Below are 115,343 nucleotides of genomic sequence, written 5' to 3' on the forward strand. Positions count from 1 at the left end.
TTCGGCTCCGGCATATTCGGCTTCACCGAATATGGCATCACGTTCGCCTCTGGAACATTCGGCTGCACCGAATATGGCATCACGTTCGCCTCTGGTACATTGGGCTGCACCGCTAATGACTCCACGTTGGGCTGCGGGATATTCGGCTGCATCGAATATGGCGTTACATTTGGCTGCGCGATATTCGACAGCGGCATTACGTGCGGTATCCCCAAATTCGTGAACGGTCCCAGATGAGGCGTTTCCATCTCCGGCTGCGAACCTACATTAGGCATGCCTACGTTCGGAGCGAGCGGAAGCTCTGAGATCGGAGACGCCTCAACAGGCAGCGGAGCTTGCGGTGCTGCCGTCGGGTGAGGATTGGGGTTCGAGCCCGGCTTCGGAATGTAGACGACATCCCCAGTCATCAATACATTCGGGTTTTTGAGCTGCGGGTTGGCCGCAATCATGTCCGCAAGCGGAACTCCCCACGCTTTGCCCAGCTTCCAAAGTGAATCCCCCTGGACCACGACGTGCTTATACAAATAATCCGTTGGCGGGGGGGCTACCGGCTTCGGCGCATGGGGGATTTTCACCTTCTGCCCGACATCGATGACGTTCGGATCGGTGATTTGCGGGTTGGCCGCGATCAGCTTGTCGAGCTCGACGCCGTACTTTTGGGACAGTCCGTAGAGCGACTCGCCTTTCTTGACGATATGAATCTTCACTGCATAAACCTCCTTCAAGTTGTGCGGGAGTCGTATTGACTTAACAAGACCGCTTGATTTCCGGCCCGGAACCGGCTCCGTGAAGCCCGCTGGCGCTCCGGAACAAATTGACATTACAGTTTATGCAGCAAAGTAGGCATTTGACCATCCGAATCGAAAAAAATGGTACGAAACCACGGCATCTCTCACGATCCGCGATAGAGAGAAATCCCTCACAACAAAACAAAGCTCCAAAAAAAAGAAACCTGCCGCAGGCAGATTTCCCCAAATTCACCAGTTTACCGCAAACCTCGACGTTCAGCCGAATTTCGCATTCTTTTTGCTGCCTTATTTGCCGTTTAAATAAACAACCTATGTCATACGGGCTAAACTTTTGCCGTTTCAGTCCCGTAAGAAAACGTAGGATAGCAGCCCATGAGCCGGACTTGGCAGCCGATGGCCTCGATTTCTTGCAGAGCCGCAGGAAGCAGCACGGAATCCATCGAAGCCTCAATATCGATATAAAAATAATAGCTTCCCAGCTTCTTCTTCGTCGGGCGCGACTCGATTTTGGACAAGTTGATGCGCCTCCAGGCAAACGCCGAGAGCACCTGGTGCAGCGCACCTGGAAAATCCTCCGGCAGCGTGACCAGGATGGTCGTTTTCCGGTGGGCCGTCTCTTTGAGCTGCGGCTTCTCGTGACCGATCAGCACGAAGCGCGTGAAATTGTTCTGATGGTCCTGCACACCCGCTGCCAGCGTTTCCAACCCGTACAATGCTCCGGCGCCGAGCGGTGCAAGCGCGGCAGCAGCAGGATCGCCAAGCTCCCTGACCATGCGCGCCGCCTCGCCGTTACTGCCGACAGGCTCCAGTTCGACATGAGGCAAGTGGTTACGCAGAAACTGCTGGCACTGCGCCAGCGTCACTCCGTGAGAATAAATTTTGCGGATGGCTCCGCAAGCCGCCTCCAGCTCGTCCGATCCGCCCGGCCCGCCGGGCAGACGCAGCAGATTGATCGAAATGGGGTATACCCATTCCGCCTGGATCGGCAGGTCGACATTGTGCACAAGCCAGTCCACATGCAGGCTGACAGAGCCCTCGAACGTATTTTCGATCGGAACCACACTGTAATCGGTCACGCCGTTTACCGTCGATTCGAACACATCCGCAATCAATTTGCAATTTACATAGTCAAAAGCGTCCCGACCAAGATAATGATGTGCAGATTCTTCGGTGTACGTTCCAGGTCCGAGGAGCGATATTCGCTTCATGCCCGGTTCTCTCCCTTTATCATTTCAAATAATGTACGTCCGCCGTCCGCAGAGGTCAATCGGTGCGCCTGAACCCCCGCTCTGTCGGGACTTAGCCACATCGTCGAGGCCTCGATCCCCTCTTCCTTCAACGTTCCCCGCATGAACGCCTCAAGCTCCGCCTTCCGGGAGCTGCGGCGATCGACGAGCGCCAGCATTGTCGGACCCGCGCCGCTAAGCGCGACGCCGAGCGCGCCATGGTCCGTCGCTTCGGCGAGGATCTTGGCGAGCCCGGGCACGAGCGGGGCCCGGTATGGCTGATGCAGCGCATCCTTCATCGCGCGCGCGATCATATCGAGCCGCCCGGTGCACAGGGCGGCTACCAGCACGGACGAATGGCCGACGTTGAAGACGGCGTTCTCGAGGCTCTGCTCGCGCGGCAGCACCCCGCGAGCTTTGTCCGTCGACAGCTGGAAGTGCGGGATCGCCACCAGCACTTCCAACTGTTCGTGTGGCTCGATGCAGATATGCTCCGCCCGCTTGCCGTCCCAGAAAGCGACGACGATGCCGCCGAACAGCGAGGCCCCGACATTGTCGGGGTGCTGCTCCAGCTCCGTCGCCATTTGGAACAAATCGTCGTTGGTAAACGGACGATCGATCAGTGCGTTTGCCGCGGCCAGCGCGCCGACAATAGCCGAAGCGCTGCTGCCGAGGCCGCGCGTCAGCGGAATGTCGCTGTACATCGCAATGTACAGCTCCGGATGACGGACACCCGCCCGCTCAAACACCATTTGGGCTACTTTGTAAATAAGATTGCTTTTATCCGCAGGCACGCCGTTCATCTGGTCGCCAAAAAGCTCGATCTGCGTCGTCTCGGCAAGCCCCATCTCAATCCAAGCATACAAATTCAATGCCATTCCCAGCGTATCAAAGCCTGGGCCGAGGTTGGCCGTGCTGGCCGGTACCTTGACGCGCACTCTCCTGCTGCCGTTTTCCATAGTTACCGCGACGCCCCTAACCTTCGAGCTTGCGGATCGCTTCCATGACCGCTTCTTCGGAGTCTTGCACGACCATCGGTTCCGCGCTGACGCTCTTGATGGCGATGTTCGGATCTTTAAGACCGTGTCCCGTCAGCACGCAGACGACGGATTGGCCCTTCTCAAAGTAGCCTTCGCTCTTCAGCTTCATGACGCCGGCGATCGAAGCCGCCGAGGCCGGCTCGGCAAAGATCCCTTCGCGCGCAGCAATCGTCTTGTATGCCTGCAAAATCTGCTCGTCCGTCACGAAATTGATTTGACCGCCGGAATCTTTGGCTGCCGCCTCCGCACCTTTCCAAGTGGCCGGGTTGCCGATGCGGATCGCCGTGGCGATCGTTTCCGGGTTCGGGATCGGTTCGCCGCGCACGATAGCCGCAGCCCCCTCAGCTTCGAAGCCGATCATTTTCGGCAGTGACTTCGATTTGCCCTGCTCGTAGTACTCCTTGAATCCTTTCCAATAAGCGGTAATGTTGCCCGCATTGCCAACCGGAATCGCGAGATAGTCCGGCGCTTTGCCAAGCTGGTCGCACACCTCGAACGCCGCCGTCTTTTGGCCCTCGATCCGGAACGGATTGACGGAGTTCACCAGCGTGATCGGATGCTTGGCCGTAATTTCGCGTACGATCTCAAGCGCACGGTCGAAGTTTCCTTCGATGGCGATGACCTTGGCGCCGTAAATGATCGCCTGAGCCAGTTTGCCGAGCGCGATATTGTTATTCGGGATAAGCACGATGCAGTTCAGCCCGCCGCGCGCCGCATAAGCGGCTGCCGCCGCCGACGTATTGCCTGTGGAGGCGCACATAATCGTGCGGCTGCCCTCTTCCATCGCTTTGGCAACGGCCATCACCATCCCGCGGTCTTTGAACGAGCCGGTCGGGTTCAAGCCCTCATATTTGAAATAAATGTCGAGGTCGAGCTCATTCGACAAATTTTCCGCGCGGACGAGCGGCGTGTTGCCTTCCTGCAGGGTGAGCAGTGGCGTGTTGTCGTTCACCGGCAAGTATTGTTTATAGGTCTGCAGAAGTCCCATGTATCTCATTTCGATTAGCCCTCCACTCGGTATACGCTTTTGATCGCATGAACGACGTCCATGGCTTCGAATTGTTTCAGCACCTTATTCATCGCCGCCTTGTTGGCGTCGTGTGTAACGATGATGATTTCGGCAAGCGGATTCGTTGCATTCGGGTGCTGTAGAACCGACTCCAGGCTAACCCCGTGCTCGGCGAACACTTGCGTGATTTGGGACAGCACACCCGCTTTGTCGGCGACGTGCAGCAGGATGAAGTTTTTGGAAGCGATCTGCTCGTCGGTTTTCAGCTTCTTCTCTTTGTACGGGATGAACCCGCGGCGGCCGTTGACGCCAAGATTCAGGTTGCGAACGACAGCGACAAGGTCGGCCACAACCGACGTGGCCGTCGGCATCTCGCCCGCGCCGGGACCGTAAAACATCGTCTCGCCCACCGCTTCTCCGTACACATAGACGGCGTTGAACACTCCGTTGACGGACGCCAGCGGATGCGACGTCTTCACCATCGTCGGCTGCACGCTGATGCTGATATGCTCGTCCTGGCGCTCGGCGATGCCGAGCAGTTTCACTTCGTAACCCAAACGTTTGCCGTACGCAATGTCCTCCTTGGTTACGCTGGAGATGCCCTTCACTTCCACATCCGCCAGCGCGACGTTAGCGTGAAAGCCAAGCGTGCCGAGAATCGTCATTTTCCGGGCCGCATCGAAGCCTTCGACATCGGAGGTCGGATCGGATTCGGCATAGCCGAGCTCCTGGGCTTCCTTCAGCACATTGGCGTAAGCCGCGCCTTCCTGGCTCATTTTCGTCAAAATAAAATTGGTCGTTCCGTTGACGATCCCCATAATCTTCGTGATCCGGTCGGATGAAAAGCCTTCGATCAACGTGCGGATGATCGGGATACCGCCGGCTACGCTCGCTTCGTAGAAGACGTCGCAGCCTTTCTCGGCAGCCTTTGCCAAAATTTCAGGGCCGTGCAGCGCCATTAGGTCCTTGTTTGCCGTAACGATATGCTTGCCGCGCTCCAGCGCGCCGAGCATCAGCTGCTTTGTCAGCTCGATGCCGCCCATCACTTCGACGATGACGTCGATCTCTGGGTTCTCGATAACATCCCAAGGATTTTCCGTCAGCATATCCGGCGAAACGCTGATATTCCGGACTTTGTTTTTGTTCTGTACCAAAATTTTTGTGATCTCGATCGGCGAGCCCGACTGGCTCATCAGATCATGCTGATGTCCTTCCACGATGCGAACGACCCCGGTACCGACCGTACCGAGACCAAGTAATCCAACTTTGACCGGTTTCATAGGGTTCCTCCTGATTGTCGTAGTGCATAAAGTAGATGGTCCCAAAAATTTGTTCTAGCCTTGCCCCACCAATGCGGCCCGACTTACCCCTTCCTGGCTGTGCAGCTTGTCGAGCAGCGAGGCGACGGTTTCGCCCATCATGGACGTTTCTACCGAGATGACAACATTGGCTACGCCCTGGAGCGGGATCGTCTGGTGGATCGTCAGCACGTTGCCCTCAAGGCCCGCAATCATCGCAAGCACCCGGGACAAAATCGCCGGCCGATGCTCCAAATCCATCGAGATCGTCACAATCCGCTCCCGTTCGAGCTTGCTGAGCGGGAAAATCCCGTCCTTATACTTGTAAAAAGCGCTTCGGCTCAGCTCCACCTGCTCCACCGCTTCGTGAATGGTTTTCACTTCTCCGCGGGCCAGCAGCTCTTTGGCCTGCACCGTCTTAATCAGCGCCTCGGGCAGTATATCTTCACGCACCAAAAAGTAGCGCTCCGTCCCGATTCGGCTATCCTGAACGGCTTGTTTTTCCGGCACTGTAACAGTCCTCTCTAAAAAGACGATTGTTTTTACCTAGTGGACATTATAGCGCAAAGCGAAGACTTCCCGCAATAGGCTTTTTTCGATATTTTGTGATAAAGTGGTATTCAGCAAATCCGTATTAAGCACAAAGGAGAGGATGAAGCTTGATACGCGCGCGTTTGATGGCTACGGCTATCTTATTTCATGGAAACGATATGCTGATGATGAAGCGCTCCCCAAACCGGACGCTGTCCCCCGGCTTGTGGGCATCCGTGGGCGGACATATGGAGCCGCACGAAATCGGCGATCCGGCGGCTGCGGTACTTCGTGAAATTCACGAGGAAACCGGACTGCTGGCGGAGCATATCGCGAATCTGCGGCTGCAGTACATCTTAATACGCCTTAACCAACAGGAAGTACGGCAGCAATTTATCTACACGGGCGAAACTTTGAAAAGGGACGTCGGCTCGACCGACGAGGGGGAGCTGCATTGGATTCCCCGCCATCAGGTGCTCCACCGCGACATCCCGTTTATTTTCCGCAAGCTGCTGGAGCATTATTTTACCGAAGGGCCGAATCCCCACGTTTGGGTCGGAACGGCGGGCTACGACGAAGAAGGGAATTCTGCCGTACATTGGACACAGCTCATCGACCCCCAGCAGGTTTGAGCTTCTTCTCGCACCAAAAACAAAGCGGGCGCCGTTAATGAGGCGCCCCTCCTACAACAATATTGCTTTTGCTGCCCTCTTCCATCAGCCGCTCATTTTTTCCGTGACAGCTTTCTGCTTTGGCCGATGCCGCTGAGCTCACGCCATTTGACCAGCAGCTTAAACGCTTCTTTGCGCTGCAATAAGGAGCGGGCCAGTTGGAAGCCTTCTTCATACGAGCCGACCTTGTCAAACCAATACAATCGCAGCCCGGCGTTAAAAACGACATGCTCCCGCTCGTTGTGCAGTTCCGGTGCCTCTTCCCCTTGCATGATCCGCTCCAGCAGCTCAAGCTGGCGTTCTTTGCCGCATTTCTCCAAAGGAGCGCCCTGAAAACCAAACGTCCCGGGATCGATCGTGATTGCCTCGTCGCCCTATGGCGTTACCTTGCGGATCGAGCTGTTTTTGTGAAGCGGCAAATCTTCTGTGCCTTCTATCCCCTGTATAAGGTAAGCCGTTTCCACTCCGGATTTCGGCAGCAGCTTCAGCAGCCGCTCCATCGCCGTCTTATGACGAACCCCAAGCACGATATTTCGCGAGTGAACCGGATTCATGGCCTGCTCGACCGTGTCAAGCAATGTCCTCAAGCCGACTTGCTCCCGAACTGGGCACACGCGGCCGAACGGCGGACACATCGTCCGTCATGCAGACCGGCGCAGTTAAGCGAATGAGAGAACGAACGATAGGGCAAGTTCAATACCATTTTTCTTGTCGATCTATTCGCATATCCCCTAAACAATCAACAAAAACAAAAAAAACACCAACCTCACATGTTTATCACACGTTCGATTGATGCTTTCGATTTTCTATTCCTGTTCTACGAACTCAAATTCGAAATCCCCGATGCGAATCGTCTGGCCGTCTTTCGCTCCACGTTCGCGCAGCGCTTGATCGACGCCCTTCTTCCGCAAAATGCGTGCAAACCGCATAACCGATTCATGCGTGCTGAAATTGGTCCGCTTGATCAGCTTCTCAATACTTGGGCTATCGACAACAAAGACATCGTTTTCCCGGCGAATCGTGAAGTCCTCGTCTTCCTCGGTCTCCAAGCGGTACACCTTGCGCTCCGACAATTCGACCAATTCCTCCACCATCGGCATATCCGGAATGGTCTCCAGCTTATCGGCGACTTTGTACAATAGCTCTTGCACCCCGGTACGGGAAAGGGCGGAAATCGGATAAATGTCCAATTCTTTGCCGATTTCGGCAAGCCTGCGCTTAAACTCGGCAAGCTGCTCCTCCGCATCGGGCATATCCATCTTATTGGCAGCGACGATCTGCGGCCGTTCTTCCAGCTTCGCGTTATAAAGCTTCAGCTCGTCGTTGATTTTGACCCAGTCTTCAAACGGATCGCGTCCCTCGGTCGCGGCCATATCCACGACATGGACAATGATCCTCGTCCGCTCAACGTGACGCAAAAACTCGTGACCCAATCCTACTCCTTCATGGGCTCCTTCGATCAAACCCGGCAAATCCGCCATGACGAAGCTGCGGCCGTCGCCTACATCGACCACACCGAGATTCGGAGTCAACGTCGTAAAGTGATACGCCCCGATCTTCGGCTTGGCGCCGGATACGACGGACAACAGCGTCGACTTTCCTACGCTCGGAAAGCCGACAAGACCGACGTCCGCCATGACCTTCAGTTCAAGCACCACCCAACGTTCGACGCCTTCTTCCCCGTTTTCGGCAATTTCCGGAGCCGGATTGTTTGGTGTCGCAAACCGGGTATTACCGCGGCCACCCCGTCCGCCCTTGGCCACGATGACCTGCTGGCCGTGACGCGTGAGATCGGCAATGATCTCCTGCGTATCGTCGTTGATGACGACCGTTCCCGGCGGAACCCGCACGATCATATCATCCGCATTCGCCCCGTGCTGGCTTTTATTGCGGCCCTTTTCGCCGCGCTGTGCTTTAAAATGCTTCTGGTAACGAAAATCAACCAGCGTGCGCAATCCTTCGTCCACGCGGAAAATGACATCGCCGCCATCCCCGCCGTCGCCTCCGGCCGGTCCTCCCTCGGGAACGTACTTCTCCCGCCGGAAAGCAACCAGACCGTCGCCTCCGTCACCGCCTTTAACATAAATCTTCGCCTTGTCTACAAACATCAGGTTCACCCTCTTTATGTATCAATGCCGGTAGGACCACCATAACGTCCACACAGCCGTATGTTCGCCGTAATATGTTTCCAAGCTTTCGTGTAGTTCTTTAAGCGATTTTTCTTTACGCTGCAGCCGCTGTGCCGCGTATTTCCCTTCGTAACGAGCCGTCAGCTTCAAACGGTCATTCATTCTGGCCAATCGCAATTCAAGTACATTCTCTTCGTCCCTGGAGTCGCCGGCTTCTTCTCTGAAACAAGCGAGCAGCGCCATAACGGCATCGGCCGCTTCCTGCGGCTGCATAAGCTCCTGCAGATGGATTTCTTGCTCCAGTGCCATTTCAAGACGCAGTTCTTTAACCTCTGCCTGAAAGGTTAGCAGATGTACGATCAAAGAAGGAATCCCAAGCTTGGACACATAGCTCTCCTGTCTGACCTTCTCTTTTATCTTCTCCATGAGCGGAGTCAATTTATCATACTTTTTCAACTGTACGTAGCCCATCAAAATTTGGATATCGTTCATCCAGTCATGCCGGTAATGATTGAACAATCGAATCAAACGAATGTCAGAATCCGGCCCATCGAGCAAGGCCCCTAGCGCCGTCACCGGCTTCGCCGCATCGTAAAATTGTACATCGTTGGTACGACCTTGTGCGTTCGACGTCACGCTTACCCTCTCCGTTCCGGTTCGTCCTTTATCCTCCCAGTATAGCACGCTGTGCGGCAAAATTCACGGTATCCCTCCATGAATTTACCAAAATATTCCGGGTTCAACTAAGAAAAAACCCCGGCGAGCATCGTTCGCCAGGGGTTTGGACGTTGATGGTGGGAATTAAACTTCCACTGCTGCGGCTACAGGAGCAGCCGACACAGGGTAGACGCTCACTCTCTTACGATCGCGGCCTAAACGTTCGAATTTCACAACGCCTTCAACCTTAGCAAAAAGCGTATCGTCCGAGCCGATTCCCACGTTGTTGCCTGGGTGAATTTTCGTTCCGCGTTGACGAACGAGGATGCTTCCTGCCGTCACTTTTTGACCGTCGGCACGCTTAACGCCAAGGCGCTTTGCAATACTGTCACGGCCGTTCTTCGTGGAACCTACACCCTTTTTGGATGCGAACAACTGAAGATTCAATTGCAACATGTCTGTCTACCTCCTTACTCGAATGATGATGTATCTTGCATCGCTATATATGCACCATACGATTGTTCAATAGATCTCAGCATGACGACCATGCTTTCCAGCAAAAGCTGTACTTTTTCGCCGATGTCCGCCTCGAGCTCCGTCGGAATTTTGACTTGAAGCAACCCGTGCTTCATGCGCGTTCCAAGCTGAATTCCCGTCAGCGTTTCGACGGCGTTTACCGTTCCTACGGTTACGGCAGAGACGCCGGCACAGACAATGTCCTTGCCCGGTTCGTCGTATTGCGCATGCCCGTCAACGGTAAAACGTTCAATCCGCCTGCCCGGCCCCCGTGTTATCGCGACCCGAATCATGGCTTCTTACGCTTGGATCTTTTCGATCACAACTTTAGTGTAAGGTTGACGATGGCCTTGCTTGCGGCGATAGTTTTTCTTCGCTTTGTATTTGTAAACGATGATTTTCTCGCCTTTGCCATGCTTTTCAACTTTACCCGATACGGAAGCGCCGGAAACGACCGGAGCGCCTACCACCAAACCGTTAGCGCCGGATACGGCCAATACGCGGTCAAATGTCACCGCTTCGCCTTCGCCTGCTTCGAGTTTTTCGATGTAAAGAACATCGCCCTCTTGGACTTTGTACTGTTTACCACCAGTTTCAATAATTGCGTACATTGTTGCACCTCCTCATGTCTCAGACTCGCCTAAAGCCAGGTGGTTTGTCCGAGCTGGACAAACGCTTGGAACAACCCGCTTCGCGCGGTTACAGCATGCTATAGCAACATACCAAGATATATTATCATAAAACGTAGGCAATATGCAACACTTTATTGACTATAGTCAACAAAACCGCTGCCTCCGCAAGTTGGGCACGACTTCAGAGACGCCGACTCTTTACTGTCCCGCACTTTTTTGCGCGTCAGCTCCACCAGCCCGAGCTTTGTCCAGCCGACAACGACCGTTTTCGTCCGGTCCTTCTTCGTTTCCCGAATCAGCTCCTCGAGCACCTGCTGGCGGGAGCTTTCCGTTTCCATATCGATGAAGTCGATAATGATCAGTCCGCCGATATCGCGCAGCCGCAGCAATCTCGCAATCTCTCTGGCCGCTTCGAGGTTCGTGTCGAACACCGTCTGCTCCAGATCGATCGAGCCCGTGTACTTGCCCGTATTCACATCAAAGACGGTCAACGCCTCCGTCCGGTCTACGATCAAATACCCGCCGTTGTCCAGCCAAACCTTGCGTCTGAGTCCTTGCTCCAGCTGCTTCTCCACCCCGTATTCCGCAATCGGATCGGTATGAGGCTTAAGCTTGACCCGTTCGGCAAGTCCTTCGGAACGAGGGGTGGCGATAAGTCCTCGCACCTCCTGCAGCATCCGATCGGAGCCTACGACCAGCTCCTGCACGTCGTCGCGGAACAAATCGCGGAGCAAACGCGGCAGCATTTCCAGATCGCTGTAAATTTTACGCGGCACGTCTCCGTCCGATTGGGATATTTTCTCCAGTTGCTGCCAGCGGATACGAAGCTCCTCAAGATTGGCCGCCAACGCCTCCTCGGGCTCTCCTAGGGCTGCCGTACGAACGATGAAGCCTTCCCCGAGGCGCAGATGGCGTTCCGCCATCCGTTTCAACCGGTCGCGGTCGGCGGCGCTGTCGATTTTGCGGGATACGCCGATGTAATCGGCGAACGGCATGTAGACGCCGAAGCGGCCCGGAAGCGAGAAATGTGTCGTTACGCGAGCCCCCTTAGTGCCGACAGGCTCCTTGACGACCTGGACCATAATTTGCTGTCCCACTTTGACCAAATCATGAATGGGCGGCTTTTCCTTCGGCTGCTTATCCATATGAGCCGGCAGCAGATCGTCGATATATAAAAAGCCGTTGCGCTCCAGCCCGATATCGACAAAAGCCGACTGCATTCCCTGCAGCACCCGAACCACGCGCCCGATATATATATTCCCGGCCAATTGCCCCTGATTTCGCTCGCCTTTGTAATATTCCATGAGCTTGCCGTTCTCCTGAACGGCTACCTCGGTATGCTTTTCGTCGCATTTCACCAATATACGTTTCATGTGCAGCAACACCTCGGCCCTATTGTACCACATTCTTTAGGCGAAAAGCTCGGTAAGCGACTTTCCTCTTTTTGTTTCGTCAAAGTAATAAGCGAGCACCGCGCGCTCGGGAACGACATAGTGGATGCGCCCTTTGTCGTCCAGCACATAAACCAAATGATACCGGTCGCGCATAAACAACCGGACCACCTCGGTCACTTTGCGGTTTCCCGGCACCACGATCGGTCCGGCAAGCTCTCCATTCCCATCTCGTATATCCTTGAACCGCGCTTCGCGATGCACCAGAAAACGCATGAAGCGGTAAGGCGCACTGCGCCATTCGTACCAATTGGAATAGAGCAAAAACAGTCCCATCATCAGCCAATTGAGCTGAATGCCGCCTTTTTCCGAGAGCAGGTGCACGCTGGCGGCGCCGATCAACAGCGCGCTTAGCAGCAAGCTGGCCCCGGCTGTCACCTGTATCGTTCGTTGATAAGGAAGCCACAGCCCGACCAGCACCTGCATCACCTTGCCTCCGTCCAGCGGTAGCACCGGAAGGAGATTGAACAAAGCGATCAGCAGATTCGCCTGTACGAAATAGGAGCCCCACGGATCGGAAAACAGACCGACCGCAGTCAAAAATGAGCCGACCGCCATCATCCAGACGTTCTGCAGCGGTCCGGCCAAAGCGACGACAAGCTCCTGAACGGCGGGAACGCCGCCGGGCTCCTCCATCGAGGCAACGCCCCCGAAGGGCAGCAGCTGCACTTCCCTGATCCGCCAGCCGAAGCTCCGGGCAGCCGCGACGTGTCCAAGCTCATGAATGAGAACGATTCCGAACAGCGTTGCCGTTTCAATGAAATATCCCGTCCAGACGGATAGCAGCAGCAGGATCGAAAACAGCGGATGAAACCGGTAGCGGATGCCAAACCATTCATTCCACGGCCTGCCTCTCCACAGTCTAATCAAATGAAATCACGTCCATCGGATTGACAGGTTTCCCGCTCTTCGAAACGGCAAAAAAGAGCGTTCCCGCTCCCTGTCCCCCTGCGGGTTCCGCTACCGTGCCAATCGACTCTCCTCCTTTGAACCAATCACCCGCCTGCACCTTTCCCGGCTCCAGATGTCCGTAGACGGACTCCATACCATCCGCATGCCGAAGCACCACGGCGAATCCGATATCTTCTTTCGGACCGGCAAACGTGACCAGTCCCGTATCGATGGTCGCCACGGGCGAGCCCGCCGCCGCTTCCACAAGAACCCCGCCCTGCATCGGCGTAAACGGAGCAATGAGCTTTCCGGCGACGGGTGGAAAGTAGTGCTTCGATACAATAGCGACCTTCTGCGCTTCCGTGTGCTTCGCAGGGTTCATTGCCGGAAGAAACGACGGTGCGCTGCCGAATTTGCTCTCGTACCATGAGGCAAGCGCAACCATATCGAACGACTCGGTTAAAGCCGCGGTTACCCACTGCTTGCCTTTGTTGGCCCAAGGACGGTCGAGAAGAAACATGCCCCATACGGCAGCAAACAGCATCCCGCTAATCAACAGCCGGACCGCAAGCCGTCCGGTGCGGGGGCTCGGACGAAAAAACGATCCTCCATCGTCCTCCCGGCTCATGCGGGACAGTTCCCGCTGCCATTTGCGGTTCCATTCCTCCTCCGGGTCGACGGGACTGTATAAATCCGGCCTCGGCGGCCCCTCTTGCCGGGAATAAGGACCGGCCAATCCTCGCGGGTCGTCGGATCGGAACTTCCATTCCCCTCCTATGCCTAAGCTGTCCCGGTCCCATTCCCATTCGCGAATCTCTCCTCCGGACGGAAATTCGATGTGCGCATATTCCGTGTCTCTGCCTGGTCGGCGACTTTCGCCTTCCTGCAGCTTGCGTATTTTTTCGGACCGGCGTTCCCGGACGTTTTTTCTCGTTTCCATCCCCCTGCCCCTCCCGCATTCAAGCTATACTCCATCCTATGAGCTTGTACCCGCAAATATACGGACAAGGAGTGGGAACGAACGGATTCGGTTCCGCTGCAAGTTCTATACAAAAAAGCACCCTTCAACAGGGTGCTTCACTTCGCTTCGTATAATCTTTGTTCACTCGTCCTCCAGCAGCTTGTCATCATGCAGCCGTACGCTCATGACGAGTCCCATCGCAATCATGTTGATCAGCAGCGAGGTTCCCCCGTAACTGATGAACGGCAGCGTTATACCGGTCACGGGCATAATGCCGATCCACATGCTGATGTTTTCGAAAATTTGAAAAACCATCATGGAGACGATACCGATAATAATGTAGGTACCGGCGAGGTGGTTGCAATAAATCGAGATGAGAATCATGCGGTAAATCAATACAAAATACAACAGCAGCAAAACGGAAGCTCCGACAAAGCCGAACTCTTCGCCGACAACGACGAATATCGCATCCGTGTAAACGACGGGAATCCGGTTGCTATGAACGGACGACCCATTCAAATATCCTTCCCCGATCAACGAGCCTGAGCCGATGGCGCGGATGGCATTGTTCACCTGCCATTTGTCGTCCTTGCTGGCCGTTTCCGGACTAATAAACGTATTGATTCGGTCCATCCAGTGGGTCGGCCATTTTTGGGCCTGGAAGAACTGCTGAATATCCGTATGATAATGCTGGAACAAATATAAAAACAAATAGGCGGCCCCGGCAATGACCAGTGCCCCAATCAACAAATTGCTTAGCTTCATGTTGCCGATCCAGTACATTCCGCACAAGATGACAACCAAAATCATCGCATTTCCAAGGTCGGGCTGAACCGTGACCAGAACAACAGGAAAGAACGTAATCAAGCCGATGGGAACGACATCCCGAAGGAGCTCAAGCGGCTCCCCTTTGCGCCTGGCAATGAACATGGCCAGTGTTAGAATCAAAATAATTTTGAATAACTCTACGGGCTGAAAGTCCAGCTTAACAATCGGAAGGGAAAACCAGCCTCTCGCCCCGCCGATCTTTTCGCCGAACAGTAGAACGGCAATGAGAAGAAACACGCCGAATCCATATAAATAAAAGGAGACTTTGGTCAGTATCCTGTAGTCGATCAGGGTCGTAACCAAAAAAGCAATAATGGAAACGATGTAAATAATGATTATTTTTTTCGGTTCAAACGCAATGGTTCTTGAGTTTAGCGTCGCGCTGTACACGAGCATCGTGCTGATGACCAGAAAGGCGAGAAGTATGACTATGATGGGCACATCGATTTTTTTCAGCTTGTGCAGCACCTGACGTTCATCCTATTCCGAGAAACTTTTTCATTTTATTGAATACCCCGGTCTTCTCTTCCATGGGCATCAGCGGCACCGAATCGCCAAGCATCCGCCGGGCGATATTGCGGTAAGCGATCGCTGCGCGTGAATTTGGGTTCATCACGGTAGGCTCCCCGATGTTCGCCGCTTTAATGACATACTCGTCATCCGGAACGATGCCAAGCAGATCGATGGCGAGGACAGAGCAAATTTCGTCGATATCGAGCATCTCGCCTTTTTTGACCATGTTCGGACGAATGCGGTTGATCACGAGCTTCGGCGACTCCACGTTCGGTTCTTTTTCCAAAAGACCGATGATGCGGTCGGCATCCCGTACGGCGGCGTTTTCCGGCGTCGTGACGACGATCGCTTTGTCTGCGCCCGCTACCGCATTTTTGAAGCCCTGCTCGATCCCGGCCGGACAATCGATAATCACAAAGTCGAAATCGCGCTTGAGCTCAACTACAATTTGCCGAACCGATTCCGGCGAAATCGCGTGCTTGTCTTTCGTCTGGGCAGCCGGCAGCATGTACAGCTCGTCGAAGCGCTTATCCTTCACAAGCGCTTGCGGCAGTCGGCACCGTCCTTCGGCGACATCGATCAAGTCGTATATAATGCGGTTTTCAAGACCCATCACGACGTCCAAGTTGCGGAGACCGATGTCCGTATCAACCATGACGACCTTTTTCCCCTGCAGCGCCAAAGCCGTTCCGATATTCGCGGACGTCGTCGTTTTGCCGACGCCCCCTTTGCCGGACGTGATAACGATTGCCTCTCCCATAGGTCCCACTCCTTCACCATCAAGCGTGTACATTCAAGCCGAACTTATGCAAATGATGGATTTTGTCGATTTCCATTTTGCCGTCCTTCACGTAGGCGAATTCCATGTACGTATCGAAAGCGTCGCCAAGACCCCATTCGTCGGGAGGACGGCTTATAATTCCCGCGATGCGCAGCTGCGTCGGCCTCATGTGCGAAGCGGCAATAACGGATCTTTCGTCTCCGTCGACCCCCGCATGCGCCATGCCGCGTAGCGAGCCCATCACATATATGCTGCCCGAGCTGATAATAGCTCCGCCCGGGTTAATGTCCCCTAAATATAAAATGTCGCCCTCGTGCGAAAACGTCTGCCCCGAACGGACGATCCCCCGAACGATTTTCACGTCCGGAGTCCCTTGCGGCGCTCGCTCGTGCGAAGGATCTGCCGTCTCTACGGATTGGACAAGCAGATTGCCCTTTTGACTGATGATGCTGCGCACCAGCTCCCGCTGCTCCTCGGTCACCGCCCGGTTGCCGAGCTTGACGTGCACATGAATGATCGGCCCGGTTAAAATTTGCTGGTGCGTCTTCTCCAGCTTGTGTCTCAGCTCGGCAACCACGTCGGAAAACTCGCACGCGTCATCGAGCAAAAACACCAATCCGTCCTTCACACCTTTGATCGTCACATGATGTTTAGCTGCCGCCATAACCGCTCCTACCTCCTAAGCCTATACAATTCGGCTTGGCGCGGGCGTTCTCCTGCTGCCTTGCGTTAAAAAAATTATTCCATTTCCTCGGTCTGCTTCGCCGGAAGACTCTCGAAAAGCTTGCGGATCGGCACGTAAATGGCAAGAGCAAACAACAGGTTGATCAGCATGCTCGGCAGCATCTGATGAAGGAATACCCACTCAAAGTTCGTATGTGTGACACGAAACAGCCGGAACAAGCCGTAGATCGCCGTATCGTAAAACAAATTGCCGAGCCCGATCACGACCATGCTGATCACGATGCTCGAATAAATACGTCCTTGCAGCATGCCGGCCAAATATCCGGCAAGGCCCATTCCGAACGATACCGGCCCGAGCATGGGCGAATGATAGATGAAGTCGTGCAGCATACCGAATACAAGACCGTAAACAAGCGCCGTATGCCGGTTGATATACAATCCGATAAATAGAACGATAACAAGTACGAAATGCGGGTCCACCTGAACCTTCGATTGCCAGGCGACGGGAACGAGCCATGGAAGAAGCGTTCCTTCGAGCAGAAACAAAACGGAGAGAATCAACCATAATTTTTTGCGATTCATCGGCTCACCTCAACCTTCCGGCACTTCAATCACGAATACTTCGCGAAGATGGTTGAAGGAGGCGAGCGGCTCGATGGCAGCGACATGCGTAACGGAGTCGCCTTCGTAGCGCTCCACCACTTTGCCGATTTCTATGCCGCGCGGGAAGACAAGTCCCTTCCCTGCCGTAATAATCGTGTCCCCGACCTGAAGCTTGTCATTAGGATCAATCTTTGTCATGATCAGCTTTTGCTTGTCGGGATCGAACCGCTCGATCATGCCGAACGACTCGTTTTCTTTCCCTTTCACGGTCGCCGATATCGCCTTGGATTCCGTAGACTTATCGTCGATCCCCGTAAGGAGCTGGACATCCGCATAAAAATTGGAAACCGCAGTGACGCGGCCGATCAAACCTTCCACCGACTGAACGGCCATGTTCGGGCGGATGCCGTCTTTTTCTCCCAAATTGATCGTAATCGTCTTGTTCGACTGCTGGAACGTTACCACTTCGGCAATCCGGAAGTTGTACTTGTTCATCGACTTTTGCCGCTCCGTGAAGCCCAGCGCCGCCTGCAGCCGCTCGTTCTGCAGCTCCAAATCGTTCAGGCGCGTCGTATCGCGGGCGTATCTGGACAACGTTTCCCGCAGTACGGTATTTTCTTCATGAAGCGTACGCAGACGGTTTACATCTTCAAAAACGCCGGCAACAAAACCGACCGGCTTATAAATCAGTCCTTGTGTCCATGCGACGGTATCCTTGACAAATTTCTCCGGCCAAGTTTTATAGCCCAGTTGGCCGAAGGTCAGCCCCATCAGCGCAATAAAACAGATGAGGCCGAGCATCAAGATCAGCAGTCTTTTATTCCCCAGTAGTTTCAATGGCTACACCTTCCAACCCAAGACTGCGCTTAGCGCCTGGACCTGCTTGTAGGGCCGGTTCTCGTTTTGAACAAATGAATGTTCTCCAGCGCGCGGCCGGTGCCGATAGCCACGCAATCCAAAGGATTTTCGGCGACCAGCACCGGCATGCCTGTTTCACGGGACAGCAGCTTATCCAGATTGCGGAGCAGGCCTCCGCCGCCGGTCAGCACGATGCCGCGGTCCATAATGTCGGCCGCCAGCTCCGGCGGGCATTTCTCAAGCGTAACCTTGACGGCTTCCACGATGCTGTTCACCGTGTCGCCAAGCGCTTCGGTAATCTCGTCGGACGTCACGGCCATCGTTTTGGGCAGGCCGGACACAAGATCGCGGCCGCGGATTTCAAGACGGGTCGGCGGCTCCAATGGCAGTGCCGAACCGATCTCCATCTTGATCTGTTCCGCCGTGCGCTCGCCGATCATCAGATTGTATGTGCGTTTAATATATTGGATGATCGCTTCATCCATCTCGTCGCCAGCCACGCGGATCGAACGGCTGGTAACGATGCCGCCGAGGGAAATGACGGCGACTTCGGTCGTCCCCCCGCCGATATCCACCACCATGCTGCCGGTCGGCTCCCATACCGGAAGATCGGCGCCGATGGCCGCGGCGAACGGCTCTTCGATCGTGAACGCGTCCCGGGCGCCGGCTTGGCGCGTCGCATCTTCTACCGCGCGCTTCTCCACTGCGGTAATTCCCGAGGGAACGCACACCATGACGCTCGGGTGACGTTGAAACAGAACGCGCTGCTTCTGCGCTTGACGGAGGAAATATTTGATCATCGTCGACGTGGTCTCGAAATCGGCAATGACGCCGTCCTTCATCGGGCGAATCGCGCGGATATTGCCCGGCGTTCTACCGATCATCTTCTTCGCGTCGTTGCCTACGGCCTCGATCGTTTTCGTATCCGTGCGAATCGCGACGACGGACGGCTCGCGCACGACGATGCCTTTGCCTTTGACGTAAACTAGTGTATTAGCGGTTCCCAGGTCGATACCCAAATCTTTTGTAAATCCTCCGAACATGGTTGGTGCTCCCTTCTCTATTTGAGGCGCTGATCACGCGGAATGTTTGTTTGATGCGGCTTACGAGGAGCTGCCGCATTGCTGCGGCAACGCATTTGCGGCCTGACAGCCAAGGCTCGTCTGATCCCGAACCTCCTGCCGTCCGGCCCGTTTCTTTCATTATATTACATGAATCCAAGCTCCTTCAAACTCACGTAGCGCTTGTCGCCGATGACGATATGGTCAAGCACGTCAATCCCGACAATTTCGCCTGCTTGGACTAATCGCTTGCTGATTTCCACGTCCTCCGGACTCGGCGTAGGGTCGCCGCTCGGATGATTATGGGCGCATACGATCGAAGCGCTGCTGCGCTTGATGGCGGCCCGGAACACTTCGCGGGGATGTACGATGGAGGCGTTTAAGCTGCCCATCGACAAGGTTTCCTGCCCGATGACGTGATTTTTCGTGTTTAAGAACAGGCACACAAAATGCTCTTTCTGCAAATAGCGCAAATCCTCCATCAGCAGCGCAGCGACATCTTGCGGCGAACGAATCGTAACCGTTTCGTTCATCGTGCTTCGCGCCAGCCTTCTCCCGAGCTCGATGCCCGCTTGAATCTGCAGCGCTTTGGCTTCGCCGATGCCTTTAATTTCGGTAAGCTGCTCCATGCTCATGTCCGTCAGCATGCGGAGACCGCCGCATTCGAGAAGCAGTCGCTGGGCAACGTGAACGGCCGATTCCTGATATGTACCGGTGCGGAGCAAAATGGCCAGCAGTTCCGCATTGCTCAGTGCTTGTGCCCCATACAACATCATGCGCTCTCTCGGTCGGTCTTCGCTGGGGACATCGCGCAAGGTCATATTGGGCGATTCCATGCATTCCCTTCTTTCTATGAGATGTCCGAGTTCTCATTATAGCATGATGTTTTGTCAAATGACAGCGACCGACATTACGCGACGAATACCGGAATGATGCGCGCAGGCCAAGCGGTAAAACCTATATATCTCTTCGGAAGCCGGAGTCGATTTCAGTCCCTGAGCCCATTGGGAAATGATGGTCGAAACAAAGATCGAGAGGCGCGAAAAGCGCCGGATGAAGGGCGCCTTTCATGGAGAAGTTTAGCGATTTGCTGCGGAACGGCCGAAAGGCGTTCGGTTCTACAGCACCCGGATCCCGTGAGCCCCCAACATCTCGGACAACAGGTACATCGGCAATCCGACTACGGTAAAATAATCGCCGTCGATGTTTTGAATCAAGGTAGAGCCTAAGCCTTGGATGCCGTAAGCCCCCGCTTATGTAGGCTTAATGTACCTTGAGATTCAAGAGGACCACCACCATTTGGATTTGTAGGATCGGGTGAACCATTGAGAATAAAGTCAATATCTCCTTTAAGATAAAACGTTGGAATTCCTTCTATATCAATAACGATTTTTTCAACAATTAGTTCCAAATCTCTTTTTTCAATTTGTTCCTTCATTAAAATGTCATCAAAAACCTGTAATGCTGTCTTAGCGTCTTTTTCAATCTTGCCTTCTTGTCCTTTTAGTTTATACAATTCGTCAAGTTGTGACTTAATACTTTGAAGTTTCCGCTGCTTGTCTTTTTCGAGTTCGCCATATGTTTCAGCAACAAATTCTTCCATATCAGGACTCTTTGCAATGTCTTTAATCTTCTGTGAGTATAAAACCTTTAATTCATCGCCAGCTAGTTTTAATTCTTTCTCAAGTCGCCTAATAGTAAAGTCAAAATTTTCATGTGAATTAATGCTCTCATCTACATTTGTTTTCATTTTAATTATTGTAACATACAATTTAGCTCTTACCTTTGATAAATGCTCCTTTAGCCCAATAATCAACTTTGAGTCCAGAACATAATGTGTGGAACAGAATTTCTTTCCTCTACGGTTATAAGTTCCGCATATATAAGATTTATTCTTTCCACTTTTATTCAAAGCGGTCATATATGACCCACAATCAGCACAGTACATAAAACCTGAGAATAAGTTTTGATGTTTTTTCCCACCCCCTCTATAATTTGATGCCGATCTTTTTTGTGTTATTTTTTGAGCCAAAGCAAAATCTTCTTCACTTATTATCGCGTCGTGATTGTTTATAAATATATGCTGTTCTTCATCAGAAGTTTCAACTGATTGTCCGTTGATCTCAATAGTTTTATACTTTCCTTGTCGCAAAACACCAATATAAAAATCGTTATGTAGAATAATCATAACCATTTTTTGAGACCATTCATAAGTTACATTTTTTTTGTATGCTTTTCCCTTTTCCTCTTTTTGTCGTTTAAGAATAACTGACGGGGTTGGATCTCCTGCTTCTGTCAATATTGCTGCAATACTTCTATACCCGTGACCTTCTAAATATAGTTTAAATATCTTTTTTACTACCCATGCACAATTTTCATCGATAAGTATTATATGTTTTTCAATTGGGTGACGTTTATATCCAAAAGGTACAGCAGACACATATTTCCCCACTTCCATTTTAGTAGCTATGTTGTTTTTCGTTTTTTTCGAAATGTCTTTAACATACATTTCATTGTACCATGTTTTAATTCCAATAAGATCATCATCATCAACAAATGAATCATAAGCATCGGTTACTGCAATTATTCTTATACCCTTCTTTTTCATTTCCTCAAAAAAGATCAACGTGTAAGCATTATGTCTTCCTACTCTTGATAAGTCTTTAACGATAATTGTGTTTATCCGTCCTGTTTCAACATCTCTTTTTAATCTATTAAAATCAGGTCTTTCAAGAGTATACCCACTATAGTTGTCGTCAATATAGTAGTCTACAATTTCAACATCAAATTTTGTTTTAGCATAGTTTTCATTGATGGAATTTTGAGCAAGGATAGTATCATAATTTTTCTTATCCTCATCTCTACTGATCCTTGAGTATGATCCAGCTTTAATTTTATGATCTAACTTTAACGCAAGAACCATTTTTGTTTACACCTCATATAATTTTGTTAGTCAATATGTATCTTATTTGTTAACAACATTGTATCAAAATAAAAACCTCTACTACAAGTTTCTGGTAGAGGCCATAGTAACTTTTTTCAATGATTCAGTATAATTTTTTGTATAATTTCGGAATAAACGTCTGAGCCAGATATGTATTTTGATATTATGTATTTTTTCTTTTTATAATGTTTAATTATTTGAGAGTCTACTTCTTCGAAAGCGTTTGATAAGTAAATTGATACATGCCTTGTATTTTCATTGACTTCAACTTTAATAGTACATTCTCCTTATTTTTTAGTTTCTTATAAATCTTGCTTAACACATGAATCCCCCCTTCATTCTCACATGCCACAAGCCGCACAAACCTGTTCTAGGCATCATTAGCCGATCTTGGAGCGGGAAATTCCTACCCTCATCACGTCATGAACAAGCTCGTATGGCTCTCCAATAATTTAGAGGATTGTACTACCTTCTATATGTATCAATGCAGCTCAAAGTTAAAACCAACTATTCCAATAAACAATAAAATTTTATGTACGAAACTGGTACTAATAGATTTATTTTTGTTTTTTACAGGGGGTCACTGGGGGGTCATTGGTTATTCATGACCTCTATCCAGCAACAAATCTTTCCACAATACTTTTATATTGTCTCTTCGTTAACTTCTCCTTTAAGTCCTTACTTGAAAAATAAAACTTCAAGCAAAGATCAATATCGTTCATCTTTTCGGTTGTATATACTTCCTCGTCGTTAATCTTAGATTCAATTTTCGGCATACGGTACAGGTTCGGCAACTTTCTGGATAACCCTTTCCCCTTTGGCCTCCTGTCTCGTTCAACAACCTCTAGCACTTTTAATCCTTCTAATTTTTTAAGTTGTTTTTGAACTGTGTCAGAAGCTAGCCCCGTTGCTTCCATGATTTTTCTAATAGGAAAGAAAAAGATTCCGTTCATGGTTGCATACCGTTTCGAGTGAATTAATAATGCGTATGTAATTAATTTTTGATTCTTTTCTTTGCACATTTTTATAATCCAATTTATTTCATCCAATGAAACCGATAAATTTTTCTTGTGACCTGACAAATGGTACTTGTCGTTCGAAAAAACATCTTTTACAACTTGGTCAATATCCTTGTAGCAGTCAGGCAAATTAGTCGTGTATGTAGTTTTATCTTGCCATTCCATCCAAGTATACAATTCAGTTTTAGCTTGCTCTGCATCCATACCGCAATATTTTAGATACAAAGCTATTTGAAATACTGAACTGTGACGACTCCCTTGGAACTTTAAACCATTCAAAAATAAATCTTGTGCCCTGTCAATGCTGTAACCTTTTGATGATTCATAATCTTTCAATGGGATATGATTACTTATTGCATCCTCTGTCTTGAGAATATCTTTCTTTTTGGGTATGTAATCATCATCAATGGTTGTAGAACCTATTAAATCTAAAACACTCTCAGATTGAATTTTCTTTATTCTTAAAAAGTAGTTTTCGCTTTCTTCCTTGCTCATGACTCGTAAACTTTCAGGATAGCAAAAGCCACAATAGTTCCCTGTTTCTTGATGAATCCCAAGCGGCAATTTTATGCCTTGTTTGTTTGTTGGCCTAAACTCTACATTTTTTATGTTTAAATTTAAAATTTCGCATATGTATTTATGAAACTTTTTCGCCTGTTTTACTTGGATTAAATCGTCGAAAAAAATATCTATGTGATAACCCTTTTTTCCGCTAAAGCTTATATAATGTTCGGGTATGTGCAATCTACTCAATTTTTCGCTGATTCGATTCGTTACTTGTTTCGACATTTCCAAGTTTCCGGAATAATCAATGTCAAACGTGATGAATTTAGTATGCATTTCACCACTAAATGTCCCAACGGTACATTTTCCTTGAAAGTGATCATTCAGCATGCCATCTAACAAAGGAGGATATTTTTTTCCCGTATTCTTGCTTCTTTTCCCTTGAGTGTATTCCCGATGTCCATATTCTCTCTGAATCAAGTAATGTCCACGCTGGATCAAGTATAAGTCAATGAATTTAGTTATAAGAATGTTATTGTTTTTTCCCATCAATGATCATTAATTTTTCAGCAAGCTTTTGCGATTTTGCGATGTATGTAGTTGATTTTCTATTCATTTATTTCTCCTTTTTTGTATTTTGGTCCGAATTTTTGTTGACACTATTTAAAAGCAGTGATAAAATGTTGCCAAGTGAGAAATTCATTTTCTTAGTTTTGTTTTGATCCAGCATTTTGAATATTTTTAAACTTCGAGGCCATTTATTGGTCTTATTTGTGTTTCCTCCTTTCTGTTTTATTAATATATCAAAATCTATCAATCAAAGTCAATCTTTTTTTTCAAAATATTTAATTATAACAATATAATTTATAAATGTAAAGTGTAATTTTAAAAATAAATATTCAAAAATCCCTCTTTTTATATAGCTTTTTTTAACTTGTCCGTGTTTCCCGATCAGCTATCCCCTTTTTTCGAATCCGCCCTCAAGTAAAAAAATGTAAATCATCCCCGGGTGGTCATATTTGGTCAAAGATACACAAATACCCACTAATTAATTTAGTGGGTTTATTATGTTATTTATAACATATTCATCTTGTTAATAAGCGTGTTCTTGTTTGGATTTGTGTACAGCAACGTTGTGTGAATGTTACTGTGTCCTGCTTGGTTAGCAACTTCATGAACTGTCATCCCAATTTCGATGGCATGGCTACAGAAAAAGTGCCTTAAATCATGTGGGGTTATTTCTTTTCCAATTTGCTGTGAATACTTATTAAATAACTTATTGATAACTGTTCTATCCACTCTCCCTCCTCGATTACTTACAAATAAATAAGCGTTCGCTATTCCTTTCTCTTCACGCTCCTTAATCCAACCCTGCAATACTGTTTTCACTTTATCACTCATGAAAACAGTTCTCGTCTTTTTCCCCTTGCCTTCTGATACAATCAATTCCCTCGATACTAAATTGAAATCTTTCATATCTATATTTAAGGTTTCACTTATTCTTAGCCCACAATAAGCCAACAGTGTAATTATCGCATAATTTCTTTTGCTCTCGTTTTCTAGAATGAGTTGCCTAAACTTTTCAACATCTTTTAATTCAACCGTAGCAAGTGAAGCATATTGTTTCTGAATCTTAACATTATCTTTCTTAGTAACAGCAGCTTCGTTTTGTATTCCCTTGTCAATAAGAAAATCATTAAATTTTATTAAACCACTAATTTTTGCGTTTATAGTAGTAGGGCTATCATTCTTAATTGTTTTCAAATAACTTATGTAATCCTTCACGTTCTCCCTGTGTAATTTTTGAAATGAAACTCCTTTACTTTCATTGAACCATTTCATAAATCCGTTCACATGTTGTATGTAACTCTTGATTGTATTTGTGCTTTTATCCTGCTCCAATAGATACTGCTCAAACTGCTGGATCATGGTTACCACTCCTATAAATTATGTTGCATTGAATTTTTAGGATAAATGATAAATTATGTTGCATTTCATATATAAATCTTACCATTTTACCATTCAATTTGCAACATAATTGATATTATGTGGCATTATTTTTTTACTGCGGTTTTAAGCTGAAGCGGGAATACAAGAACAGTAATCGATATACGATATCGTTTAACCTTTATTTTTATTGGTTTCATCTAGTGAAACATGTTTATTGAATGAAAATTGGACTTACTTTAGCATGAAAAAATCCTTATTTTATAAGGGTTCCACGATAGCATATACGATGTATTTTTAGCTTAATTTTATGGGGACTCCTGCATAGTGAAGGGTTTAAAATTTAGTTATTTACTTACTTTTTATTAGTTTATTATAAAATGTAAACTACGCAAAATACCTACTTTTTAAGTGATATCGCAATCGTATATTAACAGGACTTGATGGGTGAAATACTTTAATTAAGTAAAATGTTACAGTGTGAAACTATAATTACTTAACTCTTATCTTTTCGACTCTTCCTTCGAATAAGTAAATCAATAAGCAATCCTATTAAAAAGAAAGAAGCAAAATGGATGATATAGGCAGGAAACAAAATTCTAATAGTTGCACTGTCGGTAGCTAATTTTGCACTTTCAAAATCCAAAATCCAGTGTCGGAATGGTTCAGTATATACAATAGAATTGAGTACTGGATTTAATCCGATAAGGAGAATGTGTTTATCATCGTTTCCCCAATAGTTATTCAAGCAAATTAAAATGCTTATTACTGAGAACCAAAATGTCGCTTTCTTGTAGAACACCAATAACCCCACCACCCGCAATTTCTTCCATATTATACCATACAGATTTGAATGATTTCTTTCAAAAGCAATTCTGTGATGCATCGACAAATATGTTTTAATATGTTATAAAATTAACAAAAATTTCAAATGAATAATCCGATATATAAAATAAGCATAAAAAAAGGTAGTGCAAAAGGGAGATTTGCAATAATGAGCATTTTATTGAAGGTTGAACGAGAATCGGGTCAGCCGATTGAGTTTGGCGATGGACAAATCGTTGGTTACAGTTATATCAACACAAGTCCAGCAGATTTTTTAGCCAAAGCTTATAACGTGATACATTCGATCCAAATACGAGGTGAAATCCCGCTTCGACTACTTCCTCCTGTAGAGCCGGAAATGGATAACTCCAATACGCTGTATGCATGGGCACTCACTGAGTATAGACCGGACAATGATTATTATCGAAGCGTTACCGTACAAATCGTGAGACACGAGAAGACGATTCGAGAGGTCAATTTTACACATGCTTACGTTCATTCGTATAATGAACAGGTTAATGGCCTGAGAGGAGTATTAGAGTTCGAACTTGTTGTAAGACAGAAGCGGGATCAATTGGATTACATTCAGTTTGGTTCTGTAGAGAGCATTCAACAACGTTCCATAAGAGAAAAAGAGAGTCGTGTTACAACACAGAAAGACACTCCGAAAATAGCATTTTGGGGGGCAGAGAAGAAACCTCTATCTGCTCAGCTTACACCTCTAAAAAATGCGCCACAAGAAAATGGCAAAGATCAATTAACATGGGAGTATAACAAAAGAATCAACGATCAAAAAATTGCTTTAGCAAAAGCTAAAAAAAGTGGTAACTCAAATGAAATGGCAGATGCTAGCAAAAAGATAGGAGAACTTAGAACAGAATACGAAAATATTTTACAAAAACAAATGACAGATTCGGGGTTACAAGGGCCAGTTTTCATTGGAGGAAATTTATTAGGCAAGGATGACGAAGTTCTGACTTACCACGATATTGCATCTGATGAAGGAATTGTTGAAACAATCGCAACTTCCAAAAATGGTACGGTTTATTTTCTGAAAGATTCAAACTATACTTATGATGTGCAAGTTCATAAGCCTACAATGACAGAAGAATGGCATGGTAAAACTGCTAAAGCGTTGGCTGGCTTCTATGCGGGTAGTTATCTGACAATGGGTAAGGCATGGTATGTAATATTGGGTTCGGGAGGTACTGGAGCAGTATTAACAGACAACTTGTTAGGTAGTGCTCCAGATTCAGAGGTAACTAAAACAATGATTTATAGAACGAATAAGGAAACAGGAAAGATTGAAAATATGATTATTGATACAAATGGGTATCTACCAATTCAAGTTCGTTATTGGAAGGAATATCGGTGATGAACTACAAATCATTTTTTTACATCTTTCTTTTGAGCGTAATTGTGTTGTTTCTCATGATGAGTAGTAAAATAATTAACGGTATAGTAATGATTCTGTACTTTGGATTATTGTTTTTATTCTCTAAGGTTATTCGCAACAAATTTTCTAGTACAATGATCATTATTCTGAATTTGGTTGTAGTATTTTGTATTCTTTATTTCAAAATACCGTAATTCAATTTTTTTGGGGTACGTTATTTACCGTATCCCTTTTTTCTACAAAAAAAGAAGCACTTTATAAGCGCTCCTCGATTAACAATATAAGATTAATCCAATTACCTTGTCTCGTTTTTGTTGTCCGATAATAAAGTTGCTTAAAAAAGCATTGAATTATCGTACCCGTTAACGGAACGCCATGCAAAGATTTAACCCTCGATTAATCCCAAATATCTAATTTCCTTACCATTTAGTTTGACTATTAAAACTGGTCCACTTTTCTTAATCGGCTCAAAAATTTCTACTTCAACAGGAAGTTTCGTCGCCATTTCGTCTTCAAAATTAAGACCATCTTTATATTGCTTTGTAATCATTCCAACCTTCTCTCCAACTGTTAACTTTTCTTGTTGTACCCATTCAATATTACTTGCATTGTTGTAAATAACTCCTTTGTATTGAAAAATGTCTGCATTCGGATTTTGAGCGATAATTTCCCGTGCTATCGGATTATGAGTAGACTCAGTTATTGAATTTTCAGAATTGATTACTTTCGATTGATTACATCCCGTAAGCATCAATAAAGTGATTAAAAACGAAATAATTATCTTCGTCAACATCCTCCCCCCCCCATAATATAACAACGTTTAATTTATTCAATTTGTTCCACATTTTGTTCAATTATTCTGTCCGATTCCGTTTGTTCAACGATCTGGCCAATTTTAAACAACTTAATTCTTAAATTAAACGACTTTATTATTAGACAACAGTTTTCACATACAATCTATTGCCGATCCTCTTGCCAAGCCTTGTACAAATCGTTTCCCCCTATTTGCTCGTCTTCAATCCATTAAGATAAGCGTCGGGTATGAATCGCATGATACTTACTCTTGTTTCTGCATCCCATCCAGATACCCATGAAATATGTGTTTTATGCCATATTCGAAGCGGTCGAACCTTTCAACAAAAATGGATTTCAAGTAACTTCATATTCAAATTTAAAAGGAGGATGAAAATTCGTCCCCCCTACAATTTCAAAACTATAATAACATGTGGAAAATTTCCCGTGGTTCAAGATGATAACAAAGAATTTACATATTCCTAAGCAACTTACTAACCCATGCTTCTGAAAATCCTAAGATTTGGGCTAGCTCTTTTTGTGAAGCTTCAGGGTTTTCCTTCATTGCTTTATGCAAACGACCCAATGCTTTTTTTCTTCTTTTAGAAACCTTTATTTCTTGTGTCTCTTTAACTCGTTCACGTTCTATTCCTTCGATATAGACTTGAAGCACCGGAAGACTTTGAATACAGGTTATGCAAACATAAAATTTTTTAAAGTAAACGGTTTGTTTCTCACTTGAGCAAAACAAACATTCTTTTGTTTGATATCTATAAACCATAATCGCCTTTCTCTCGTCATCACCGAAATATTCCGTTTGGACATGGGGATGAAGATTCAACACACGCCTAAACTCGGTGGGGATCACAATTCTCCCTAATTCGTCTATCACCCTAACAATTCCGGTTACTCTGCCCTCTTGCATAAGCACACCTCAAACAATAACGATTTCTAGCTCACACACCGCATTTTTCGAATTTGAGCAATTAAAACGTATATATCTAATTGTTGACTCAATTGGACCACATATTCACTCGTTAAGCTTTCGCCTTGTTGTACCGCCTCCTCCATTTGATTCAGGATGTTTTCCATAACGTTCTGCAATGCTTCGTCGCTGATATCATCTCGGGCAAAATCCTCCTTTCTGGATACTAATACACCCATGGAATAATTCCCCTTTCCAAACTTAATTTAGGAACTGTCATAAGTGTATTATTTATTTCTTTTAAAAGGATCAATTAAATTTCAAAGAAATAAAACAAAAAACAGGCATTTTCTCGCCTGTTTTGTGTCAATACTTTTCCAATTAATTTATTTTAAAATCCCGGATCATCAACATAGGCCACTGGTTTGTAATTACCGGAATCATTCAAAATAATATCATGATTTGCGATGATCAATGAGCACGTCATTATTATTGAGAATGCTGCAATGGACATGATAAATCTTCTCATAATTAAGCCTCCCCTTTGTTAATGATTCCATTATATACCTTTTTTGCCTCTTCTAGAAGCCCAAAGTTCAGTATATTTTTACCAAAACTCAAAGAGGAAATAATGTCATGAGAAAGTTCCACGATATCTTGATAAGCGCCTATTTTTCCGTAATATTTGACGACTTTGAAGATATGTCTCTATTGCTTGATTAGCTTGGCCCTGTTCAATAAAAAATGCACCTTTAAACTTATAATATTTGCCGATCTCTGAATATTGATATGGTGTAGCATTCTCATAAGGGAATAATTGTTCCTCATCCGAGCTAATTAGTTTCTCAATGGAAACATCATCATTAATTTGTAACAATACCTCTAACAGTAAATTCAATCGAGGTAGACGTTGATCCCCCTGCACTTCATCCAAACATTCCCGTAATAATGGGAGGGATTCTACATATCTATTAGTCCGGGCCAAAATCATGGCATGAAACATTTTCAATCGATCTATGATAATTTGATAATTCAACTTCTCATAGAGTTGGATATGTTCCTCCAGCGCTTTATAATTGCTTTGATGCCAAAATGAATTACAAATTGCTAAAGCAACCTGCTCCTTGAGTTTACTATGTGTAACATCTACGGCATGGCCCCATTTCCCCAATTCGATACATTTAGCATATTTTTTTAATGCATAAGCGTGAAGTGCCATGCGGTAATAATACAAACACTTCTCTTCTTGAGACAAAAAATCAGTATAATGAAGGGCCTCTTCACCTTCTCTAAATGTCTCTTCCAGCAAAGACAAGTTGCTTCGATTTATCAAATACTTTTTAAAGATGCCTTTCCCTACAAAACTAGGCAATCCGCGTTCTCTGGAATATTTAATAATTACCGTATAAAGTAACGCTCTTAATGTGCCATCGTCTAATGTTTCTGTAAAACCAACCAATCGCTGTAGTGATTCTTCCGTTTTCTTTTGGGATGATTGTAGTAACCTCGTTGCTACAATGGGTATGAGAGTAACATTTTTCTCCGAGGTAATGTCTTGCAATATTTCAAATAAAGTTTCTATTCCTCCTTCTTCTTCTATATAAGCCCTGATAATCTCTTCGTAATGTGTCGGCAAGGCGTGAGCTAAGGTTTTCACTGTCTTTAACTCTGGATGTTTTGTGACTCCCGATTCAATTTTATGAAGAGTCGCGCTACTAACCCCTGTAAGTTCCTCAAGTTCTGCATATGTTAAGTTTTTCTCTTTTCTAAGTTGGAAGATGATATCTGAGATGGTTTTATTCTGATTTAATATATCCACCATAATACATACCTTCCCTTTAACTAAAATTTTACACTGGTTAATTATAGCAAAGTATGCTCTAGCTTACAATTTATTGATTCTTACAAAATCTCCATAATTCTTACACAAAACACAACTATTCGATAAACTTCTACAAGACTTAACTGTTAATTGGTAATCACTGTAACCACTTTGGAAATTTGAAGAAATTAACGGAATAAAAATAGACATCAGTACCTATCCCATATTCTGTGTTATTATGATAAATTATGTTCGAGCAATCAAGGCGGCAGCCAATTGTTCAAAATTTATTTAGGAGGTATTTTCCAATATGAAAAAGAAAATGGTAACATCGGTTCTTGCTCTTTCTATGGCTGTAGCTGTTCCACTATCTGCCTTTGCAACTGAACAATCTCAACTAAAAGTTTCATGGAGTGATAAGCCACAGCATGTTGACTGGAAGCCAATGGAAAGCCCCGGGGTTCCATTCAAGAGTTATTTAATTGATAAAAACGGAAACAAGGTTGATTGGTCCCGTTCTTATGAAGATTCTGGAGAGATTTCAACTCAAGATTGGAGTGACGGTCGATTTGTATACGTATTTAAAGGCTATGATCAATCCGCAACCCAACATGATCGAAAACATTTCCCCATCGGCTCAGCATATGGGCAGAATAACAGTCCGAACCCCATGAAATTAACCTATACACAACAACAAAGTGCTGTCTCAACGTGGACTTTCACAGGGAAAGTTGGTTTTGAAGGTGAATTTGGCACCGCCTTATTAGCCAAAGCGAAAGCTAGTATCGGTTTCGAAGTATCCAAACAAAGACAGCAATCGGCAAGTTCCACAGCAGCAGCAGAAAATACAGTATCTCCATGGAAACAAGGCGAGATTACTGCATTTCACAGCGGTGTTTATTCAGGGGGGACTGCCCTTTACCATATGTTCGACACAAAAGAAGGCGGAGTATACGCTGGGGAGTATAGACAATGGGGCGATGCATGGACCGTTGGGGAAAACGATGTAAATTACTTCTTTACACAGTGGTAAGAAATAGCGTAGATAAGGTTATCACATCAATTATTACATTGCTCGTTTTTCTCTTCTTAACTGGATGTAACGATGTGAAACCTACGACAAACAACGAGACCCCGCTATCCTACGATCAATACTTATCTCTGTATAAAGATATGGCAACTAATCTTGACTTAAAAGGTTACCAGAAAACGGAGGATAATACGGTTACACCATACTTAATTCAAATTGACCCTCAAGTTTCTTTTAACAAAAGGGAATTTATGACGAAAACTGGTGAACAGACAACCGAATCTACGCAAGCCCGTATTGTATTCAAAAAAAGTGACGATGGTACTATTGTATATATCGATTTCATTTATTTGGATAAAATTATTGGGAACAACTTGTTCTATTCTGATGTTAGTTCCAAAACAACCGTATCTAATCCAAACGTATCCAAATATAATACCGACATTCTGGGATTTAAGAATTTACTCATAAAAGTAACTTTAATTTCTTCAAATGAGAATCCGATATCCAAAGAGCAACAACATTTTGTTGACAAGCATGTGGTGGAGTTTCTAGCTGCAGCGAACTCGGGAAAATAACTCGCGTCCCCTCATGGAGTTAATCCGTGAGGGGTTTTGATTTCTAAAGAGAGTCTTACAGGCAAATATAGCTTTATTATTCCCAAAAACACAGCTTGTCCTAGTTACATCTTTAGAATTTCTTTTTCTTCATACACATCGCAGACGCCTCAGAATTGCCCCTAACGGCCTATAAGGTAAATGTGGAGTGGTTTGAGGTAATTAGTGAAAAACGAGTTGTAGGAATGAATTTAGAGAGGCTTCGCGGCCTCTCTTTTTTATTGGTGCTTATAACACTTTGACATTCAACTCTTCGAGCATTTCAGACAGTAAGCTCAATGACATTCCAACGACATTAAAATGGTCACCATTGATTGACTCAACAATTGTGGAACCAATCCCCTGAACCGCATACGCACCTGCTTTATCCATTGGCTCACCAGTAGCAATATAGGCGCGTATTTGTTCATCTGACAATGCTTTCATGCGAACATCTGTCACTCTTGATCTTGTAATTACTCTAGACTCTCCAACATCAATACAAGTTATACCCGTATAGACTTGATGGGTCTTTCCTTCAATCAGTTTTAACATTCTAAAAGCGTCTTCTTGATCCTTCGGTTTTCCCAATACCTCTTCTGAATACACAACAATAGTGTCAGAACCTATTACAATCAAATGACTATCTGTAATCCTTGCAGTGGATGCTTTTGCTTTTCTAAGCGATAATTCTTCAACAATTTGTTTTGGAGATAAATCATTTGAAACTGTCTCGTCAACATCATTTGTAACAATTTCAAATGGAAGTCCTAACATTTGGATTAACTCTTGTCGTCTAGGTGAAGATGATGCGAGCACTAACGTTTTCATTCGGAGCCTCCACTTTTATCTATTTGCTTAATTTTAGCAAGCCAATCGATAACCAGTAATACTCTTTCGAAGATACATTGTGCTTCCGTAAGCCCCGGCTTTATCCATCGGCTCCCCCGTTCGGATGTAATTCCGAATTTGCTCGTCCGTGAGCGGCTTCATGCCGACTTTGGTCACGCTGTGCCCAACGGTCATCCGGCAGCTTCCCGTAAGCCGGTCGGCCGATTTTGCATAAACTGCCCCCGGAAGCCGTGTAACCGAAACTTCGGTGCCTCCGGCTTCGCCGTTCGGGGCGTTGTCCATCAGCTCGATACAGGCTATCCCGCTGTATACTTCGTGCTCCGTGCCCTGAAGCGCGCTCAGCATCCGGAAGGCGTCCGCTTCGTCCTGCGGCTTGCCGAGCACTTCGCCATGCCATACGACAATGGTATCCGATCCGATAACGACACCGTCCTCCAGCATGGAATCGTCCGCCTTCAAACGCGAAAGTACGGCCAACGCCTTGCGCCTGGATAACTCTTCCACGATTTGCGAAGGCGTCAGGCCGGGGTCCGTCGTTTCGTCCGCATCGCTGGCTTGGACGACGAATGGCAGCTGAAGGAAGCGGATCAGCTCCTGGCGGCGCGGAGAAGATGAAGCCAGTATTAAGGTTTTGGATGTCGTGAGCGTCATAAACCGGTCCCTCGTTTCGAATTTTGTAAAGTGTGTCTTTGCCGTCTCCGTCCGCTTCGGTCCTAAAGTTTGCGGTACAGCCAAAGGCCTGCCGCAAGCCCGGCGATGCTGATCAGATTCAGCCGAATATGCAGATTCAGATCGTAACGGATGACCAGCAAATCGGCTTTGGGCTGCCAGGTCAGCTCCACGGATTTGGTCAGAAAGGACAAGCCCGTATACGGCAACAGCAGTTGGCCGATGAGCGTTCCGGCGACGAGCCCGAGCAGCAGCATGAGGATGAACGTGAGCGTATTCTTTTTCAAAATATAGGATACCTCTTTCGTAAAAAATGCAATCGGCCGCTTCGAAAATGCCACACGTCATTATACCATAACTCGCGAAGGAACAAGCGGACTTTTATAAGAAAGGACTTCTTCGCGTGAAGGAATATTTTACCGCTTACCGGATGCAAGAAGTGCCAGTACAATAGAAGCCGAATCAAGGAAGGAGTGGGCCGGAAGATGCGAAAACCTTGGATGCGGGCCGCTTTGCTCGCGTTCGCCCTTCTGGTGGTGCCGGGGCATACCTCGGCTGCAAAAATTGTCGTCGACGCAGGACATGGCGGCTCCGATTCCGGGGCCATCGGGGTGAATGACCTGCAGGAGAAAACGGTGAATCTGGACATTGCCCGCCGGCTGCGGGATCTGCTTGTCCAGCGGGGCTATGAGGTGGCCATGTCCCGGGATACCGACGATTTTATTTCGCTCAAGGGACGCGTAGACTTCACCAATGGACAGCAGCCCGATCTGTTCGTCTCCGTTCATGCGAATTCGTATTTTAATGCAGACGCACGCGGGGCCATGGTGCTTTATTATGACAACGCCTACCCTCAGAGCAGCTACCCCGCCAGCGAAGAGATGAAGGCGCTCACGCCCGAGAGCCGCAAGCTGGCGCAGCAGGTGCTGGACGCCTTCGTCCAAACGACGGGACTGGAAAACAAAGGGCTTGTTCCCAGCGCGGTATATGTCGTGCGGATGGGAACGGTGCCGAGCATTCTTGTGGAGACGGCGTTTCTCTCGAACGCAGCGGATGCGGAGCTGCTTGCCAGCGAGTTGATGCGCCAGACGATGGCGCTCGGGATTGCCCGCGGCATTGAAGCATACATATCGCCGCAAAGCAGCGTGTTCCCCGATCTTCGGGGACACTGGGCCCAGGACGCCGTCCTGCGGCTGAAAGCGCAAGGCGTGGTTGAAGGCACCGGCGGGCGATTCGAGCCCAGCCGGATGCTGACGAGAGCGGAGTGGGCGACGCTGCTCGGGCGGGTGTTCGACCTGCCGGCGGCGAAGCCGGCAGGGAGCGCCTGCGCCGGTGACGGCACGGTTACCGGCGGGGTTTACGGCGACGGCGGCGGGAGCTGCGGAGCCGCCGGGGCCGGCGCGGGCGCGTACCGCGACGCGAGCGCGGGGCATTGGGCCTTCGCCGCCCTCGACCGGGCGGTGAAGGCCGGCGTGCTGGAGGGCTACCCTGACGGCACGCTGCGGCCCGACCGGCCCGTGACCCGGGCGGAGGCGGCGGCGATGTTTCAGCGGCTGGCGAAGGCGCCGCAGGTTCCGGGCGCGCAGCCGCCGTTCCGGGACGTGAAGGCGGACTTCTGGGCCGCGGATCCCATCGCGAGCCTCAAGCGGGCCGGCTGGATCGACGGCGTAACGGCGGAGCGCTTCGAGCCGGAACGGCTGATCACGCGCGCAGAAGCCGCCGCGCTGGTTGACCGCTATATGGCGGATGCCGTAACGTCAAAGAAAACGGCCCCTGAACCGCCATCATCCGGCCGGACTTCAACCGGCAAGTAAGCAAGTCCTTTATACCCATTGAAAGAGCCGTCCGAACCGAAAGCGGTCCGGACGGCTTTTCCATGCGCCCCCATCGGCCGATGTCCGCTTGTAGGTTTAAGGAAGCGCAACCGCTTGGAGCAGTTCCTTCTCCGCCACGATGTACTGCATGGCAGCCGTTTGCGCCTGCCACAGAAATGCTTGGGACGGGTTCTTCTTGTATTCCTCAAGCGACGCCACGGCCGTATTCAAGGAATTGTTCATTTTGGGCAGCGCCTTCTTCCCGGCTTCGCCCAAACCGTCGCTGACCGCGGCAGCCGTCTGAGACCAGCTTTGATGCGTCGACTTGATCGATTGCAGCACTTTGTCGTCAAGCGCTTCCGGCTTGGCTTCGGCCGTGTGAGCGATCGTTTGTCCCGCAATGAGCTTCACAAGCTTATCCCCTTGCGCCATATAGTTGGAAAACATATCCACTTGCTTGCCGCTCCATTTGACTTTCGTCACCGCCGGCAAATCGAGTGTTTTGACGATCACCTCGATGTTTTTTTGCTGATAGGCTTGCGACAGCCCCAAGACTTCGTCCCGGGTTCCAGCCATTCCCACATAGACCGGGTGCTTGTCTCCCCCTTCTACCGCTCCCGCCAGCCCTTTCTTGCGAAAATCCGCGGCCGCGGCCTCCGCTCCCTGCGCGCTGCTGAATACTCCGCCTTGCAGAACGGCATATGATTTCGCCGGGATCTGCACCGGCACGCCGATTACAGAACCGCTCGCCGGAGCTGCCGAATCCGCACCGCCCGGTTTGGCCGCCATCGCTCCTGTGGAAATCATCCCTCCGGCCCCGGCTTCCTTCATCCCCTGCTGGGCCGTTGTCGTGCCGCCTGGAGACTTTGTTTTGCCGGAGTCCGTACCGCCCGAAAACATCGACAAGACCAAAAAGCCGAACGCGACACCCGTTATAACCGCACCGGCGACGGAAGCGGTAATACGAAGCCAAGAGCCGCTGCCCGGGGTTCTCCTGAAATAGGCCGATTCCTCCTGTGTATAAGGCTGGTGCGTTCGCTCCATGCCGCCGGTCGGATCCGGCCGCTCCACGTAACCCGTTTCCGGATCGAACGACCGGCCGCCGCCCGTTTCGCGAATCAATTGTTCCACGCGGTGCGTCTCGGTCTCAAAGGAGCTCTGCCAACCGCCAAAATCAGTCGTATATTCGTTAAGCGCAGGTCCGGTCCACATCGGTCCTCTTATTTTTCGGCTCTCAACCGGCGGCTTGTCCGGCTTGTCCGGCTCCTCATGGCTTTCGTCAGCCCGCTGCTCCACGACGGTATATTCTTCCGATCGAAGGGGGATAACCTGCGGCACACTCCCCGTTTCCTGCCGTTCATGCCGCTGCCCGTCCTTGTGGAAACGAAACGTCATCTTGGTCTTGTTCATTGCGCCAACTCTCCCTTGTCCATATTCGTATTACTAGACTATGAGAATCGGTCCGCAAATAGAACGGTCGCACGCAAAAAACCCCCGGCTTCGCCGCTCAAAAAGAACGGCGTTCCGGAGGTTTTTCGTTTCATACTGCTAAGCCAAGCGTTCCGTCAATGCCTCGGCAAGGCCGGCCGCCGCTTTCCATATGTCTCCCGCGCCCATCGTAATTACCAAATCTCCGGGGCGCACCGACTTCAGCAAATAGGTCTGCACCTGCTCCTTGGTCGGGACATAGCGCACGTTGGCGTTGCTGTTCTGACGAATCAGCTCGACGAGCTTCGCGGAATCGATGCCTTCGATCTGCTTCTCGCCCGCCGGTGAATAGATGTCGGTAATGATCACTTCGTCCGCCTCGGGAAACGCGCGGCTGAATTGCTCAAACAAAAAGTACGTCCGCGTGTAGCGCTGAGGCTGAAATACGGCGACAATCCGTTTGCCGGTCGCCTTGGCCGCTTGAATCGTCGCTTCGATTTCGGTCGGATGGTGCGCGTAATCGTCGATCACCAGAATATCGTCGACTTCTCCGAGCACCTGAAAACGCCGCTTGGCTCCCCGAAACTCGGTAATCGCTTCCGCGATCCGGTCGAAGGATAGCCCCGCTTCCATGCAAGTAATCAGCGTAGCGAGCGCATTGTAGACGTTATGCTTGCCCGGTACGGACAGATGAATCGTTCCGAGCGCCTCGGCGCCGCGCATGACATCGAAGGATACTTTACGGTCGCCAAGAACGATGTTCCGAGCCGTAAAATCGGCTTCCGCTTCGATCGCATACGTGAGGACCTCGCTATTTACGCTGGAGATCATCTCTTTCAAGTATTGGTCGTCCAAGCATACGACGGCCTTGCCGTCCTCTTTCACTTGGCTCAAAAACTGCGCATAGGCTTTTTTCAAATTTTCAAAATTGCCGTCGTAGTTTTCCAGATGATCCGCTTCAATATTATTTACCAACGCAATGGCAGGCTGGTACTGCAAAAACGAACCGTCGCTCTCGTCCGCTTCCGCGACGACCCAATCGCCCTTGCCCGCCTTGGCGTTGCTTCCCACGTTCATAATTTCCCCGCCGATGATGAAGGTCGGGTCCGAGCCGCAGCGGTCAAGTACGAGCGCGATCATCGACGACGTGGTCGTTTTTCCGTGCGCGCCCGCAACCGCGATGCCTTTTTTGGCGTTCATCAGTCTCGCCAGCATTTGCGAACGGTGCAGTATCGGAATGTTCAGTTCCTCCGCCGCCACCATTTCGACATTATCCTTGGCCAAAGCCGTGGAATATACGACGACGTCCGCGCCTTTCACATTTTGCGCCTCATGCCCGATGAACACTTGCGCCCCTTTGGCCGCAAGCTTCTCCGTCAGCTCCTGCTGCGCCAAATCGGATCCCGAAACTTGGTAGCCCATTTCCAGCATCACCTTGGCAATGGCACTCATGCCGTACCCGCCGATGCCGATAAAATGGATATGCTCCGATGTATTCACGCCTGCGTTCACCAGCCTTTTTCAGAATCGGATTGATGCTTGATCCAGGAACGGACGTCCCCTATTAAATATAACGTGCCGGAGACGACAGCCAGGTCGTCCTGTGCCGTCATACGTTTAAGCCGCTCCAGCCCCGTCTTCCAATCGGGTTCCACGATCACTTCCACGTCGTGCCTCCCGCACTCCGCCAGAAGCGACTTGGCCAGTCCGGCCAGATCTTCGGCAGCGGCCTTTTTCAGCCAATTCGGCTCGGTTAGGATAAGCGTATCCACTATTGGTAGTATATGCCTCAAATAGCCCGTATGATTCTTGTTCGTCAGCATTCCCATCATAAAATGGAGCCTATTATACGAATACGTTCCCTTCAAGGCAGCGGCAAGCGACTCGGCCCCCTCGGGATTGTGCGCGCCATCGATCAGAATGCGCGGTCCCTGCGATACCAACTCCAGCCGCCCCGGCCAATGCGCCGCTTTCATCGCACGAAGCAAATCCTCGTCTTCCACGATCAGCGCATAATATTGCCGCAGCACCTCAAGCGTCATTAACGCCACCGCCGCGTTTTTCAACTGGTGAGGTCCGTTCATGGAGATAGCAGCGTCTGGAATGTCCCGGAACGTACCGGTAAACCGAAACGTCTGCTCGTTTTCCTTGGACGAGATCGTTTCATAACGGAACTCCCGGCCCAGCAAATAAAGCGTGCTGTTCTTGGCCTTCGCCGCTTCCTCGACGACCCGGACGACCTCCGGCTGCTCCACGGCGCTTACGACCGGGACGCCAGCCTTAATAATGGCCGCTTTCTCGGCCGCGATTTTTTCCAGCGTATCGCCGAGAAAATCCATATGGTCATGACCGATATTCGTAATGACGGAGACAAGCGGCGTCACGATATTCGTCGAATCCAACCGTCCGCCGAGCCCCGTTTCCCAGACGACAAAGTCGGGATATGCGGTGCGAGCAAAATACTCGATCGCGACCACGGTCGAGATCTCGAACATCGACGGCTGCCCAAACTCCTCCGCAACCTGATCGACGAGCGGCTTGATTTTATTGATCACCTTCAGCAGGTCTTCGTCCGGGATATTGACCCCGTTGAGCCGAATGCGCTCGTTGTAGCTTTCAATGTACGGAGAAGTAAATGTTCCCACGTCATAGCCGCATGTGCGAATCACTTCGGTCAAATAGGCGCAAACCGATCCCTTGCCGTTCGTACCGGCGACATGAATAAACTTAAGACGCCGGTGAGGATGGTCGAGCAGCTCCATGAGCCGCTCCATCCGCTCCAGTCCAGGCTTGATTCCCGCCAGAGGAATAAACCGGACAACCCAGTCGATCGCTTCCCGGGCCGTCCGGAACGGCCCTTCGTTAACGCTTAGCTGTGCTTCGCTCATGATGGCTCATCCTCTCAGTTCGGCCAGCCGGGCCGACACTTTATCCCGTTTGTCCGCATAATCGGCGAGCTTGGCTTTCTCCTCGTCGATGACTTTGGCCGGCGCTTTGGCAACGAAGCCTTGGTTGGCCAGCTTCTTCTCGATCCGGTCCACTTCGCCGTGCAGCGTAGTGAGCTCTTTTTCCAGACGCGCTATTTCCTGAGCAATGTCGATTAGCCCCGCAAGCGGCAAGAACAGCTCCGCCCCGGTCACGATGCCCGTCATCGCTTTTTCCGGTGTTACAAGCCCAAGCTCGATGGAAAGCGCAGACGTGTTGCTGAAACGCCGCACGTATTCTTCATTGCGCTTCAGAATTGCTAGTGCCTCTTCGCCGGCCGGCTTCACGAGCAGCTCGACCTTTTTGCTCATCGGCACGTTCACTTCCGCACGAATATTGCGCACCGTCCGGATGATATCCATCAGTAGCTCCATCTCGCGCACCGCGTCCGCCGCTTCAAAGCGCGCCTCGAAGGTCGGCCACGCCGCAAGCGTAATCGTCTCCCCTTCATGAGGCAGATGCTGCCAGATTTCTTCGCTGATAAACGGCATGAACGGGTGAATCAAGCGCTGCGTGCGGTCCAGCACGTAAGCCAGAACGGATTTCGTCGTTTTCTTCGCCGCTTCGTCGCTGCCGTACAAGGACAGCTTGCTGAATTCGATGTACCAGTCGCACAGATCGTCCCAAATGAAATTGTACAACAGACGTCCGGTTTCGCCGAATTCATACGCATCGATCAGTCGGGTCACTTCGCGGACGGTTTCGTTCAAGCGGTGCAAAATCCAACGGTCGGCCGTACCAAGCTCACCGCTTAGATCGATATCCGACGCTTTGAAATCGCCCAGATTCATCAGGACGAAACGCGACGCATTCCAAATTTTATTGGCAAAGTTGCGCGCCTGCTCGACTTTTTCCCAGCGGAAGCGAAGATCCTGCCCCGGCGTGGAGCCGGTGGAAATCATAAACCGCATGGCATCGGCGCCGTACTTTTCGATCACCTCAAGCGGATCGACGCCGTTGCCGAGCGACTTGGACATTTTGCGCCCTTCCGCATCGCGGACGAGCCCGTGAATCAGCACGTCTTTGAACGGAATTTGGTTCGTATACTCGAGCCCGCTGAAAATCATCCGCGCCACCCAGAAATAAATGATATCGTAACCCGTCACGAGCAGAGCGGTCGGGTAGTAACGCTTCAGATCTTCCGTTTGCTCCGGCCAGCCGAGCGTAGAGAACGGCCACAGCGCGGAGCTGAACCAGGTGTCCAGCACGTCGTTATCTTGGGACAGATGCGTGCCGCCGCAATGCGGACAAACGGAAGCATCCTCGCGGGAGACAATCATTTCGCCGCAATCGCCGCAGTACCAGGCCGGAATGCGGTGTCCCCACCACAGCTGACGGGAAATGCACCAGTCGCGAATATTTTCGATCCAATGCAAATAAATTTTCTCGAAGCGGTCCGGTACGAAGTTCGCGCCTTGGCCCGACTTCTGCGCTTCGATCGCGCGTTCGGCGAGCGGCTTCATTTTAACGAACCATTGCGTGGACAAATACGGCTCCACGACGGCGCCGCTGCGCTCGCTGTGTCCGACCTGATGCACGTGTTCCTCGATTTTGATCAGCACGCCGAGTTCCTTCATATCCGCCACAATCTGCTTACGGCAGTCGAAGCGGTCCATGCCTTGATACTTGCCGGCATTTTCGTTCATTTTGCCGGATTCGTCCATCACAAGCACCTGCGGAAGATCGTGGCGTCTGCCTACCTCGAAGTCGTTAGGGTCGTGCGCCGGAGTAATTTTTACCGCGCCGCTGCCGAAATCCTTCTCGACATATTCGTCGCCGACGATCGGAATTTCGCGGCCGATAATCGGAAGCACAAGCGTTTTACCGATCAGGTGCTTGTAGCGCTCATCCTCAGGATGGACCGCGACGGCCGTATCCCCGAGCATCGTTTCCGGACGAGTGGTCGCCACGACGATGAATTCCTCGCTGTCCTTCACCGGATATTTCAAATGATACAGCGCGCCCTGCACCTCTTTGTATTCGACTTCGATGTCGGAAAGCGCCGTGCGGGCGGCCGGGTCCCAGTTGATGATATATTTGCCGCGGTAAATCAGCCCTTTTTCGTACAAGCGGACGAATACTTCGCGCACCGCCTTGGACAGCCCTTCGTCCAGCGTGAAACGTTCGCGGGAATAGTCGAGCGAGAAGCCCATTTTGGCCCACTGCTCGCGGATCGTCTCTGCGTAATGCTCCTTCCACTCCCACACCTTTTCCAGAAACTTCTCACGGCCGAGATCGTACCGCGTCACGCCTTCCTCGCGGAGCTTTTGCTCCACCTTCGTCTGCGTCGCAATGCCCGCATGGTCGGAGCCGGGCAGCCACAGGGCGTCGTAGCCCTGCATCCGTTTGGTCCGCGCCATAATATCCTGGAGCGTAAAATCGAGCGCATGGCCGATATGCAGCATCCCGGTGACGTTCGGAGGCGGAATAACCATCGTATATGGCTTCGCATCCTGACGCTGACCCGCTTTAAAGTATTGTCCCTTAAGCCAGTAGTCGTACCACTTTTTCTCGGCTTCCTTCGGATCATAGGTTGTCGGCATAGCCGTTTCCGGCGCCGCTTGTTTGGTTTCTTCCATCACTGCAACCTCCAAGTGCACATAATTGTGATTTGTTTTGAGTTTTCAGCCTTACCGTACCATCGGAGAAATATCACCTGCAGGAGCGCGGCGATCTCCTTTGCATCCGAAACATTTCTATGCCGGAGAAACGGCGACAAACAAATAAAGCCTTCCGCCGCAAAGGACGAAAGGCTCTCGCTTCCGTGGTACCACCTTCATTCCGCCCGTGCTCCGAGAAGCTGGAGGCTTCCCTTCATCCGTGCGGCACTCGAACAGATAACGGCTGTAACCGGCCGAATCTAGAGCTTCCGCTTTCAATTCGACAACTCCGGGGCGACTTCGACAGGTACGTCCTGCGGAACCTTCCAGCTCTTGCCGGCTCCGCTCTCTGAAGGGTTCGCTGTCTACTATTCCCTTTCCGCGTTTTTGCTTGCATCTATGCGTACTATGATAAACAATAGTCAGGACAGAGTCAATACAAGTATAACCAAAAAACCCCCCGGCCAAGCCTGTTTTGGCTCGACCGAGGGAATTTTTGTAAAAACGGCTTCATTTCGGGATATACACGATCTGCCCTTCGGATACTTCATTATCTCCGAGGCGGTTGTAAAGCGCGATTTCGCGAGGGTTCAGATCGTAGCGCTTAGCGATGGATTCCAATGTCTCTTCCTTTTGCACGATGCACAGCCGGAGCCTTTTGAATCCTTGCTCTTCGCCTTTGGAAGTGAGCAGCAGGTTTTTCCATTCCACCTTCTCCGCCACAGACTCCGATTCTTCCCCAATCGTTTCTTCCGGATCGCGCTTTTCCTTTTGGGAAGAGCCGGGGTTAAACAAGTTGGATAGTCCGAACGATTTGTAAAGCGGTGCGGGCGCCGAAAGCGGCTCGGGCGTTTTTTTGCTGCCGACGCCTACCTTCAGATCTTTATCCGTCGCCGCGGTCGGGGCTTCTTGCGTTTTTTGCGCTTCCTGCGGCTTTAAAGTCTCCGGACCTTTCGACGGTTCTTGAACAGACAGCGGAGCTGGAGTTACATTCGACAAAGGCTGCGGTATATTCTGCTGCGCCTCTTGCTGTACGATCGGCGCAGGCTGCGGGATGTTCTGCTGAGCCTCTTGGTGCACATTCGGCGCAGGCTGCGGTACGTTCTGCTGGGCCGCCTGAAGCACATTGGGCGCAGGTTGCGGTGCGCTCTGCGCCTTCGGCCCCGCAGGCAGCTTGCTCGTCGGCTCCACCCTCTCGCTTCGCAGCTCCCAAGATTCCGTTTCAGCCGGAGCTTGGTCCGCCGAATCGAAAAAGCCGGAAACGTCCCCGAATGCCTCATCCGTCGTCGCCGCAGGAGTAACCGTATGTGGGTCACGGGCTTCGTGAACGAACACCACTTCGTTTTCCGTTTCCCGCCAAGCCTCTTGGTCCGCATCCGACACGAGCTCCAGACCGGCGAGCGACAGCACTCCCGTAATGTTCAAGCTGCGGGACGACAGCAGATCGATGTCAAAATTTTCGATTTCGACGGCGATATCCTCCATCCGCTGAACCCGGTTCATCGGCAGCGTAATCTCTACCGGGATCAGATGCTCCAACGTTTGATCGCTGCGGCCCAGCTCATCGATAAAGGTCCCGGTCAAAAACAGATTGCCGCGAAGCAGGGCTTGGTCCCCTTGTGGAATGACCTGAATATGGGGAACAAGCTCTACCCCCTCCAAGTCTTGAATGCCGATCGCCCCTTCGGACAAATGCACGCGCTCGTAAATGTCGAAGCGTAATCCGTTATGCTGCGTCGTCAATGTAAATCCTCCCTCCGTAATTCCTGCCTTTTCCACAGAATCCCGCATCGGCTCCGGCGAGTTCGAAATTCTGATATAACCATAAAAAGAAAGGATGGCCCTATGCCTTCGTCTCTACAATTTATATGGCTTCAGGGGAAGGAGCATGACTACTATTTTTTCAATCGCTCATTCAATGCAACAAAGTCCGGGGGCCACGGGGACTGCACTTCGATGCTTTCGCCGCTCCACGGATGGGGAAACGTCAGCCGCTCGCCGTGCAGCGCCTGTCTCTTCATGCCCTCGCTCCGTCCGCCGTACAGCGTGTCGCCGATCAACGGATGACCCAGATGGCTCAGATGAACGCGGATTTGATGCGTCCGTCCGGTTTCGAGCCGGAGCCGCACAAGCGTCGTGGAACGGTAAGACTCCACGACCTCGTAATGGGTAACGGCCCGTTCGCCCCCGGGAGAGACGCGCCGGCGCGTCGCGTGATGCCGGTCCCTGCCGATGGGCGCATCCACACGGCCTCGGTTCGGAGAGAGACGCCCGTGCACCAGAGCCACGTAGGTCCGCTCAACCTTTTTCTCCCGCATCGCTTCGTCCAATCGGACCTGCGCCCAGGGACACTTGGCCATCAGCACCGGACCGGTCGTATCTTCGTCAAGCCGGTGAATGTGCCGGGGCCGGCACGACTGCCCCGTCGACTCCAGATGCCAGCCGACCGCATGGAGCAGCGTTCCGCCCTCCGATTCCCCGGTCGGATGCACCTTCATCCCGGCCGACTTATCCGCCACGAGGCAAAAGTCGTCTTCGAACAATACTTCTATCCCCGTCCATTCCGGCATATATTGCAGCGATTCCTCGGGGAACAGCCGCAGCAAAATGCGGCGTCCCTGAATTTCGACGCCCGAGGCGCTCCAGAGCTTCTTCAGCGTCCGCTCGTCGATCGCATCCGGCAGAAGCGCCTTCACTTCCTCCAAAGTCGAAGGCTCGGCGTTCGCCGTCCATTCCAACCACTGGCCTTTGCGGCGCCATGCGGTCATGGCAGCCTCCACTTGGATTGGTCCGCTACGGATGCCGCCCACTTCTTCCGGCGTCCCCATTGCAGCCATGCCGTCAGAACGATTCCTGCAAACAAAATGAAAAACACGCCCGCCACAACGATCAATTCGAGCGTGGTACCGAATAGGCTGTACCGATTTAACATGAGCGCTTCCTCCAATGTATAGCTTATGGTCATTCTATCAATCCTTCACGGCGAACGCAAAGCGGTTACAATGCCAATTCCGCCTGATCTTACAATCTAGCGAAAGTTGTTAAATCTTCTTTTCATATGATAGAATAGCATAGGAAAAAAGCAAAAAAAATTCGACACGAAATGCCTTAATTTACGCATGGGAGAGGTTAAAACATTGAGCAGGGCTCTGCAAGCGATACGACATTGGAGTAGTTGGAAAAAGGTGCTTTTTTATTTCACGGTGTTGACTTTTTTAACGTCCAGCTTTTTATTTCTGACCCCGCCGGGAGGCCAGATCAGAGAGTGGCTAGCAGAAACGGTCATTACGACGCAGCACCGGAGCTGGGCATGGATTTTCGTCGGCGCGGAGCAGCGCGATTTGATGGTCAAGCGATTGCAGGACTTCAATGAGGAAGCTGCGCGCGAAAAGCAGGACAGCAGCTTGATCAAAATTCGCAATCATCAGGGCAAAGCCCGTTCGATCGACGAACTGATTAAGGTCGAAGATATTTCAGGAAAGTTTTGGCAAGGCAAAAAGATGTACGTCTATGATCCAAAGACGATTCGTGTCATGACGCCTCCCAAATCCGGCGAAGGCGAGAAAATCACCTCGATGGTCAAGCGTACAGGAGCCGTGGCCGGTGTCAATGGCGGCGGTTTCGACGATCCGGAAGGTCTCGGGAACGGATTTGCGGCGTTTGGCGCCATTATCTCCGGCGGCGAGGTCATTTATACGGATCAGGACGGCAGCATTCCGCAGCACATCGTCGGCTTTACGAAGGAAGGGATTCTCGTCGTCGGAAAATACAATATTTTCGAACTGCGCGAGATGGGCATCTCGGACGCCGTTTCGTTTCACCCGCGTCTGATCGCCAACGGCAAGCCGCTGATCACAAGCGGCGACGGCGGCTGGGGTCGCGGACCGCGAACGGCTGTCGGACAAAAAGCGGACGGCACCGTCATATTCATCGTTATCGACGGACGGCAGGCGCACAGCGTAGGCGCTACGCTTAAGGAAGTGCAGGACCTTCTGTTGGAGGAAGGCTGCATCAATGCAGGCAACCTGGACGGAGGCGCTTCGTCCGAGCTCGTTGTCGACGGGGAGCTGCTTACCAAGCCATCGAGCCGTTACGGCGAGCGCAGATTGCCTAACGCGTTTCTGGTCTACGACGATCCTACGTCGGTTAAAGCGGATCGCGTCTGGGACGGCATCGACAAAATCGATGCGGGCGGCTCTTACGACCACCCGGACTTCCTGCGCGAGCAGGCCGAAAAGCGGGCCAAGCAGCAGCAAAACCCGGCACCGCCTACAAAGACGGATACCGATAAGACGAAGACGAAAACCGATACAAAGCCGGAAACAAACAAGCCGGCGGGAAATAAAGCGGAAACGAACGAAACGGGCAAGACGGGTACGGAGAAAGGCGAGAGCGTGAAACCCGGCGGCAATGCAACCAAAGAGCCGGGTACTGAAAAGCCTGGTGTTCCCGGCACGGGAAATAATTCCGGTTCAAGTACGGGAGCAGCAGATCACGGCAAGTCGGACGGCGGCCAGGGCAATCCGCCGACGGGCGCGGGCAGCGGGTCGGTAACGCCGAACGGCGGCACTTCCGGCCAAGGAGGAACCGGCGGCAGCGGGGCTGCCGGCTCCGGTTCTTCCCAAGGCAGCGGTACGGCAGGAGGAGGCGGGAACGGTTCTACAGGAACCGCCCCGAACTCTTCCGCCGGAGCCCCGGCCCCGGGAACCGGAAGCGGCACACCGGCCAAGACGACCGAGAAACCGGCTGAGACGACAGCACCGGCTACAACGCCGACGCCACCCCCTCAGCAAAATCAAACGCCTAACCAATCGGCCTCAGGTACAACTGTACCGCCGGCCAAAACACCATGATCGTTTTACATAAATCTGTAGCAGCAAAACAAACGGACGGCACGTTCCCCTCCTTCAGGAGTGGACGTGCCGTCCGTTTTACATTATAGTTGCTTGAGCGCTTGGTAATGCGCCTCGATCGTCGCCTCGATATCGTCGTCGGAATGTGCTGCCGAAACGAACATGCCTTCGAACTGGGAAGGCGGAATGCTGACGCCGTAGTCGAGCAGCAAGCCAAAATACCGGTTGAACTTGTTCAAATCCGATTGTTTGGCGGTTTCGTAATTGGTCACCGGTTGGTCGGTAAAAAACGGGCAGACCATAGAGCCGATCCGGTTGATCGTGATCGGAACGCCCAGCTCCCGGGCATTTTGAAGCATTCCTGCTTCCAGACGGGCGGATTTACGCTCCAGTTCTTCATATACGCCCGGTGCTCCCAGCAGCTTAAGCGTCGCATACCCCGCAGCCATCGCCAGCGGGTTACCGGATAAAGTTCCAGCCTGATAAATCGGGCCTGACGGGGCAATCCGCTCCATGATCTCCCATTTGCCTCCGTATGCCCCAACCGGCAGCCCACCGCCGATAACTTTACCCAGACAGGTAAGATCCGGCGTAATGCCGAACCGCCCTTGCGCGCTGTTCAAGCCAACGCGAAAGCCGGTCATGACCTCGTCAAAGATCAGCAGACTACCGTAGGAAGACGTGACCTCCCGCAATCCTTCCAAGAAGCCCGGAAGCGGCGGCACAACGCCCATATTTCCGGCAACCGGCTCCACAATAACGGCGGCAATGTCTTCGCCGAAATGTTCAAAAGCCGTCCGTACCGAATCCAGATCGTTGTACGGCACTGTAATCGTGTTAGCCGCTACGCTTTCGGGTACGCCAGGGCTGTCCGGCAATCCAAGGGTGGCCACCCCAGACCCTGCTTTGATCAGCAGCGAGTCCGCATGGCCGTGGTAGCATCCTTCGAACTTCAGGATTTTACTTCTTCCGGTATAGCCGCGGGCAAGCCGGAGAGCGCTCATCGTCGCTTCCGTCCCGGAGCTGACCATCCGCACCAGCTCGATGGAAGGCATTCTTTCGATAACCAGCTTCGCCATCTCGGTTTCCAGTTCCGTTGGCGCGCCGAAGCTTGTACCAAGCTCTGCGGTCCGTTTGATCGCTTCGACGACCTCCGGGTGGGCATGTCCCATAATGAGCGGGCCCCATGACCCGATGTAATCGATAAATTCGTTGCCGTCGATATCGAAGACGTGCGAGCCGCTCCCTTTATGCATATACAGGGGAGTCAATCCAACCGATTTAAACGCGCGAACCGGACTGTTGACTCCGCCCGGAATCACTTGCTTCGCTTCCTCGAACGCCCGCTCCGAACGCGCATCGGAACGTTTTCGCTGATCGTTCATCCATTCCACTCCTAACCTATTTTGAGGATACCTGCAGCCCCTCCGTCATTTCCTTGGCCGCTTCCTTGCCTTGACGAATACAGTCCGGCAGTCCGACACCAAGAAACGCGCCTCCGGTGATCAGCACGCCTGGCATTTTGTCGGCCAGGCTCTGCCGTACTCCGCGAATAAGGTCCAGATGACCTACCGGATACTGCGGCATGGAATGCATCAGCTTCGTCATTTCCGTAAACAAAGGCTCTGCCGTAATCCCCATAACTTCCTTCAAGTCGTGCCTTACCGCGCGGATGATCTCATCCTCCGACATGTCCTGCCAACGTTCGTCGCCGGAACGCCCGATATAGCAGCGCATCAGCACTTTGCCACTCGGTGCGGTATGCAGCCACTTTTTGGACGTCCACGTACATGCGGTAATGAAACGCCCTTCCCGTCTAGGGACGAGGAAGCCCGAACCGTCGAGCTCGCGCCCAAGCTCTTTTTCGTCAAAAGCGAGAATCACGTTGGCAACCGACACGTACTCGATCCGGTCCAGCTCTTTGACCTCAGGGAACGACGAGCCGAGCAGCTTGGAGATGCCGTGAGCCGGCAGCGCTACGATAACCCCGTCCGCTTCCTCGACCGAACCGTCTTCGCGGATCACGCGGTACCCGTCGTCGGCCTGCTCGATCCGGGCCACTCCGCACTGCTTGACGAACCGCACGTTGTCGAGCGCATCAATTAAGCCGTGAACGATCGTTTCAAGCCCTTCCTTATAGGAAAGAAACATCGTATTGCGCGCCACCTCGGGAAGCGTACGGCTTTCTTCGCCGCCTGTCTTGCGGTTCTTCATCATCCCGAGGATCAAGCTGCGATGCTTCTGCTCAATTGCATGAAATTGCGGGAAGGTCGCCCGCAAGCTCAAATTGTACGTATTACCGGCATAAATGCCCGCCAGCAGCGGCTCGGCAATCTGACCGAGCACTTCTACGCCTAACCTGCGCTCCAGGAAATGCCCGAGCGATTCGTCTTCCGGCGACGTCCGTTTCGGCAGTACTAAATCCAACGCAGCCCTAAGTTTGCCGCTCAATGACAACAGTCCCGTACGCATGAACGGCCCCATTTGGGTCGGTATGCCCAGCATCAGGCCGGGAGGCATCCGATGAAGCTTGCCGCCGGACAAAATATACGTTTTTCGGGAGTCCGGGTTCATGCCGGTCAACTGATCCTCTAAGCCTAATTCGCGAGTCAGCTCGACCATCGGAAGCTTGCGGGCCAGAAACGAATCCGGCCCCTTCTCAATGACGAACCCGTCGCGCTTCAGCGTTTGAATTTTGCCGCCGAACGAATCGCCCTTTTCCATGATCGTTATTTTCAAGGGCGCCCCAGACTGCTCAGCGCTTTGTTTTAAATAAAAAGCGGCGCTCAAGCCCGTAATCCCGCCGCCAACGATAACCACATGTTTCGGACTTCGGTTCTCCTCCATCGTCTCAATCCCTCTCGGTCTGCGCGTAAACGACGTCGCTTAACGTTTCCATATACAGCGGATCGGTATTGAGCGAACGGGTGCGTTCCAGCCGCAGTCCGAGCTCCCGTGCCGTCTTCTGCGCTTCAATATCGAGATCGTACAGCACTTCCAGATGATCGGATACAAACCCGATCGGACAAATTAGCACACGCTCCGCCTGCTTCTCTTTTTTCGCGGTATGCAGGACGTCGAGAATATCGGGCCCAAGCCAAGGCACGCCAGTTTGTCCGGCGCTTTGCCATCCGAACTGCCAATGGGTAATGCCGCATCGCTCGGCTATCGCTTTGGACGTTTCCAATAGCTGATCGGGATACGGGTCTTTCATTTCAAGAATTTTTTCAGGCAGGCTGTGCGCCGTAAAAATCACTTTGACCGCGTCCTTCGCCACACCCTCGAACCGGTTCAAGCCTTCCTCCACCCGCTGCACAAGCGCTTCGATCAGCGCCGGATGAAGATGATAGCTTTTCACGAAACGCATCGAAAGCCCTAGTGAATCCGCCTTCTCTTGCGCGCGCTTGATGTAGCCGCCCACGCTCATGACTGAATAATGCGGCGCCAGCACGACGCCGACGGCTTCCGTTATCCCATCCTGCACCATCCGCTCCACGCCGTCCTCTATGAACGGAGACGCGTGCTTCAGCCCTTGATAGCATACGAACGTCGTGTCCGGGTATTTCTCGTTCAGCCGGGCTTCCAGTGCTTGCACCTGCTTATCCGTATTTTCCCGAAGCGGGAAAAAGCCTCCCACAATCGCTTCGTAGCGATCGGTCAAATCCTTGAGCTGCTCTGGAGTCGGAGGATTCCCGCGACGAATATGCGTATAATAAGCTTCCACTTGATCGAGGCTTTCCGGCGTTCCGTAAGACATGACCAGAACACCGATCCGTTTTTGCTGCGCAACGCTCATGCTATACACCGCTTTCCTGTTTCGTCCAGCCTTGCGCTTTCAGAGCTTGACGAGAATAGTCGTGAATGAAATCCGTCAGTTCTTTCAGCTTTTCCAACGAAGCTTCCGGGAACAGTCCGTGACCCAGATTGAAAATATAGCCCGGTTCCCGGATGCCCTCGTCAATAATCGCCTTAGCTTGCGCCTGAATGACGGACATCGGAGCGGTCAATACGTACGGATCGAGATTGCCCTGCACCGCATAGAACGAGCCCACTCTTCTGCGGCCCTCCGAGATCGACACGCGCCAATCGAGACCGATGACGTCGGCATCGATGCCTTGCAGATAAGGCAGCAATTCGCCGGAGCTGACACCCGGGAAATAAATTTTCGGCTGCTCCAGATGCTTCAGTTCCGCGAAAATACGGCGGATCGTCGGCAGAACGTACGTTTTGAAATCAACGGGGGACAACGCGCCGACCCAGCTGTCGAAAAGCTGCACTGCTTTCGCTCCTGCGGCAATCTGCGCTTTCAGATAAGCGATCACCATATCGCCAAGCTTATCCATCAGCTTGAACCATACCTCCGGCTCTCCGTACATTAATCCTTTCGTGCGGATATAGCTTTTGGACGGCCTTCCTTCGATCAGGTAGCTTGCGATCGTAAACGGCGCGCCGGCAAATGTAATCAGCGGCACCTTCAGCTCGGCCGCCAAAATCTCAATCGTCCGCAAAATATGCGGCAAATCCTGCTCCACCTGGATCGGCTTCAGCTTGTTCACATCCGCCGCCGAGCGGATCGGATTGTCGATGACCGGACCGACATTTTTGACGATATCAAAATCAATGCCGATGGAAGCGACCGGATTCATAATGTCCGAATATAAGATCGCCGCATCCACACCCAGCTTTTTGACCGGCATTAAAGTGACTTCCGCGGCCAGTTCCGGCTGCTTGCAAATTTCTAGCAGGCTGTATTTCTCTTTAATTTTCCGGTATTCGGGATCGTAACGGCCGGCTTGACGCATATACCATACGGGCAGCGTCTCGACAGACTGTTTCCGACAAGCTCGAATAAACGTATCGTTATAATTCATGATGCAACCTCTTTTCCGTAAACTCCCATAGTCTACTTCCCATTATGCCCTATTTGAAACCAGGTAACAACGTGTGTCAGGCTACAGTTTCCGACAAAAGTTTGACAGTGCCGCTATGCAAAAGACCGCTCCGCTCCGGGAGAAACGCCGGATAGCGGAACGGTCTTCTTCATCATTGCGTATCGTGGCCGCAGTTAGTTCCGGAGCCAGCGAGCGATATCTTTGGCAAAATAAGTAATGATCATGTCGGCGCCGGCCCGCTTAAATCCGGTCATCGTCTCCATAACGATCGATTTCTCGTCGACCCAGCCCTGCAGGGCGGCAGCTTTCACCAAGGAGTATTCCCCGCTCACATTATAGACCACGAGCGGCAGATTGAAATTTTCGCGGAGCGCGCGAACGACGTCCATATACGCCAGAGCCGGCTTGACCATCAGCATGTCTGCACCTTCGGCTACGTCGGATTCCGCTTCGCGCAGCGCTTCCCGGACGTTGGCCGGGTCCATTTGGTACGTTTTGCGGTCGCCGAACTGCGGCGTTGAATGTGCCGCTTCGCGGAACGGACCGTAGAACGACGAAGCGTACTTCACGGAGTACGACATGATCGGCACCTGCTCGTAGCCGGCTTCGTCAAGTCCTTGACGGATCGCGTAGACGAAGCCGTCCATCATGTTCGACGGCGCGATAATATCGGCGCCGGCTTCTGCCTGTGAAACCGCCGTTTTGACCAACAGGTCCAGCGACGCATCGTTCAGCACCTCAGCGCGGCCTTTCGCCTCGTCGTAATGAACGACGCCGCAATGGCCGTGGTCCATGAACTGGCATAGGCAAGTATCGGCAACAATAAGCAGCTCCGGAGCCCATGTTTTGATTAAGCGCGACGCTTGTTGAACGACGCCGTTCGGATCGTAGGCCGAGCTGGCATGCGCGTCTTTCTCATGCGGCACGCCGAAGAGCACAATGGCCGGCAAGCCCAGCTCGACAATTTCGCGGATTTCCTCTTCAAGCCGGTCGAGCGAGAAGTGGTAGACGCCTGGCATCGAGCTGATTTCTTCTTTAATATTCGTTCCGTGCGTCACAAATATCGGATAGAGCAAGTCGTCCAGCGTAACGGTATGCTCCCTTACCAAATTCCGAAGCGCAGCCGAGTTCCGCAAACGCCGGTTTCGTACAAGTGGAAAACTCATGGTTTACTCCTCCTTCTCGTATAAGCACTGAACCAGGGAAGCAACGGTCGCTTCCTTGGCCAAATAATCGACCTGAAGTCCCGCTTCCTGCGCGGTGCCCGCCGTTCTCGGACCGATACAAGCGATTTTGCACCCTTGCAGCAGCTTGAGTGGTTCCGTCTCGCCCAGCTCCTGAAGCGCACGCAGCAGATTCGTAACCGTCGAGGAACTGGTAAAAGTAACGATGTGCAGCATGTTTTGCTTCAGCAGCTCGATAATCTCAGAGCCGCCCTCGGTATCTAGTACCGTTTCGTAGATGTCGATTTTGGCTACGTTCAAACCGCGCTCCCGCAATTGTTCGGGCAAGTACGCCCTGGCGATATCCGCCGTCGCAAGCAGCACGTTCTGTCCCGGATGCAGCTCGGGAGCGATGGCGTCCAGTAAAGCGTCCCCGTCGAATTCCGAAGGGACGACCTCCGCCAGCAATCCGCACTGCGCTAAAGCAGCCGCTGTCTTCGGACCGACCGCCGCCAAGCGGGCATTCCCTAGTGCCCGAATGTCGAGCCGAAGCTCTCGAAGCCGCTCCATAAAAAATTCGACGCCGTTCGCGCTCGTGAACAGGACCCAATCGAATGTAGAAAGGCGCTTCAACGCTTCGTCCCGCGCCGCTTGCGCTTCTGGACGGGATGGCGGCCGGGTGCGTATAACCGGAAACTCGACGGCTTCCCCGCCAAGCTCGTCGATTTGCGAGGACAGCTCACTCGCCTGACTGCGCGCCCGGGTAACCAGAATACGCCGGCCGAACAAAGGCTTGGTTTCGAACCAGGCCAGCTTGTCGCGCAGCTTGACCACTTCGCCGACAATGGTGACGGCCGGGGATTGGAAGCCTGCGGCTTTTACCTTGTCGACAATATCCGTTAACGTACCCGTTAGCGTCTCCTGCTCCATCCAAGTGCCCCACCGGATCAGGGCGACCGGCGTTTGCGGCGATTTCCCTCCGCGGATCAGCTCCGTGGTGATCTGCTCCAGATTGGCGACACCCATCAAAAAGATCAACGTGCCGGAGGCTTGCGCCAAGTTATCCCAATTCACTTGGGAGTACGTTTTATTTTTATATTCATGACCGGTTACGATCGAAAAGGACGAAGTAAAATCGCGGTGCGTCACCGGGATGCCTGCATAAGCGGGGACGGCGATCGCGGACGTGATGCCGGGTACGATCTCGAAGCGGATTCCGTGCTCCGTGAGCAGCTCCGCTTCTTCACCTACGCGCCCGAATACGCTCGGATCTCCGCCCTTGAGCCGTGTCACCGTTTTTCCTTGCAGCGCCAAATCGACGAGCAGGCGGCTGATCTCTTCCTGCTTCATCATATGTTTATCCGGCAGTTTGCCGACAAAAATTTTCTCTGCCCCGGCCTTCATATGTTTGAGCAGACGGGGGCTGGCCAATCGGTCATAGACAACTACGTCGGCCCGCTGAATCGCTTCTAAGCCTCTCAGCGTAATCAGCTTCGGATCTCCCGGTCCGGCACCGACAAGATAAACGACACCCTTGTTCACAACCGCTTCTCCCCTATTCTTCAGCTAATGCAAGCAGTTCGGCAGCACCTTTCGCAATTAACGCTTCCGCCAGTTGCAGACCCAATTGCTGCGGGTCATTTCCGGTCATCGTCTCTTTCAGCACCCGCTTGCCGTCCGGCGATCCGACCATGCCGGTCAGTACAATCGACGGCCCGCTTTCTTCCGTCAAATGTGCGTGGGCGCCGATCGGCACTTGGCAGCCGCCGTTCAAACGGCCCAAGAAGCTGCGCTCCGCAGCAACGGCCACGGCCGTCGGTTCGTGCTTGTACTTGGATAACAGGTCGAGCACAAATTCGTTATCGCCGCGGCATTCGATGCATAATGCGCCTTGTCCGACTGCCGGCAGGCACAGCTCCGGCGGTAGGTAAGCGCTGATGCGGTCCTGCCAACCGATCCGGTGCAATCCGGCGGCGGCGAGCAGGATCGCATCGAAGCCTTCCGTTTCCAGCTTACGCAGCCGCGAGTCGATATTGCCGCGGATCGACTCAATATGTAAGTCGGGACGGTAATGCTGCAGCTGGGAAGCCCGGCGCAGGCTGCTGGTCCCGACCTTGGCGCCCTGAGGCAAGTCGTCGAGCCCGCGGCCGTCCCGCGTGATCAAGCAGTCGCGCGGATCTTCCCGCAGAGGAACGGCGCCAACCACAAGTCCCTCAGGTAGTTCGAAGGGCATATCCTTCATGCTGTGTACCGCGAGATCCAATTCGCCGTCGAGAAGTGCCTGCTCGATTTCCTTCACGAACAAGCCCTTTCCGCCGACTTTCGAAAGCGTGACGTCCAGAATCCGGTCGCCCTTGGTGACGATTTTTTTCAGCTCGAATTCGGCTTCGATGCCGTGCCGCTTGCAAAGCTCGCGCAGGTGATCGATCACCTGTCCGGTTTGCGTCAAAGCAAGCGCGCTTTGTCTGGTGCCTACTACGATGGTGCGCATGCGTGAAGTCAACCCCTTATCTTCTCCCTGCAAAGTCGGAAGTGCTATATTCGCTATGTACCGCTGTACTCAGTCATATCCCAATCGCTGCGCCTCTACACGCAACCAGTTGTCGATCATTTCCATGCCTTCCGGCGTCGGATCTTGCAGCACCCTGCGCGCCAGCTCGGCGCGCAGCTCCGCCGGATCCGCGCTGCCGCTTCGGAGCAGCGGCAGCAGCTCCCACTCCAGCATGCCGCGGAATAGCTCCTGCCGCTCGCCCGTTTCCGGGACGGCCTGCTGTACGATGCCGCGCAGCTCGTGGAGCAGCTCTACGTACGGCGCATACTCTTCGCCGAACGCTTCCTCCAGCCTGCGGCGCAGCGCCGCGGCTAGGCAAGGGCTTGCGCCTGCGGTGGACACCGCAAGCGTCAATCGTCCCCGCCGGACCGCAGCCGGGACGAGAAAACCGCCGCCGGCCCCGTCGTCGGCCGCGTTCGCGAACTTGCCGAGCGCCTCGGCCTCGGCGCAGACTTGCGCGTTCACCGACGCATCGTCGGTGGCCGCGAACACCAGCCGCGCCTCGGCCAGCGCGGGCAGGCCGGGCGCGTACCGCTCGCGCAGCGCGCGCACCGCGCCCAAGGCCGCCCACGCTTCCAGCTGCGGCGTAAAAACAGGGCTCACGACGGTGACGTGAGCCCCCGCCTCTAGGAGCGCGCGTGCCTTGCGCTCCGCCACCCGGCCGCCGCCGATAACGGCGCATGGCCGCCCTACAAGATCGAGCATAGCGGGATAGTAGGATTTGACGCCGGGGGACGGCCCCGGGAGCCTTCCTTCGCCAGCTTTCGTCATTTCCTACGCCCCCTTTAGGACCATTGGTGGAAGTTCGAATATTGATTAGCCAACAAAAAGTTAAGCAGCGTAATGACGAACGCGGCCAAATTCCACAACGCCAGCCGGTTGCCCGCCGCTTTCATCACCAACCGTTGAAACAAATAAAAAATATAAGCCAACAGCACGAACCAGGAATTCAGCACCTTCGGATCGAAAAACAGCATCAAATCGCCCTCAAGCGCGATCCAAACGATCCCAAGCGACAGCGTAAGCAGCAGAAGCGGAGCTCCGATGACTACGGAAACAAACGCGTAACGGTCCGTATTCTCCAAGCTCGGCAGCCGCAGCATTTGCTGCGACCACTGCTTCTCCTTCAGCTTGCGGTGCAGGAACAAGTACATGCCGGAAAAAATGGCGGATACGACGAATGCGACATAGCCGGAAATCGCGAACGTAATATGAATGAACAGCAGCTCATCATTAATGTTCCAATGCGCCAAGGTTGGCGCCAGCCCCGGCCGGCTGAAGACGTTAAGCGCAAACGTCGCGAATCCGAACACGTTTACCAAAAACACAAACAGCTCGATCCGGAAAAAGCGGTTCACGATCAGCGAGACAGTCACAAGCAGCCAGGATAAAATAAAAAGCGTTTCGAACATGGAAAACGCCGACAGCTTGCCGTGCGTGACCAAGCTGTAGATTAAGTAGGCGGTTTGCAGCACCCATACAAAAGAAAGCAACCCTGTCCCCATCCGCTTTGCACTTCGGTTCGGACCGACAAAGTCCGAGAAGTAAAACAGGAGGCTCAGGGCATAAATATATAAAATGACATCGTACAACCAGGTTTGAGTGACCATGCTGTTCCTTTCCGGTCAAGCTTTGGCCAGAACGTCAAGCGCTTCGGCAGGCGCCGCGACTCGCACTTTGGATAGCAGTTCTTCCTTGATCCGATCCTGCGCCGCCTCCGCCTCCTGCTTCCGTACCGCCTGCTCCACCCGTTTTTGCTCAGCCAAAGGCTCTTCCAAAGCAAAAATTTTCGTGAACATGTCCAGCGCGTCATCCCCGTGACGCTCGGCAGCCATTTCTTTAATGCGGACAATGGGATCGCGCAGCATCTGATTGACGATGCTTTTCGTTAATTTGCGAATGACCTTCAATTCGTGTTCGTCCAAATCCGGCAGCTTCTTCATCAAGCTGTCCATCGTTTCCTCGTGAATCGTGGCCGCTTTGGTCTGCAGCGCTTGAATAACCGGGCTGACGCCAAGCGTTTTCGTCCACTGCTCGAAGGCCACCATTTCCTCGCGGATCATTTTCTCAATCTGCACCGCGGCTTTACGCCTCTCTTCCAAATGAGAGTTTACGAGCGATTGAAGATTGTCGATATCATATAAAAAGACGTTCGGCATCTCGCCAAGCCGCGGATCGAGGTCTCTCGGAACCGCGATATCGATCATGAACAGCGGTCGCGAACGGCGCCGCTGCAAAATACAGGATACCTGCTCGGCCGTCAGTACATAACCGGTGGCTCCAGTAGAGCTGATCACGATGTCGGCTTCTTCCAGGTGCGCCATCAGCCGGTCCATCGTGCTCGCCACGCCCCGGAACTTATCCGCCAGCTCTTGCGCCCGGCTGAGCGTCCGGTTCACGACGATCACTTTGTCAGCTCCGTTTGCGTACAGGTGCTTAACGGTCAACTCGCTCATTTTGCCCGCGCCGATAATCAGCACTTTTTTATGCGCGTAGCTGCCGAAAATACGTTTGCCCAGCTCCACTGCTGCATAGCTGACAGACACCGGATTTTCCCCGATGCCGGTCTCGAAATGGGCCCGTTTGGCCATCGTTACGGCTTGCTTGAACAACGTGTTGAACAAAACGCCGGTCGTCTTCTCGCGCTGAGCCAGCAGGAACGCGTCCCGAACCTGCCCCAAAATTTGCGTCTCGCCGATGACCATGGAGTCGAGGCCGCTCGTTACGCGGAACAAATGCTCGATCGCCTTCTCGTTCTCGTAAACGTACAAATGTTCCTGAAACTCTCCGCGCGGCACACCGAACCATTTCTCGATAAATCCCCGCAAATAATGGGCACAGGGCTGGCGGTCGACCGCCACGTACAATTCCGTCCGGTTGCAGGTGCCCACGACGACGCACTCCATGACGCTCTTCGTTTCCTTGAGCTCCTTGAGTGCCAGCGGCAAATCCCCTTCGGCGAATGTAAATTTTTCTCTGATGGACACCGGTGCTGTGCGATAATTTAAACCCGCCACGACGATATGCATCTGGTTCACCTGCCTCCTCCTCGTAAAGTCAATTTATTATATCACACCATGCGGAACAAGTCCGAGTTTTTGCGACAATAATTTTGAAAGTTTTATTACAGGGAGGGGTTTCCATCCCCCTAAATCCCCCTCAGGGTTTTGCGGAGCAAAACCGGCATCGGAAGCAACAGGGACCCCAGGGGGCTTGCCCCCTGGACCCCCGAGCTTCGATGCGCAGTTGGCGGAGAGATCGCTTTTCCTCCTTGTGTTAACCGGCCCTCTCTCCCTACGGAGAGGGGGCCGGTTAACGCAAGGATACGCTTAACGGCGTGCGGGAACGGGTAAAGAACGTGGGAGGCGCAGAGACGCGCTTGAGAGCTGCTATGGTGCAAGGATCGCGTCTGTTCAGGAGAGGCCGGCTTCCCCTAGGAAGCTGCCGTCTCCTGAACACGCTTCACTGCGATGAACTCGACTCCCACACTCTTCGGTGGGAGCGAGCAGCATTCTTTACAACCTATTACCAGCATTAGCCCACTAATAAGCCCATACCGTCACAATACCCCGAGAACACCTTTCATTCCCTAGCTTTCCCCAACATCCTATCACGCCCGACTCAAGCAGGCTGTGATTGAAATCACGCTCGCCTTACCTATGCGTCTGCCAACATTTTACCTCTCCTGTCAGCAGCTTCCCTCCCCTACCTTGCCTACCATTCCGCTCTGCCCTGCCTGAGGCTGCCAGTTTTAGTTTCCTCCGAAACGGGCGGGACTATACGACTACGGCGATTATTGCAGCAGCTTTTTGCGCAGGAGGTCGGCGATCGCTTTGTCGGATTTCATCAAACGGTCGCTCTGCGAACCGACAATGTCAGCGCCGCTCGACATCAGCTTGGCGTAAGCCTCGTACAGGTCGGCGTACAGTTTCGAAACGTCTCCGAGGGTTTGGGCCTCTTCCGCGCGCAGAGGGCGGGAGCCGCCGACCTGGAGGCGCAGCAAATATTGCATGAGCTGGGCGAGCGAATCGAGCTTCGCCAAGCCGGTTTCGCCGTAGGCGAGCGCCAGATGATCGTGCGCGAACGAAGCCGAGTAAACGGCTTGACGGAGCGCACTCAGCGAGTCGGTATCCTTAAGCTTGCCGGTTTCCTGCAAGTAGCTGCCAAGCAGCTCCATTTGAAAGAGGGATACTTGATACAGCAGCTTCTCCGCTTTTTCGGGCGGTGCCTTATGGCCGATCAGCTCTGCGATTTGCAAAACGGGCCAGATGATCAGCACAGCTACGATCAGGTACATGAACAGCTTTTTTCTGAATCTTTTCAACCCGGGTCCCCCTCCTCTGCCTGCGGCGGACGGACGCCGCAGGAACCAAGCTCTCTTTGAGAGTGTATGGGCCCGGGACAAAAGAAATAACCACGGAATCGTCCGTGGTTATTGTATATGCGCTTGTAATTATTTTACCAATTCAGCTTGCTTCAATGCCGGTGTTTCCACTTGCAGTTCACCCATACCGCGAACCAGTTTTTTCGCGTGAGACACTTCCGGCTTCAGCACGGACAGCATGTGCTCGATCGCGAGTTGAGGGTCTACAGTCTCGCCGCAAGTATAGCAGTCAAGGGCAGCAAATCCTCTCTCAGGATACGTATGAATGGAGAGATGACTTTCCGACAACATGACCAGAACGGTTGCCCCTTGGGGCTCAAATTGTTTGGATTGTACCGACAAAACGGTTGCTCCACATACCTCAGCAGCTTCTACCATTTGCGCTTGTAACCATTCAGCATTGTTGAGAAGTTCAAAATCTACTCCCCAAGTGTCTACAGCTACGTGTCTTCCGAAAGTTGAATATTCCATCTTCCGGTTCCCCCTTCCTAGGAATAAAATGTTTTGAAAATTTCATCCGCTAGGACCTACGTCATTCACTTCCCGAGGGAATAATCTCTCGCAACATTACATGTCCTGAGTGAATCCTGGTTCCTATTTTGTTTTCAACGAAGATAAAAATAACATCTATTGAACAGAAATGCAACCCTTTTTTTTGCACAGGCCATATTTACCTGCCGGAGGGTGGCACACAACAATAAATTATGCCTGAAGCCCGCCCGGGGTGTGAGCCACGAAGCCCCGGATAAGCCCAACTTTTCCGTTTTTTTCTTGTCACTTCTTCCCCAAGGTAAATATACCCTCCGATGCATAAAAATACAAAAAAACTCTTCCCGGCCCTTTTTACGGGCGATCAGGAAGAGCTTTTTCCGCTATGATCGAGAAGTCTAGATAATATATGTTAAGCTTCGAGTACGAACAAGCGATGGGTAAGTTTGTGCAAACGCCCGTCGATATGCTCGCGGATGGCGGCTTCTTGCATCTCGTTTCTCATGTCGAGCAGATGATTCACTTGGGCTTTGAGCATTTGGATTTCCTGCTCCACTTCATTCTTATGGAACAACTGCTCCAATTGCCCGACGGTGTCCCGATATTCGTAAATCACTTTTTCCGCGGCGCCCTTTTGCTCGGTAATTCGGATAACTGCGCCTTGCTTGTACGTATAGACCATCGTGTATGCTGCATAAATGCGATGCACGATCGCGTCGCCTTTAAATTCGGCTACGGCTTTGCGCATCAGGTTGACCAAATTTTTGTTGCGGATGCGGCATGTTCCCCGGCATACATACAAGTTCATTTCACGTTCGAACGACAGCACGATTTCTTCGCCGGCGTCGTCCGGCAATACCACCTCTTGATTTCCGTTTTCGAGTACTTTGACTTGCAGAGAGGCTCCGTGATCGACAAACATCCGAATGAACTTGGCCATCTCGGCTTCCGTAAGCTGCAGGCAGGTTTTGACGTATTCGGTCGCTAACCTAATTGCCATAAAAATCCCTCGATTCATTTTTTTCAAACCATGTGTCTGTGAGCCTGATTCTATTGTCTATATACATTATACTACATAATTATTTAATATTCCTGCCAGGCAGCCATTGATTTTCGCCGGAAATCAGAAAATTCCGCGTTTTCCTCGCAGAAGGACGGCATAAAAGCTTAAAAACTCGCTTTACCTCCTTTTGTTCCGCAGTTCCCTGCGGCGCTGACGATGAAAAAACAATTCATACATCACCGGCACGATGACCAGCGTCAGCAGCGTCGACGTAACCAAGCCCCCGATCACGACAACGGCAAGCCCTTTGGAAATCAAACTGCCCTCCGATTCGGTCAGCGCCAAAGGAATCAACGCGCAGACGGTAGCGAATGCGGTCATCAGAATAGGACGCAGCCGCGTTTTGCCCGCTTCGATAAGCGCCTCGCGTATGTTTAATCCGCTGTCGCGGTTTTGACGCACCCGGTCGATCAGTACAATCGCATTCGTCACGACGATGCCGACCAGCATCAACAGCCCGATCATGGCGCTGACTGACAGCGGCTCTCCGGTCAAATACAGGCCGAACGCAGCGCCAACCGGTACGAACAACAGCGAAGACAAGATGATGAACGGAACGCGCGCTTGGCCAAAGGTAACGAGCATCACCAAATAAACCAACCCGATGGCCGCGGCAATCGCCACGCCCAGATCCTTAAACGTCTTCTCCGTCTCGTCGCTACCGCCCCCGAAACCGAGCGTAACGCCATCCGGCAGCGGGACAGCGGAAGCCGCGTCCTTCACCTCCTGTGTCGCTTGACTGATGTTGTTTCCGGTCAGCTCCGCGCTGACCGCGGCGTAGGGCTTGCCGTCCAGCTTCTGAATCGCGGATACGGTATCGGATGCTTCGACGGCCGCGACATCGCGGAGCAGCACCGGGCCTTTTTTGCCAAACAGCGGCATTTGCTCCAGCTCGGCGACATTGGCAGGGCCCGCCGTATAGGTGGCCTGCAGCTTTTGCGGCTTGCCCTCCAGCTTGTACGTGCCGATCTCGACCGGCTTGGTCCGATCCGCGACGAGTCCGAGCACCAGTTGGGGGTCGACTCCCGCCGCAGCGGCTTTCCCGGGATCGATGCGGACGGTCCACTGCCGCTGCTTTTCGCGGAAATTGTTTTGCACCGAGCGCAGATAAGGTATCTGCTTCAGCCGGTCCTCCATCCGCTTGGCGGCTTCCCCCAGTTGGTCCGGTTGGCTGCCGAACAGCCGGACTTCGACGCTTGTTCCGGTCATAGAGCCGCCGGAGCTCATTTCCTGCACCGTTACGCTCCCCTCCGGCGAGCTCTTTTTAACGATGGCATCCATCTTGACCGCGAGCGTCTTAACAATGGCTTCGATATCGGCCGATCGATTCACGCTCATCATGTATTGCGCCTGATTTTCCTGCTTGAGACCGGAGCGGTAATCAAGCCCGCCAATGGTTGTAAATACGTATTCGAAGACGTTCGGCTGTTCGCGGAGCATCTTTTCAATTTCTTTGGATATTTCGTTCGTTTTCTGAAGCCGAGAAGCGGGCGGCAGCTGTACTCCGGCGGCGACGATCCTCTGTTTTTCGTTCGGCAGAAAAATAAATCCGAGCTTCGGCACCAGCAGAAGCGACCCGGCAAGCACCGCCAGCGAAACGGCGATGACGGACCATTTGTGCCGCAGCGCCGAGGTGAGCATTGCCGCATACCCCCGCTGCAACGCGCTTTCCCGCTCCTCCGTCTCCCGGATGCGGCCGAACGAAGCTTTGGCCAGAATCGGGACGAGCGTAACGGCGACAAGCAGCGAAGCAATGAGTGCAAAGACGACGGTCAGCGCGAACGGCTTAAAAAACGTTCCGGTAATCCCCCCTACGAAGCCGAGCGGTAAAAACACGACGACGGTCGTCAAGGTGGACGATGTGATCGCGCCCATAATCTCTTTGGTCGCATCCAGCGTAATTTGCGTCCGGTCTTCGCCGGGCTTTCTTTGGCTCATGCGCCTGTAAATATTTTCGATCACCACGATGCTGTCGTCGACCACCCGGCCTACCGCAACGGCCATGCCGCCCAGCGTCATGATGTTCAGAGTGATGTCCATTTGATTCAAGACGATCGATGCGATCAATAAAGACAAAGGAATAGATAAGACGGCGATGAGCGTCGCTCTTAGATTCCTCAGAAACAGAAGTACTGCCAAAGAGGCGAAAAGCGCTCCGTACAGCCCTTCTCTCTGCAGGCTTTCGACCGACTTTTTGATCCCTTCCGACTGATCGAAAGCGAGCGTGTAATCGATCCGGTCCCGGTGCTTATTCAGTACGGCGAATGCCTGATCGGCGATTTGGACCGTATTGGCATCCTGCTTTTTGGAAATGGATAGGGCCAGGGCGCTTTTGTCGTTGTAGCGTACCAGCTCGGATGCTTCCTCTATCGGCTGCACAGCGGCGATATCTTCCAGCGCGATCTCTGCAGGGACAGGTGGGAAACCCGTCTGGACATCGAGCGCAAGCCGCTTCAATTCCTGAATGCCTGCGGCGCGCTGCTCGACCCGGACCGGGATAACCAGATCGTTCTCGACAACGGAACCGGCCGGGAAGGATAAAAATAGCCCCTGCACTTTTTGCTGAATTTGGGTTAAGGTTAAATTATACGCTTTGGCTTGGGCGGGGTCGACGGCAATTCGGATATAGCTTTCCTTTAATCCGCCTGCCGCGACGCTGCTGACTCCGGAGATTTTTTCCAGTTCCGGCTGAATGTCCTGAACGATAAGCTCTTCAATGGAATCGCTCTGCTTCGAGAATATGGCCAGGTTTAGTATAGGCAGCGCGCTGAAATTCAATCGCGTCACTTTGGGCGTCACGCCTTCGGGAAGCTTCAGTCCCTTGAACGCGTCCTCTGCCTGACGGGAAGCCAGTTCCATATCCGTCCCGACCGGGTACTTCATCTGCACCACGGCGAAGCTTTCCATCGATTGGCTCGTTAACGATTCCAGGCCGCTGAGCGCTTTCAAGCTTCGTTCCAGCTCACGAATGACCCGCTCCTCCACATCGGCCGGAGATGCCCCGGGATACACAGCCTGCACCGTTAGCGTGGGCAGTTCCACATTCGGCAGCAGGTCCACTTTCAGGGACGTGAAAGCATATATTCCGCCGAGGATAAGCAGGATGGAGCCTAACACGATGGCGGCCGCATTTTTTAAGCTGAAACGGGTTAGTAGGTTCAATTCACTCTGACGCTCCTCGCTCAGGATGGAAAGCAAAGTCTCTTGCTCCAAGTTTGGGGTAAAAGGCGGCAGATTATACGAAGGAGGAATCCGCTGGATGAAAAATCATTTCATTCGTTTACGCCATACGGTCGGCGGGCTGGTTGCCGGGATTTTGCTCGCACTTGCCTCCGGCGCCCCCGCACAAGCCGAAGAAACGCCTGTCCCGATGCAGCTTCCTTCGTTCCCGGTTCAAGTGAACGGCCAAAAGATCGACAACGAGCAAAGGCCTTATCCCGTATTGACGTACAACAATATGGTCTATCTTCCAGTAAAGCCATTCGCGGACACCCTCGGGTTAGAAGTAACTTGGGACGCTGCCCGTGGGCTTAAGATTAGCCGCCGCGAGCGCCCTTCGGCGATACGGCCGACTGTTGAATCGAAGGAAAAAGCACCCGTAAGCCGGCGTTATGAAGCCGTACTGCCCGGATTCCCTATCGAAGTGAACGGTAAATCAGTTAACAACGCCAGCGAGCCGTATCCGCTGCTACTGGTGGATAATGTTTCCTATTTTCCGATGACCTGGCGTTTTACCCGTAACGAGTTCAGTTGGCGGACGGATTGGAGTGCGCAGGAAGGGTTTCAGCTTACAACGGAGCAGCAAAAGGTGCTGCACTGTATTATCGCCGAAGATACGGAAGCGCTCTATATGGAAGCCGAGTCAAACCGGATGCTGAAGGTGAACAAAGATTTGAAAGGCGATCCGTCCCCGATAGACGACAAAGTGAAAGCTGGCGTGAGTCAGTTAGCGGAAAATCGGAAGCCTGGCGTGCCTTTTGCCGGGGATTCGAAGCAAGCCGCCGTGCGCCTGGGGGATTCGGTCTATTACAACAACATTGAATTGATGTCGCTCAAGCCGATTCTGGAAAAAGCCGCTGCGTTCTACGAATCGCAAACGGAATATACGAATAAAGGACTGGACGTGCAATCCAAAATTATGAAGCTCGACGACCGGACGGTGCTCGCTGTCATCTCGGTCTCAAGCTTTCTGCACATCCCGGCTCCTTACACGCCCTATACGCACGAGGCTTTCGTCATTCGGGACGGGAAAGCTTCATCCGTGCCGGATTTGACCCAGGTGCCTACCCGCATCGTCCGTAACCCGGACGGTTCCTTCTGGATCGCCAGCGAAGCGGCAGACCGGATGACAAGCCGGACGCCGAACGTATACGGTCAGCTCGCACTGCTGGACACCTCGGGACAGCTTCACGGCATGAACACGAAGCTTGGGGAAAAAGACATCGATCTGCTGGCTTCCACCGCCGACGGCTTGACGGTCAAAGCCTACAGCGACCGTTTCAAAGCTTACCATGACAGCTTCATTCCGCTTGACGCGGAAGAACGGGAGACGTACTATCATTTGGACCTGCAGGGGAAAGAAACGCGGTTGTTTCTGTACAAAGGAGCAGGCAGAGGCTACGTGGACAGCAAGGGGCACATTTACGTCGTTGACCGTCAGGTGAACCGCATTTCCGACCTGACATCCGGGCAGAGCCGGATGTGGTGGGATTATGAGCTTAAACCGTAACCTCAAGCTAAAAAGGCTACTCCCGTTTATCGGCATAAGAAGCCGGAGATCGGGAAATAGCCTTTTTGATTTTCCGCCCTCGGAGGGCGGTGTATTAACGTTATTGCTCGGCAGATTCGGGCTGCGTCTCGGGCTGTTCCTCCGCAGCCGTATCCGCGCCATAGCCGATCTTCTCCTCGATGATCTGCCACAGCTCGTCTTTCCCGAGTCCCAATTCGGACGAAAATAGGACGACCGGGTCCGACTTGTCCGCTCCCAGCGTTTCCTTGACGATCTTGAGATGCTGCTGCCATTTGCTGCGCGGAATTTTATCCGCTTTCGTCGTCACGATGCAAAGCGGCGTGCCGTGATGCTTCAGCCACGAATACATCGCTTGGTCGTCTTTGGACGGCGGATGGCGAAGATCGATCACGAGCAGCACCAGCTTCAAAAATTCCCGGTTGAGCAAATAGTTTTCGATAAATTTGCCCCATTTATCACGTTCCGTTTTGGATACCTGCGCATACCCATACCCCGGCAAATCCACGAAGAACAAATCGGAATTAATTTTGTAATAGTTCAATTGCTGTGTTTTGCCTGGCTTGGAGCTGGTACGGGCCAAGTTTTTTCGGTTGATCATCCGGTTGATCAGCGAAGACTTCCCTACATTCGAACGCCCTGCCAGAGCAATCTCCGGCAAGGCATCCGTAGGGTACTGGCTCGGACCAACCGCGCTGATGATGAATTCAGCTTGATTGACCTTCATACGTTTCACTCATTTCTTGGTGGAGCGTTGGGAAGGATGGAAAGGATATTATTTCTTCCTTTCTGCCGAACCGGGAAAAAATGGCTACTCCACCGCTCTTGAAATTCAAGTTGTCTATTATTATCCTTGGCGGATACAACTTGATTTCAAAGGCGGCCGTAAACTTTCCGTATCCATTTCTTCCCTTTCCTTTCGAAAAGAACCAATAATAACCCAAACAATCCAACCCAACGCCTGTTATTATACGCCTACAGGCTTGACCAGAGCGTGTTCGAGCACTTCATCCATATGCGCGACCGGGATGAACGTCAGCTCGGAACGCACGCTCTCGGGAATTTCTTCGATGTCTTTGGCATTATCCTTCGGCAGCAGGACCGTGCGGATGCCGGCGCGGTGAGCGGCCAAGCATTTTTCCTTCAAGCCGCCGATCGGGAGCACGCGGCCGCGAAGCGTGATCTCGCCCGTCATCGCGACGTGACGCGAGACCGGGATATTGGTCAAGGCCGAGATGAGCGCCGTGCCCATCGCAATGCCGGCGGACGGGCCGTCCTTCGGGATGGCGCCTTCCGGCATATGCACGTGGACATCGTATTTTTCATGGAAGTCCGGCTGAATTCCGAATTGCTCGACCCGCGAACGGGTGTAGCTGAAAGCCGCCTGAGCGGATTCCTTCATGACGTCTCCGAGCTTTCCGGTAAGCGTCAGCTTGCCGCTGCCGGGCATCACCGTCACTTCGATAACGAGCGTGACCCCGCCGACCTCCGTCCAGGCAAGCCCGGTCACCGCGCCGACCTGATCGCGCTCTTCCACCATGCCGTAGCGGAATTTCGGCTGGCCAAGATACTCCTTCAGGTTGTCGGCCTTCACATAGACGGCAGAGGCTCCGCCCACGATTTCCTTGGCGGCCTTCCGGCAGATGGACGAAATTTGCTGCTCCAGGTTGCGGACGCCCGCCTCTCGGGTATATTCGCGCACCGTGCTCATGAGGGCGTCTTCGTCTACGACGAGCTGACCGTCCTGCAGCCCGTGATTTTCCTGCTGCCTCGGCAGCAAATAGTTACGCGCAATATGCAGCTTTTCGATTTCCGTGTATCCCGGAATGTACAGCACTTCCATCCGGTCAAGCAGCGGCCTCGGGATGTTGTGCACGGCGTTGGCCGTCGTCACGAACATGACGTTGGACAGGTCGAACGGCACTTCGACGAAGTGGTCGCTGAACGTGCTGTTTTGTTCCGGGTCCAATACTTCCAGCAGAGCGGAAGCCGGGTCACCGCGGAAATCCATCGCCATTTTATCGATTTCGTCCAACAGGAAGACGGGGTTATTCGTTCCCGCGTTTTTCATCCCTTGAATAATCCGGCCCGGCATCGCGCCCACATACGTACGGCGGTGTCCGCGGATTTCCGCTTCGTCGCGCACGCCGCCCAAGGAAATGCGTACAAACTGCCGGCCGAGCGACCTGGCGATCGAACGGGCGATCGACGTCTTCCCGACCCCGGGGGGGCCGACAAGGCACAGAATCGGTCCTTTGAGCTTCTTGACCAGCTTTTGCACGGCCAAATATTCAAGGACGCGCTCTTTCGGCTTCTCCAAGCCGTAATGATCCTGATTCAGAATTTCCTCGGCCTTGCGGATATCGAGGTCGTCCTCGGTCGATTGGGACCAAGGCAAGCCAAGCAGCCAGTCGATGTAGTTGCGGATGACCGAGCCTTCGGCGGAAGTCGCCGGCATCTTTTCGAGCCGGTCGATTTCCTTTTCGATCTTTTCCTTCACCTTCTCGGGCACGTCGCTTTGCGCAAGCTGGTTGCGCAGCTCTTCGACCTCTCCGGCCCGACCTTCTTTATCCCCGAGCTCCTTCTGAATCGCCTTCATTTGCTCGCGCAAGTAATATTCCTTCTGCGTCTTCTCCATCTGCTTCTTGACGCGCTGGCTGATCTTGCGTTCGAGCTCGAGCACTTCGCGCTCGTTGTTCAGGATACCGAGCAGCTTTTCGAGCCGGAGCCGGACATCCACGGTCTCTAAAATTTCCTGCTTATCTTTAATTTTTAACGATAAATGACTGCAAATCACGTCCGCGAGCCGCCCCGGTTCGTCAATATCGGATACGGCAGCCAACGTCTCCGGGGTCACTTTTTTCGAGAGATTGATATAATGTTCGAATTGGGTCAGCACCGTGCGCATCAGCGCGTCGATTTCGGGATCGGACGTTTCCTGCTCAGGGAGTTCCCTGACATGAACCTCGTAGTATTCGTCGTTAACCAAAAATTCCGCAATTTCGGCGCGAACGACGCCTTCCACAAGCACCCGAATCGTTCCGTTCGGCAGCTTGAGCATTTGCCGCACTTTCGATATCGTGCCGATCCGGTAAATATCCTCGGTTCTTGGCTCCTCGATATTCACCTCGGATTGCGAGCACAGCAGGATCATGCTGTCTTCGACCATAGCCTTCTCCAGGGCCCGTACCGACTTCTCCCTGCCCACATCCAAATGCAGAACCATGCTCGGATACACCAGCAGCCCCCGGAGCGGAAGCAGCGGCAAGCGGCGCAATTTCTGTTTGCTCGTTCCCATCCGCGAGCACCTCCAGACTATACTTACATGCATGTGATTTACATTTTATCAAAATTGATTTTAAAACACCAATCGGGGGCCGCCGGTTTCCGCTCTTACGAACAAAGAGACGCCAACCGCTCTATTCGAGCGCATCGGCGTGCAGAATCGTAACGGAGGCGCTGCTGACCGTCTCCTGTGGCATGATAGGAGGCTCGGCAGCCAGATGGGCGCTTTCAATGCCTAGGGCGTGATGAAGCAGCTCCTCCACCGAGTCGACCGGAATGACTTCCAGTCCGTTAAGCCCCGCAAAAACTTCCTGCCAGTTTTCCTTCGGAATGATGACTTTGGTCGCTCCGGCTTGAAAAGCAGCCTCGACTTTGGCGATAACGCCTCCTACCGGCTTTACCTTGCCGTGAATGCTGATTTCGCCCGTCATCGCCAGATGGTTGTCGACCGGAATCCGTTTGATGGCGGAAGCAATCGCCACGGCCATCGATACGCCGGCCGACGGTCCGTCAATCGGAATGCCGCCCGGAAAATTGATATGCATATCGTAATCGTAAGGCTGCATACCGAGCCGTCGCAAGACGGTAAGCACGTTCTCGACGGAGCCGCGCGCCATGCTTTTGCGACGCAGCGTCCGCGACCCGCCGCCCATCTCTTCCTCATCCACGACACCGGTAATCGTAAACTGGCCTGTACCCGACTGCACCGCCGGAATGGCGCTCACTTCAATGTCAAGCAGCATTCCGAGATTCGGTCCGTATACGGCCAATCCGTTAACCAGCCCGATTTCCGGACGCTGGGGAACTTTTTTCTCCGGCCTAGGCGGAATTTGCGAGCTGTTGACAACCCATTCGATGTCGGCGGCCGACAGCTCTCTCCGCTGATCGGTCAGCGCCATCCCTGCCGCCAGCTGAATAATATTTACAGCTTCGCGCCCGTTGGTCGCATATTTCTTAACGACCTCAATAGCGGAAGGACAATCAGGAAATCCGATTTTTTTCAGCGCTTTGGCGGCAATCGAGCCGACTTCTTCCGGCAGCAGCGGGCGGAAATAAATTTCCATACAGCGCGAGCGGATCGCCGGAGGCAGCTCCTGCGGGTTGCGCGTCGTTGCCCCGACGAGCCGAAAATCCGCAGGCAGGCCGTTCTGGAACACATCGTGAATATAACTCGGCACATTCGTGTCTTCGGAATTGTAATACGCGCTTTCCAAAAATACTTTGCGGTCTTCAAGCACCTTTAATAATTTATTCATCTGATGCGGATGCAATTCACCGATCTCGTCAATGAACAAAATCCCGCCGTGCGCCTTCGTTACTGCCCCGGGTTTGGGCTGCGGAATGCCGGCAACTCCCATGGCTCCTGCTCCTTGATAAATCGGATCGTGAACCGAACCGATTAACGGATCGGCAATGCCCCGCTCATCAAACCGCGCCGTCGTCGCATCAATCTCGGTAAATTTGGCGTCCGGACGAAACGGCGATTCCGGATTTTTCTTCGCTTCCTCCAACACGACGCGGGCCGCGGCCGTCTTGCCCACGCCGGGCGGGCCGTAGATGATCACATGCTGCGGATTGGCGCCGCACAGAGCCGCTTTCAGGGCACGCAGCCCTTCCTTTTGCCCGACGATGTCCTCCATGGAAGTCGGTCTTGTTTTTTCGGCTAACGGTTTATTTAAAGAGACGGATCGCAGCCTGCGCAGCTTCTCCAGCTCTTTCTTCGATTCCTTATCGACGGCGGAACGGTTCGTCTGCTGATTGCGCAGCAAATTCCAAAAATACATACCGATTACGATGGCAAAAAACAACTGGATAACCATCAAAACCACGCTGATATTCAATCTAATCCCTCCTGTTGCTCACGGCCGTCAGAACGGCCGCTACGGCATTCATATAATTGGTAGTATTGCCCTGTCATGGTAGCATTAATCGCTGCACTTTAAGAAACTTTTTGGGGAATGCTAAATCCATGTATACGAAGTAAGCTGCGGACGATTTTATTCGAAAGGAGGGGCAGCGGATGCCGTGGCCGAATCTATGGAATCGGGCGATGAAACTTGCCGTTGCCGCAATGCTGGCGCTGACCGTTCTGACTTTCCAAGCCGGACATGCGGAAGCGGCGGTGCCTGAATCCTGGTACTTGCCGGAGCTGAAATCTGCCAATCCCGCCATCTCGAGCGTCGACGTCTTAATCGACGTAGGTCACGGCGGAATCGACGGAGGCACCTCGTACGGTGACTTGCTGGAAAAAGATATCAACTTGACGATCGCCAAAAAAACGTACGAAACTTTGCGCAGAAAAGGGTACGTCGTCTTGATGAACCGGATGGACGATTACGCGCTAAGCGGAGAAAATTTATGGTTAAAAAGCCGTTCGAGACATATCAAGGACTTGGCCCAGCGCAGCCATCTGTGCAATGAGATCAAGCCGAAAATAATGATCAGTCTGCACGTCAATTCTGGCCGTAATTCCTCTAAACGAGGCGCGATCCTCATTCATCAGGCGAAACCGCAAAGCGAGCAGCTCGCAAAAGCCGTGCAAGCAACGCTGAACGCGCTATACGGTACGGACGACAAGCCTGTGCCGGGCCGTACGTTTTATTTGTTGAAGTATTCGAAGGCGCCTACGGTTATCGTCGAAATGGGGTTTATTACGAATGCCGAAGACCGCCGGATGCTAACCGAAGTCCAGTCCCAGCAGCGAATTGCGGACGCAATCGCTGCAGGCGTCGAGCAGTACTTGCAGCAGCAAAAAAAGTAAAAGACCGCGTTGGCAAGCCGTTTCACGGCAGGTGCGCGGTCTTTTACTTTTTTTGCATTGAGACTGTTATTTCATCAATTGCGATGCCGGTACGAAATGTCCGCCAAGCTGCTGCAGGGTCGGAATCGATTGTTTTAAAATTTCGGAGGTATGCTTCCCCGGCGGACCGACATGACCGATGACAATCGTGCTGTCATTTTCGCGGACGAGTTTCTGCAGCTTTACCGCCTGCTTGAGTATATGGCTCCGGGTGTAAGTATCATCCATGAACAAATTATTTTCCGCCGTGCGTACGCCAATTTCTTTCGCCAGCTTACCGATAACGCTCTTGTCGGTCGTCCGGCTGTCCAAAAAATACAAGTTGCGCTCTTTGCATACGGTCAGCACAATTCGCATGACCCGTTCGTCGGACGTCGCCTTCGATCCCATGTGATTATTGATGCCTACTGCATGTGGCACATCCTCAATGGCGGCAATGACTCTTCGCCGGACTTCATCGTCGGGAAGTCTCGTGGTTATCGCACCGGGACCAAGCCATTCCGGTTTTCCGTTCCGCGGCTCCATCGGCAGGTGTACGATGACCTCCTTGCCAAGCTTATGCGCCCATTCCGCATCGCGCTTCGTTGTCGGCAGAAAAGGCATGACCGCCGCAACAAACGGAATCGGCAGCTCCATCATTTGTTCAGTTCCCGCTTGGCCGTTGCCGAAATCATCGATGACGATGGCGATTTGCTTCGTTCCTGCCGCCGGGTCGATGGCTGTGTACTGCCCGGCTGCGGTGGCCGGAATGATGAGGCATAGACAAAGCCATCCTGTGACGGATGCCCACCATTTCCTTCTCATGGACCGCACCTCCTTATCCGTAATTTCCTAATCTCATTGTTTGCAGTACGCCGCAAACCTATACGAAGGATTTCTAATTTTGGATTTAGACTCCTTTTTAGTAAATTATTCTATTTTAATTATTTATCTACTATAATAGTAATATCGACCAAATTATTGTTGATGCGAGTCTATTAAAGGAAGGATGATACGAATGGAGTCTGCCAAAGAGTTATCGAAAGCTATAGCCCCCGTCAAGGAATTGTCTGCAAAAGAAACGCAAATCGATCCTTTTCCGTTTTTTCGCCGATGCCGCGAGTCCACTCCCGTACGTTACGATACCCAGAGGGAATGCTGGGATATTTTTCGTTATGATGATGTGTACAACGTGCTCAAAGATCACACTACATTCTCTTCGGTAAGACCGATTAAAGGCCCTGTCCTGCTTGGAAGCATCATAGGGATGGACCCGCCCAAGCATATGCAGATGCGTAGCATCGTGAGCAAAGCGTTTACCCCGAAATCGATCGAGGAATTAGGTCCGCGCATTGCATCCATTACCGAAGAATTATTGAGCGTGGTTGCAAATGAAGTCACGATGGATTTGGTTCACGATCTGGCCGTTCCCCTGCCCGTCATCGTCATTGCCGAGCTGCTGGGGGTCCCGGCACAAGACCGCCAGCTTTTCAAAGAATGGTCGGATTCGATAGTTAAAGGGCCGGAATCCGGGGATAAAGAAGACATGCACCGGCTTTATCTGGAAAGAGAGAAAACCCGGCGCGAATTGGACGACTATTTTCTGAAAGTCATTGCGGAGCGCCGAAATCGTCCGGAGGATGATCTGGTTACAAAATTGGTGGAAGCCGAAGTGAACGGCGAGCGCTTAAACGATATGGAAATTGTAGAGTTTTGCATTTTGCTGCTTGCCGCCGGCAACGAGACGACGACCAATCTGATTACCAATTCGGTACGAAGACTGGCCGAGAACCCGGCCCTGCAGGCAACACTCCACGATCAACCGGCTTTGATCGAGAGCTTTATCGAAGAAGTTCTAAGGTACTATCCGCCGGTTCTATCTCTAAGCCGTTATGCGACCAAAGACGTTCAAATCGGAAACGTCGAAATCCGGAAAGGTGAACTCATTATTCCCTGGATCGGTTCAGCCAATCGGGACGAAAACAAGTTTCCCGCTGCCGATCAGTTTATCGAGGACCGGACGCCCAATCCGCACATGTCCTTCGGCTTCGGCAATCATTTTTGTTTGGGAGCACCTTTGGCCCGGTTGGAAGCTAAAATAGCGCTTCGCATCATCTCGAATCGAATGACGAATATCCGCTTTGCGGATCATTTCGAATTTAAACCGATCCGCAGTCCTTTTGTCTATGGTGTGGAGGAGCTTCCGATACTTTTCGATACCAACCTTTAAACAAATAGAAATACACCCGCCAATGCCGGGCGGAAAGCCGTAACTCGCTTCCCTCCGCCTGCAATGTGCGGGTGTATTTATGATGTGCTCTATTAAATCGCTGCGTGATGCTTTCTTCCGGGAATTTCGCCCGTACGCTCGAAATGCTCGACGATGATGTCGATTTCCTTCTTCAGCTCGGACAGCAGCTCAGCTTCCGGAACTTTGCGGATCATCTCGCCGTAGCGGAACAATAAGCCTTCGCCGCGGGCTCCGGCAATACCGATATCGGCTTCTCTAGCTTCGCCCGGGCCGTTCACCGCGCAGCCGAGGACGGACACTTTAATCGGCACCTTCAGCTTGGAGATATACTCTTCCACCTCATTCGCGATAGAAAACAGATCGATATCCAATCGGCCGCAGGTCGGGCAAGATACCAACGTGGCGGCATTCGTGATCAATCCGAACGACTTCAGCAGCTCGCGGCATACTTTGACTTCCTCAACCGGATCCGCGCTGAGCGAAATCCGGATCGTCGAACCGAGCCCCATACTTAGCAGCGCGCCCAAGCCTGCCGCGCTTTTCACCGTGCCGGAGAACAGCGTCCCGGCCTCCGTAATGCCAAGGTGCAGCGGGTAGCGGAAGGCTGCGGCAGCTTTCGTATAAGCGGCAATCGCCATCGGGACGTCGGATGCCTTCAGCGAGACGATGATGTCTCGAAAATCGAGCTCTTCGAGAATGTTGATATGGTACAAGGCGCTTTCGACCATCGCTTCCGGCGTCGGGTAGCCGTACTTTTCCAGCAAATGGTTCTCAAGCGAACCGGCGTTGACGCCGATGCGGATCGGAATCCCCCGCTCCTTGCAGGCCTTGACGACGGCTTCCACCTTCTCGCGGCGGCCGATGTTCCCCGGATTGATTCTTACTTTGTCAATCCCGTTCTCAATGGCCTGCAAAGCGAGCCGGTAATCAAAATGAATATCAGCCACAAGCGGGATGGAGATCTGCTTCTTGATCTCTTTGATCGCTTCCGCCGCTTCCTTATTGTTGACCGTAACGCGGACGATCTGGCATCCCACTTCTTCCAGCCGGTGAATCTCGGCCACTGTAGCCTTTACATCCGCTGTCTTGGTCGTACACATGCTCTGGATGATCACGTCATTGCTGCCGCCGATGGTTAGATTGCCGACTTTAACCGGAACCGTTTCCGTTCTATGGAACATGTGTTTTCTTCTCTCCCATGATGCCAAACATCCTCCGCTCCGCGGGACGAATCATCGGTCCTGCAGATTGGAGGCGTTTAGTTTTTTTGTATATCCGGCGCTTACGCGCTTTCTTCTTTTTTCTTAATGGACTGGCCGTCCGCTGCGGTGATCTGAGGTATGATCTTCGCTTGTACGGCTTCCTTGGTGACGATGCACTTGGAGTTCTCCGTGCGGGATGGCGCCTCGTACATCACTTCCAGCATAATGCCTTCGATAATGGCGCGAAGCCCCCTCGCTCCGGTATTGCGCTTAATCGCTTCTTTCGCAATTTCCTCCAGCGCCTCCGGTTCGAACTCAAGGGACACGTTATCCATCTCCAGCATCTTCTGATACTGCTTGACAAGAGCGTTTTTAGGCTCGGTCAAAATACGGACGAGCGCTGCTTCGTCCAGCGGTTCTAGCGTCGAGATGACTGGCAGACGGCCCACGAATTCCGGAATCAAACCGAATTTCAACAGGTCTTCCGGAAGCACAAGGGACAAGTATTCGCCCGGCTTCAGATCGGCTTTATGACCGTCCGTGCCGAAGCCTATCACCTTTTTGCCGATCCGGCGCTTAATGATCTGCTCAAGCCCGTCGAACGCCCCGCCGCAAATGAACAGGATGTTCGTCGTATCGATTTGGATAAATTCCTGATGCGGATGCTTGCGTCCGCCTTGAGGCGGTACCGATGCAACCGTGCCTTCCAAAATTTTCAGAAGAGCTTGCTGCACGCCTTCGCCCGAAACGTCGCGGGTGATGGACGGATTCTCCGATTTGCGGGCCACTTTATCGATTTCGTCGATATAAATAATGCCGCGCTCGGCTTTTTCCACATCGTAATCGGCCGCTTGAATGAGCTTCAGCAAAATGTTTTCGACGTCTTCCCCTACGTAGCCGGCTTCCGTCAAAGACGTTGCATCGGCGATCGCAAACGGAACGTTCAAAATTTTGGCTAATGTTTGGGCCAGCAGCGTTTTCCCGCTGCCTGTCGGACCGACAAGGACGATGTTCGACTTTTGCAGTTCGACATCTTCGAGCTTGCTTTGCTGCGAGTTGATCCGTTTGTAATGGTTGTATACGGCAACCGACAGCGATTTTTTGGCCTGTTCTTGCCCGATGACGTAGGAATCCAGAATCGCGCGGATTTCCTTCGGTTTCGGTACGTCTTTCAGGTCGAGCTCTTCCTCGTGACCCAATTCTTCCTCAACGATTTCCGTGCAAAGCTCGATGCACTCGTCGCATATATAAACGCCGGGCCCGGCAACCAGCTTGCGCACCTGCTCCTGGGATTTTCCGCAGAACGAGCACTTGAGCTGGCCTTTTTCATCGTTAAATTTAAACATGGGATCACTCCTTTTCTAAGTCAGGTCACTGCGAGTGATAACCGCATCAATGAGACCGTACGCCTTTGCGTCTTCGGCGCTCATGAAATTGTCACGGTCTGTGTCGCGTTCGATTCTTTCGTAAGGCTGTCCCGTACGCTCCACATAGATTTGGTTTAACTTCTGCTTCGTCTTGATAATCCAGTCGGCATGAATTTTAATATCCGATGCCTGCCCGCGGACGCCGCCCAGCGGCTGATGGATCATCACCTCGCTGTTCGGAAGCGCGAAGCGTTTGCCCTTGGCACCTGCCGTGAGCAGCAGGGAACCCATACTGGCGGCCATGCCGACGCAAATCGTCGAAACGTCCGGCTTGATGAATTGCATTGTATCATATATACCCATACCGGCCGTCACCGAACCGCCGGGGGAGTTAATGTACAAATGAATATCCTTCTCGGGATCTACCGCCGACAAGAAAAGCAACTGGGCAATAACCAGGTTGGCGACGTCGTCATCGATCGCACTGCCCAAAAAAATAATACGATCCTTCAGCAAACGCGAGTAAATATCGTAAGAGCGTTCGCCGCGGCCTTCCTGTTCCACAACCATAGGTACCAGAGTCATCGTCCCAACCCCTTTACTTCATAAAATGAAAAACATTTTCGAGCCTTACTCAAAACATTGTAGCACGTTTAAAGACTAAAGTCATTTCCTGCCCGATACGAACAAACGTTGCGGCCGCTAACGCAAGTTTTGCCGGACAGGACAGCCTTGCCGCCGCCTATGTATTTCATTATGTACCGCATATGTATTGGTTCGTTTACTTCATATGTAACGCTTATTATGTTATGCTTATGTACTTCTTATGTGCATGTTTCGTTAGAAACCGTCAAACGCGGTTTAAGGTAAAACAAAGGCACGCATGGATGTACACGTGCCTTTGCATGTATGTTCGCGTTTATACAATTTCCAAATTAAGCCGTTTTGCTGTTGTCAACCAGGAATTTCAAAGTTTTGCGGTTGACGATATCTTGCAGCAGCGATCCCAAATTGCCGTTAGAAGCGAAGATGGTGCGGATTTCGTCAGCGGAACGGCCGTACATTTGAGCCAGGTTCTCCAGCTCGGCGTTGATTTCTTCTTCCGTCGCTTCAAGGTTTTCCGCTTTCGCGATCGCCTCAAGCACGAGGTTGTTGCGTACGCGTTTCTCAGCGTCGGAATGCATTTGACCTTTGAGGTCCTCGGCGCTTTGACCAGTGAACTGGTAGTACATGTCGATGTTCATGCCTTGCGTGCGCAGACGGTTTTCGAATTCTTTCACCATTTGCTCCGCTTCGTCGTTAATCATGACTTCCGGAATTTCCACTTGCGCAGTTTCGGAAGCTTTTTCTACCAGATCGTTTTCTTTCTTGCGGTCGGCTTCGCTTTGCTTGCGCTCTTTCAGCTTGCTCTCCAGATCTGCTTTGTACTCGTCCAGCGTGTCGAATTCGCTCACGTCTTTAGCGAACTCGTCGTCGAGTGCAGGCAAGTTTTTGCGCTTGATGTCATGCAGCTTGATTTTGAAAACGGCTTCTTTGCCTTTCAGCTCTTCCGCATGGTAGTTTTCCGGGAAAGTTACGGTGATGTCCTTCTCGCCGTCTTTCTCCAGGCCGACGACTTGCTCTTCGAAGCCCGGGATAAAGCTGCCGGAACCAAGCTCAAGCGAATAACGCTCCGCTTTGCCGCCCTCGAAAGGAACGCCGTCCACAAAGCCTTCGAAGTCGATTGCGACGATGTCGCCATTCTCGGCTGTGCCTTCTTCTACCGGAACGAGTTCCGCATGGCGCTTTTGCAGTTTTTCCAGCTCTTCGTTCACTTCTTCGGCCGTTACGTCGGCGGAAGGAGCTTCGAGCGCGATGCCTTTGTACTCGCCAAGCTCGACTTCAGGCTTCACGGTAACTTTCGCTTTGAACTTCAGAACTTGGCCTTTGCCAAATTGCTCGACGTCCACTTCCGGACGATCTACTGGCTGGATGCCCGTCTCTTGAACGGCTGCAATGTAAGCTTCAGGCACGATGATATCGAGAGCGTCTTGATACAAGCTTTCCACGCCGAATTTCGATTCGAAAATAGCGCGGGGCACTTTGCCCTTGCGGAAGCCCGGAACGTTAACTTTGTTCACGACTTTTTTGAATGCCTTGTCCAGAGAGGCGGCTACTTGGTCCGCGTCCACTTCAATATCAAGAACGGCTACGTTCTTCTCTATCTTTTCCCAGCTTGCTTTCATTTTATGCTTTCCCCTCCAAAAATTATCCATCGCAATTTTGTCACGTTCTGGCGGAGTCGCGGTACAGCCCGGACAAGCCCGCCGATATAACCATTATATTATAACCGTAATAAATGCGGTTTTCAAGGCTTCTAACGCGGAAACGTCGGGAAATCGTCCCGCGGCGCCATTTTATAATCTCCGGGTGAATACGTTTGCGGCGAATTGCTGCATCATCCGGTAAGCCTGTTCCCACTGAAACGCCAGATCCGACGTAATCCCATACAATTCGAACAGCTCTGCTTTGTCCCCACCTTCAAATACTTGCTCGAGCAACGTCAAATGCAGCGCCGCCGCCCATACGTCCACGCAGACCGAGTCCTGCCGCAGCATTTGCCGGTAAGCGGAAGTTCCGTAAATAAACGCCAAAAATTCGTTCCACGTCTCCGCTGCAAAATACGAGAGCGCCGGATGCTGCGTCTCGCTGATTTCCTGCACGCGGTTTATAATCTCTTGAATCTGCGAAGGAAACTGATCGAAGGCCGCCGGCGTATCCTCGATCTCGACGACCGCCGCTTCGCCGTTCTTGTGCAGCGTTACGCTGCCGGTCGCGCCCCGCTTCTTGAGCGTTTGCAGCGCCTTGAACTGGATCAGCGGATGCCGCCCCGTATCCTCCTTCAACCATCCGATCAACTCTTCGTCGATCCCTTCGTCTTCCAGAAACGCGAGCTGATCCAAAGCCAGCAGCTGCTTGTCCACGGCGCGCTGCTCCCGCAGGCTGGCCAGCAGCCGCTTTGCATAGTCGCCTTTATCCTCGCCCTTGGCGTTCATATGCTGCCGCAGCAAGTCCGCTTCGCTAAGCTCTTCGTTTTCGTCCTCCTGCCCCAGCGCCAGATCCGGGAACATGACCTGCAGCCAGTCGAGCAAGGACCGCCATTCTTCCCGTGCCCGGTCGTCGTCCGATTGGCAGGCAAGCAAAAAGCGGAGGAGCTTCATCGCTTCTCCGTAGCGTTCCGCTTCAAGGAGCCGGGTCAGTTCGAACTGGTAAAATTCGACAGTTTTTGGAAAAAGAATTACATTGTCATTGGTCTGCCCGCTCATGAAACACCGCCTTTCTTGCTGAGCTTCTCTTATGAATGCCAGTGTACCCCAAAAAAGAAGCGAAAGCAAAATCTCCTGCCGCGACCGGCTTTCCTGTCCATTCCATCGTTCCCTTAAATTAGAATGCCGGATTCGGTCGCGCGTTATGCGGACATGAAAAAGCAGCCGCGGATGCGTAATAAACACGGCATCCGGGCTGCCCGTTATGCAGGCGCTGTTCAGCGTTCCATTTTCCGAAATCTATTCCATTTTCATCGCGGCTTGGATGAGCTGCGCTTTAATGTGCGGATTTTGTTCGATGAAGCTGTACATGCGGTCGACCTGCTCTTTATTTTGCAAATAATCGCGTTCGTTCTGAATCATCTCGTGCGACCATTTCAGAAGCGCGGCTTCCGCCGCACCGAGCCGGTTCAATGCAATATGAAGTCCCGTATCGCCGACAAGCTGCTCCATCACTTCCGGAGTTACGTTACCGAGTTTTTTCGTCGTTGCGAGCTTTTGCTCAAATTCTTTATTCGCCTTCTCGAAGTTTTCTTTGGCTTCCTTGTATTCTTTCTGCTGTTCTGAGAACGTTCTTTTCATTAATGATGAACCACCTTTACCTGTTGATCAATTGTCTTCCTGCCTACTGTTCCTTCAGCTATAGCGTGAGACAAAACCGACGCTTTCTATACATCGGTTTCCAAGACGCAGGCCGTTATAAAAAATACACCTATACGCTAAGTGTAACTTTTCTGCGGCCGTTTGTCCATTTTTTCATCAAGTTTTCCACGGCGCGCCTCGCCCGGACAGACATCATCCGCTCCCGCCAAGCATAACCTTTATCATCTTGCTGTCATCTTTGGACCCCTCGTGGTAGCGACAGATTCTGGAAGACCGGAGAGGATGAAAGCTATGTGTGGAATCACGGGATGGATTGATTGGAACAAAGATTTGACCCAGTATCCGTCCGTTCTCGAAACGATGACGGATACTCTCACCTCGCGCGGTCCGGATGCCTCCGGCAGCTGGATCACGCCCCGCTGCGCGCTCGGCCACCGCCGTCTGAGCGTCATGGATCCGGCAGGCGGAGCCCAGCCCATGACCCGGAAAATCGGAGATAATACAATAACCATCGTCTATAACGGCGAGCTATACAATGCGCCCGAATTAAAAAAAGAGCTGGAGCAGCGAGGCCACCGGTTCGTCACGACCTGCGATACCGAGGTGCTGCTCGTTTCGTTCGTCGAATGGGGCCGAGCCTGTGTCGACCGGCTCAACGGCATCTTCGCCTTTGCCATTTGGGACGACGAAGAGCAGTCGCTGTTCCTCGTACGCGACCGGCTGGGCGTTAAGCCTCTTTTCTATTCCTACGCCGAAGGCCGGCTGCTGTTCGGTTCGGAGCCGAAGGCCATCCTGGCGCATCCGGACTTTACGGTTCAGATCAGCGGCGAAGGACTGGCGGAAATTTTCGCCATCGGACCGGCGCGTACGCCAGGCCATGGCGTCTATAAAAATATGCAGGAGCTGAAGCCGGGTCACTGCATGGTCATGGATGTGCGCGGCCTAAGCGTACGCACTTACTGGAAGCTGGAAAGCAAGCCGCACGAAGACGACGTGGAGACGACGGCCGCCAAAGTGCGCGAGCTGCTTCGGGACACGGTGATCCGCCAGCTCGCTTCGGATGTGCCGATCTGCACGCTGCTGTCCGGCGGGCTCGACTCCAGCGCTCTCACGACGTTTGCTGCACAATACTATGCGCAGCAAGGGCTCGGAGCCCTGCATACCTATTCGGTCGACTATGTCGACAACGATAGGCATTTCCAAGCAAGCGCCTTTCAGCCGAATGCGGATGCGCCTTGGATCAGGCGGATGACGGAGCACCTCGGAACCGTGCACCATGCGATCGAATTCGATACGCCGGAGCTCGTGGAGGCGCTCCGAACCGTCGTGCTGGCCAGGGACTTGCCCGGAATGGCCGATGTGGACGGTTCGCTTTATTTGTTTTGTCGCGAAATTAAAAAAGGCGCCACGGTGGCGATATCGGGCGAAGCGGCCGACGAAATTTTTGGCGGGTATCCCTGGTTTCACCGGGAGGAAGCGCTGAATGCCGGAACGTTCCCCTGGTCGTTGGCGACCCCCGAACGCATCGCCCTGCTGTCTCCCGAATTTGTCGATTGGGTAAAGCCAGCCCAATACGTGCAGGACCGCTACCGGCAAGCTCTCTCCGAAGTGCCCCGTCTGGCCGGCGAGAACGGGCAGCAAAACCGGATGCGGGAAATGTCCTATTTGAACATTACTCGTTTTATGCCGACGCTGCTCGACCGCAAAGACCGGATGAGCATGGCGGTCGGTCTCGAAGTGCGCGTGCCGTTCTGCGATCACCGGCTGGTCGAATACGTATGGAATATTCCGTGGGAGATCAAAACCGCCGGCGAACGGGAAAAAGGCATCTTGCGCAAAGCGCTCCGCGGCATTCTTCCCGAAGACGTGCTGGCCCGCAAAAAAAGCCCGTATCCGAAAACGCACAATCCGAACTATTTGACCGCCGTCCGCTCCTGGGTACTGGACATCTTAAACGACCCTTCCTCGCCTCTGCTTCCGTTCATCGATACGGCCAAAATCCGCACCCTCGCCGAGGACGACGAAGGCCGCTTCCAGCTGCCTTGGTTCGGCCAGCTGATGACCGGGCCGCAGCTGTTCGCTTATTTGGCCCAAGTCGATATGTGGCTGCGCCATTACAAAGTATCGATTCGATAATGACAATACGGCTTCCTTAGGCCAAGAAGTCCCACAATTTACGGATGGCCTGCCCCCGATGGCTGAGCGCATTTTTCTCTTCGAGCGTCAGCTCCGCCAGAGTCCGGCCGAGCTCCGGGACGTAAAACAACGGATCATACCCGAAGCCCCCGCTGCCTCGCGGCTCGCGAATGATGACGCCCTCGCACGTCCCTTCGACCTCGGCAAGCGGCGTTCCTTCCGCGTTCACGAGCGCAATGGCGCTGACGAAACGGGCGGGGCTGAGCGCTTCGGGATGAGCCGTATCATCCGGCCGGGGCAGCGGCTCCAGCTTGTCAAGCTCGCCGACGAGCTTGCGGTTATTCGCCGCGTCGTCCTTCGGCTCGCCCGCATACCGGGCGGAGTATACCCCCGGCGCGCCGTTCAGACGATCCACGCATAAGCCGGAGTCGTCCGCCACCGCAGGAACGCCGAGCCGCCCGGCCACCGCTCTGGCTTTGATCAAGGCGTTCGCCGCAAAGGTATCCCCGTCCTCGACGATATCCGGGATCTCCGGGTAATCGAGCAGGCTTTTGACCGCGATGCCTTTCTCCCTGAACATCTTCTCGAATTCCTTAAGTTTACCGGCGTTTGTCGTCGCGATAACGACCTCAGCTCCGAGCCGCATGGGACGCCCCCTTAATGCGTTCCGCAATCGGTCCGAGTACCTGCGCCTGCTCCCGAATCATGCCCTGAATGCCCGTTTCGGCCAACGCCAGCAGTGCGTCAAGCTCTTGCCGGGAGAATGGGGCTTCTTCGCCGGTTCCTTGCACTTCGACGAATTTGCCTTGGCCGGTCATTACCACGTTCATATCGACCTTCGCTTTGGAATCCTCCTCATAGTTCAGGTCCAGGTATGGCTTCTCCTGAATGATGCCCACGCTCACGGAACCGAGAAAATCAGTGATCGGGAACCGGCTTAAATTCCGCTCCCGCACGATTTTATCCATCGCGATCGCCATGGCGACGAACGCGCCGGTGATCGACGTCGTCCGGGTGCCGCCGTCCGCCTGAATCACGTCGCAGTCCAGCGTAATGGAACGCTCACCCAGCGCTTCCAGATCGACGACAGAACGCAGCGCCCGTCCGATCAGCCGCTGAATTTCCATCGTGCGTCCGCCGAGCTTCCCTTTGGCCGCTTCACGCTGATTGCGGACCGAAGTCGCCCGGGGCAGCATCGAGTATTCGGCCGTCACCCATCCTTTGCCCTGCCCTTTCATAAACGGCGGAACCCGTTCCTCCACCGTCGCCGTACAGATGACCCGCGTATCTCCCACTTCAATCAGCACCGAGCCTTCGGCGTGTTTATTGTAATTGGTCGTAATTTTCACAGGACGCGCCTGATCGACACTTCTCCCATCGCTTCTCATTTAAGTTTCATTTCCTCCTTTTGGCTTTCACGTTCCCATTGTACCAGAGCGCCCCAGGAAAACCAAACGGGCCTGCGGAAACGAAAAAGGCTCCTTCCGAAAGCGGGCCGCACAGGAAGGAGCGTTCGTTTATGAGGCATCTCGCCTGAGCTACAGCTTCAGCTGATTCACGGTTTGAGGCCGGGATACGGGCTTCGCGTAGCTCTGATTGTCGGTTGCGCTTACTTTGGCGTCTCCGTTCACGAGAATCTGCACCTTGGCAGCTGCGTTCGTATTTTCCGTGAGCGACAAGACGACCGCTTTCAACGCTTCGGCCGGCGCCTTTTTATCCGGGCCGAGCATTTTGTCCGAGAAATTGACGGTAATCAAGTCGTCCGTTTTGTCCACTTTCAGCAGTTCGGCTCCCGGAGCCATGACGGCAACCAGGCCTTTCTTCTGATCCGGTCCTGCAATAAGCTGCCGGATGACCGCTTCCGAAACGTTGTCCGTCCTTGGGACGAGCCGGGTGACGGGCACGTAATAGCTGTAATTTTCCTGATTCTGATTTAGAAAATACAGCGTAACCGGCGTCGATTGTCCGTACTCTACGCTTTCCGGCTTCTCCACGTTGATTCCGATCGCACGGGTTAGCGTTTCGTCCAGCGGCGTTCCGCCGACCGGCATCTCTTTCAAAGGCTTGCCCTCGACGCGGAGCTGCACTTTCTCTACCGCAGGAAAGCCCGTCAAGGTCCAAGTGACGGCTTCCATAATTTTTCTTTCGTCCTGCAGGTTATAATCCGCAAACATTTTGGAAAAATCAACGATAGCCAGCTTTTGATCTTCCACGATGTTAATGCCTTTAATTTCGGTACCTTTGGGAAGGAGGCTTGTAAATCCGGCCGGCAGGTGCCCTTGTACCGGGCCGCCGTCCACCATGTATTCAAGCGCCTTGCGGGCGGCGCCTTGGGTCTTTTCGACTTGAACGGCAATCGGAGCGACGAACCCTTTTTCATCCTTGGCGTAAACCGTCACCTGCATCGGATTGGCAATCGTCTGGGACACTTTGCCGCTTGTGGCCATGGCGTCCGCTCCGGCCGGCGGAGGATCGATTTGCTGAGACTGTTCCTTCTTTCCCAGAAGCGAGCAGCCGGAGGCAAGCAGAACGACCATTCCAACAACGGCGGCCCATTGTATCCCTTTGTATTGTTTCATTGCGTGTTCCTCCTTGGTATTGGGGTGTTGTCCGTTTTTACTTTTATGTATACGGGCGGCAGACAAGTTTATGACACCATTTTGTCCGATTCGGAGGAAGATTGGATTTATGGTACTTTGGACGGATATATCCTTGATTTATACGGTACTAAAAGCCTATAATATAGATGTGTTTTTCCAAAAAGAGGTGATTTCCCATGGAAAACCGTCTTCATGATTTCGTGCCTGACGACCTATACCGGGCCGTTGTGCTTCAATCTCCGGATTGGCTGTGGGTATTCGACGAAACCGGTTCGCCGGTCGGCTTGTCCCCGGAGCCCAATTACGGTACGGCCTTGTTCCGCTGGGTATACGAAACCGATCTCCTTCCGCTGCAGCAGGCATGCCGCCGGCTGCTTCAAGAGCACGAACCGTTCGCGATGACGTTTCGGGCCGTGCTGCCGGACGGAGCTCTCGTATGGCTTGAAGGCCAAGGATATCCGTTGGCATGCGAGTCTTCGGGTTGGCAGGCTGCCCTGGCAGCCAAAGACATCACGGCGTTCAAGAAGCTGGAAGAGCGGCTGACCCGTCTGGCTTATTACGATCCGTTGACCCAACTGCCGAACCGCAGACTATTTCAGGACCGCTTTACCCAATCGCTGCATTTGGCGAAGCGCTACCACCATAAGCTGGCCGTCATTTACTTGGACCTCGATGATTTTAAACGCATAAACGATACATACGGCCATGCCACCGGCGACGAGCTGCTGACCATGGCCGCTTCCCGTCTCTCGCATTCCATCCGGGAACCGGATACCGTCTGTCGGATGGGCGGCGACGAATTCGTCGTGCTAGTGCAGCAGTTCGAGCACCGGGAGGATATTGCCAAGATCGTCGGCAGAATCGCGCAGACGCTAAACCAGCCTTTCGAGCTGAACGGCCAAACCATGAGCATTACGAGCAGCATCGGTGTTTCCTGCTATCCCGAGGACGGGCATGATATCGACAGGCTGCTGCAGTGCGCCGATACGGCGATGTACGCATCGAAGCAGCAAGGCAAAAACCACTTCCGGTTTTTCTCGGAATTCTAAGGAGGCCTCTATGAGCTACAGCTTGAACAGCAAGCAGGTTGCCGAAGCTTCGGCCTCGTGGCTAACAAAGCGCGGCGTCACCATGGAAGAAATGGCGGAGCTTACTTATTTTCTGCAAAAAGACTATTACTCCAACCTGACGATGGACGAATGCCGGGAAAGCGTGGAGCAGGTCCTCGGCAAGCGGGAAGTGCAGAATGCCATTTTGACGGGGATTCAGCTCGACGTGCTGGCCGAGGAGGGCAAGCTGCTGTCTCCTCTTCAGGAGATGATCGAGAACGACGAGGGGCTGTACGGCTGCGATGAAATCCTGGCTCTATCGATCGTCAATGTGTACGGCAGCATCGGGCTCACCAACTTTGGATATATTGACAAAGTCAAACCGGGGCTGGTCGGGCGGCTGAACGATAAGAGCGGCAAGCACAAGCATACGTTCCTCGACGATATCGTCGGCGCTATCGCGGCGTCCGCCAGCAGCCGCATTGCCCACCGCAAGCAGCAAGAGAAGGAACGTACGCAGACGTAAAAGAACACGGCGCTTCTCCGAGGAGAGGACGCCGTGTTCTTTTTTCACAAAAATCATCGCGTCGGAAAAATTCACACGATTATCGTCTCAGCTTACTTGAAAGCCGCCTCCATTGCCGTTGGAACGAACGCGGTCGATCGTGCCCGCGGCGCCGCATGCCGCCAACAACTCGTCATCCTCGTACTGATACAAATTCCAGCCCCCAAACTCCTGTCCGCTGCTCCATGCGTACGTCTGCCAAACATAGGTTACATCCATGATCCAGTTCGCGATGTAGGTTACGACATCATACTTGCCGTACACGCCAAGCTCCCACTTGTCGCCGCCATTTGCGGCCGCATGCTGGCGCATGGTCTTCTGTACCCCTTCGAAATAGGCTTCCACTTGTCCGAGCGCCGGGTCTCCCGTATGCGCTTCGAAGTCGACGGCAAAATAGATCGGGGTCCCGTAGGGCTGGCCGACGTCCGAAGCGCGGGCTATCGCGGCGGAACAATCGTTGATCCCTCGCTCGTACGTAAAATAATCCGCATAATTGGCTGCATCCTGAAAGACCGCCACGATATACAGCCCGCGGGACGAAATCAGCCCGGCCTCCGTGCGGGTTAAATTTTTCCAATCGGAGCTGCTGTAATATCGGCCTATAAACGTAATTCCGTTCTGCAGCAAACAATCAAGCGGCTCTGCCGTCGTAAAAGGAGCCGCCCGGTCAATCCCTTCCCCCATAGCCACACCTCCCGCAAAAATCGCATCGTTCTTGTACAGGTTATGCCGCAAGAGGAAAAGAGAACCGGATGCATGCCGCCCGGTTCTCTAAAAAAGGCTATCGTTTGCCGTTTCGCTTACTTCAAGTTCGCAAGCGATTCGGCTACGGTTTGCAGGTCCGCTTGGGACAGCTTGTCCGAGCTAAGCGCAATATAAGTCTTGTCCAGCTTCAAATGCAAGGTCGCTTGGCCGCCGGCCGTAATCCATTGGCCCGTTCCGTTGTTGAGCTTTACTTCCTGCTTCGATTCCACCTTGCCGCTCGGCTTGATCTCTTCCGGCGATTCCATGATCGTCATCTTGTAATATTTCAGCGTCAGCAGCTTGGCGCTGGTACCCATCTGATCGATCTTATCGTCCGAGGCTCCCCGCTCCGGCAAATAATACGTCGGAACGCTGGCGGTTTTGGCCGTCGTGGCGACGGTCGTCCGCTCCAATTCGCTGTATTGAAGCTGCCCCATCTTGATAGGAGCTTCTTCCGGCGGTTTGGCCGCCTCTCCACCCTGACCCGGCGTCGTCTGTCCGGCTTGGCCTGGCGGGGTCGTTTGCCCCGGTGGAGTCGTCTGCTCCGTCGGAGCGGGCTCCGGGGTTTTCGGCGGCTGGGCCGCCTCTTTCTTGCAAGCTGTCAGCGTCACCGTGAGAATCAGTGCGGACAACAGAGCCGCCGTTCTCATCCAATGTGCGTGTTTTTTTGTTTTCATCGTCAAGCACCTCCGTCGAATGTAACCCTAACCTGCAGATCGATTCGGGCGCGGGTGAGAGCGTCACGCCAGCGGTCCTGGTTCCACACGCCAGGATATTGCTGCCGTACGGACTCCCCCAAGCGCAGCGGATCGGAGCGCAGGCCTTGAAGCAACCGGATCAATTCCGTTCCTTGCCGCTGCAGGTTCGATGCCCAACTATCGGCGGTAACGGATGGTCCGCCGGGCGAAGCCGCCACCCGCATCACAATGTTCAGCCGGGGCTGCTTCAAATCGCCGTTGCTCGCAATTTCAGCCCGGCAAGTAATATTACGCAGCAGCGGGGAATCGGTAGCAAAAGGCGTCTCTTCCGAAGACCATTCGAGCTTCGGCAGACCGTACCCCCCCATCATGCAAGCGAGCAGATTGCTTTGGGACGAGGTCAACTCGGCCACAAGCTCCTGTTTCTTAAACAAAAGTGCCCGGGTTGAAACACCCGATTGGCTGGGAATATTGTCCATTGTGGCCGGACCTGCGGACAAGTAAGGCAGAACCACATCGTCCTCGTACGCGCTCCCTGCGAAGCGGAGCGGGTCTGCGGTCCAGCCTCCTTCCCGGAGCCGCGCAATGCCGCCGTTCATCGTTTCCGGGCTGCTGACGAACCGTTCGGCCGTCCCTTCCACCACCGCCACTAGCGGTCTGCGGCCCTGCTTCACGCCGAGCATCCGGATCTGCCTCGTCCACGAGGCGGGGAAGCCGTGCGAACGCGCCCAAGCATCGCCGATCGCCACAAGCTCCGGCGGCCGGTGCCGCTCCCATCGGTAAGCCGCAGCCTGGAACGAAACAAACGACTGCATCCGCGGACCGGTAATGGAGTAAGGCTGCAGCGAGCGGCCGGACGCGGGCGGGCCATAGCCTGTCGTTACGCGAAGGCCGCCGGGGCCTTCATCAATCCCTGCAGCCACGAGCCTCGCTTCCTCCGCTTGCAATGCGCGAGGCTCCGCAGCCGTCAAGCGGGCGCACCCTGCGACGGGCAGCAAGCAAGCCGCCGTAAGCAGCAGCGATACCGCTCGGTTTATGAAGATTCGTTCTATGTTCAAGGGAAGCCGCCTCCATATTAAAAAAATAGTCCGACAACCGTTACGAAAAACACGCTACAGATCATCTACTATTTCCCAATTCCTCCCTTTTTATTCCAGAACTTACTCATCGCACCCTGGCCACGCGAAAAAGCGGCAAGCCCCGTTTGATGGACGGAACCATGCCGCACACAGCCGGTCGGTCGAAACCGGCGGATTGGAATAGCACTACGCTTGCCGGTAATACACAAGCCCCTCGCGCGCGTTTACGGTCAGCTTGCCGGCTTCGCGCAGCCAGATCAGGTGCGCTATCGTTTCCGACAGCGCAAAGCGCAGCTGGTGCAGGCTGAGCCGCTCCCCGAAGGTCGCCCGGCATACGTGATACGCCGTGGCCGGCTCCGCAAGCTTCGACCGCATCGCCTCCAGACGCTCCGCATGATGGGCGATCAGCTCGTCGGCCCGCTGCTGCAGATGGCCGAAAGGCTCCCGGTGACCGGGAAACGCGAGCCGCACCTCATATCGGCGAATCGCTTCCAGACTGGCCAAGTAGCTGGCAAGCGGGTTCTCGTCGATCCCTCCGGGCAAGTAGCTAACGTTCGGGGAGATTTGCGGAAGCACGTGATCCCCGCAAAACATGACAGCCGTCTCCGCGCGGTAAAAGCACAAATGCCCTGCGGCATGTCCCGGCGTCTCGATCGCTTCGTATTCCTCACGGCCGAGCCTTACACGCTCCCCGGCTTCCACGACAGTGACCTTCGGCTGCGGCGAAACGGACGCGACAAAGCCTTGCATATGCTCCTCCATCTGCTGCGCCAGCTCCTCCGGCATTCCTTCCCGTCGGAATAGCGCAAGCATCCGCTGCGTCATCGGCTGCCCGTCTCCCCAGAGCAAGCGCGTCTGTTCAAGTCCGCTCCGCGACATCAGCACAGGCGCGCCGGTGCGCTCTTGAAACCATCCCGCCAGCCCATAGTGGTCCGGGTGATGGTGCGTCAGCACGATGCGGTCGATGTCGGAGTAGCCGAGCCCAAGCTCCGCAAGCGCCGACGCCCAGACAGCTTCGGCCGCCTCCGTCCGCAGCCCCGGGTCGATCAACGTCCAGCCGCTCTCCCCCGGCAGCAAATAGCTGTTCACCCAGCGCAGCGGAAACGGCAGGGGCACCTTGATCTGAAGCACGTCGCCGTGCTTCGTCACGCTCCCTTGGCGGCTTGATGGCGATCCGTCCATATTATGCGTCCCTCCTGCCGACAAAGATCATTCGTTTCGATCGGTCAGGCTCGTAAGCCGAAGCGTCGTAATCGCCGTAAATGGCGTCGATTTTCAGCCCGGCCAGCTCCAGCATGTCCAGAAAACGCTCCTGTCCGATCAGCTTCACCTGCTCCTCGTAGACCCGCTCGCCCGATCCGCTTCCGTCCTGCAGCACGATCGTTTTGCGCACGAATCCGTCCTCGATCCGGCGCTTCTCATCGATATGGATTCCTTCGACGGTTCTAACCGAGTGCGGTATCAAATGCGCCGCCACATAGGCCGGATTCAAATAATCGATAATGAACCGCCCACCCGGGGCGAGCAGACGGTACATTTCCCGCAGCACCTGCTCGTTGTCCCGATCGCCGGAAAAATAACCGAACGACGTAAACAAATTGACGACAGCATCGAACTGATCGGTTATCGGCACGTTGCGCATATCCCCGTGGACCCAGCGCACTTCGCCTGCGGTATCCAGCTTTCTCGCTTCCGCCAGCAGCACCTCCGACAAGTCCATCCCGGTGACCCGAAACCCGAATCCGTTCAGCGCCATCGAATGCCGCCCCATGCCACAGCACAGGTCAAGGACCTCCGCTCCCTCGGGCAGCTCCAGCCATTCCATCATCCGGCGCACTTCCTCATAAGCGCCCTGCATATCGCGATGCTTGTAGACGAGCAGATAATCCCGTCCAAAGCTTTTTTCGAACCATTCGGTCATTTCACTTTCGTCCCTTCTATCCCAGCTTTCCTGGACAAACTAAGCCCTATTTTACCAGAAGGTCCCGCCTGAACGCACGTTTTTGTTCGAATCTGCCGTCCGCGCTGAAGTCGGACTTCATTTTTCTCAAGGAAGGATAGCGGGCCGCCGGGGACTGTAGTATAATTAACGGTTGAAAAAGAAAGAGACCCTTCTGGCAACGGAGGAAAAAGATGACAACCGCCATTGAACAGCGCATTGCCGGACGCAAGCATAAAGAAATTTTCGAGCAGATCCGCAAACAGGGGACGGTCTCCAAGATCGATCTGCTGGAGAAAAGCGGGCTGACGGGCAGTACCTTAACCCGGACGCTAGAGGAATTAACGGCCCAAGGGGTTATTGCGGAGGCCGGCTTCGGCGAATCGACCGGAGGGCGCAGGCCGATTTTATTTACGGTAAATCCCGATTATGCCTATGTGTTCGGATTGGATATATCGCGGATGTATTCCAAGCTCATTCTGTTCGACCTGCAGCTGAACAAGCTGGACAGCAAGCGCTGGGTCATGACGGAGGACGTCACTCCCGAGGTGCTGCTCGAAGAGATCGTGGCCGAGTCCCGCGCCATGCTGGAGCGCCGCTCTCTTTCGGCCGACAAGGTGCTCGGGATGGGCATCGGGGCCGTCGGGCCGCTGGACCGGGCCTCCGGCATGCTGCTGGAGCCGCTCCATTTCGCCGCCTCCGGCTGGAAAAATGTCAGCGTCACCGGCTTCCTGGAAAGCCGCCTTGGCTTTCCGGTTCTGCTTGATAACGGAGCCAATACGGCGCTCATCGGCGAATCGTGGTCGGACCGGGAGCGCGATTACCGCCATTTGCTGTACGTTCACGTCGGCGTCGGCTTGCGTTCGGCCATGATGACGAACGGGCAGGTCGTCTACGGGGCGGTGGATATGGAAGGGTCGATCGGCCAAATGATCATCCAAACGGACGGCCCCCGCCTGTGGAATCAAGGCAACTTCGGCGCGCTCGAATCGTACGCTTCCATTCATGCGCTGGAGCAGCAAGCGCAGGCCCGGCTCAAGCAAGGCCGCGACAGCCTGCTGCTCCTGCTGGAACCCAACCCGGAGAAGATCGGCTTCGCCCATCTCCAGCAGGCGCTGCAGGCCGGCGATCCGCTGACGGCCGAGCTGTTTACGCAGGCCGCCACCTATTTCGGCATCGGGCTGTCCAACCTGCTTAACATTTTGCATCCGGAGAAGGTCATTCTGGGCGGTGCCTTGATCGGCGGCCATGTCGGTTTCTTCCATACCGCGACGCGCGTCGCGATTCAAAGAACGTACTATTATCCCAAATATCAGGTTGTGTTCAGCCAAGGCACGCTCGGCGAAGAGGCGCTCGCCACCGGGGCGGCGCTGCTGATCGTGAATAAGCTGAGCTCAGTATAATCGGGCGGGGCCAGGTACGGGAGTCGGGCACGGAAGGTGGGGTACGTAGCGGAGTGCCGATGGCAAGGTGTCAGGAGCCGCGAGCCGGGGACTAGGGAGCAGGTACCGATGGGGTCGCCGGGGGTCGCCGGCGAGATACCGACGACAAAGTACTGGCGATCAAGTACCGGTGTCCAAATGCTGGCGACCAGACGCTGGACAGCCAAGAGCGGATGCCTGAGACTTTCACCAAAATTTAGCAGAACTACACATACCCTATGCCACCGGAAATAGCCCGGCATTTCAAAATAGCGAATCTGTCGTGCGTTAACAGCCCCATTTTGGGGGATATGAATACTTTTCGACACGATTAGAGCACCTGGGTTCCGCTATCACCGATGCAACGTTTAAAATCCCCGCTTAATGCACCTCACCCGGTTACACTGACACAAGCGATGACTCATAATAACCTGCACCGGCGCAAAATGGTTTCTCCTACCGACAGCCCCCCATTTTATCATCTTGGAATGATCATACGTCCCTGTCCCTCTGTTCACTCTCCCGTCCAGCCGTCACTCGCCTCGTCTTTACTCAACTCTCCCCCTGCCTATCGTCTCGTCGCTTCGTCTCCTGCCCTCAACGGACATATCAAAAAAGCGCCCCCGCTATGAGGGACGCCTAATTTTATGTTTCCACTTCAAACTGCCTTAAGCCGACTCTTCGCCTTCCTCGGCCGTATCGCCGTGCAGCTCTTGGAACAGCTGAACGAGCTTGCCGTGCTTGCGCAGCGATTTTTCGTGAATCAGGTTCAGCTTGCCGTTGTCCAGTACTCCGAAGCGCTCGATCAACTGCTCGTTCTCGTGCGTCCAATCGAAGCCTTCGAAGATATTCAGACAGTTGGTCCAGTTCTTCGTATACTTGCCGTCCGTGAACAAATGACGGTGTGCATACAGCGCGACGCTTTCCTGCATGGCGCGGGACGCCGAAGTGTACTGCGGCACCCCCGGCTGCTCCGGCATGAGAGGAATCAGCGTGCTGTAGAACTGGTGCAAAATCTCGATGTACGTGGACGGGTCCTGCTTGATTCGGCGCGCCAGCTCGTAGGACGGCTGCATTTTGCCGGTAAACAGCATCGTCGCGGTCGAGTACATCCAGCTGAACGACGTAAAGTTTTTGTTGTAAGCGGTCAGGTTGGCCCGACGCTCTACACCCGCGGACTTCAAGAAGACGTTGTGGTCCACGACCTGCTGAATGACGACGTTGAGCGGATCGATCGAGTCGAACGAATGGCCGAGCTCTTTGCTGACGAGCTGAACCTTGGAGTTGATATCCCCGAACAGCTGCTTCTCTTCTTCCTCGCTGAGCCCGATGTAGATTTGCACCGCCAGCTCGCTTTCCATCAGCTCCAGACGGCGGCGTTCCAACTGCTCAACCTGGCCTTCCAGCTGTTCCAGCTCGCTTGCGATCTCCACATTGTCCGGCGCTTTCCGGTGCTTGATTTTCATGGCGGAAACTTTCTTGTCCAGGCTGCGCGCTTCTTTGAGCATTTGCTCGTTCACGTAGCCGAGAGCAAGGATGCGGTGCTGGCCGTCCAGAATGCTCAGCTTCGAGCCGGGGCGCAGGTACAGGCCGTTCTGCACCTTAGCCAAGCTGCTTACGTCGCGCAAGCTTAAGGTGACCGGACCGAAAAAGACGCGGTCGAGCTCGCGCTCCTGCAAATAGTTGGAAATTTTGCGGCGTTGTCCCCCGCTTAGCTTCCGCTGCACCATCGGATCGATGGTGGTGTAATTAAGCAAATCCTGCACTTGTATCGCAACCGTTGCGAGTCCGAAGCGATCGCAAAACGGATGTATGGTCATTTGCAAATTTAAACCGTCCATTAACCGACGTCCTCCTTAGAGCTATCTCCCGGAAAAGCTTGCTGCCCCGTCGAATCATCGCGGATCAGGAACATGTGGTGCTCCACGTAAAAATCTTTGACGAACTGATACGCTTTTACGATGCGCGAGCGTCTTGGCAAACGGTCTTTCTCGTCCCCGCTGTAAATGGCACTCCAGTCGATATGCGGCAAAATTTTGAGCGCGTAATCGAGCGCGTATTTGTTAAACGTGCCGGTTTTCGTCACTTCGTCGTGGAAGAACATCGCCAGCGCGATCTGCAGGTTTTCCGTCCAGCAGAGCTCGCCCTTTTCCGGCTCCGGCAAATACTTGAGCAGGCTTTCGAAATAGAGCGCCCCCAGCTTCAAATGCTCTTCGATCTCTTTTTCCTCAAAATAGTACCCGTTGTTGCGCGACGCCGACTTGAGCCGTCCTTCGAACAAGCCGATCAAAATTTCGATCAGCAGGTGGTAGGAGAACAAATACTCCGGCCCTTTGCCCCGCTCCGTAAACATGTCGACAGGCAGATTCTTCATCACAGGCGCATCTTCCACAAGCCTCGAGGCCAGCACATGATAGAATCGGCGCTGCTCGCGGAGAACGGCCAGATTTCCGCCGATTTTGCGCGGAAGCTTGTTGATGTCGGAGAACAGCTGCCGTTCCTGACGCGCGTTGATGTCCAGGTAGATCATCGTGGACATAGGGAAAGCGTACAGCTTGCTCAGCTTCGCGCTGATTTCTTCCATGCGTTCATACTCCCGGCGGTCTTTTGCCCGGGCCATTGCGCCCTGCAGTGTTTCCATCAGGCGGCGGAAGGCGGCAAGCCGGTGCTGGCCGTCCACGACGTACAGCTTCTCAATCGCCTGCAAACGGTAGACCTGCGCCTGCGCATCATACTCTCCCGCGCCGCGGGCCGAGAGGATGATCCCCGGAAAATAAATGCCTTGTCCGTGATCCAGATAGAGCATGATATAGTCCATCATCTTGGACAAGTTTTGTGGAACGATGGAGCGCTGAACCTCCAAATCCACTTCATAGATGGCGAACAGCTTGCTCATCGGAAGCGTGGTCGAAAGCGTAGTCTGTCCGAACGTCCGGGACATCGCCCCAGGGATTTCGATATACGATGACGCTTTCTGCTCCGCCAGCAGCTCCGACAGAGATGAAATTTGATCCATATCCGTTTCCTCCTTGGCTTACCTCGCGTAAAGCTATATGCATATAGTTTACTATAATAGGTTCATATAATTCCATTATACACCGAAAAGACACGAAACATTCAGGATATTGGCAAAATATGCGTCTTTTTTTTCGTTTTCCGAGCTTGCATTTTTGAAAAAGAGCAAAATAAGGAAAAGCCGACACTTCAAGATGAAACGTATCGGCAGGTTACAGAGCTATGATGGATTCGTCCCGAACGGACGCAGGCTAAGGCATTCGGTCAGCAGCCTTCAGGAGCGGCCATATGCGCACTTCCAGAGCTTCCGCATAATGAAGCAGCGGAGGAACGTCCGGCGCAAACGGAAGGCCGTTGCCCGTCAGCATCGTATTCTCGTAAAGCTCGGCTTCCGCCTTCTGCAGCGGCCAGGGCGGATGATGGATGTCGCAGCGCATGACGTCCCGTCGCCCGTTCAAGGTATACAAGCAGTAGCGTTCGGTCAGCCAATGCTCCAGCGATCCCGGCTCGGCCGTATATGGCGCCGAAACGGGCTGGTAACGTGCAGCAAAGGCGGGGCCCGCCTGCCGGCGTTCACTCCGGTAAAACACGGTTTCGTTCTGCACGGTTACGCCCATATCGGCCCGGTAGTACGGAAGATGGTACAGCCGTCTGGCCAGCTTGACGGCGAGCGTATGCGCCGCATCGAGGCTGAAAAAGTAGACGCCGGGCTTGTCGTGGAGCGTGACGTAAGTTCTGACGTTAAGCTCCGGAAACCGGCTCGTTCCCGGAACCGGCGGCAAGCTGCGCAGCCGGATATCCGTCATCCGGAAGGGAACGACAGCTAGCCACGCGCTGCCCTCATAGGTATCCAGCGGCAGCTCCTTCGGCACGTAACCACGAAGCTCATCCGCTGGAACGGGCCAATGGGCAAACAACAGATTGCGCCAAGTCTGCTTCATGATCCACGGCAGCACTGGCAGCGGCCACGGGCGGTGCGCGGTATCGAAACGGTCAGGCTCCATGTCTGGATCCCCCCTTGACTTCATGTTATGAACGAGTACAGACCCGCGAATCGCTGGTAGGCCGGCTAAGACGACCCCGCGCTTGCTGCGGGCCTCATTGATGGTTTATTGATCTTTCAATTGATAGGACAATACCTGCCGCCAGCCTTCGTATTTCCGCTCGCGCGTCAGGTCGTCGCAAGCCGGCTCGAATGTCCGGTCGAAGCCTTGCAATTACTCCAGCTCCTCCAGACCGGCCCAGAATCCGACGGCAAGCCCCGCGAGCAGCGCGGCGCCGAGCGCCGTCGTCTCGGTCACTTTCGGCCGCACGACGGGAACGCCGAGCAGATCCGCCTGAAATTGCATCAGAAAGCCGTTCTTGACGGCGCCGCCGTCGACGCGCAGCTCGCTGAGCTTGTGCCCCGCTTCCCGCTGCATCACTTCCAGTACGTCGCGGCTTTGATACGCGATGGCTTCCAGCGCGGCGCGCACGAGATGCGCTCGTCCGGAGGCCCGGGTCAGACCGGCGATCAGCCCGCGGGCTTCCGGCTCCCAGTACGGTGTGCCGAGACCGGCGAAGGCCGGCACGAAGTATACGCCGTCGGTATCCTCGATGGAGCAGGCGATCTCTTCGGTTTCCGCCGAATCCTCGATCAGACCCAGGCCGTCGCGAAGCCACTGCACCACGGCTCCCGCAATGAACACGCTGCCTTCGAGCGCATAGTGAACCCGGTCTCCGATCTGCCACGCGATCGTCGTCAGCAGGCCGTTCTGCGACAGCACCGCCTGTTCCCCCGTATTTCTCAAAATAAAGCATCCGGAAGCAGCCTTGTCCGAACAGCGCCGCCTGTTGGTCGCCTGCGACGCCCGTAATCGGAAGCGCCACTTCGGCGTCCAGCAGCCGCGTATGCCCGAAATCGCCGCTGGAGGGCAGCACCTTCGGCAGCATCGCGCGCGGAATGCCGAACTCCCGAATGATTTCTTCGTCCCAGTCGAGCGAATGAATGTTGAACAGCATCGTCCGGGAAGCGTTCGAGACGTCGGTCGCATGCACTTGGCCCCCGGTTAAGTTCCAGCTCAGCCAGCTATCGATCGTTTCGAACAGCGCTTCGCCTTTTTCCGCTTTCTCGCGAAGCCCCGGGACTGACTCCAGCAGCCACTTCAGCTTCGTACCGGAAAAATAAGGATCGAGCACCAGCCCCGTTTTTACACGGATCATCTGCTCCAGTCCCCGCTCCTTCAATTCGCGGCACATGTCCGACGTACGCCGGCACTGCCATACGATGGCGTTATGCAAAGGCTTGCCGGTGACGGCATCCCAGACGACCGTCGTCTCCCGCTGGTTCGTAACTCCGATGGCGGCGATTTCCCCCGCAGATACATGCGACGCCGCTTCTTTCATGACGCCGAGCTGAACGCGCCATATTTCTTCCGCATCGTGCTCAACCCATCCCGAACCCGGGAAGATTTGCTTAAATTCCCGTTGACTGGAATGAATGATAGCGCCTCCATGGTCGAATATAATCGCCCGGCAGCTCGTCGTTCCTTGGTCCAAAGCCAAAATATAACCCGGCTTCGTCATATCGATTCCTCCCCCGAGGATAGTCCGCTTATATATAGGAAAATGGTTGCAAAGGGAATCTATCATAAGCCCGATTTCGCTGTCAAGGTTGATCCGAAGCCGGTCTCGTGCTATGATAAAGTTAACAAGTTAATCAGGTCAGAGATCAAGAGAAGACCGTGAGCAAGCTCTGCAGGAGCGCGTATGCGATTAGCAACGTGCCGAGGTAGAGTTGTTTCACGTCTTCTCTTTTTTGCTTTTACCCGGAACCGGGCGGCCGCACATTTCGAAAGGGGATCGATACACATGACAAAACAGGCGCAATTTTCAGGGGAACACCGACAAGCACAGCTTCAGGAGATGGCCGGAGCCCCGCTCGATCTGCTGGTTATCGGCGGAGGTATTACCGGAGCAGGAATCGCGCTCGATGCGCAAACCCGGGGGCTGAAAACCGGACTGGTCGAGATGCAGGACTTCGGCGCAGGCACGTCGAGCCGTTCCACGAAGCTGATTCACGGCGGCTTGCGTTACTTGAAGCAGTTCGAATTCAAGCTGGTGGCCGAGGTCGGCAAAGAGCGGGCCATCGTCTACGAGAACGCGCCGCACGTGACGACGCCCGAGTGGATGCTGCTGCCGATTATCGAAGGAGGTACCTACGGCAAGCTGGCGACCTCCGTCGGGCTGATGATGTACGATTCGCTGGCGGGTGTCAAGCGGAGCGAGCGCCGGATCATGCTGTCCAAAGCCGAGACGCTTCGGCGCGAGCCCCTGCTCCGCGAAGACATGCTGAAGGGCGGCGGGTACTACGTCGAGTACCGCACGGACGACGCCCGGCTGACGATTGAAACGATGAAAGCCGCTGCGGACCGCGGCGCTTTGGCGGTCAACTATGCGAAGGTGGAAGAGCTGCTCTATGAGGGCGGGAAGCTGAAAGGCGTGCGCATCGTCGACATGCTGAGCGGCGAAACGTATGACATCTTTGCCCGCAAAATCGTCAATGCGGCCGGACCTTGGGTCGACACGATCCGGGAAAAGGACGGCTCGAAGCAGGGCAAGCGGCTGCACCTGACCAAAGGCGTGCACCTTGTCATCGACGGCGGGCGTTTCCCGCTCAAGCAGGCGATCTACTTCGATACGCCGGATGGTCGCATGGTGTTCGCCATTCCACGGGACGGCAAAACGTATGTCGGCACCACCGACACGAACTACAGCGGCGATATCGTTCATCCGCGGATGACGACGGCCGACCGCGATTATATTTTAACGGCGGCGAACTTCATGTTCCCGAGCCTCAAGCTAACAGCGGCCGATGTCGAGTCCAGCTGGTCCGGGCTGCGTCCGCTTATTCACGAAGACGGCAAATCGCCGTCGGAGCTGTCGCGGAAGGATGAAATCTTCATCGCTCCTTCGGGTCTCATTACCATTGCCGGGGGCAAGCTGACCGGCTACCGCAAAATGGCGGAGCGCATCGTCAACCTCGTCACGAGCCAGTTCCAAGAGCAAGGCGGTGCATCGTATCCGGGCTGTACGACGGACCGGATCAAGCTGTCCGGCGGGGACGTCGGCGGCTCCGCGCAATTCAAGGCGTTCGCGGAAGCGAAAGTACGCGACGGTGAAGCGCTCGGTCTGACGAAGCGTCAAGCCGAGTCGATCGTGCAGCGCTACGGCTCCAACGCGGACCGCGTCTTCCAGGGCTGCACGAAGATGCGCGAGGAAGCGGAGCAAACCGGCCTGCCGCTGGATGTGCTGGCTTCGCTCGCCTACGGCATCGATGAGGAAATGGTCGCGACGCCGCAGGACTTTTTCGTCCGCCGGACCGGCGCGGTGTACTTCGACATCGCTTGGGCACAGCGCTGGAAGCAGCCGGCGACGGCTTACATGGTGAAGCGCTTCGGCTGGACGCCGGAGGTCGCGGAGGAGCATCTGCGCCGGCTGGACGTGCTTCTGCACGATGCGGCAACGCCTGCCGCGTCCGAGTAAGCGCCCGGCGAGCCGCTACACCGGTGCATAAGCGTCCCACAGCTCCCTGCGGGACGTGGTGACGGCTACCGCGCCGGAGCCGAGTGCAAGCTCGACATCTTCGTTCGTCCGGATCAATCCGCCGGCCAGAATCGGAATGTCGAGCTTGCTGTGCATCTCGGCGATAATATGCGGCATCACGCCCGGCATCACTTCAATGTAGTCGGGCGCCACCTTCTCCGACAGCCGGTAGGTCGTGTCTAGCGCAATCGAGTCGAGCAGGAAGTGCCGCTGAATGCCGAGTACTTTATGCTTCTTCGCCGTCGCTACGGCGCTGCTTCGGGTGGAGATGATGCCCCCCGGCCGCATGGATTGGCATAAAAACTCGATCGCATAATCGTCGTTTTTCAAGCCGTGAATCAAATCCACGTGCACCAGCAGCTGCTTTTTATGCTGCCGGACAAGCTGCGCGACGCTCATCAGCTGCGACACATGGCTGTCCAGCAGGACGATCCAAACATAGGAGGATGCGAGCAAATGCTCCAAATCCTTCAGCTTGCGTACGGCGGGAAGAATCCGCTGTCCGTAAAAATCCGATGGAGCCGGGACCGATGTCCCGGCTTTTCGTTCTGCGTTCAACCCTGCCTGCCCCTTTCGCCGGCACCGCGCATCCGGCCGTCCAGGAAACGCACAGTCGCTTCGAGCGCTTCCTCAAGCTGCGGGGTCGTTCCGGCAAACGGATGAACCGCGCCGAACGTATGCGTCCCCCCTGCAATCGTCACGAACGATTGGTTCGGAGCGGCTTCGCGCAGCCTGTGGAAGCCCTCCTTCAGCCGGTCGGAGTCCGCGTCGCCCTGTACGGACAGCACCGGAGTCTTCAGCCCAGTAAGCCGCGCGGTAATATCGAAGCGTTCCGCATTTTGCTTCAAATCATCGTAGAACGTTTGCCGAATCGGCATGTTCTGCCCCGTCCGCGCGTTCGCCACGTAGGCGACGCCATTACGGGCGAGTTCTTCCTTGAACGCGTCGTCGAAGAGGTCGGCCGAAGCGATGCCGTTCCACGTAACAACGGCCTGCACATCCGGGTGCTCCGCGGCAAACACGATGCTGTCTCCGCCCCCACGGCTGTGGCCGAGCAAGGCAACCCGGCCGGTATCCGCCTGCTCCGCAAAGGGCAGCCGCTTCTCCTGCAGCAGCTCCCAGACGACCGCCAGATCTGCCTGCTCGCGAGAGTACGTATTTACGGCGAATTTGTCCAGCTCGTCGAAATCCCGCTCGTTCACCCCGTTGCAGGAAAAATTAAACCGGATGACGTAACATCCGCGGCGGGCCAGCTCGGCGGCGGCATAAGGCTGAAAGCCCCAATCCATGAAGCTTTTAAAGCCGTGCGCCATGATCACGACGGGCACCGGCCCTCCGTCTGCCGTCTCCTGTACCATTACTTCGCCCCGAAGGGTAAGCTCGGCGTCAATCGGCTGCTCGAATCGCCACTGCCGCAATTCGGATGCTTGCTCGCTCATAAGAATTCCTCCTTGAATACATTGAATTATATGGAATAACGGCTGCTGTACAGCCCTTCCGTCTTTTGTGCCGTGCCTGGCTGCTGCATTTCCTTTCCATTGTATCAAAAGCGCCGGCATTTGCCATGCTCTCTTTGTCCCGCACCACGAATCCTCCCCGATCCATCGGTCCGGGACAAAAAAACGCGCCTTTCTCAACGGTTCGACCAACATTTACTTTTTTTCCGGGAGTTGTGTTATAATAAAAGCAAGTGACTGGTTCGGATCTTTTGAGTTTGATTTGTATGTTCGTCGTCAATTCCATCGAGGAGGTCTAACTTGGCTAGTTCAGAAAAAAAGTTGTCCATTTTTGCCTTGGGCGGCGTAGGCGAAATTGGCAAAAACATGTATGTGGTACAATACGCAGACGACATTATTGTCATTGATTGCGGTTCGAAATTCCCGGATGTGGAGCTGCCCGGCATCGATATTATCGTACCGGATATCTCCTATCTGATCGAGAACCGGAATAAAGTCAAGGCGCTCGTCATTACGCATGGTCATGAGGATCATATTGGCGGGTTGCCTTATATCCTCAAGCAGCTCAATATGCCCGTCTATGCGAGCAAGCTGACGATGGGACTTATTGAAGGGAAATTAAAAGAACACGGGCTGCTGGGTTCGACGGAACGGGTGTTAATTCACGCGGATTCCGTATTAAAGTTCGGAACAATTGTCGCTTCGTTCTTCAAAACGAATCACAGTATCCCGGACAGCCTTGGGGTCGTGCTTGATACCCCCGAAGGCGCAGTCGTTCACACCGGCGATTTTAAATTCGACCAAACGCCCGTTAACGGCCAATATGCCGACCTTCACCGCATGTCGGATATCGGCAAAAAAGGCGTCCTCGCGCTGCTCTCCGAGAGCACGAATGCGGAGCGTCCAGGGTTCACCCCTTCGGAAAAAAGCGTCGGCGTCAATCTGGAGGACGTATTCCGGACCGCTCGCCAGCGGGTGATCGTGTCTACCTTTGCCTCCAATGTACACAGGCTTCAGCAGGTCATCGAAGCGGGCATCGCTTCGAACCGGAAGCTGGTCGTCATCGGACGCAGCATGGTCAATATGATTACCATCGCCTCCGAGCTCGGATATCTGAACATTCCGGACGGCATGCTGATCGAGCCGAACGAAGTGAATAAATATGCGGCTGACCGCATCGTTATTCTGTGTACGGGCAGCCAGGGCGAGCCAATGTCGGCGCTGACCCGGATGGCCCGCTCGAACCACAAGCAGGTGGAAATTCTCCCCGGAGACACGGTCATCATCTCGGCCACGCCGATTCCGGGGAACGAAAGAAATATCGGACGGACGGTCGACGAGCTGTTCCGCCTCGGTGCCCACGTCATCTACGGCTCCGGCTCGCTGACGGGCATGCACGTTTCCGGACATGCCAGCCAGGAAGAATTGAAGCTGATGATCAATCTGATGCGTCCGAAATTTTTCATCCCGATTCACGGGGAATACCGGATGCTCCGTCAGCACAGCACGCTGGCGCAAGCGGTCGGCGTCGACCCGGCCAACATCTTTATCGTCGACAACGGCGAAGTCGTTGAAATCCAGAACGGCGCGGCCCGCAAACGCGGCAAAGTTCCTGCCGGCAACACCCTCATCGACGGCTTAGGCATCGGTGACGTCGGAAATATCGTCCTGCGAGACCGTAAGCACTTGTCTCAAGACGGCATCCTGATTGTTGTCGTTTCGATCAGCAAACAGGAAGGCACGATCCTCTCCGGACCCGATATCATCTCCCGCGGCTTCGTATACGTCCGCGAATCGGAAGGCTTGCTCGACGATGCAAGCCGCATAGTGTCCAATACGATCAACAAATTAACTCACGAGAATGAGAACCAATGGTCTACGATAAAATCAAATGTAAAAGATGCGCTAGGACGATTCTTATATGAGCGAACCAGAAGAAAGCCGATGATTCTTCCGATTATTATGGAAGTTTGATCGAACCAAACCAACCAGTCCACTTACAACGAGCAAATACCCTCTATCCTTTGCGGGATGAGGGTATTTTTTGTCGGGGATTATTCTTCAAGCTTCATCGTTTCTTGGATATCCGTATGGAGAAGTTTTCCTTGCGCTACGCTGTTTGTTGTCTTCGTATAAGAGATTTGATGATCGTCCTTCCATTCCGGAAAATCATAATCGAAGGTTTCCGTACCCTGCTTTACGATCTTCTCCTTACCTGTGCCGAGATCCAGCACGATAACGCTTATGCGGCCTCCGTCAACATGGCGGTCTTTAATCGAGGGAAGGTCCTCGGAACCACGAGCATACAGCAGCCTGGAATTGTCGGGTGAAAAAGAGATTTGCCCTGCGCCTAAGTAGCTTACTTCCAGTATAATTTTACCGCTTGCCGGGTCAACGAGCTGCCCCGTACGGATTGGCGAAGTACCCGAATCGACCATCAGCCATTTACTGTTCGGCGACCAAATGGCATAACCGACTCTGGAAGCAATCCCTATGATTTCCTTGGGCTGCGCCTCGTCGATATTCCAGATGAAATTGGTTTCGTTCTTCTCCTTGGTAAAAAAGACAAATTGCCTGTCGGGAGACGGAGTAATATCGCGGTTGCCTTTGTCTGCCTCCACACGCTCGATGACCGTCTCATCGTAGATCTTCCCTTTGAACTCGCCTAACTTGACAAGCTTGCGCTTGGGCCGCTTCCCCTTCTCGGTTTGAATCAGCTTGCCGCCCGGATCGTTTTTGTCGCTCTTTTTGAGGATAAAATCTCCGGTCAGCAAATTGATGTCTTCTTCCTCCCCCCGATAAACGTCCATCGTATGGTAACTGCCGCCCGTATAGCCTATCAAAACCCAGTCCCGATCCCGGTATTGAAAGCGGTACTTCGAATACCACCGATCGCTTGACCCTCCGTGGAAGCTAAAGAGGAGCGTATTATTTTTTATGGAAAGCTCCTCTAACGGCTCTCCGAAAACACCCCCGCAGTCTTTACATAAAATGGCTTCTTTGGCGTAGATCGATTGTTCGTAAGCTCCTGCTGCGTTTCCAAAAAATAAAATTAAATCCCTTTCCGTCATGGAATCCTTGGGATCTTCTACGATGATGGCCAGATCGTCCATTCCGTCTTTGTTGAGGTCTCCGCGGGCGATGGCCTTCTGACCGTTACTCAGAAGCGAGAGTGCTTTACCGGCCGGAATGAGAGAAGAAAGGTTACGGATATCTTGCGCCGCCCCAGTCTGCTGCGGCTCAGGCTGAGCCTTGGATTGCGGCTCGGACGGTAGTTGGGATGGAGATGGAGCTTGGGTTTGCGCTCGAGCTTGCGGTTGCGATGCTTCCGCATTTTGTTTAGTGTCTTCCAATTGATTGCTTGCGTCTTTCTGTGTTGCCCCCGGTTTATCCTCCGTTGACTTCTCGCAGCCTACGGCTGCCGCCAAGAATACCATGATCATTAAGCATTTCATCGTTTGGCTGAAAAATCTGCTTTGCATAAAGTAGCTTCCTTTCAATTTCACATGGGCTTGATTCAAACAACTCTGTATATATCGGCCATATGCTTCACCAAATTCATGTAAATTTTGGCACAGTTTAATAAAAAGCCTCAATTGGTCAGTGCGATCTTAAATGTTATTTACAAAATCAACTCCTGACCTTTTATTTCTCCAGTTTCATCCATATGTTCATATTCATCAAACCCTTCCCGCTCCAAGTTATGATATACTTAAAAAAAGCAGATCAAGCGAGGTGAGGCGGATGAAATGGGAGGAAATTGCCGAACTGCATCCGAGTCGTTTTGTGTTAGTCGAGGCGATTAAAGCCAGTTCCAGCAATCGTGTGCGCAGTCTTGAAGATATGGCGGTTATTCAGGATTACGATAATCCGCAAGAAGCTTGGAGCGGTTATAAACATTTTCACAAACTGTATCCTTCGCGTGAATTATACGTATTCCACACCAGCCGAACCGATGTGGAGGTTGTGGAAGAGTTTTTCTCAGGGGTTCGGCAGCGCTCATGAAGATACGCCTCCACAATGGGCTGCCTATTGTTTCCTTGACCTTAATGCATCACGAACAATCTGTTATACTGCCAAACGTTTTGTTCGATACAGGATGTGCGGCCACTGTGTTTGATACGGATTTACTCTCCCAAATCTGCATTCACATTGATTTTATTCATGGCAGAGCCAAAAGGATGTACGGTGTGGGCGGAACAAGCGAAATATGTTACGAACAAATCATTCCTGATTTGAAAATTGAGCATATTCACTTGGATACATTTCCTATTCAACTCGGTTCCGTTCAAGAACCCTATGGCTTCGATGGCATATTAGGCATTGATTTTATGATAAAAGCAAGATTAAAAGCCGACTTTGAAATGATGCGGATTGTTTACTCCAATTAAGCTCTGCCCGTAGCAACATTTAACCTTGGACTTTCCTGCGGGCTGAGTCTTTTCCCAAGAAGGCGTGATGGTCATAAGGCCTTACCGAACCAATCGAAGTCAAGCCTATGTTCGGCATCACAGAAAGAGGGTCATTCAACGCAAAAAGCGGTTTGCCGCACAGTGGGGATGGATCTTCAAGCATGCCGGCAGCTTTTCAAAAGGAAAAATCCATTGTTCATGCTGGCGGTGGTGTGAAAAAAACCCTCGGCTTGGCTATCCCAAATCAGAGCAAGCCAGAATAACGGACTGCAAGCAACAGCTCCAGGATTCGGATTACTAACTCAGTATTATGAAACAAGCGCTGCCCCACCCAAAAACCAAATAGCCCTCTTCCCGCGCTTCCCCGGAAGGAAAGCGGAAAAAGAAGGCTGGTGTGGTTGCTTCGCGAATGCTTCAAATCTGCAGTTCCCCAAGCTTGATCAGCTCGACAACGGCTTGCGAATGGCCTTTGACATTTAACTTCTGCATGACGTTAGAAATATGGTTTCGGACTGTTTTTTCGCTAATAAACAGCTGCTGTGCGATATCTTTTGTCGTTTTGTCCTGCATGAGCAGTCAAAGACCTCACGTTCGCGATTGGTGAGCAAAAATTTACTTTTGTGATCGCTGCCTTTCAAAGGCAAAAGTACCCTTTAATCTCGTTTCACCTAGAACCACTTATTTTACCCTCAATTACCTTTGTTTATGGGGGTTTGCCCTTTTTTATATCCCCCCGTTCACCTATACACTCCTGAAAATTCCCTTTCGTCTGCTCTTTTTGCATCAAATTTGCATCAAACATAAGTTATAAAATTTAGAACATAGAAGACACTAAATGTATGGTACAATTGTTATAAGGTGGAATTTAAGTAAATTCTAAAAGGAGCTCAATAGATGAGTCATGCAGAAGTCCTTCAAAACCATCCCGTTCGTGATAAAATACGTGAATGTAACCAGGTAATATCAGAGATCAGCAAAATGGATGGAATTACGGCGGATCAGGAATTACAAATGAATAGAATTCATACTGTTTTAAATGTCCTGAACACTATTATTGAAAAAACTGATCCCTTTTTACTAGCAACAAACACCATCGATAACATTAGTAATAATGTTCAGAACATAACATCATATTTAGTAGACTTCAAGAATTCGTGTAATAACGCTCAGATAATTAATGCTCTTTCTTATGTTGATTCTCTATGTAATAGTTTAGGAATGATATATTTCCCTTTAAAAGAAAATGAAATCGACAGTATTAGAGATTCTGCTATTTCATTTAGGCAATCCTTAGCCCAACACTTAAGGCATACTTCAAAAGAGGCCGAAGAAACCTGGGAACTTATTAAAACTAATCGTGAAGAAATAGACTCTTTAGCAGGAAGTATCAGTTCTGAACAGCAACGACTAACTAACATTCTTTCCTCAATCCAAAGAGAATATGACAACATAGAAGCAACCCGTAAAAAAAGATTTGAAAATTTCTTAGAGGAACTAAACGATTCTCAGCAAAACGAGTTTAACAAATTAATGGTCAAATTCAAGGAACAGTCCGATCAAATCGAGAATGATAGAGAAGTTCATAGACTAAATGCTGAAGAGATTCTTCACGATCTAGGATCTTACAGCGAGAAGGCAAAACAAATATTGGGCACCTTATCAATTGATAGCCACGCTGCTGGATATAAACGTGAAGCTGACAGAGCTTGGAGGACAAAAATTGTTTTTTATACAATAACCGGACTTTTGTTTGTATTACTAATGATCAGTGCTTATTGGAACTCCCTTCATAGTACTGCACAGTTTACATGGCAAAGTTTTGCAAGTAAATGGACTGTAACTATTGCAATTGGAGCCGCTGTAACTTATTTCGCGAGACAAGCAGCTAGACAGGAGCAGATTGAACGTGAGAATCGTAACATGCAACTTCAAATCGCCACAATTGATCCGTATATAGAAATATTTGAAGAGGATGAACGAAAAGAAATTAAAAAGCAACTGGTCGATCGTATATTCACTGGTGTTCGTCCTGAATCTAGCAAAGATAGTGAGAAGAATCTAGGTATATCACCGATAGACCTTCCTAAGCTTATTGATTCAGTTGGAAATGTGATAAAAATTAATAATAAATAAAAACCAGAACCACTATTTTCGCTCCTGGTCAGCTCAAATAAGGAGACTAATCACCATTCGGCATCACATATATAATCAAGATAGCGAATATACATATTTTTCCACAAATTGATAATCCACCGATCCTTTCGGCATCACAGAAAGAGGGTCATTCAACGCAAAAAGCGGTTTGCCGCACAGTGGAGATGGATCTTCAAGCATGCCGGCAGCATTTCTAAAGGAAAAATCCATTGTTCATGCTGGTGGTGCTGTGAAAAAAAAACCCAAAAACCAAATAGCCCTCTTCCCGCGCTTCCCCGGAAGGAAAGCGGAAAAAGAAGGCTGGTGTGGTTGCTTCGCGAATGCTTCAAATCTGCAGTTCCCCAAGCTTGATCAGCTCGACAACGGCTTGCGAACGGCCTTTGACATTTAACTTCTGCATGACGTTGGAAATATGGTTTCGGACTGTCTTTTCGCTAATAAACAGCTGCTGTGCGATATCTTTTGTTGTTTTGTCCTGCACGAGCAGTTCAAAGACCTCACGTTCGCGATTGGTGAGCAAAAATTTACTTTTGTGATCGCTGCCTTTCAAAGTGTCACCCCTCCTTGCCCGGGTTTTGGTTTCATTACAAGGTCTAGGGATACAGTCAAATTCAGTTTATGAAAGGCAGCACTTGCTGGTGCGTTCGCACTTAAAAATGGGCTTCGCGCTAAGCTTTTAGAGCGACCCGGAGCGTCTTGATCTCGTACGGCTTCATGAACAGCCTGACCTCATGCGGACCGTGCTCCACCGCTTGCGGCTGCTCCTCCATCAGGTTCGTCTCTTCCACGGAGACGAACTCCCCGATCCGCGCATCCGCGCAAAACCGGACGTCTCCCCGAATGCCGCCGTACTCGTACAAACGGACGATGAACGTCTCGTCGTCTTCGGCTTTTTTGACCGTATCGATCATGACGTGATAGCCATCGACGCGGAACAGCCCCAACTGCTCTGGAAGGCCGTCCGTATGCGCCGCTCCGGCCAACTGCACCGGAAGCAGCGGCAGGTTGAGCTCGCACGCCTGACGGTGCGTGTCCGCCTCCAGCCAACCGTTTTTATGTGGATAAAGCGAATAAGTAAATTCGTGCAGCCCCTGATCGGCTTCCGGATCTGGCGATACCGCCGACTTGATAAGGCTTAGACGCAGCACATGATTGCGGATATCGTGGCCGTACTTGCAATCGTTCAACAAGCTGACGCCGTAGCCTCCCTCGGACAGATCAACCCAGCGCTGCGCCACCGATTCGAACCGGGCCCAATCCCAGCTCGTGTTCCAGTGCGTCGGCCGTTCGACGTTGCCGAACTGAATCTCGTATGTTGCCTTCGTCGACCGCACATCAACCGGGAATGCCGCCTTGAGCAGGTGCTGCTTCTCGCGCCAATCGACCCGGGTGCAAAAATCGATGCGCGGATGGTCGCGGTACAGCGTCATTTTCTGCTCAATGACAGAGCGGTGGTAACGCCATACGAGCTTAAGCACGGCCCGCAGCGGCCCCTGCTCCTCCACGACGGCTTCGGTCAGCTCATCGACGATCCAGCTCTTCTCTTGATAGTAGATGTCGATATCCCAGGCGTCGTGCGCCATCGGTTTATCCTCGAACACCTGCAGCACGTTGGCCGCTTCGCCCGGCTTGAGCACTTCCCGCGCGTTCCTCTTATCGTACAACGATACGATCTGGCCGCTGCCGTTAAGCTCAATCCGATAAAAAGGCGTCTCCAGCAGCCGTTCGCCGATGCTCCACACGTCGCTGCTTGCCGCCGGAGCGCTGTTCGTATTTTTGCCAACGATGGTCGTATAGCCTAATGCCGGAACGTTCGGCGTATGAACGAGCATCGAGACAGCCTGTCCGTCGGCACCGCGAACAAGCTGACTTTCCAGCGCTTCGCCGCTTGGCGAGAACCATGCGAACTGCTCGGCAGACGCAGGGAGGGCGTCCGAAGGAATTTCCACAAGCGCCGACCGTTCCCAGCCTAACGGGTTGATCACCCGATAACCGACAACCTCCTCCGCCGCAGCTCCGTCTTGTCCACGACCGCCTGCGATCGCCTGAGTGCCTTGCTCCAAAGCCGCGATCGCCAATTGCTCCGCTTCCGCGTACTCTTCGCGGCTATCCTCGTATACTTCGCCGATCGAGGAGCCCGGGATAATATCGTGGAACTGGTTGCGGAGCGTAATGATCCAGCTCTTCCGCAGCGTTTCAACCGGATACGCATGGCTGCCGTTCAGCAGCATCGCAAGGCTGTTGACGAATTCCGCTTGGTGCAGCAGCGCCTCCATCCGGCGGTTCATCCGCTTGTTGTAGGCTTGCGACGTATACGTGCCGCGGTGGTATTCCAGGTATAGCTCCCCATCCCATAACGGCAGCCGCGGGTGATCGGATACCCGGTCATCGAGTGCCTCGAAAAACTCCTCCACCCGGCCTTGACGCACCTGCGGCATCGCCGGCATGTCCTCAAAGCGCCGCACCGCCTCCAGCATGTCGCGCGTCGGCCCTCCGCCTCCGTCGCCCCATCCGTAGGCGAGCAGCAGTTGGTCGTTTAGTTCCTTTTGCCGGTAGTTGTCCCATAGCCCCTGCACGCTGGACGCGGTCACGTTGCCGTTGTAGGTGTAGTACCAGCTGCCGTCGTTGTTGGGCGTCGTAATAAAATGGGTCAGCAGCTCCGTACCGTCGATGCCCCGCCAATGGAACGTATCGTGCGGGAAGCGATTATATTGGCTCCAGCTGATTTTGGTGGTCATAAAGTAATCGATGCCGGCCTTCTTCAAAATTTGCGGCAGCGCCCAACTGTAGCCGAACACGTCGGGCAGCCACAAAATCCGGTTGTCCACGCCGAATTCTTCGCGGAAAAACCGCTTTCCGTACAGCAGCTGTCGGACAAGCGATTCGCCGGAAGGAATGTTGCAATCCGACTCCAGCCACATCGCTCCGGACGCTTCCCAGCGGTTCTCTGCCACGCGCTGTTTGATTTTCTCATAGATCGCCGGGTAGTCTTCCTTCAAATAAGCGTAAAGCTGCGGCTGGGATTGGAAAAAAATATATTCCGGATAGCGGTCCATCAGCTGCAGCACGGTCGACCAAGAGCGGGCGGATTTCTCGCGCGTATGCTTCAATCTCCACAGCCAAGCGACGTCGATATGGCAGTGTCCGACCGCCGTCACCTGCGGCCGCACCCCACGCGGCAGCTCTTCCAGCCGCTGCTTGAGCAGCGCCAAAGCCTGTTCCGTAGCAGCGTAAAAAGCGTCCGAGCCCGGCGCGCGCCAATCCAGCAGTTGGAACGCATCGTCGAGCGCCGACAGCATGCCGTGCTTCTCGCTGCTGCGGTCCTCCAGGCAGCGCACCGCTTGCAGTACATGCAGCGCCGTATAATACAAGTCGTCCGTGGCCGGGTCGAGCCAAGCGAGGTCCAGCTCGTCGATCCGGTGGTCGAACGGCTGATGTCCTGCATCCGGCGGCGTCAAGCCGCTCCAGGCTTGAATGATCAGCTCCGTGCCGCCCTTATTGACTGCTTCAGCCGGGATAAACAGCTCTCCATGGTTCCGATCCAACGCCTGCGCTGGCTCCCCGTCCAAATAAGCGAGCGCCTCGTATCCGCTGCAATTGCCTCCGCCTGTGTTGCCGAGCCGGATCAGGCCTACGACGTCCCGATCCTTCCATGCCTCCGGGAACGTTAGCGCGCCCACGAACCAAGCGGTCTGGTCGCGTCCTCCCCAGCGGATGCCGACCGATACAAGTGTTCCGGCTTGCTCCCGGGCCTCCTGCGGGGAAGCGGCCTGCTCCACAATGCGAATGCCGGTCAACGGCAACCGATCCCGGTATCTGGCGTGCGCCAATTCGTTGATGCGGCGCTCTAGCTTTTCTTGTACGAATCTCATGTCCGTTCTCCTTTTCTATCGCTAAGATATACTTTCAATGTACGATATATCAAATATATTATCAATATGCATATTTGCTATAAAATTTAAATTGTACACACGGCAAAAAGCCCCCGCCAAGCATGCATCTTGGCGGGGACTTGCAAACACTGCATGATGGGGAGGACAGCAAGAGCTAAAAAAGGTCCGCTCCCACTACGCAATCTGCCACCAAACTTGCTGAAAGTTAGGAAAGCTTTACGGGTCCAGTCGATCCTCTTACGACAAGTTCGGGTCTTAAGATAATTTTCGTGTACTGCCCGTTGTCCTTGTCTTTGTCCTGCGGGCGGTCCAGCAGTCGGATCAAAATTTCCGCCGCTTTGCTTCCGATCTCCCCTTCCGATTGGGCAACGTGCGTATACCGCCCGGGCTCTTCCAGCCCTGGAGAAGGATCGTCGAACGTCAGGATGGACAGATCGTCGGGCGCACGAAGCCCGAGCTGCCGGGCCAGAATCGCCAGATGAATGCCGAGCTTCGCGTTTAGCGCGATATAAGCCGTGGCCGATTGGCTCTGCAAATGCCGGTACAGCGGGTGCCGCTCGTCCAGCCGGAAGTCGTCGATCCGAAAGTCCGTCAAGATCAGCGAAGGATCGATCATCGCGCCTTGCTCTTTCAGCGCCTCCATGTACCCGGCGATACGTTCGTCTACGGATACCGTCGGCAGCGGCGAGTCCGAGCAGATGGCAATTCTCCGGTGCCCAAGCTCCCACAGATGCGACACGGCCAATTTGGCGCCAAGCGCGCTGTCCGAGCAAACGAAATTCGTCTCCACTCCGGGCAAGTAGCGGTCGATCAATACGAACGGAAACTTGTTCATTTTGAGCGCCAATATTTCTTCGTTATACGTCTCCGCATCGACCGGGAAAATAATCAAGCCGGCCGCTCCCATGCGGGTCAGCTCGACGATCGCTTCCCGCTCCCTCTCCTTCGAATTATGCGTCAGGACAGTAGCCAGATAATAGCCGGTATCGTTCAGCGCGTTCACGATTCCCTGCACCAGCCGCAGCGCAAAATAATCGTCCATCGACGGAATGAGAAGACCGACCATTCTGCGCACTCCGGCCTCGGGCCGATCGATAGGGGAACCGGTCGCAACGCTCTGTACTCCTTTCTTGGCCTGTAAATCGCCCGCTTGAGGGCTGATCGAAGTGCCCTCTCCGCTGCCGACGAAGCTGCCGCGTCCGGGAATGCGGTAAATCCAGCCGTCCTTGGCGAGCTGGGCAAGTGCATTAGCTACCGTAATCCGGCTGACGTTGAACCTCGCGATCAGCTCCTTCTCGGAAGGAATCCTGTCCCCGTCGATCAGTTTGCCGGAGGAGATGAGCTGCTTGAAGTGTTCCTGAATTTGCACGTACAAGGGCTGTCTTTCGCTCTGCATGCGTCACGACCTCTGCTATCGATAATATCA

The 115,343-nt window shown here is 52.7% G+C and carries 101 protein-coding genes, 3 pseudogenes and 2 other annotated features; of the genes and pseudogenes, 19 read left to right on the forward strand and 85 right to left on the reverse strand.

The window, feature by feature from the left end; translation table 11 throughout:
• The 6 genes from ET33_RS29425 to ET33_RS29450 all read right to left on the reverse strand — a co-directional run.
• A partial coding sequence (locus tag ET33_RS29425; RefSeq protein WP_036690540.1) for a LysM peptidoglycan-binding domain-containing protein occupies positions 1-707 on the reverse strand: 707 nt, incomplete at its 3' end.
• A 365-nt stretch (positions 708-1,072) separates the two neighbouring features.
• Entirely contained in the window at positions 1,073-1,957 is an 885-nt protein-coding gene (gene pheA, locus ET33_RS29430) for a prephenate dehydratase (protein ID WP_036690542.1), read from the reverse strand.
• Positions 1,954-2,934, reverse strand: a complete 981-nt coding sequence (gene thrB / locus ET33_RS29435) for a homoserine kinase (RefSeq protein WP_036690545.1) — start codon at positions 2,932-2,934, stop codon at positions 1,954-1,956. Before thrB ends, pheA begins: the two co-directional genes overlap by 4 nt.
• A 16-nt stretch (positions 2,935-2,950) precedes the next feature.
• Positions 2,951-4,012: a threonine synthase gene (gene thrC / locus ET33_RS29440; RefSeq protein WP_036690547.1), complete on the reverse strand. Its 1,062-nt coding sequence runs from the start codon at positions 4,010-4,012 to the stop codon at positions 2,951-2,953.
• Between the two features lie 5 nt (positions 4,013-4,017).
• Positions 4,018-5,304, reverse strand: a complete 1,287-nt coding sequence (locus ET33_RS29445) for a homoserine dehydrogenase (RefSeq protein ID WP_036690549.1) — start codon at positions 5,302-5,304, stop codon at positions 4,018-4,020.
• A 54-nt stretch (positions 5,305-5,358) separates the two neighbouring features.
• Positions 5,359-5,832, reverse strand: coding sequence for an ACT domain-containing protein (locus ET33_RS29450; RefSeq protein ID WP_051775788.1), 474 nt, complete (start codon positions 5,830-5,832; stop codon positions 5,359-5,361).
• Positions 5,833-5,981: 149 nt separating this feature from the next.
• Here ET33_RS29450 and ET33_RS29455 point away from each other — a divergent pair, with 149 nt between their 5' ends.
• Positions 5,982-6,485 carry an NUDIX domain-containing protein gene (locus ET33_RS29455; protein WP_036690551.1) on the forward strand — a complete coding sequence of 168 codons (504 nt, stop codon included), beginning with the start codon at positions 5,982-5,984 and terminating at the stop codon, positions 6,483-6,485.
• 92 nt (positions 6,486-6,577) lie between these two features.
• Here the strand turns inward: ET33_RS29455 and ET33_RS40485 are convergent, their stop codons facing one another.
• The 21 genes and pseudogenes from ET33_RS40485 to ET33_RS29555 all read right to left on the reverse strand — a co-directional run bounded on the left by ET33_RS40485 (position 6,578) and on the right by ET33_RS29555 (position 25,485).
• Positions 6,578-6,844: a hypothetical protein gene (locus ET33_RS40485; RefSeq protein ID WP_051775790.1), complete on the reverse strand. Its 267-nt coding sequence runs from the start codon at positions 6,842-6,844 to the stop codon at positions 6,578-6,580.
• Positions 6,845-6,898: 54 nt separating this feature from the next.
• Positions 6,899-7,159, reverse strand: a complete 261-nt coding sequence (locus ET33_RS40490; protein ID WP_374701673.1) for a hypothetical protein — start codon at positions 7,157-7,159, stop codon at positions 6,899-6,901.
• Positions 7,160-7,330: 171 nt separating this feature from the next.
• Positions 7,331-8,632, reverse strand: a complete 1,302-nt coding sequence (obgE, locus tag ET33_RS29465; RefSeq protein ID WP_036690553.1) for a GTPase ObgE — start codon at positions 8,630-8,632, stop codon at positions 7,331-7,333.
• A 21-nt stretch (positions 8,633-8,653) separates the two neighbouring features.
• Entirely contained in the window at positions 8,654-9,289 is a 636-nt protein-coding gene (locus tag ET33_RS29470) for a Spo0B domain-containing protein (protein WP_235206851.1), read from the reverse strand.
• Between the two features lie 165 nt (positions 9,290-9,454).
• Entirely contained in the window at positions 9,455-9,766 is a 312-nt protein-coding gene (gene rpmA / locus ET33_RS29475) for a 50S ribosomal protein L27 (RefSeq protein WP_036690558.1), read from the reverse strand.
• Between the two features lie 14 nt (positions 9,767-9,780).
• Positions 9,781-10,119 (reverse strand): ribosomal-processing cysteine protease Prp, encoded by a 339-nt coding sequence (locus ET33_RS29480; RefSeq protein ID WP_036690560.1) that lies wholly within the window; start codon positions 10,117-10,119, stop codon positions 9,781-9,783.
• 6 nt (positions 10,120-10,125) lie between these two features.
• A complete protein-coding gene (rplU, locus tag ET33_RS29485) occupies positions 10,126-10,437 on the reverse strand; it encodes a 50S ribosomal protein L21 (protein ID WP_010498637.1) in 312 nt (103 codons plus the stop codon).
• A gap of 11 nt (positions 10,438-10,448) precedes the next feature.
• Positions 10,449-10,537, reverse strand: a sequence feature (ribosomal protein L21 leader region).
• Between the two features lie 52 nt (positions 10,538-10,589).
• The gene (locus ET33_RS29490; RefSeq protein WP_200879248.1) at positions 10,590-11,831 is read right to left on the reverse strand and encodes an Rne/Rng family ribonuclease; all 1,242 of its coding nucleotides are present in this window, start codon (positions 11,829-11,831) and stop codon (positions 10,590-10,592) included.
• A 36-nt stretch (positions 11,832-11,867) separates the two neighbouring features.
• Positions 11,868-12,779: a site-2 protease family protein gene (locus tag ET33_RS29495; protein ID WP_407668121.1), complete on the reverse strand. Its 912-nt coding sequence runs from the start codon at positions 12,777-12,779 to the stop codon at positions 11,868-11,870.
• Positions 12,772-13,740: a peptidoglycan DD-metalloendopeptidase family protein gene (locus tag ET33_RS29500; RefSeq protein ID WP_036690564.1), complete on the reverse strand. Its 969-nt coding sequence runs from the start codon at positions 13,738-13,740 to the stop codon at positions 12,772-12,774. Before ET33_RS29500 ends, ET33_RS29495 begins: the two co-directional genes overlap by 8 nt.
• A gap of 162 nt (positions 13,741-13,902) precedes the next feature.
• Entirely contained in the window at positions 13,903-15,057 is a 1,155-nt protein-coding gene (locus ET33_RS29505) for an FtsW/RodA/SpoVE family cell cycle protein (RefSeq protein ID WP_036690567.1), read from the reverse strand.
• A gap of 7 nt (positions 15,058-15,064) precedes the next feature.
• Entirely contained in the window at positions 15,065-15,862 is a 798-nt protein-coding gene (gene minD / locus ET33_RS29510) for a septum site-determining protein MinD (protein ID WP_036690570.1), read from the reverse strand.
• Positions 15,863-15,881: 19 nt separating this feature from the next.
• Complete coding sequence (minC, locus tag ET33_RS29515) at positions 15,882-16,547, reverse strand: septum site-determining protein MinC (protein WP_036690573.1); 666 nt, start codon at positions 16,545-16,547, stop codon at positions 15,882-15,884.
• A gap of 74 nt (positions 16,548-16,621) precedes the next feature.
• Entirely contained in the window at positions 16,622-17,149 is a 528-nt protein-coding gene (gene mreD, locus ET33_RS29520; protein ID WP_036690576.1) for a rod shape-determining protein MreD, read from the reverse strand.
• Between the two features lie 9 nt (positions 17,150-17,158).
• Positions 17,159-18,007 (reverse strand): rod shape-determining protein MreC, encoded by an 849-nt coding sequence (mreC, locus tag ET33_RS29525; protein WP_036690578.1) that lies wholly within the window; start codon positions 18,005-18,007, stop codon positions 17,159-17,161.
• A 29-nt stretch (positions 18,008-18,036) separates the two neighbouring features.
• Positions 18,037-19,071, reverse strand: a complete 1,035-nt coding sequence (locus tag ET33_RS29530; protein WP_036690580.1) for a rod shape-determining protein — start codon at positions 19,069-19,071, stop codon at positions 18,037-18,039.
• Between the two features lie 164 nt (positions 19,072-19,235).
• Entirely contained in the window at positions 19,236-19,925 is a 690-nt protein-coding gene (radC, locus tag ET33_RS29535) for a RadC family protein (protein ID WP_036690582.1), read from the reverse strand.
• Positions 19,926-20,207: 282 nt separating this feature from the next.
• Positions 20,208-20,342: pseudogene (locus ET33_RS37870) on the reverse strand (Maf family protein); the annotation flags it as partial.
• Positions 20,315-22,012 (reverse strand): recombinase family protein, encoded by a 1,698-nt coding sequence (locus tag ET33_RS29540; protein ID WP_051775795.1) that lies wholly within the window; start codon positions 22,010-22,012, stop codon positions 20,315-20,317. The gene ET33_RS29540 and the pseudogene ET33_RS37870, both read right to left, overlap by 28 nt.
• Before the next feature lie 632 nt (positions 22,013-22,644).
• On the reverse strand, positions 22,645-24,036 hold the full coding sequence (locus ET33_RS29545) for a TOTE conflict system archaeo-eukaryotic primase domain-containing protein (protein WP_152570724.1): 1,392 nt from the start codon (positions 24,034-24,036) through the stop codon (positions 22,645-22,647).
• A 594-nt stretch (positions 24,037-24,630) separates the two neighbouring features.
• Complete coding sequence (locus ET33_RS29555) at positions 24,631-25,485, reverse strand: tyrosine-type recombinase/integrase (protein ID WP_036690589.1); 855 nt, start codon at positions 25,483-25,485, stop codon at positions 24,631-24,633.
• A gap of 1,012 nt (positions 25,486-26,497) precedes the next feature.
• On the opposite strand from ET33_RS29555, the gene ET33_RS38655 reads away from it, so the two are divergent.
• Positions 26,498-27,703: a hypothetical protein gene (locus ET33_RS38655; RefSeq protein ID WP_051775797.1), complete on the forward strand. Its 1,206-nt coding sequence runs from the start codon at positions 26,498-26,500 to the stop codon at positions 27,701-27,703.
• A 406-nt stretch (positions 27,704-28,109) separates the two neighbouring features.
• Here the strand turns inward: ET33_RS38655 and ET33_RS29575 are convergent, their stop codons facing one another.
• From ET33_RS29575 to ET33_RS29590, 5 genes are all read right to left on the reverse strand, one after another.
• Positions 28,110-28,517, reverse strand: coding sequence for a hypothetical protein (locus ET33_RS29575; protein WP_036690595.1), 408 nt, complete (start codon positions 28,515-28,517; stop codon positions 28,110-28,112).
• 471 nt (positions 28,518-28,988) lie between these two features.
• Complete coding sequence (locus ET33_RS29580; protein ID WP_036690597.1) at positions 28,989-29,441, reverse strand: hypothetical protein; 453 nt, start codon at positions 29,439-29,441, stop codon at positions 28,989-28,991.
• Between the two features lie 26 nt (positions 29,442-29,467).
• Positions 29,468-29,680: a Spo0E family sporulation regulatory protein-aspartic acid phosphatase gene (locus tag ET33_RS29585; protein WP_036690600.1), complete on the reverse strand. Its 213-nt coding sequence runs from the start codon at positions 29,678-29,680 to the stop codon at positions 29,468-29,470.
• Between the two features lie 152 nt (positions 29,681-29,832).
• Positions 29,833-29,970: a hypothetical protein gene (locus ET33_RS39060; protein ID WP_157999750.1), complete on the reverse strand. Its 138-nt coding sequence runs from the start codon at positions 29,968-29,970 to the stop codon at positions 29,833-29,835.
• 105 nt (positions 29,971-30,075) lie between these two features.
• Positions 30,076-31,263, reverse strand: a complete 1,188-nt coding sequence (locus ET33_RS29590) for a helix-turn-helix domain-containing protein (RefSeq protein WP_051775799.1) — start codon at positions 31,261-31,263, stop codon at positions 30,076-30,078.
• 310 nt (positions 31,264-31,573) lie between these two features.
• On the opposite strand from ET33_RS29590, the gene ET33_RS29595 reads away from it, so the two are divergent.
• Together ET33_RS29595 and ET33_RS29600 are read left to right on the forward strand one after the other, a co-directional pair.
• Positions 31,574-32,296: a hypothetical protein gene (locus tag ET33_RS29595; RefSeq protein ID WP_036690603.1), complete on the forward strand. Its 723-nt coding sequence runs from the start codon at positions 31,574-31,576 to the stop codon at positions 32,294-32,296.
• A 74-nt stretch (positions 32,297-32,370) separates the two neighbouring features.
• Entirely contained in the window at positions 32,371-32,871 is a 501-nt protein-coding gene (locus ET33_RS29600) for a hypothetical protein (protein ID WP_036690605.1), read from the forward strand.
• A 267-nt stretch (positions 32,872-33,138) separates the two neighbouring features.
• Here ET33_RS29600 and ET33_RS29605 read toward each other — a convergent pair whose 3' ends face one another.
• The 3 genes from ET33_RS29605 to ET33_RS29615 form a co-directional block, all read right to left on the reverse strand.
• Complete coding sequence (locus ET33_RS29605; protein ID WP_036690607.1) at positions 33,139-33,720, reverse strand: Maf family protein; 582 nt, start codon at positions 33,718-33,720, stop codon at positions 33,139-33,141.
• 33 nt (positions 33,721-33,753) lie between these two features.
• On the reverse strand, positions 33,754-34,392 hold the full coding sequence (locus tag ET33_RS29610; protein WP_051775801.1) for a Maf family protein: 639 nt from the start codon (positions 34,390-34,392) through the stop codon (positions 33,754-33,756).
• Between the two features lie 62 nt (positions 34,393-34,454).
• Positions 34,455-34,697, reverse strand: a complete 243-nt coding sequence (locus ET33_RS29615) for a DUF4321 domain-containing protein (protein ID WP_036690916.1) — start codon at positions 34,695-34,697, stop codon at positions 34,455-34,457.
• Between the two features lie 198 nt (positions 34,698-34,895).
• Here ET33_RS29615 and ET33_RS29620 point away from each other — a divergent pair, with 198 nt between their 5' ends.
• On the forward strand, positions 34,896-36,224 hold the full coding sequence (locus ET33_RS29620; protein WP_063761701.1) for an N-acetylmuramoyl-L-alanine amidase: 1,329 nt from the start codon (positions 34,896-34,898) through the stop codon (positions 36,222-36,224).
• Positions 36,225-36,320: 96 nt separating this feature from the next.
• Here the strand turns inward: ET33_RS29620 and ET33_RS29625 are convergent, their stop codons facing one another.
• The 7 genes from ET33_RS29625 to ET33_RS39065 all read right to left on the reverse strand — a co-directional run bounded on the left by ET33_RS29625 (position 36,321) and on the right by ET33_RS39065 (position 46,169).
• Positions 36,321-37,634, reverse strand: coding sequence for a hypothetical protein (locus ET33_RS29625; protein WP_036690609.1), 1,314 nt, complete (start codon positions 37,632-37,634; stop codon positions 36,321-36,323).
• A 138-nt stretch (positions 37,635-37,772) separates the two neighbouring features.
• Positions 37,773-39,152, reverse strand: coding sequence for a UDP-N-acetylmuramate--L-alanine ligase (gene murC / locus ET33_RS29630; protein ID WP_036690926.1), 1,380 nt, complete (start codon positions 39,150-39,152; stop codon positions 37,773-37,775).
• Positions 39,153-39,160: 8 nt separating this feature from the next.
• A complete protein-coding gene (locus ET33_RS29635; protein ID WP_036690611.1) occupies positions 39,161-40,540 on the reverse strand; it encodes a bifunctional folylpolyglutamate synthase/dihydrofolate synthase in 1,380 nt (459 codons plus the stop codon).
• A gap of 6 nt (positions 40,541-40,546) precedes the next feature.
• Positions 40,547-43,216 (reverse strand): valine--tRNA ligase, encoded by a 2,670-nt coding sequence (locus ET33_RS29640; RefSeq protein ID WP_036690616.1) that lies wholly within the window; start codon positions 43,214-43,216, stop codon positions 40,547-40,549.
• Between the two features lie 159 nt (positions 43,217-43,375).
• Positions 43,376-43,628 (reverse strand) — a binding site (T-box leader).
• A 119-nt stretch (positions 43,629-43,747) separates the two neighbouring features.
• Positions 43,748-44,980, reverse strand: coding sequence for a LysM peptidoglycan-binding domain-containing protein (locus tag ET33_RS29645; RefSeq protein WP_036690618.1), 1,233 nt, complete (start codon positions 44,978-44,980; stop codon positions 43,748-43,750).
• Positions 44,981-45,132: 152 nt separating this feature from the next.
• On the reverse strand, positions 45,133-46,005 hold the full coding sequence (locus ET33_RS29650; protein WP_036690620.1) for an RluA family pseudouridine synthase: 873 nt from the start codon (positions 46,003-46,005) through the stop codon (positions 45,133-45,135).
• The gene (locus ET33_RS39065; protein WP_161783578.1) at positions 46,002-46,169 is read right to left on the reverse strand and encodes a hypothetical protein; all 168 of its coding nucleotides are present in this window, start codon (positions 46,167-46,169) and stop codon (positions 46,002-46,004) included. Before ET33_RS39065 ends, ET33_RS29650 begins: the two co-directional genes overlap by 4 nt.
• Before the next feature lie 205 nt (positions 46,170-46,374).
• Here ET33_RS39065 and ET33_RS29660 point away from each other — a divergent pair, with 205 nt between their 5' ends.
• Positions 46,375-48,090, forward strand: a complete 1,716-nt coding sequence (locus ET33_RS29660; RefSeq protein ID WP_235206852.1) for a phosphodiester glycosidase family protein — start codon at positions 46,375-46,377, stop codon at positions 48,088-48,090.
• Between the two features lie 83 nt (positions 48,091-48,173).
• Here ET33_RS29660 and hemL read toward each other — a convergent pair whose 3' ends face one another.
• The 14 genes from hemL to ET33_RS29730 all read right to left on the reverse strand — a co-directional run bounded on the left by hemL (position 48,174) and on the right by ET33_RS29730 (position 65,794).
• The gene (gene hemL / locus ET33_RS29665) at positions 48,174-49,475 is read right to left on the reverse strand and encodes a glutamate-1-semialdehyde 2,1-aminomutase (protein ID WP_036690622.1); all 1,302 of its coding nucleotides are present in this window, start codon (positions 49,473-49,475) and stop codon (positions 48,174-48,176) included.
• A 16-nt stretch (positions 49,476-49,491) separates the two neighbouring features.
• Positions 49,492-50,937 (reverse strand): protoporphyrinogen oxidase, encoded by a 1,446-nt coding sequence (gene hemG / locus ET33_RS29670; protein ID WP_036690623.1) that lies wholly within the window; start codon positions 50,935-50,937, stop codon positions 49,492-49,494.
• A gap of 4 nt (positions 50,938-50,941) precedes the next feature.
• Complete coding sequence (gene hemH / locus ET33_RS29675) at positions 50,942-51,886, reverse strand: ferrochelatase (RefSeq protein ID WP_036690625.1); 945 nt, start codon at positions 51,884-51,886, stop codon at positions 50,942-50,944.
• A 1-nt stretch (position 51,887) separates the two neighbouring features.
• A complete protein-coding gene (gene hemE / locus ET33_RS29680; protein WP_036690626.1) occupies positions 51,888-52,961 on the reverse strand; it encodes a uroporphyrinogen decarboxylase in 1,074 nt (357 codons plus the stop codon).
• 194 nt (positions 52,962-53,155) lie between these two features.
• Positions 53,156-54,148, reverse strand: a complete 993-nt coding sequence (gene hemB, locus ET33_RS29685; protein WP_036690628.1) for a porphobilinogen synthase — start codon at positions 54,146-54,148, stop codon at positions 53,156-53,158.
• Positions 54,149-54,151: 3 nt separating this feature from the next.
• Positions 54,152-55,687, reverse strand: a complete 1,536-nt coding sequence (cobA, locus tag ET33_RS29690; protein WP_036690630.1) for a uroporphyrinogen-III C-methyltransferase — start codon at positions 55,685-55,687, stop codon at positions 54,152-54,154.
• A gap of 13 nt (positions 55,688-55,700) precedes the next feature.
• The gene (gene hemC / locus ET33_RS29695) at positions 55,701-56,636 is read right to left on the reverse strand and encodes a hydroxymethylbilane synthase (RefSeq protein WP_036690632.1); all 936 of its coding nucleotides are present in this window, start codon (positions 56,634-56,636) and stop codon (positions 55,701-55,703) included.
• Positions 56,637-56,705: 69 nt separating this feature from the next.
• On the reverse strand, positions 56,706-57,467 hold the full coding sequence (locus ET33_RS29700; protein WP_051775803.1) for a precorrin-2 dehydrogenase/sirohydrochlorin ferrochelatase family protein: 762 nt from the start codon (positions 57,465-57,467) through the stop codon (positions 56,706-56,708).
• A gap of 14 nt (positions 57,468-57,481) precedes the next feature.
• Positions 57,482-58,306 carry a cytochrome c biogenesis protein CcsA gene (ccsA, locus tag ET33_RS29705; protein ID WP_036690635.1) on the reverse strand — a complete coding sequence of 275 codons (825 nt, stop codon included), beginning with the start codon at positions 58,304-58,306 and terminating at the stop codon, positions 57,482-57,484.
• Positions 58,307-58,321: 15 nt separating this feature from the next.
• Positions 58,322-59,725 (reverse strand): glutamyl-tRNA reductase, encoded by a 1,404-nt coding sequence (gene hemA / locus ET33_RS29710; protein ID WP_036690638.1) that lies wholly within the window; start codon positions 59,723-59,725, stop codon positions 58,322-58,324.
• Between the two features lie 764 nt (positions 59,726-60,489).
• On the reverse strand, positions 60,490-61,020 hold the full coding sequence (locus ET33_RS29715) for a hypothetical protein (RefSeq protein WP_036690641.1): 531 nt from the start codon (positions 61,018-61,020) through the stop codon (positions 60,490-60,492).
• A 129-nt stretch (positions 61,021-61,149) separates the two neighbouring features.
• On the reverse strand, positions 61,150-61,551 hold the full coding sequence (gene speD / locus ET33_RS29720; protein WP_010494003.1) for an adenosylmethionine decarboxylase: 402 nt from the start codon (positions 61,549-61,551) through the stop codon (positions 61,150-61,152).
• A gap of 430 nt (positions 61,552-61,981) precedes the next feature.
• Positions 61,982-62,569: a hypothetical protein gene (locus ET33_RS29725; RefSeq protein WP_036690645.1), complete on the reverse strand. Its 588-nt coding sequence runs from the start codon at positions 62,567-62,569 to the stop codon at positions 61,982-61,984.
• Positions 62,570-62,749: 180 nt separating this feature from the next.
• Entirely contained in the window at positions 62,750-65,794 is a 3,045-nt protein-coding gene (locus ET33_RS29730; RefSeq protein ID WP_036690937.1) for an efflux RND transporter permease subunit, read from the reverse strand.
• Positions 65,795-65,891: 97 nt separating this feature from the next.
• On the opposite strand from ET33_RS29730, the gene ET33_RS29735 reads away from it, so the two are divergent.
• Positions 65,892-67,361, forward strand: coding sequence for a hypothetical protein (locus tag ET33_RS29735; RefSeq protein WP_036690647.1), 1,470 nt, complete (start codon positions 65,892-65,894; stop codon positions 67,359-67,361).
• A gap of 100 nt (positions 67,362-67,461) precedes the next feature.
• Here the strand turns inward: ET33_RS29735 and yihA are convergent, their stop codons facing one another.
• The 3 genes from yihA to lonB all read right to left on the reverse strand — a co-directional run bounded on the left by yihA (position 67,462) and on the right by lonB (position 72,505).
• Entirely contained in the window at positions 67,462-68,106 is a 645-nt protein-coding gene (yihA, locus tag ET33_RS29740; protein WP_036690649.1) for a ribosome biogenesis GTP-binding protein YihA/YsxC, read from the reverse strand.
• A gap of 240 nt (positions 68,107-68,346) precedes the next feature.
• Positions 68,347-70,677 (reverse strand): endopeptidase La, encoded by a 2,331-nt coding sequence (gene lon / locus ET33_RS29745; RefSeq protein ID WP_036690651.1) that lies wholly within the window; start codon positions 70,675-70,677, stop codon positions 68,347-68,349.
• Between the two features lie 121 nt (positions 70,678-70,798).
• Complete coding sequence (gene lonB, locus ET33_RS29750; protein WP_200879249.1) at positions 70,799-72,505, reverse strand: ATP-dependent protease LonB; 1,707 nt, start codon at positions 72,503-72,505, stop codon at positions 70,799-70,801.
• Between the two features lie 179 nt (positions 72,506-72,684).
• On the opposite strand from lonB, the gene ET33_RS29755 reads away from it, so the two are divergent.
• Positions 72,685-73,425 (forward strand): N-acetylmuramoyl-L-alanine amidase family protein, encoded by a 741-nt coding sequence (locus ET33_RS29755; protein ID WP_036690659.1) that lies wholly within the window; start codon positions 72,685-72,687, stop codon positions 73,423-73,425.
• Between the two features lie 66 nt (positions 73,426-73,491).
• On the opposite strand, the gene ET33_RS29760 is transcribed toward ET33_RS29755, so the two are convergent.
• Complete coding sequence (locus ET33_RS29760; protein ID WP_036690661.1) at positions 73,492-74,268, reverse strand: divergent polysaccharide deacetylase family protein; 777 nt, start codon at positions 74,266-74,268, stop codon at positions 73,492-73,494.
• A gap of 193 nt (positions 74,269-74,461) precedes the next feature.
• On the opposite strand from ET33_RS29760, the gene ET33_RS29765 reads away from it, so the two are divergent.
• Positions 74,462-75,673 (forward strand): cytochrome P450, encoded by a 1,212-nt coding sequence (locus ET33_RS29765; RefSeq protein ID WP_036690664.1) that lies wholly within the window; start codon positions 74,462-74,464, stop codon positions 75,671-75,673.
• Between the two features lie 92 nt (positions 75,674-75,765).
• Here the strand turns inward: ET33_RS29765 and ispG are convergent, their stop codons facing one another.
• From ispG to ET33_RS29795, 6 genes are all read right to left on the reverse strand, one after another.
• The gene (ispG, locus tag ET33_RS29770) at positions 75,766-76,875 is read right to left on the reverse strand and encodes a flavodoxin-dependent (E)-4-hydroxy-3-methylbut-2-enyl-diphosphate synthase (protein WP_036690667.1); all 1,110 of its coding nucleotides are present in this window, start codon (positions 76,873-76,875) and stop codon (positions 75,766-75,768) included.
• 101 nt (positions 76,876-76,976) lie between these two features.
• Positions 76,977-78,242, reverse strand: coding sequence for an ATP-dependent protease ATP-binding subunit ClpX (clpX, locus tag ET33_RS29775; protein ID WP_036690670.1), 1,266 nt, complete (start codon positions 78,240-78,242; stop codon positions 76,977-76,979).
• Positions 78,243-78,257: 15 nt separating this feature from the next.
• Positions 78,258-78,848 carry an ATP-dependent Clp endopeptidase proteolytic subunit ClpP gene (gene clpP / locus ET33_RS29780; protein WP_036690671.1) on the reverse strand — a complete coding sequence of 197 codons (591 nt, stop codon included), beginning with the start codon at positions 78,846-78,848 and terminating at the stop codon, positions 78,258-78,260.
• Between the two features lie 350 nt (positions 78,849-79,198).
• Positions 79,199-80,488: a trigger factor gene (tig, locus tag ET33_RS29785; protein ID WP_036690675.1), complete on the reverse strand. Its 1,290-nt coding sequence runs from the start codon at positions 80,486-80,488 to the stop codon at positions 79,199-79,201.
• A gap of 171 nt (positions 80,489-80,659) precedes the next feature.
• Entirely contained in the window at positions 80,660-81,568 is a 909-nt protein-coding gene (locus ET33_RS29790; protein WP_036690678.1) for a hypothetical protein, read from the reverse strand.
• Positions 81,569-81,808: 240 nt separating this feature from the next.
• Complete coding sequence (locus tag ET33_RS29795; RefSeq protein WP_036690680.1) at positions 81,809-82,150, reverse strand: hypothetical protein; 342 nt, start codon at positions 82,148-82,150, stop codon at positions 81,809-81,811.
• Positions 82,151-82,462: 312 nt separating this feature from the next.
• Between ET33_RS29795 and asnB the strand changes: the two genes are divergently transcribed.
• Entirely contained in the window at positions 82,463-84,307 is a 1,845-nt protein-coding gene (gene asnB, locus ET33_RS29800) for an asparagine synthase (glutamine-hydrolyzing) (RefSeq protein WP_036690682.1), read from the forward strand.
• Positions 84,308-84,323: 16 nt separating this feature from the next.
• Here asnB and ET33_RS29805 read toward each other — a convergent pair whose 3' ends face one another.
• From ET33_RS29805 to ET33_RS29815, 3 genes are all read right to left on the reverse strand, one after another.
• Positions 84,324-84,953: an XTP/dITP diphosphatase gene (locus tag ET33_RS29805; protein ID WP_036690688.1), complete on the reverse strand. Its 630-nt coding sequence runs from the start codon at positions 84,951-84,953 to the stop codon at positions 84,324-84,326.
• The gene (rph, locus tag ET33_RS29810; protein ID WP_036690692.1) at positions 84,937-85,695 is read right to left on the reverse strand and encodes a ribonuclease PH; all 759 of its coding nucleotides are present in this window, start codon (positions 85,693-85,695) and stop codon (positions 84,937-84,939) included. Before rph ends, ET33_RS29805 begins: the two co-directional genes overlap by 17 nt.
• A gap of 150 nt (positions 85,696-85,845) precedes the next feature.
• Positions 85,846-86,886, reverse strand: coding sequence for a GerMN domain-containing protein (locus ET33_RS29815; RefSeq protein ID WP_036690695.1), 1,041 nt, complete (start codon positions 86,884-86,886; stop codon positions 85,846-85,848).
• Positions 86,887-87,083: 197 nt separating this feature from the next.
• On the opposite strand from ET33_RS29815, the gene ET33_RS29820 reads away from it, so the two are divergent.
• Complete coding sequence (locus tag ET33_RS29820) at positions 87,084-87,956, forward strand: sensor domain-containing diguanylate cyclase (RefSeq protein WP_036690697.1); 873 nt, start codon at positions 87,084-87,086, stop codon at positions 87,954-87,956.
• Between the two features lie 10 nt (positions 87,957-87,966).
• Complete coding sequence (locus tag ET33_RS29825; protein WP_036690702.1) at positions 87,967-88,482, forward strand: phosphatidylglycerophosphatase A family protein; 516 nt, start codon at positions 87,967-87,969, stop codon at positions 88,480-88,482.
• A gap of 87 nt (positions 88,483-88,569) precedes the next feature.
• Here the strand turns inward: ET33_RS29825 and ET33_RS29830 are convergent, their stop codons facing one another.
• The 5 genes from ET33_RS29830 to ET33_RS29850 form a co-directional block, all read right to left on the reverse strand.
• Positions 88,570-89,205 carry a DUF1906 domain-containing protein gene (locus ET33_RS29830; protein WP_051775805.1) on the reverse strand — a complete coding sequence of 212 codons (636 nt, stop codon included), beginning with the start codon at positions 89,203-89,205 and terminating at the stop codon, positions 88,570-88,572.
• Between the two features lie 116 nt (positions 89,206-89,321).
• A complete protein-coding gene (locus ET33_RS29835) occupies positions 89,322-89,942 on the reverse strand; it encodes a hypothetical protein (protein WP_036690705.1) in 621 nt (206 codons plus the stop codon).
• A gap of 2 nt (positions 89,943-89,944) precedes the next feature.
• Positions 89,945-91,021 (reverse strand): Ger(x)C family spore germination C-terminal domain-containing protein, encoded by a 1,077-nt coding sequence (locus ET33_RS29840; RefSeq protein ID WP_036690707.1) that lies wholly within the window; start codon positions 91,019-91,021, stop codon positions 89,945-89,947.
• 207 nt (positions 91,022-91,228) lie between these two features.
• The gene (locus ET33_RS29845; protein WP_036690710.1) at positions 91,229-92,224 is read right to left on the reverse strand and encodes an MBL fold metallo-hydrolase; all 996 of its coding nucleotides are present in this window, start codon (positions 92,222-92,224) and stop codon (positions 91,229-91,231) included.
• Position 92,225: 1 nt separating this feature from the next.
• Positions 92,226-92,963, reverse strand: a complete 738-nt coding sequence (locus ET33_RS29850) for a class I SAM-dependent methyltransferase (RefSeq protein ID WP_036690712.1) — start codon at positions 92,961-92,963, stop codon at positions 92,226-92,228.
• A gap of 212 nt (positions 92,964-93,175) precedes the next feature.
• Here ET33_RS29850 and ET33_RS29855 point away from each other — a divergent pair, with 212 nt between their 5' ends.
• Positions 93,176-94,384, forward strand: a complete 1,209-nt coding sequence (locus tag ET33_RS29855; RefSeq protein ID WP_036690715.1) for an ROK family transcriptional regulator — start codon at positions 93,176-93,178, stop codon at positions 94,382-94,384.
• A gap of 686 nt (positions 94,385-95,070) precedes the next feature.
• Here the strand turns inward: ET33_RS29855 and ET33_RS29860 are convergent.
• The 4 genes and pseudogenes from ET33_RS29860 to glpK form a co-directional block, all read right to left on the reverse strand.
• A complete protein-coding gene (locus tag ET33_RS29860) occupies positions 95,071-96,243 on the reverse strand; it encodes a DNA sulfur modification protein DndB (RefSeq protein WP_036690718.1) in 1,173 nt (390 codons plus the stop codon).
• The gene (locus ET33_RS29865; protein ID WP_036690721.1) at positions 96,243-97,418 is read right to left on the reverse strand and encodes a DNA sulfur modification protein DndB; all 1,176 of its coding nucleotides are present in this window, start codon (positions 97,416-97,418) and stop codon (positions 96,243-96,245) included. Before ET33_RS29865 ends, ET33_RS29860 begins: the two co-directional genes overlap by 1 nt.
• Before the next feature lie 250 nt (positions 97,419-97,668).
• Positions 97,669-98,421 carry a YqjF family protein gene (locus ET33_RS29870; RefSeq protein WP_036690723.1) on the reverse strand — a complete coding sequence of 251 codons (753 nt, stop codon included), beginning with the start codon at positions 98,419-98,421 and terminating at the stop codon, positions 97,669-97,671.
• A gap of 105 nt (positions 98,422-98,526) precedes the next feature.
• Positions 98,527-99,982: pseudogene (gene glpK, locus ET33_RS29875) on the reverse strand (glycerol kinase GlpK).
• 285 nt (positions 99,983-100,267) lie between these two features.
• Between glpK and ET33_RS29880 the strand changes: the two are divergent.
• Positions 100,268-101,941, forward strand: coding sequence for a glycerol-3-phosphate dehydrogenase/oxidase (locus ET33_RS29880; protein ID WP_036690727.1), 1,674 nt, complete (start codon positions 100,268-100,270; stop codon positions 101,939-101,941).
• A gap of 15 nt (positions 101,942-101,956) precedes the next feature.
• On the opposite strand, the gene ET33_RS29885 is transcribed toward ET33_RS29880, so the two are convergent.
• Entirely contained in the window at positions 101,957-102,559 is a 603-nt protein-coding gene (locus tag ET33_RS29885; RefSeq protein WP_051775809.1) for a glycerol-3-phosphate responsive antiterminator, read from the reverse strand.
• Positions 102,556-103,440 carry an alpha/beta hydrolase family protein gene (locus tag ET33_RS29890; RefSeq protein WP_036690730.1) on the reverse strand — a complete coding sequence of 295 codons (885 nt, stop codon included), beginning with the start codon at positions 103,438-103,440 and terminating at the stop codon, positions 102,556-102,558. The genes ET33_RS29885 and ET33_RS29890 overlap by 4 nt, the downstream gene beginning before the upstream one ends.
• Before the next feature lie 318 nt (positions 103,441-103,758).
• On the opposite strand from ET33_RS29890, the gene ET33_RS29895 reads away from it, so the two are divergent.
• Positions 103,759-105,432, forward strand: a complete 1,674-nt coding sequence (locus ET33_RS29895) for a ribonuclease J (RefSeq protein ID WP_036690747.1) — start codon at positions 103,759-103,761, stop codon at positions 105,430-105,432.
• A gap of 80 nt (positions 105,433-105,512) precedes the next feature.
• On the opposite strand, the gene ET33_RS29900 is transcribed toward ET33_RS29895, so the two are convergent.
• On the reverse strand, positions 105,513-106,940 hold the full coding sequence (locus ET33_RS29900) for a hypothetical protein (protein WP_036690748.1): 1,428 nt from the start codon (positions 106,938-106,940) through the stop codon (positions 105,513-105,515).
• Between the two features lie 262 nt (positions 106,941-107,202).
• Here ET33_RS29900 and ET33_RS29905 point away from each other — a divergent pair, with 262 nt between their 5' ends.
• The 3 genes from ET33_RS29905 (at position 107,203) to ET33_RS39070 (ending at position 108,133) form a co-directional block, all read left to right on the forward strand.
• The gene (locus ET33_RS29905; RefSeq protein WP_036690749.1) at positions 107,203-107,463 is read left to right on the forward strand and encodes a hypothetical protein; all 261 of its coding nucleotides are present in this window, start codon (positions 107,203-107,205) and stop codon (positions 107,461-107,463) included.
• A complete protein-coding gene (locus ET33_RS29910; protein ID WP_036690750.1) occupies positions 107,460-107,849 on the forward strand; it encodes an aspartyl protease family protein in 390 nt (129 codons plus the stop codon). The genes ET33_RS29905 and ET33_RS29910 overlap by 4 nt, the downstream gene beginning before the upstream one ends.
• Before the next feature lie 107 nt (positions 107,850-107,956).
• Positions 107,957-108,133, forward strand: a complete 177-nt coding sequence (locus ET33_RS39070) for a hypothetical protein (RefSeq protein WP_161783579.1) — start codon at positions 107,957-107,959, stop codon at positions 108,131-108,133.
• Between the two features lie 151 nt (positions 108,134-108,284).
• On the opposite strand, the pseudogene ET33_RS29915 reads toward ET33_RS39070, so the two are convergent.
• Positions 108,285-108,508, reverse strand: a pseudogene (locus tag ET33_RS29915) (helix-turn-helix domain-containing protein).
• Between the two features lie 256 nt (positions 108,509-108,764).
• On the opposite strand from ET33_RS29915, the gene ET33_RS29920 reads away from it, so the two are divergent.
• Entirely contained in the window at positions 108,765-110,003 is a 1,239-nt protein-coding gene (locus ET33_RS29920; RefSeq protein ID WP_036690751.1) for a hypothetical protein, read from the forward strand.
• 346 nt (positions 110,004-110,349) lie between these two features.
• Here the strand turns inward: ET33_RS29920 and ET33_RS29925 are convergent, their stop codons facing one another.
• The 3 genes from ET33_RS29925 to ET33_RS29935 all read right to left on the reverse strand — a co-directional run bounded on the left by ET33_RS29925 (position 110,350) and on the right by ET33_RS29935 (position 115,313).
• On the reverse strand, positions 110,350-110,574 hold the full coding sequence (locus ET33_RS29925) for a helix-turn-helix domain-containing protein (RefSeq protein WP_010493958.1): 225 nt from the start codon (positions 110,572-110,574) through the stop codon (positions 110,350-110,352).
• A gap of 118 nt (positions 110,575-110,692) precedes the next feature.
• Positions 110,693-113,896: an alpha-mannosidase gene (locus ET33_RS29930; RefSeq protein WP_036690753.1), complete on the reverse strand. Its 3,204-nt coding sequence runs from the start codon at positions 113,894-113,896 to the stop codon at positions 110,693-110,695.
• Between the two features lie 226 nt (positions 113,897-114,122).
• Entirely contained in the window at positions 114,123-115,313 is a 1,191-nt protein-coding gene (locus tag ET33_RS29935) for a GntR family transcriptional regulator (protein WP_036690755.1), read from the reverse strand.
• Between the last annotated feature and the right edge of the window lie 30 nt (positions 115,314-115,343).

It is taken from the genome of Paenibacillus tyrphae (assembly GCF_000722545.1).
Lineage (GTDB): Bacteria > Bacillota > Bacilli > Paenibacillales > NBRC-103111 > Paenibacillus_G > Paenibacillus_G tyrfis.

What these genes read in the sequence shown, in the direction of transcription:
- pheA (WP_036690542.1), bottom strand. Translation starts at nt 1,957, where the DNA reads ATGAAGCGAATATCGCTCCTCGGACCTGGAACGTACACCGAAGAATCT.
- thrB (WP_036690545.1), bottom strand. Translation starts at nt 2,934, where the DNA reads ATGGAAAACGGCAGCAGGAGAGTGCGCGTCAAGGTACCGGCCAGCACG.
- thrC (WP_036690547.1), bottom strand. Translation starts at nt 4,012, where the DNA reads ATGAGATACATGGGACTTCTGCAGACCTATAAACAATACTTGCCGGTG.
- ET33_RS29445 (WP_036690549.1), bottom strand. Translation starts at nt 5,304, where the DNA reads ATGAAACCGGTCAAAGTTGGATTACTTGGTCTCGGTACGGTCGGTACC.
- ET33_RS40490 (WP_374701673.1), bottom strand. Translation starts at nt 7,159, where the DNA reads ATGTGTCCGCCGTTCGGCCGCGTGTGCCCAGTTCGGGAGCAAGTCGGC.
- obgE (WP_036690553.1), bottom strand. Translation starts at nt 8,632, where the DNA reads ATGTTTGTAGACAAGGCGAAGATTTATGTTAAAGGCGGTGACGGAGGC.
- rpmA (WP_036690558.1), bottom strand. Translation starts at nt 9,766, where the DNA reads ATGTTGCAATTGAATCTTCAGTTGTTCGCATCCAAAAAGGGTGTAGGT.
- ET33_RS29480 (WP_036690560.1), bottom strand. Translation starts at nt 10,119, where the DNA reads ATGATTCGGGTCGCGATAACACGGGGGCCGGGCAGGCGGATTGAACGT.
- rplU (WP_010498637.1), bottom strand. Translation starts at nt 10,437, where the DNA reads ATGTACGCAATTATTGAAACTGGTGGTAAACAGTACAAAGTCCAAGAG.
- ET33_RS29490 (WP_200879248.1), bottom strand. Translation starts at nt 11,831, where the DNA reads ATGAAACGTATATTGGTGAAATGCGACGAAAAGCATACCGAGGTAGCC.
- ET33_RS29500 (WP_036690564.1), bottom strand. Translation starts at nt 13,740, where the DNA reads ATGGAAACGAGAAAAAACGTCCGGGAACGCCGGTCCGAAAAAATACGC.
- minD (WP_036690570.1), bottom strand. Translation starts at nt 15,862, where the DNA reads ATGGGAGAGGCAATCGTTATCACGTCCGGCAAAGGGGGCGTCGGCAAA.
- minC (WP_036690573.1), bottom strand. Translation starts at nt 16,547, where the DNA reads ATGGCGGCAGCTAAACATCATGTGACGATCAAAGGTGTGAAGGACGGA.
- mreD (WP_036690576.1), bottom strand. Translation starts at nt 17,149, where the DNA reads ATGAATCGCAAAAAATTATGGTTGATTCTCTCCGTTTTGTTTCTGCTC.
- ET33_RS29530 (WP_036690580.1), bottom strand. Translation starts at nt 19,071, where the DNA reads ATGTTCGGAGGATTTACAAAAGATTTGGGTATCGACCTGGGAACCGCT.
- radC (WP_036690582.1), bottom strand. Translation starts at nt 19,925, where the DNA reads ATGGAATCGCCCAATATGACCTTGCGCGATGTCCCCAGCGAAGACCGA.
- ET33_RS29540 (WP_051775795.1), bottom strand. Translation starts at nt 22,012, where the DNA reads ATGGTTCTTGCGTTAAAGTTAGATCATAAAATTAAAGCTGGATCATAC.
- ET33_RS29555 (WP_036690589.1), bottom strand. Translation starts at nt 25,485, where the DNA reads ATGATCCAGCAGTTTGAGCAGTATCTATTGGAGCAGGATAAAAGCACA.
- ET33_RS38655 (WP_051775797.1), top strand. Translation starts at nt 26,498, where the DNA reads ATGAGCATTTTATTGAAGGTTGAACGAGAATCGGGTCAGCCGATTGAG.
- ET33_RS29575 (WP_036690595.1), bottom strand. Translation starts at nt 28,517, where the DNA reads ATGTTGACGAAGATAATTATTTCGTTTTTAATCACTTTATTGATGCTT.
- ET33_RS29580 (WP_036690597.1), bottom strand. Translation starts at nt 29,441, where the DNA reads ATGCAAGAGGGCAGAGTAACCGGAATTGTTAGGGTGATAGACGAATTA.
- ET33_RS29585 (WP_036690600.1), bottom strand. Translation starts at nt 29,680, where the DNA reads ATGGGTGTATTAGTATCCAGAAAGGAGGATTTTGCCCGAGATGATATC.
- ET33_RS39060 (WP_157999750.1), bottom strand. Translation starts at nt 29,970, where the DNA reads ATGAGAAGATTTATCATGTCCATTGCAGCATTCTCAATAATAATGACG.
- ET33_RS29590 (WP_051775799.1), bottom strand. Translation starts at nt 31,263, where the DNA reads ATGGTGGATATATTAAATCAGAATAAAACCATCTCAGATATCATCTTC.
- ET33_RS29595 (WP_036690603.1), top strand. Translation starts at nt 31,574, where the DNA reads ATGAAAAAGAAAATGGTAACATCGGTTCTTGCTCTTTCTATGGCTGTA.
- ET33_RS29605 (WP_036690607.1), bottom strand. Translation starts at nt 33,720, where the DNA reads ATGAAAACGTTAGTGCTCGCATCATCTTCACCTAGACGACAAGAGTTA.
- ET33_RS29610 (WP_051775801.1), bottom strand. Translation starts at nt 34,392, where the DNA reads ATGACGCTCACGACATCCAAAACCTTAATACTGGCTTCATCTTCTCCG.
- ET33_RS29620 (WP_063761701.1), top strand. Translation starts at nt 34,896, where the DNA reads ATGCGAAAACCTTGGATGCGGGCCGCTTTGCTCGCGTTCGCCCTTCTG.
- ET33_RS29625 (WP_036690609.1), bottom strand. Translation starts at nt 37,634, where the DNA reads ATGAACAAGACCAAGATGACGTTTCGTTTCCACAAGGACGGGCAGCGG.
- ET33_RS29635 (WP_036690611.1), bottom strand. Translation starts at nt 40,540, where the DNA reads ATGAGCGAAGCACAGCTAAGCGTTAACGAAGGGCCGTTCCGGACGGCC.
- ET33_RS29640 (WP_036690616.1), bottom strand. Translation starts at nt 43,216, where the DNA reads ATGGAAGAAACCAAACAAGCGGCGCCGGAAACGGCTATGCCGACAACC.
- ET33_RS29650 (WP_036690620.1), bottom strand. Translation starts at nt 46,005, where the DNA reads ATGACCGCATGGCGCCGCAAAGGCCAGTGGTTGGAATGGACGGCGAAC.
- ET33_RS39065 (WP_161783578.1), bottom strand. Translation starts at nt 46,169, where the DNA reads ATGTTAAATCGGTACAGCCTATTCGGTACCACGCTCGAATTGATCGTT.
- hemL (WP_036690622.1), bottom strand. Translation starts at nt 49,475, where the DNA reads ATGAACGATCAGCGAAAACGTTCCGATGCGCGTTCGGAGCGGGCGTTC.
- hemG (WP_036690623.1), bottom strand. Translation starts at nt 50,937, where the DNA reads ATGGAGGAGAACCGAAGTCCGAAACATGTGGTTATCGTTGGCGGCGGG.
- hemH (WP_036690625.1), bottom strand. Translation starts at nt 51,886, where the DNA reads ATGAGCGTTGCGCAGCAAAAACGGATCGGTGTTCTGGTCATGTCTTAC.
- hemE (WP_036690626.1), bottom strand. Translation starts at nt 52,961, where the DNA reads ATGAATTATAACGATACGTTTATTCGAGCTTGTCGGAAACAGTCTGTC.
- hemB (WP_036690628.1), bottom strand. Translation starts at nt 54,148, where the DNA reads ATGAGTTTTCCACTTGTACGAAACCGGCGTTTGCGGAACTCGGCTGCG.
- hemC (WP_036690632.1), bottom strand. Translation starts at nt 56,636, where the DNA reads ATGCGCACCATCGTAGTAGGCACCAGACAAAGCGCGCTTGCTTTGACG.
- ET33_RS29700 (WP_051775803.1), bottom strand. Translation starts at nt 57,467, where the DNA reads ATGACGAAAGCTGGCGAAGGAAGGCTCCCGGGGCCGTCCCCCGGCGTC.
- ccsA (WP_036690635.1), bottom strand. Translation starts at nt 58,306, where the DNA reads ATGGTCACTCAAACCTGGTTGTACGATGTCATTTTATATATTTATGCC.
- hemA (WP_036690638.1), bottom strand. Translation starts at nt 59,725, where the DNA reads ATGCATATCGTCGTGGCGGGTTTAAATTATCGCACAGCACCGGTGTCC.
- speD (WP_010494003.1), bottom strand. Translation starts at nt 61,551, where the DNA reads ATGGAATATTCAACTTTCGGAAGACACGTAGCTGTAGACACTTGGGGA.
- ET33_RS29725 (WP_036690645.1), bottom strand. Translation starts at nt 62,569, where the DNA reads ATGGCAATTAGGTTAGCGACCGAATACGTCAAAACCTGCCTGCAGCTT.
- ET33_RS29735 (WP_036690647.1), top strand. Translation starts at nt 65,892, where the DNA reads ATGAAAAATCATTTCATTCGTTTACGCCATACGGTCGGCGGGCTGGTT.
- yihA (WP_036690649.1), bottom strand. Translation starts at nt 68,106, where the DNA reads ATGAAGGTCAATCAAGCTGAATTCATCATCAGCGCGGTTGGTCCGAGC.
- lon (WP_036690651.1), bottom strand. Translation starts at nt 70,677, where the DNA reads ATGGGAACGAGCAAACAGAAATTGCGCCGCTTGCCGCTGCTTCCGCTC.
- ET33_RS29755 (WP_036690659.1), top strand. Translation starts at nt 72,685, where the DNA reads ATGCCGTGGCCGAATCTATGGAATCGGGCGATGAAACTTGCCGTTGCC.
- ET33_RS29760 (WP_036690661.1), bottom strand. Translation starts at nt 74,268, where the DNA reads ATGAGAAGGAAATGGTGGGCATCCGTCACAGGATGGCTTTGTCTATGC.
- ET33_RS29765 (WP_036690664.1), top strand. Translation starts at nt 74,462, where the DNA reads ATGGAGTCTGCCAAAGAGTTATCGAAAGCTATAGCCCCCGTCAAGGAA.
- ispG (WP_036690667.1), bottom strand. Translation starts at nt 76,875, where the DNA reads ATGTTCCATAGAACGGAAACGGTTCCGGTTAAAGTCGGCAATCTAACC.
- clpX (WP_036690670.1), bottom strand. Translation starts at nt 78,242, where the DNA reads ATGTTTAAATTTAACGATGAAAAAGGCCAGCTCAAGTGCTCGTTCTGC.
- clpP (WP_036690671.1), bottom strand. Translation starts at nt 78,848, where the DNA reads ATGACTCTGGTACCTATGGTTGTGGAACAGGAAGGCCGCGGCGAACGC.
- tig (WP_036690675.1), bottom strand. Translation starts at nt 80,488, where the DNA reads ATGAAAGCAAGCTGGGAAAAGATAGAGAAGAACGTAGCCGTTCTTGAT.
- ET33_RS29790 (WP_036690678.1), bottom strand. Translation starts at nt 81,568, where the DNA reads ATGAGCGGGCAGACCAATGACAATGTAATTCTTTTTCCAAAAACTGTC.
- ET33_RS29795 (WP_036690680.1), bottom strand. Translation starts at nt 82,150, where the DNA reads ATGAAAAGAACGTTCTCAGAACAGCAGAAAGAATACAAGGAAGCCAAA.
- asnB (WP_036690682.1), top strand. Translation starts at nt 82,463, where the DNA reads ATGTGTGGAATCACGGGATGGATTGATTGGAACAAAGATTTGACCCAG.
- ET33_RS29805 (WP_036690688.1), bottom strand. Translation starts at nt 84,953, where the DNA reads ATGCGGCTCGGAGCTGAGGTCGTTATCGCGACGACAAACGCCGGTAAA.
- rph (WP_036690692.1), bottom strand. Translation starts at nt 85,695, where the DNA reads ATGAGAAGCGATGGGAGAAGTGTCGATCAGGCGCGTCCTGTGAAAATT.
- ET33_RS29815 (WP_036690695.1), bottom strand. Translation starts at nt 86,886, where the DNA reads ATGAAACAATACAAAGGGATACAATGGGCCGCCGTTGTTGGAATGGTC.
- ET33_RS29820 (WP_036690697.1), top strand. Translation starts at nt 87,084, where the DNA reads ATGGAAAACCGTCTTCATGATTTCGTGCCTGACGACCTATACCGGGCC.
- ET33_RS29825 (WP_036690702.1), top strand. Translation starts at nt 87,967, where the DNA reads ATGAGCTACAGCTTGAACAGCAAGCAGGTTGCCGAAGCTTCGGCCTCG.
- ET33_RS29830 (WP_051775805.1), bottom strand. Translation starts at nt 89,205, where the DNA reads ATGGGGGAAGGGATTGACCGGGCGGCTCCTTTTACGACGGCAGAGCCG.
- ET33_RS29835 (WP_036690705.1), bottom strand. Translation starts at nt 89,942, where the DNA reads ATGAAAACAAAAAAACACGCACATTGGATGAGAACGGCGGCTCTGTTG.
- ET33_RS29845 (WP_036690710.1), bottom strand. Translation starts at nt 92,224, where the DNA reads ATGGACGGATCGCCATCAAGCCGCCAAGGGAGCGTGACGAAGCACGGC.
- ET33_RS29850 (WP_036690712.1), bottom strand. Translation starts at nt 92,963, where the DNA reads ATGACCGAATGGTTCGAAAAAAGCTTTGGACGGGATTATCTGCTCGTC.
- ET33_RS29855 (WP_036690715.1), top strand. Translation starts at nt 93,176, where the DNA reads ATGACAACCGCCATTGAACAGCGCATTGCCGGACGCAAGCATAAAGAA.
- ET33_RS29860 (WP_036690718.1), bottom strand. Translation starts at nt 96,243, where the DNA reads ATGGACGGTTTAAATTTGCAAATGACCATACATCCGTTTTGCGATCGC.
- ET33_RS29865 (WP_036690721.1), bottom strand. Translation starts at nt 97,418, where the DNA reads ATGGATCAAATTTCATCTCTGTCGGAGCTGCTGGCGGAGCAGAAAGCG.
- ET33_RS29870 (WP_036690723.1), bottom strand. Translation starts at nt 98,421, where the DNA reads ATGGAGCCTGACCGTTTCGATACCGCGCACCGCCCGTGGCCGCTGCCA.
- ET33_RS29880 (WP_036690727.1), top strand. Translation starts at nt 100,268, where the DNA reads ATGACAAAACAGGCGCAATTTTCAGGGGAACACCGACAAGCACAGCTT.
- ET33_RS29890 (WP_036690730.1), bottom strand. Translation starts at nt 103,440, where the DNA reads ATGAGCGAGCAAGCATCCGAATTGCGGCAGTGGCGATTCGAGCAGCCG.
- ET33_RS29900 (WP_036690748.1), bottom strand. Translation starts at nt 106,940, where the DNA reads ATGCAAAGCAGATTTTTCAGCCAAACGATGAAATGCTTAATGATCATG.
- ET33_RS29905 (WP_036690749.1), top strand. Translation starts at nt 107,203, where the DNA reads ATGAAATGGGAGGAAATTGCCGAACTGCATCCGAGTCGTTTTGTGTTA.
- ET33_RS29910 (WP_036690750.1), top strand. Translation starts at nt 107,460, where the DNA reads ATGAAGATACGCCTCCACAATGGGCTGCCTATTGTTTCCTTGACCTTA.
- ET33_RS39070 (WP_161783579.1), top strand. Translation starts at nt 107,957, where the DNA reads ATGTTCGGCATCACAGAAAGAGGGTCATTCAACGCAAAAAGCGGTTTG.
- ET33_RS29920 (WP_036690751.1), top strand. Translation starts at nt 108,765, where the DNA reads ATGAGTCATGCAGAAGTCCTTCAAAACCATCCCGTTCGTGATAAAATA.
- ET33_RS29930 (WP_036690753.1), bottom strand. Translation starts at nt 113,896, where the DNA reads ATGAGATTCGTACAAGAAAAGCTAGAGCGCCGCATCAACGAATTGGCG.
- ET33_RS29935 (WP_036690755.1), bottom strand. Translation starts at nt 115,313, where the DNA reads ATGCAGAGCGAAAGACAGCCCTTGTACGTGCAAATTCAGGAACACTTC.